The sequence below is a fragment of the Wolbachia endosymbiont (group A) of Paraperithous gnathaulax genome, from assembly GCF_964028485.1.
Lineage (GTDB): Bacteria > Pseudomonadota > Alphaproteobacteria > Rickettsiales > Anaplasmataceae > Wolbachia > Wolbachia pipientis.
In genome coordinates, this window is sequence record NZ_OZ034784.1 from 229,296 (window position 1) to 344,638 (window position 115,343).

The 115,343-nt window shown below is 34.9% G+C and carries 111 protein-coding genes, 1 tRNA gene, 2 rRNA genes and 7 pseudogenes (1 of these 121 only partly in view); 58 read left to right on the forward strand and 63 right to left on the reverse strand.

The genetic code is table 11. The features are described from left to right. Positions 1 to 167 precede the first annotated feature (167 nt). Positions 168 to 569 carry a Co2+/Mg2+ efflux protein ApaG gene (gene apaG, locus ABWU74_RS01305; protein WP_353289345.1) on the reverse strand — a complete coding sequence of 134 codons (402 nt, stop codon included), beginning with the start codon at positions 567 to 569 and terminating at the stop codon, positions 168 to 170. Between the two features lie 96 nt (positions 570 to 665). On the opposite strand from apaG, the gene ABWU74_RS01310 reads away from it, so the two are divergent. Continuing rightward, a complete protein-coding gene (locus ABWU74_RS01310) occupies positions 666 to 1,730 on the forward strand; it encodes a 5-(carboxyamino)imidazole ribonucleotide synthase (RefSeq protein WP_010082017.1) in 1,065 nt (354 codons plus the stop codon). Positions 1,731 to 2,556: 826 nt separating this feature from the next. On the opposite strand, the gene ABWU74_RS01315 is transcribed toward ABWU74_RS01310, so the two are convergent. Next, positions 2,557 to 3,750 (reverse strand): bifunctional 2-C-methyl-D-erythritol 4-phosphate cytidylyltransferase/2-C-methyl-D-erythritol 2,4-cyclodiphosphate synthase, encoded by a 1,194-nt coding sequence (locus ABWU74_RS01315; RefSeq protein WP_209472538.1) that lies wholly within the window; start codon positions 3,748 to 3,750, stop codon positions 2,557 to 2,559. A gap of 263 nt (positions 3,751 to 4,013) precedes the next feature. Here ABWU74_RS01315 and ABWU74_RS01320 point away from each other — a divergent pair, with 263 nt between their 5' ends. From ABWU74_RS01320 to ABWU74_RS01345, 6 genes are all read left to right on the forward strand, one after another. Continuing rightward, positions 4,014 to 5,078 carry an AI-2E family transporter gene (locus ABWU74_RS01320; protein ID WP_353289346.1) on the forward strand — a complete coding sequence of 355 codons (1,065 nt, stop codon included), beginning with the start codon at positions 4,014 to 4,016 and terminating at the stop codon, positions 5,076 to 5,078. A 129-nt stretch (positions 5,079 to 5,207) separates the two neighbouring features. Continuing rightward, a complete protein-coding gene (locus tag ABWU74_RS01325; protein ID WP_006280257.1) occupies positions 5,208 to 5,843 on the forward strand; it encodes a DnaA ATPase domain-containing protein in 636 nt (211 codons plus the stop codon). A gap of 365 nt (positions 5,844 to 6,208) precedes the next feature. Next, positions 6,209 to 7,195: a tyrosine recombinase gene (locus tag ABWU74_RS01330; RefSeq protein ID WP_151808093.1), complete on the forward strand. Its 987-nt coding sequence runs from the start codon at positions 6,209 to 6,211 to the stop codon at positions 7,193 to 7,195. Positions 7,196 to 7,250: 55 nt separating this feature from the next. Further along, positions 7,251 to 7,976: a lysophospholipid acyltransferase family protein gene (locus ABWU74_RS01335; protein ID WP_010963063.1), complete on the forward strand. Its 726-nt coding sequence runs from the start codon at positions 7,251 to 7,253 to the stop codon at positions 7,974 to 7,976. Positions 7,977 to 8,027: 51 nt separating this feature from the next. After that, complete coding sequence (gene rpsT, locus ABWU74_RS01340; RefSeq protein ID WP_012673338.1) at positions 8,028 to 8,297, forward strand: 30S ribosomal protein S20; 270 nt, start codon at positions 8,028 to 8,030, stop codon at positions 8,295 to 8,297. Between the two features lie 80 nt (positions 8,298 to 8,377). Next, on the forward strand, positions 8,378 to 9,628 hold the full coding sequence (locus ABWU74_RS01345) for a citrate synthase (protein ID WP_010081982.1): 1,251 nt from the start codon (positions 8,378 to 8,380) through the stop codon (positions 9,626 to 9,628). Positions 9,629 to 9,817: 189 nt separating this feature from the next. Here the strand turns inward: ABWU74_RS01345 and ABWU74_RS01350 are convergent. Both ABWU74_RS01350 and ABWU74_RS01355 read right to left on the reverse strand, forming a co-directional pair. Continuing rightward, positions 9,818 to 10,005 (reverse strand): annotated as a pseudogene (locus ABWU74_RS01350) (IS4 family transposase); the annotation flags it as partial. Positions 10,006 to 10,027: 22 nt separating this feature from the next. Then, a protein-coding gene (locus ABWU74_RS01355; protein WP_209472412.1) for an IS5-like element ISWpi1 family transposase occupies positions 10,028 to 10,860 on the reverse strand; the annotation gives its coding sequence in 2 pieces (ribosomal slippage) (positions 10,028 to 10,491 and positions 10,491 to 10,860; 834 coding nt in all). Between the two features lie 145 nt (positions 10,861 to 11,005). Between ABWU74_RS01355 and ABWU74_RS01360 the strand changes: the two genes are divergently transcribed. Together ABWU74_RS01360 and ABWU74_RS01365 are read left to right on the forward strand one after the other, a co-directional pair. Continuing rightward, positions 11,006 to 12,017, forward strand: a protein-coding gene (locus ABWU74_RS01360) for an IS630 family transposase (RefSeq protein ID WP_094745768.1) whose coding sequence is annotated in 2 segments (ribosomal slippage) — positions 11,006 to 11,467 and positions 11,469 to 12,017 — 1,011 coding nt in all. Because the reading frame shifts where the segments join, the coding sequence is not laid out codon by codon here. Between the two features lie 18 nt (positions 12,018 to 12,035). Beyond that, complete coding sequence (locus tag ABWU74_RS01365) at positions 12,036 to 12,197, forward strand: ankyrin repeat domain-containing protein (RefSeq protein WP_353289347.1); 162 nt, start codon at positions 12,036 to 12,038, stop codon at positions 12,195 to 12,197. Positions 12,198 to 12,282: 85 nt separating this feature from the next. Here ABWU74_RS01365 and ABWU74_RS01370 read toward each other — a convergent pair whose 3' ends face one another. The 6 genes from ABWU74_RS01370 to ABWU74_RS01395 form a co-directional block, all read right to left on the reverse strand. Further along, positions 12,283 to 12,702, reverse strand: a complete 420-nt coding sequence (locus ABWU74_RS01370; protein ID WP_209473226.1) for a DedA family protein — start codon at positions 12,700 to 12,702, stop codon at positions 12,283 to 12,285. A gap of 6 nt (positions 12,703 to 12,708) precedes the next feature. Further along, positions 12,709 to 14,082, reverse strand: coding sequence for a cysteine--tRNA ligase (gene cysS, locus ABWU74_RS01375; protein WP_209473224.1), 1,374 nt, complete (start codon positions 14,080 to 14,082; stop codon positions 12,709 to 12,711). Then, positions 14,075 to 14,731, reverse strand: a complete 657-nt coding sequence (locus tag ABWU74_RS01380) for an exopolysaccharide biosynthesis protein (protein ID WP_209473222.1) — start codon at positions 14,729 to 14,731, stop codon at positions 14,075 to 14,077. The genes cysS and ABWU74_RS01380 overlap by 8 nt, the downstream gene beginning before the upstream one ends. Before the next feature lie 90 nt (positions 14,732 to 14,821). Further along, on the reverse strand, positions 14,822 to 15,478 hold the full coding sequence (locus ABWU74_RS01385) for an exopolysaccharide biosynthesis protein (protein ID WP_010962397.1): 657 nt from the start codon (positions 15,476 to 15,478) through the stop codon (positions 14,822 to 14,824). 166 nt (positions 15,479 to 15,644) lie between these two features. Continuing rightward, entirely contained in the window at positions 15,645 to 15,812 is a 168-nt protein-coding gene (locus tag ABWU74_RS01390) for a twin-arginine translocase TatA/TatE family subunit (RefSeq protein ID WP_006013840.1), read from the reverse strand. A gap of 128 nt (positions 15,813 to 15,940) precedes the next feature. After that, positions 15,941 to 16,714 (reverse strand): ABC transporter ATP-binding protein, encoded by a 774-nt coding sequence (locus ABWU74_RS01395; RefSeq protein WP_006280146.1) that lies wholly within the window; start codon positions 16,712 to 16,714, stop codon positions 15,941 to 15,943. A 147-nt stretch (positions 16,715 to 16,861) separates the two neighbouring features. Between ABWU74_RS01395 and ABWU74_RS01400 the strand changes: the two genes are divergently transcribed. Next, positions 16,862 to 16,938: transfer RNA gene (locus ABWU74_RS01400), tRNA-Arg, on the forward strand. Between the two features lie 101 nt (positions 16,939 to 17,039). On the opposite strand, the gene uvrC is transcribed toward ABWU74_RS01400, so the two are convergent. The 11 genes from uvrC to def all read right to left on the reverse strand — a co-directional run bounded on the left by uvrC (position 17,040) and on the right by def (position 30,021). Continuing rightward, a complete protein-coding gene (gene uvrC, locus ABWU74_RS01405; RefSeq protein ID WP_209473218.1) occupies positions 17,040 to 18,857 on the reverse strand; it encodes an excinuclease ABC subunit UvrC in 1,818 nt (605 codons plus the stop codon). Continuing rightward, on the reverse strand, positions 18,841 to 20,958 hold the full coding sequence (gene glyS, locus ABWU74_RS01410) for a glycine--tRNA ligase subunit beta (RefSeq protein ID WP_264374139.1): 2,118 nt from the start codon (positions 20,956 to 20,958) through the stop codon (positions 18,841 to 18,843). Before glyS ends, uvrC begins: the two co-directional genes overlap by 17 nt. A gap of 3 nt (positions 20,959 to 20,961) precedes the next feature. Continuing rightward, positions 20,962 to 21,801: a glycine--tRNA ligase subunit alpha gene (locus tag ABWU74_RS01415; protein ID WP_209473214.1), complete on the reverse strand. Its 840-nt coding sequence runs from the start codon at positions 21,799 to 21,801 to the stop codon at positions 20,962 to 20,964. A gap of 44 nt (positions 21,802 to 21,845) precedes the next feature. Continuing rightward, positions 21,846 to 22,604 carry a phosphatidylglycerophosphatase gene (locus tag ABWU74_RS01420; protein WP_138265045.1) on the reverse strand — a complete coding sequence of 253 codons (759 nt, stop codon included), beginning with the start codon at positions 22,602 to 22,604 and terminating at the stop codon, positions 21,846 to 21,848. A 146-nt stretch (positions 22,605 to 22,750) separates the two neighbouring features. Next, complete coding sequence (gene hemB, locus ABWU74_RS01425; protein ID WP_353289348.1) at positions 22,751 to 23,746, reverse strand: porphobilinogen synthase; 996 nt, start codon at positions 23,744 to 23,746, stop codon at positions 22,751 to 22,753. Next, positions 23,739 to 24,764 (reverse strand): NADH-quinone oxidoreductase subunit NuoH, encoded by a 1,026-nt coding sequence (gene nuoH / locus ABWU74_RS01430; RefSeq protein ID WP_209473210.1) that lies wholly within the window; start codon positions 24,762 to 24,764, stop codon positions 23,739 to 23,741. The genes hemB and nuoH overlap by 8 nt, the downstream gene beginning before the upstream one ends. Further along, a complete protein-coding gene (locus ABWU74_RS01435; RefSeq protein WP_209473209.1) occupies positions 24,748 to 25,122 on the reverse strand; it encodes a hypothetical protein in 375 nt (124 codons plus the stop codon). The genes nuoH and ABWU74_RS01435 overlap by 17 nt, the downstream gene beginning before the upstream one ends. Positions 25,123 to 25,332: 210 nt before the next feature. Then, positions 25,333 to 27,381, reverse strand: coding sequence for an NADH-quinone oxidoreductase subunit NuoG (nuoG, locus tag ABWU74_RS01440; RefSeq protein WP_353289349.1), 2,049 nt, complete (start codon positions 27,379 to 27,381; stop codon positions 25,333 to 25,335). Between the two features lie 5 nt (positions 27,382 to 27,386). Then, positions 27,387 to 27,599, reverse strand: a complete 213-nt coding sequence (locus ABWU74_RS01445) for a hypothetical protein (protein ID WP_006279675.1) — start codon at positions 27,597 to 27,599, stop codon at positions 27,387 to 27,389. 1,071 nt (positions 27,600 to 28,670) lie between these two features. Beyond that, positions 28,671 to 29,492, reverse strand: a complete 822-nt coding sequence (locus ABWU74_RS01450; RefSeq protein WP_209473207.1) for a uracil-DNA glycosylase family protein — start codon at positions 29,490 to 29,492, stop codon at positions 28,671 to 28,673. Further along, positions 29,482 to 30,021, reverse strand: a complete 540-nt coding sequence (gene def, locus ABWU74_RS01455) for a peptide deformylase (RefSeq protein ID WP_264329787.1) — start codon at positions 30,019 to 30,021, stop codon at positions 29,482 to 29,484. The genes ABWU74_RS01450 and def overlap by 11 nt, the downstream gene beginning before the upstream one ends. A 138-nt stretch (positions 30,022 to 30,159) precedes the next feature. On the opposite strand from def, the gene ftsA reads away from it, so the two are divergent. Further along, the gene (gene ftsA, locus ABWU74_RS01460; RefSeq protein ID WP_353289350.1) at positions 30,160 to 31,398 is read left to right on the forward strand and encodes a cell division protein FtsA; all 1,239 of its coding nucleotides are present in this window, start codon (positions 30,160 to 30,162) and stop codon (positions 31,396 to 31,398) included. A gap of 132 nt (positions 31,399 to 31,530) precedes the next feature. Continuing rightward, a complete protein-coding gene (gene map, locus ABWU74_RS01465; protein ID WP_265027932.1) occupies positions 31,531 to 32,313 on the forward strand; it encodes a type I methionyl aminopeptidase in 783 nt (260 codons plus the stop codon). 27 nt (positions 32,314 to 32,340) lie between these two features. Here the strand turns inward: map and ABWU74_RS01470 are convergent. Continuing rightward, positions 32,341 to 33,587 (reverse strand): annotated as a pseudogene (locus tag ABWU74_RS01470) (MFS transporter). Positions 33,588 to 33,810: 223 nt separating this feature from the next. On the opposite strand from ABWU74_RS01470, the gene rsmH reads away from it, so the two are divergent. Further along, entirely contained in the window at positions 33,811 to 34,755 is a 945-nt protein-coding gene (gene rsmH / locus ABWU74_RS01475) for a 16S rRNA (cytosine(1402)-N(4))-methyltransferase RsmH (RefSeq protein WP_209473203.1), read from the forward strand. Next, positions 34,752 to 35,063, forward strand: a complete 312-nt coding sequence (locus tag ABWU74_RS01480; protein WP_007548286.1) for a hypothetical protein — start codon at positions 34,752 to 34,754, stop codon at positions 35,061 to 35,063. Before rsmH ends, ABWU74_RS01480 begins: the two co-directional genes overlap by 4 nt. A gap of 301 nt (positions 35,064 to 35,364) precedes the next feature. On the opposite strand, the gene ABWU74_RS01485 is transcribed toward ABWU74_RS01480, so the two are convergent. Continuing rightward, entirely contained in the window at positions 35,365 to 35,664 is a 300-nt protein-coding gene (locus ABWU74_RS01485; protein WP_065094969.1) for an NADH dehydrogenase ubiquinone Fe-S protein 4, read from the reverse strand. 145 nt (positions 35,665 to 35,809) lie between these two features. Here ABWU74_RS01485 and ABWU74_RS01490 point away from each other — a divergent pair, with 145 nt between their 5' ends. Then, the gene (locus tag ABWU74_RS01490) at positions 35,810 to 36,421 is read left to right on the forward strand and encodes a 50S ribosomal protein L25/general stress protein Ctc (RefSeq protein ID WP_209473198.1); all 612 of its coding nucleotides are present in this window, start codon (positions 35,810 to 35,812) and stop codon (positions 36,419 to 36,421) included. Beyond that, positions 36,421 to 36,969 (forward strand): aminoacyl-tRNA hydrolase, encoded by a 549-nt coding sequence (pth, locus tag ABWU74_RS01495; protein WP_065094970.1) that lies wholly within the window; start codon positions 36,421 to 36,423, stop codon positions 36,967 to 36,969. Before ABWU74_RS01490 ends, pth begins: the two co-directional genes overlap by 1 nt. Before the next feature lie 2 nt (positions 36,970 to 36,971). Here the strand turns inward: pth and ABWU74_RS01500 are convergent, their stop codons facing one another. Then, complete coding sequence (locus ABWU74_RS01500; protein WP_006279689.1) at positions 36,972 to 37,934, reverse strand: IS481-like element ISWpi4 family transposase; 963 nt, start codon at positions 37,932 to 37,934, stop codon at positions 36,972 to 36,974. Positions 37,935 to 38,377: 443 nt separating this feature from the next. Beyond that, positions 38,378 to 39,526 carry a 2-octaprenyl-6-methoxyphenyl hydroxylase gene (ubiH, locus tag ABWU74_RS01510; protein ID WP_209473195.1) on the reverse strand — a complete coding sequence of 383 codons (1,149 nt, stop codon included), beginning with the start codon at positions 39,524 to 39,526 and terminating at the stop codon, positions 38,378 to 38,380. A gap of 180 nt (positions 39,527 to 39,706) precedes the next feature. Between ubiH and ABWU74_RS01515 the strand changes: the two genes are divergently transcribed. Both ABWU74_RS01515 and ABWU74_RS01520 read left to right on the forward strand, forming a co-directional pair. Next, on the forward strand, positions 39,707 to 39,835 hold the full coding sequence (locus ABWU74_RS01515; protein WP_256437790.1) for a hypothetical protein: 129 nt from the start codon (positions 39,707 to 39,709) through the stop codon (positions 39,833 to 39,835). Between the two features lie 24 nt (positions 39,836 to 39,859). Beyond that, positions 39,860 to 40,816 carry an IS5 family transposase gene (locus tag ABWU74_RS01520; RefSeq protein ID WP_338482730.1) on the forward strand — a complete coding sequence of 319 codons (957 nt, stop codon included), beginning with the start codon at positions 39,860 to 39,862 and terminating at the stop codon, positions 40,814 to 40,816. Between the two features lie 199 nt (positions 40,817 to 41,015). Here ABWU74_RS01520 and ABWU74_RS01525 read toward each other — a convergent pair whose 3' ends face one another. Genes ABWU74_RS01525 through ABWU74_RS01535 form a run of 3 tightly spaced genes read right to left on the reverse strand, consistent with a single transcriptional unit; the run spans position 41,016 to position 42,758 of the window. Continuing rightward, positions 41,016 to 42,020, reverse strand: a complete 1,005-nt coding sequence (locus ABWU74_RS01525) for an Mrp/NBP35 family ATP-binding protein (RefSeq protein WP_007548295.1) — start codon at positions 42,018 to 42,020, stop codon at positions 41,016 to 41,018. A gap of 7 nt (positions 42,021 to 42,027) precedes the next feature. Beyond that, on the reverse strand, positions 42,028 to 42,438 hold the full coding sequence (locus ABWU74_RS01530) for a hypothetical protein (protein WP_010082232.1): 411 nt from the start codon (positions 42,436 to 42,438) through the stop codon (positions 42,028 to 42,030). Further along, entirely contained in the window at positions 42,435 to 42,758 is a 324-nt protein-coding gene (locus ABWU74_RS01535; protein ID WP_022626216.1) for an HNH endonuclease, read from the reverse strand. The genes ABWU74_RS01530 and ABWU74_RS01535 overlap by 4 nt, the downstream gene beginning before the upstream one ends. Before the next feature lie 154 nt (positions 42,759 to 42,912). On the opposite strand from ABWU74_RS01535, the gene ABWU74_RS01540 reads away from it, so the two are divergent. From ABWU74_RS01540 to ABWU74_RS01560, 4 genes are all read left to right on the forward strand, one after another. After that, positions 42,913 to 43,215 carry a transposase gene (locus ABWU74_RS01540; RefSeq protein ID WP_209472831.1) on the forward strand — a complete coding sequence of 101 codons (303 nt, stop codon included), beginning with the start codon at positions 42,913 to 42,915 and terminating at the stop codon, positions 43,213 to 43,215. A 122-nt stretch (positions 43,216 to 43,337) separates the two neighbouring features. Continuing rightward, entirely contained in the window at positions 43,338 to 43,634 is a 297-nt protein-coding gene (locus ABWU74_RS01550; protein ID WP_094189604.1) for an IS3 family transposase, read from the forward strand. 3 nt (positions 43,635 to 43,637) lie between these two features. Continuing rightward, entirely contained in the window at positions 43,638 to 43,799 is a 162-nt protein-coding gene (locus tag ABWU74_RS01555) for a DDE-type integrase/transposase/recombinase (protein WP_010082071.1), read from the forward strand. After that, positions 43,792 to 43,956 carry an IS3 family transposase gene (locus tag ABWU74_RS01560; RefSeq protein ID WP_084741697.1) on the forward strand — a complete coding sequence of 55 codons (165 nt, stop codon included), beginning with the start codon at positions 43,792 to 43,794 and terminating at the stop codon, positions 43,954 to 43,956. The genes ABWU74_RS01555 and ABWU74_RS01560 overlap by 8 nt, the downstream gene beginning before the upstream one ends. Before the next feature lie 91 nt (positions 43,957 to 44,047). Here ABWU74_RS01560 and ABWU74_RS01565 read toward each other — a convergent pair whose 3' ends face one another. The 8 genes from ABWU74_RS01565 to ABWU74_RS01600 form a co-directional block, all read right to left on the reverse strand. Then, positions 44,048 to 45,451 (reverse strand): NAD(P)H-dependent flavin oxidoreductase, encoded by a 1,404-nt coding sequence (locus tag ABWU74_RS01565; RefSeq protein WP_138265073.1) that lies wholly within the window; start codon positions 45,449 to 45,451, stop codon positions 44,048 to 44,050. Positions 45,452 to 45,541: 90 nt separating this feature from the next. Beyond that, complete coding sequence (locus tag ABWU74_RS01570; RefSeq protein WP_209473407.1) at positions 45,542 to 45,742, reverse strand: hypothetical protein; 201 nt, start codon at positions 45,740 to 45,742, stop codon at positions 45,542 to 45,544. Positions 45,743 to 45,800: 58 nt separating this feature from the next. Next, complete coding sequence (gene coaE / locus ABWU74_RS01575; RefSeq protein ID WP_006280338.1) at positions 45,801 to 46,388, reverse strand: dephospho-CoA kinase; 588 nt, start codon at positions 46,386 to 46,388, stop codon at positions 45,801 to 45,803. A gap of 295 nt (positions 46,389 to 46,683) precedes the next feature. Beyond that, on the reverse strand, positions 46,684 to 47,862 hold the full coding sequence (locus ABWU74_RS01580) for a ribonuclease D (protein WP_010962422.1): 1,179 nt from the start codon (positions 47,860 to 47,862) through the stop codon (positions 46,684 to 46,686). 37 nt (positions 47,863 to 47,899) lie between these two features. Next, positions 47,900 to 48,034, reverse strand: a complete 135-nt coding sequence (locus ABWU74_RS01585; RefSeq protein WP_010962423.1) for a hypothetical protein — start codon at positions 48,032 to 48,034, stop codon at positions 47,900 to 47,902. Between the two features lie 848 nt (positions 48,035 to 48,882). Then, entirely contained in the window at positions 48,883 to 51,345 is a 2,463-nt protein-coding gene (gene mutS, locus ABWU74_RS01590) for a DNA mismatch repair protein MutS (RefSeq protein ID WP_353289440.1), read from the reverse strand. A 306-nt stretch (positions 51,346 to 51,651) separates the two neighbouring features. Then, positions 51,652 to 52,458 carry an ankyrin repeat domain-containing protein gene (locus ABWU74_RS01595; RefSeq protein WP_353289351.1) on the reverse strand — a complete coding sequence of 269 codons (807 nt, stop codon included), beginning with the start codon at positions 52,456 to 52,458 and terminating at the stop codon, positions 51,652 to 51,654. 185 nt (positions 52,459 to 52,643) lie between these two features. Further along, positions 52,644 to 52,826 carry a hypothetical protein gene (locus ABWU74_RS01600; protein ID WP_006279522.1) on the reverse strand — a complete coding sequence of 61 codons (183 nt, stop codon included), beginning with the start codon at positions 52,824 to 52,826 and terminating at the stop codon, positions 52,644 to 52,646. Positions 52,827 to 53,105: 279 nt separating this feature from the next. On the opposite strand from ABWU74_RS01600, the gene ABWU74_RS01605 reads away from it, so the two are divergent. Beyond that, positions 53,106 to 53,895, forward strand: a protein-coding gene (locus ABWU74_RS01605; RefSeq protein WP_353289218.1) for an IS5 family transposase whose coding sequence is annotated in 2 segments (ribosomal slippage) — positions 53,106 to 53,366 and positions 53,368 to 53,895 — 789 coding nt in all. Because the reading frame shifts where the segments join, the coding sequence is not laid out codon by codon here. Between the two features lie 192 nt (positions 53,896 to 54,087). Continuing rightward, complete coding sequence (locus ABWU74_RS01610) at positions 54,088 to 54,795, forward strand: TerC family protein (RefSeq protein ID WP_038199715.1); 708 nt, start codon at positions 54,088 to 54,090, stop codon at positions 54,793 to 54,795. A 32-nt stretch (positions 54,796 to 54,827) separates the two neighbouring features. Here ABWU74_RS01610 and guaA read toward each other — a convergent pair whose 3' ends face one another. The 3 genes from guaA to ABWU74_RS01625 form a co-directional block, all read right to left on the reverse strand. Continuing rightward, positions 54,828 to 56,390, reverse strand: coding sequence for a glutamine-hydrolyzing GMP synthase (gene guaA, locus ABWU74_RS01615; RefSeq protein WP_010962427.1), 1,563 nt, complete (start codon positions 56,388 to 56,390; stop codon positions 54,828 to 54,830). Positions 56,391 to 57,173: 783 nt separating this feature from the next. After that, entirely contained in the window at positions 57,174 to 58,958 is a 1,785-nt protein-coding gene (locus ABWU74_RS01620; protein WP_209472729.1) for a ribonucleoside-diphosphate reductase subunit alpha, read from the reverse strand. A 58-nt stretch (positions 58,959 to 59,016) separates the two neighbouring features. Beyond that, complete coding sequence (locus ABWU74_RS01625; protein ID WP_353289352.1) at positions 59,017 to 60,093, reverse strand: methyltransferase domain-containing protein; 1,077 nt, start codon at positions 60,091 to 60,093, stop codon at positions 59,017 to 59,019. Positions 60,094 to 60,428: 335 nt separating this feature from the next. Between ABWU74_RS01625 and ABWU74_RS01630 the strand changes: the two genes are divergently transcribed. Then, positions 60,429 to 63,194: ribosomal RNA gene (locus tag ABWU74_RS01630) — 23S ribosomal RNA — on the forward strand. 66 nt (positions 63,195 to 63,260) lie between these two features. Further along, positions 63,261 to 63,367, forward strand: a 5S ribosomal RNA gene (gene rrf, locus ABWU74_RS01635). 85 nt (positions 63,368 to 63,452) lie between these two features. Here the strand turns inward: rrf and ABWU74_RS01640 are convergent. From ABWU74_RS01640 to rpmH, 3 genes and pseudogenes are all read right to left on the reverse strand, one after another. Next, positions 63,453 to 63,716, reverse strand: coding sequence for a hypothetical protein (locus tag ABWU74_RS01640; protein WP_077188558.1), 264 nt, complete (start codon positions 63,714 to 63,716; stop codon positions 63,453 to 63,455). An 86-nt stretch (positions 63,717 to 63,802) separates the two neighbouring features. Next, positions 63,803 to 64,078 (reverse strand): annotated as a pseudogene (gene rnpA / locus ABWU74_RS01645) (ribonuclease P protein component); the annotation flags it as partial. Positions 64,079 to 64,145: 67 nt separating this feature from the next. Beyond that, the gene (rpmH, locus tag ABWU74_RS01650; protein WP_006279898.1) at positions 64,146 to 64,280 is read right to left on the reverse strand and encodes a 50S ribosomal protein L34; all 135 of its coding nucleotides are present in this window, start codon (positions 64,278 to 64,280) and stop codon (positions 64,146 to 64,148) included. 107 nt (positions 64,281 to 64,387) lie between these two features. On the opposite strand from rpmH, the gene pstC reads away from it, so the two are divergent. The 4 genes from pstC (at position 64,388) to ABWU74_RS01670 (ending at position 67,946) form a co-directional block, all read left to right on the forward strand. Next, positions 64,388 to 65,476, forward strand: a complete 1,089-nt coding sequence (pstC, locus tag ABWU74_RS01655; RefSeq protein ID WP_038199744.1) for a phosphate ABC transporter permease subunit PstC — start codon at positions 64,388 to 64,390, stop codon at positions 65,474 to 65,476. A gap of 101 nt (positions 65,477 to 65,577) precedes the next feature. Continuing rightward, positions 65,578 to 67,005, forward strand: a complete 1,428-nt coding sequence (gene atpD / locus ABWU74_RS01660) for a F0F1 ATP synthase subunit beta (protein WP_010962432.1) — start codon at positions 65,578 to 65,580, stop codon at positions 67,003 to 67,005. 12 nt (positions 67,006 to 67,017) lie between these two features. Next, entirely contained in the window at positions 67,018 to 67,362 is a 345-nt protein-coding gene (locus ABWU74_RS01665) for a F0F1 ATP synthase subunit epsilon (RefSeq protein ID WP_006279902.1), read from the forward strand. Between the two features lie 404 nt (positions 67,363 to 67,766). Beyond that, a complete protein-coding gene (locus ABWU74_RS01670) occupies positions 67,767 to 67,946 on the forward strand; it encodes an ankyrin repeat domain-containing protein (protein WP_223823054.1) in 180 nt (59 codons plus the stop codon). A gap of 176 nt (positions 67,947 to 68,122) precedes the next feature. Here the strand turns inward: ABWU74_RS01670 and ABWU74_RS01675 are convergent, their stop codons facing one another. The 5 genes from ABWU74_RS01675 to ABWU74_RS01695 all read right to left on the reverse strand — a co-directional run bounded on the left by ABWU74_RS01675 (position 68,123) and on the right by ABWU74_RS01695 (position 70,159). Further along, positions 68,123 to 68,293 carry a DDE-type integrase/transposase/recombinase gene (locus tag ABWU74_RS01675; protein ID WP_080717647.1) on the reverse strand — a complete coding sequence of 57 codons (171 nt, stop codon included), beginning with the start codon at positions 68,291 to 68,293 and terminating at the stop codon, positions 68,123 to 68,125. Positions 68,294 to 68,548: 255 nt separating this feature from the next. Continuing rightward, complete coding sequence (locus ABWU74_RS01680) at positions 68,549 to 68,695, reverse strand: IS3 family transposase (RefSeq protein WP_080717648.1); 147 nt, start codon at positions 68,693 to 68,695, stop codon at positions 68,549 to 68,551. A 59-nt stretch (positions 68,696 to 68,754) separates the two neighbouring features. Beyond that, positions 68,755 to 68,886 (reverse strand): hypothetical protein, encoded by a 132-nt coding sequence (locus ABWU74_RS01685; RefSeq protein ID WP_255322265.1) that lies wholly within the window; start codon positions 68,884 to 68,886, stop codon positions 68,755 to 68,757. After that, the gene (locus tag ABWU74_RS01690; protein ID WP_007548354.1) at positions 68,886 to 69,020 is read right to left on the reverse strand and encodes an IS3 family transposase; all 135 of its coding nucleotides are present in this window, start codon (positions 69,018 to 69,020) and stop codon (positions 68,886 to 68,888) included. Before ABWU74_RS01690 ends, ABWU74_RS01685 begins: the two co-directional genes overlap by 1 nt. 209 nt (positions 69,021 to 69,229) lie before the next feature. After that, entirely contained in the window at positions 69,230 to 70,159 is a 930-nt protein-coding gene (locus ABWU74_RS01695; RefSeq protein WP_006279391.1) for an AEC family transporter, read from the reverse strand. 463 nt (positions 70,160 to 70,622) lie between these two features. Here ABWU74_RS01695 and ABWU74_RS01700 point away from each other — a divergent pair. Continuing rightward, positions 70,623 to 71,024 (forward strand): annotated as a pseudogene (locus ABWU74_RS01700) (MFS transporter); the annotation flags it as partial. A 9-nt stretch (positions 71,025 to 71,033) separates the two neighbouring features. Here ABWU74_RS01700 and ABWU74_RS01705 read toward each other — a convergent pair. After that, positions 71,034 to 71,823 (reverse strand): IS5 family transposase gene (locus ABWU74_RS01705; RefSeq protein ID WP_353289218.1). Its coding sequence is split into 2 segments (ribosomal slippage): positions 71,034 to 71,561 and positions 71,563 to 71,823, totalling 789 coding nucleotides; the frame shifts between segments, so codons are not numbered across the junction. A 59-nt stretch (positions 71,824 to 71,882) separates the two neighbouring features. Here ABWU74_RS01705 and ABWU74_RS01715 point away from each other — a divergent pair. After that, positions 71,883 to 72,651: pseudogene (locus tag ABWU74_RS01715) on the forward strand (MFS transporter); the annotation flags it as partial. 27 nt (positions 72,652 to 72,678) lie between these two features. On the opposite strand, the gene prfA reads toward ABWU74_RS01715, so the two are convergent. After that, positions 72,679 to 73,758, reverse strand: coding sequence for a peptide chain release factor 1 (gene prfA / locus ABWU74_RS01720; RefSeq protein ID WP_353289354.1), 1,080 nt, complete (start codon positions 73,756 to 73,758; stop codon positions 72,679 to 72,681). A gap of 98 nt (positions 73,759 to 73,856) precedes the next feature. Here prfA and yihA point away from each other — a divergent pair, with 98 nt between their 5' ends. The 4 genes from yihA to ABWU74_RS01740 all read left to right on the forward strand — a co-directional run bounded on the left by yihA (position 73,857) and on the right by ABWU74_RS01740 (position 76,959). Continuing rightward, on the forward strand, positions 73,857 to 74,450 hold the full coding sequence (gene yihA / locus ABWU74_RS01725; protein ID WP_010962460.1) for a ribosome biogenesis GTP-binding protein YihA/YsxC: 594 nt from the start codon (positions 73,857 to 73,859) through the stop codon (positions 74,448 to 74,450). A gap of 4 nt (positions 74,451 to 74,454) precedes the next feature. Then, positions 74,455 to 75,366 (forward strand): acetylglutamate kinase, encoded by a 912-nt coding sequence (gene argB, locus ABWU74_RS01730; protein WP_209473400.1) that lies wholly within the window; start codon positions 74,455 to 74,457, stop codon positions 75,364 to 75,366. Between the two features lie 414 nt (positions 75,367 to 75,780). Next, positions 75,781 to 76,242, forward strand: coding sequence for a dUTP diphosphatase (gene dut, locus ABWU74_RS01735; protein WP_006279458.1), 462 nt, complete (start codon positions 75,781 to 75,783; stop codon positions 76,240 to 76,242). Between the two features lie 63 nt (positions 76,243 to 76,305). Further along, positions 76,306 to 76,959, forward strand: a complete 654-nt coding sequence (locus tag ABWU74_RS01740) for a hypothetical protein (RefSeq protein ID WP_182282568.1) — start codon at positions 76,306 to 76,308, stop codon at positions 76,957 to 76,959. A gap of 121 nt (positions 76,960 to 77,080) precedes the next feature. Here ABWU74_RS01740 and ABWU74_RS01745 read toward each other — a convergent pair whose 3' ends face one another. From ABWU74_RS01745 to yidC, 5 genes are all read right to left on the reverse strand, one after another. Further along, the gene (locus ABWU74_RS01745; RefSeq protein ID WP_167471207.1) at positions 77,081 to 77,248 is read right to left on the reverse strand and encodes a hypothetical protein; all 168 of its coding nucleotides are present in this window, start codon (positions 77,246 to 77,248) and stop codon (positions 77,081 to 77,083) included. 40 nt (positions 77,249 to 77,288) lie between these two features. Beyond that, positions 77,289 to 78,230: an IS5 family transposase gene (locus tag ABWU74_RS01750; protein ID WP_353289355.1), complete on the reverse strand. Its 942-nt coding sequence runs from the start codon at positions 78,228 to 78,230 to the stop codon at positions 77,289 to 77,291. Between the two features lie 172 nt (positions 78,231 to 78,402). Continuing rightward, positions 78,403 to 78,885 carry a transcription antitermination factor NusB gene (gene nusB, locus ABWU74_RS01755; protein WP_007549265.1) on the reverse strand — a complete coding sequence of 161 codons (483 nt, stop codon included), beginning with the start codon at positions 78,883 to 78,885 and terminating at the stop codon, positions 78,403 to 78,405. Further along, complete coding sequence (locus tag ABWU74_RS01760; RefSeq protein ID WP_006279647.1) at positions 78,885 to 79,313, reverse strand: 6,7-dimethyl-8-ribityllumazine synthase; 429 nt, start codon at positions 79,311 to 79,313, stop codon at positions 78,885 to 78,887. The genes nusB and ABWU74_RS01760 overlap by 1 nt, the downstream gene beginning before the upstream one ends. Continuing rightward, complete coding sequence (gene yidC / locus ABWU74_RS01765) at positions 79,291 to 81,000, reverse strand: membrane protein insertase YidC (protein WP_095742636.1); 1,710 nt, start codon at positions 80,998 to 81,000, stop codon at positions 79,291 to 79,293. The genes ABWU74_RS01760 and yidC overlap by 23 nt, the downstream gene beginning before the upstream one ends. 134 nt (positions 81,001 to 81,134) lie before the next feature. Between yidC and ABWU74_RS01770 the strand changes: the two genes are divergently transcribed. Further along, a complete protein-coding gene (locus tag ABWU74_RS01770) occupies positions 81,135 to 81,650 on the forward strand; it encodes a TIGR02281 family clan AA aspartic protease (RefSeq protein ID WP_006279648.1) in 516 nt (171 codons plus the stop codon). A 6-nt stretch (positions 81,651 to 81,656) separates the two neighbouring features. Here ABWU74_RS01770 and secF read toward each other — a convergent pair whose 3' ends face one another. The 3 genes and pseudogenes from secF to ABWU74_RS01790 form a co-directional block, all read right to left on the reverse strand. Continuing rightward, positions 81,657 to 82,532, reverse strand: a complete 876-nt coding sequence (gene secF / locus ABWU74_RS01775) for a protein translocase subunit SecF (RefSeq protein ID WP_353289356.1) — start codon at positions 82,530 to 82,532, stop codon at positions 81,657 to 81,659. Positions 82,533 to 82,732: 200 nt separating this feature from the next. After that, positions 82,733 to 84,913 (reverse strand): annotated as a pseudogene (locus ABWU74_RS06670) (hypothetical protein). Positions 84,914 to 85,087: 174 nt separating this feature from the next. Next, positions 85,088 to 87,214: a heme lyase CcmF/NrfE family subunit gene (locus tag ABWU74_RS01790; protein ID WP_209472753.1), complete on the reverse strand. Its 2,127-nt coding sequence runs from the start codon at positions 87,212 to 87,214 to the stop codon at positions 85,088 to 85,090. Between the two features lie 168 nt (positions 87,215 to 87,382). Here ABWU74_RS01790 and ABWU74_RS01795 point away from each other — a divergent pair, with 168 nt between their 5' ends. The 10 genes and pseudogenes from ABWU74_RS01795 to ABWU74_RS01840 all read left to right on the forward strand — a co-directional run bounded on the left by ABWU74_RS01795 (position 87,383) and on the right by ABWU74_RS01840 (position 104,236). Next, a complete protein-coding gene (locus ABWU74_RS01795; protein ID WP_006279654.1) occupies positions 87,383 to 88,624 on the forward strand; it encodes a hypothetical protein in 1,242 nt (413 codons plus the stop codon). A 122-nt stretch (positions 88,625 to 88,746) separates the two neighbouring features. After that, a complete protein-coding gene (locus ABWU74_RS01800; protein WP_022626228.1) occupies positions 88,747 to 90,072 on the forward strand; it encodes a dihydroorotase in 1,326 nt (441 codons plus the stop codon). Between the two features lie 198 nt (positions 90,073 to 90,270). Then, positions 90,271 to 91,455: a dicarboxylate/amino acid:cation symporter gene (locus tag ABWU74_RS01805; protein ID WP_010082165.1), complete on the forward strand. Its 1,185-nt coding sequence runs from the start codon at positions 90,271 to 90,273 to the stop codon at positions 91,453 to 91,455. Between the two features lie 3 nt (positions 91,456 to 91,458). Next, positions 91,459 to 92,055: an orotate phosphoribosyltransferase gene (gene pyrE, locus ABWU74_RS01810; protein ID WP_006279657.1), complete on the forward strand. Its 597-nt coding sequence runs from the start codon at positions 91,459 to 91,461 to the stop codon at positions 92,053 to 92,055. 105 nt (positions 92,056 to 92,160) lie between these two features. Then, positions 92,161 to 93,990 (forward strand): translational GTPase TypA, encoded by a 1,830-nt coding sequence (gene typA / locus ABWU74_RS01815; RefSeq protein ID WP_353289358.1) that lies wholly within the window; start codon positions 92,161 to 92,163, stop codon positions 93,988 to 93,990. Positions 93,991 to 94,052: 62 nt separating this feature from the next. Next, positions 94,053 to 94,298 (forward strand): annotated as a pseudogene (locus tag ABWU74_RS01820) (PD-(D/E)XK nuclease family transposase); the annotation flags it as partial. A gap of 969 nt (positions 94,299 to 95,267) precedes the next feature. After that, the gene (gene clpB, locus ABWU74_RS01825) at positions 95,268 to 97,829 is read left to right on the forward strand and encodes an ATP-dependent chaperone ClpB (RefSeq protein WP_209473398.1); all 2,562 of its coding nucleotides are present in this window, start codon (positions 95,268 to 95,270) and stop codon (positions 97,827 to 97,829) included. 27 nt (positions 97,830 to 97,856) lie between these two features. Further along, positions 97,857 to 102,581 (forward strand): NAD-glutamate dehydrogenase, encoded by a 4,725-nt coding sequence (locus ABWU74_RS01830; protein WP_353289441.1) that lies wholly within the window; start codon positions 97,857 to 97,859, stop codon positions 102,579 to 102,581. Positions 102,582 to 102,585: 4 nt separating this feature from the next. Further along, entirely contained in the window at positions 102,586 to 102,882 is a 297-nt protein-coding gene (locus tag ABWU74_RS01835) for a hypothetical protein (RefSeq protein ID WP_209472739.1), read from the forward strand. Next, positions 102,854 to 104,236 (forward strand): PleD family two-component system response regulator, encoded by a 1,383-nt coding sequence (locus ABWU74_RS01840; protein ID WP_209472737.1) that lies wholly within the window; start codon positions 102,854 to 102,856, stop codon positions 104,234 to 104,236. Before ABWU74_RS01835 ends, ABWU74_RS01840 begins: the two co-directional genes overlap by 29 nt. Positions 104,237 to 104,358: 122 nt before the next feature. On the opposite strand, the gene ABWU74_RS01845 is transcribed toward ABWU74_RS01840, so the two are convergent. From ABWU74_RS01845 to ABWU74_RS01860, 4 genes are all read right to left on the reverse strand, one after another. Further along, on the reverse strand, positions 104,359 to 104,523 hold the full coding sequence (locus tag ABWU74_RS01845; protein ID WP_010962440.1) for a hypothetical protein: 165 nt from the start codon (positions 104,521 to 104,523) through the stop codon (positions 104,359 to 104,361). Between the two features lie 172 nt (positions 104,524 to 104,695). Then, positions 104,696 to 105,418, reverse strand: coding sequence for a DNA repair protein RecO (gene recO / locus ABWU74_RS01850; RefSeq protein WP_010082260.1), 723 nt, complete (start codon positions 105,416 to 105,418; stop codon positions 104,696 to 104,698). After that, entirely contained in the window at positions 105,402 to 105,548 is a 147-nt protein-coding gene (locus ABWU74_RS01855; protein WP_007548499.1) for a hypothetical protein, read from the reverse strand. The genes recO and ABWU74_RS01855 overlap by 17 nt, the downstream gene beginning before the upstream one ends. A 76-nt stretch (positions 105,549 to 105,624) precedes the next feature. After that, positions 105,625 to 106,656, reverse strand: coding sequence for a YhcG family protein (locus ABWU74_RS01860; RefSeq protein ID WP_038199734.1), 1,032 nt, complete (start codon positions 106,654 to 106,656; stop codon positions 105,625 to 105,627). Positions 106,657 to 106,828: 172 nt separating this feature from the next. On the opposite strand from ABWU74_RS01860, the gene ABWU74_RS01865 reads away from it, so the two are divergent. Next, positions 106,829 to 107,449, forward strand: a complete 621-nt coding sequence (locus tag ABWU74_RS01865) for a hypothetical protein (RefSeq protein ID WP_022626225.1) — start codon at positions 106,829 to 106,831, stop codon at positions 107,447 to 107,449. A gap of 78 nt (positions 107,450 to 107,527) precedes the next feature. Next, a complete protein-coding gene (locus ABWU74_RS01870) occupies positions 107,528 to 107,674 on the forward strand; it encodes a hypothetical protein (RefSeq protein WP_155975170.1) in 147 nt (48 codons plus the stop codon). A 472-nt stretch (positions 107,675 to 108,146) separates the two neighbouring features. On the opposite strand, the gene ABWU74_RS01875 is transcribed toward ABWU74_RS01870, so the two are convergent. Further along, positions 108,147 to 108,485: an outer membrane protein assembly factor BamE gene (locus ABWU74_RS01875; protein ID WP_006279908.1), complete on the reverse strand. Its 339-nt coding sequence runs from the start codon at positions 108,483 to 108,485 to the stop codon at positions 108,147 to 108,149. A 131-nt stretch (positions 108,486 to 108,616) separates the two neighbouring features. Between ABWU74_RS01875 and ABWU74_RS01880 the strand changes: the two genes are divergently transcribed. The 3 genes from ABWU74_RS01880 (at position 108,617) to tsaB (ending at position 111,440) form a co-directional block, all read left to right on the forward strand. Continuing rightward, positions 108,617 to 109,606 carry a ribonucleotide-diphosphate reductase subunit beta gene (locus ABWU74_RS01880; protein WP_341820155.1) on the forward strand — a complete coding sequence of 330 codons (990 nt, stop codon included), beginning with the start codon at positions 108,617 to 108,619 and terminating at the stop codon, positions 109,604 to 109,606. Positions 109,607 to 109,734: 128 nt separating this feature from the next. Further along, positions 109,735 to 110,865, forward strand: coding sequence for a cation:dicarboxylate symporter family transporter (locus ABWU74_RS01885; RefSeq protein WP_209472733.1), 1,131 nt, complete (start codon positions 109,735 to 109,737; stop codon positions 110,863 to 110,865). After that, complete coding sequence (tsaB, locus tag ABWU74_RS01890) at positions 110,865 to 111,440, forward strand: tRNA (adenosine(37)-N6)-threonylcarbamoyltransferase complex dimerization subunit type 1 TsaB (RefSeq protein WP_010962437.1); 576 nt, start codon at positions 110,865 to 110,867, stop codon at positions 111,438 to 111,440. Before ABWU74_RS01885 ends, tsaB begins: the two co-directional genes overlap by 1 nt. On the opposite strand, the gene ABWU74_RS01895 is transcribed toward tsaB, so the two are convergent. Beyond that, positions 111,435 to 112,058, reverse strand: coding sequence for an AAA family ATPase (locus tag ABWU74_RS01895; RefSeq protein ID WP_353289359.1), 624 nt, complete (start codon positions 112,056 to 112,058; stop codon positions 111,435 to 111,437). The genes tsaB and ABWU74_RS01895 overlap by 6 nt on opposite strands. Positions 112,059 to 112,338: 280 nt before the next feature. Between ABWU74_RS01895 and ABWU74_RS01900 the strand changes: the two genes are divergently transcribed. The 6 genes from ABWU74_RS01900 to rmuC all read left to right on the forward strand — a co-directional run. Beyond that, positions 112,339 to 113,049 (forward strand): class II aldolase/adducin family protein, encoded by a 711-nt coding sequence (locus ABWU74_RS01900; protein ID WP_010082280.1) that lies wholly within the window; start codon positions 112,339 to 112,341, stop codon positions 113,047 to 113,049. 105 nt (positions 113,050 to 113,154) lie between these two features. After that, positions 113,155 to 113,289: an IS3 family transposase gene (locus ABWU74_RS01905; RefSeq protein WP_007548354.1), complete on the forward strand. Its 135-nt coding sequence runs from the start codon at positions 113,155 to 113,157 to the stop codon at positions 113,287 to 113,289. Further along, the gene (locus ABWU74_RS01910) at positions 113,289 to 113,420 is read left to right on the forward strand and encodes a hypothetical protein (protein WP_255322265.1); all 132 of its coding nucleotides are present in this window, start codon (positions 113,289 to 113,291) and stop codon (positions 113,418 to 113,420) included. Before ABWU74_RS01905 ends, ABWU74_RS01910 begins: the two co-directional genes overlap by 1 nt. A gap of 59 nt (positions 113,421 to 113,479) precedes the next feature. Further along, the gene (locus ABWU74_RS01915) at positions 113,480 to 113,626 is read left to right on the forward strand and encodes an IS3 family transposase (RefSeq protein WP_080717648.1); all 147 of its coding nucleotides are present in this window, start codon (positions 113,480 to 113,482) and stop codon (positions 113,624 to 113,626) included. 255 nt (positions 113,627 to 113,881) lie between these two features. Then, entirely contained in the window at positions 113,882 to 114,052 is a 171-nt protein-coding gene (locus ABWU74_RS01920) for a DDE-type integrase/transposase/recombinase (RefSeq protein WP_080717647.1), read from the forward strand. Between the two features lie 256 nt (positions 114,053 to 114,308). After that, a protein-coding gene (gene rmuC / locus ABWU74_RS01925) for a DNA recombination protein RmuC (protein WP_038199773.1) crosses the window boundary here: on the forward strand, positions 114,309 to 115,343 show its 5' portion. The gene runs 297 nt beyond the window's last position; the window shows 1,035 of its 1,332 coding nt (coding positions 1-1,035); it begins with the start codon at positions 114,309 to 114,311; its stop codon lies off the right edge, out of view.

Below are 115,343 nucleotides of genomic sequence, written 5' to 3' on the forward strand. Positions count from 1 at the left end.
CTTGAAAATATTAATAATTATACACTATTATTAACAATTATTCAACCATATTTTTGAAGATAGCTAGTTTCTGTATTTATTTTAAATTGAAGAAAGCTCAAATGAAAGATCGTGCTTTGCTAAAAATCACAGAATGCAGTCTGGTTACAAATAAACTATTTTGACAGTTAATGGGGTCTAGTTTTGATGTATGGACTATCCAAAGAAAAGGGTGGTACCATAACTTCAAAAACTTTTATGCTTTCTTCATTCAGAAATTCATACTTACCCTGCATTATTCCTGACGGTACATTTAAGTATGTTCCACTTGTGTATTTAAATACCTCTCCAGATTTTATCACAGGTTGTTCTCCGATAACACCAACTCCGGCAATTTCATTTACTTTTCCCTTATAATCTATTATTTGCCAATGACGACTTAACAATTGAATAGTTGATTGGCTTTTGTTTTTTATCTTAACGTTATACATCCATACATAGCAATTTTCATAAGGAATGGATTGCTCTTCAATATAAATTGGTAAAACTGTAACTTCAACAAAGTTGGTAGTTAGTGTGTATTCTATCATTATAAAATATTCATGATAAGAAAATAGTATTTTAATTATATACTTTTTTCATAGATTTTTCAAGTATACTTTAATTAGGAAATATCAATTTATAGTATGAATGAACCAGATGCGCTGAGCAAAAAAGTAATAGGAATAATAGGTGGTGGACAATTAGGTAAAATGACTGCTATCGCTGCAACAAAACTTGGACAAAAAATACATGTTTTTGCCAGTGCTAAAGACGATCCAGCTTGTTCTATTGCTGATGATTTCACAATAGCAGATTTCTCTGATAAGAAAGCGCTTGAATCTTTTGCACAGAGTGTGGATTTGGTCACTATTGAGTCTGAAAATATTCCATGTAGTGCAATTGATATCGATGTAAATTTTTATCCGGGTAAAAAAGCGTTACACATTGCGCAAAATAGGCTTAGAGAGAAAGATTTCATTAGAAGCTTGAGTATAAAAACTGCTGAATACAAAAGTATACAAAATTATAATGAGCTACTGAAAAGCAGTAGAGCTTTTGGCTATCCAACAAGGCTGAAAACAACAGAAATGGGTTATGATGGAAAAGGGCAATATGTGCTTGAGAATGATTCTGAAGTGAAGCAATTTGCTTCCTTTGATTGGAATACAGAGTACATTCTTGAAGCAAGTGTTGATTTACTGAAAGAGGTTTCAATAGTCGTTGCAAGAGATAAAAACGGTAAAGTAGCTTTTTTTCCTATAGCAGAAAATTACCACGTTGATGGAATACTTGATACTTCAACAGTGCCAGCTAAAATAGATAGTAAATTAACTCAAGAGGTACAACGAGCTGCAAAGAAAATAGCAAATGCGCTTGATGTAATAGGAATTCTGGCTATTGAATTTTTTGTTACTAAGGATAACGAATTGTTAGTTAATGAACTAGCTCCCAGACCTCACAATTCTTGCCACTGGAGCTTGGATGCATGTAACGTTAGTCAATTTGAACAGCTAGTTAGGATAATATGCGGGCTACCTATGCAGGAAGTAGTATTACGCTTTCCTTGTATGACGAAAAATATAATAGGTAATGATATATATGATTCTCATAAGTATTTGAGCAACGAAAAAGCTAGTTTAACCATATATGGGAAAAAAGAGGTTAGGGATAAGCGTAAAATGGGACATGTCAATATAGATTTAAGTTAACAGTTTTTCTACGTCATACCGCCACAACTGTACGAACATTGTGATATGATGAGATGTTACATAGTAAACGGTGTCATTCTAGCACCTCTTTTCCCGTCATCCCGCTGCTTGTTAGCGGGATCTCATTTTACTTTATGAGGGTGTCATCCGAGTAGCCTGACTACTTGGATCCAGGAATTTTATTAAGTTGGTAAGCATAAAAGTGGCTGATCTTATGTTAAAACACAACGTTCTTGATGAGATTACAGCAAGGCTGGGTTCCAGCGTCAGCTACTTGAATGACAGCAGTCCTACGTCATGCCGCCGCGGTATCTCTAGATCCCGCTAACAAGTAGCGGGATGACGATTGTCGTTTAGCCATAAATATTAAGAAATTTACCAAATAAAAAAAAAGGCAAAAGAAGCCCCGTGGTTGGCTAATTACTTACATTATACTTTCAAGTATGGCGTTTTTTTATTCTAAACGCTTAATAACCGCGATTTAGTTGCTTTTAAGCCGCAACTAATCTAAATTATAAACATTAAGAAATTTACTAAACAGAAAAAAAGGCAAAAGAAACCCTAGGGTAGCTAGTTATTCACTATCCATTTTTTAAATCGGCGTTTTTTGATGTTTTAAATGCTTTATAAGCGCATTTCTGCTTATATTAGGTAAAAACCTAGAAATTTTATAAAGACATAAGGTGCACATAGTGCAAAAAATTAAACATGGGACGCCAGATACGTGAGTTTTTTTGTCATTTAATCTGTACAGAGAAGATAAATAAATAGCTTCAGTTTCATGATAAGGGGGCTGGCGAAGGGTGTCAAGTAAGTTTTTTCGTTTCTATTCCCAATAAAAGTTTGTATGCAATAACACAGAAGCATGCACTGCTATTCCTTCATTTCTTCCAATATAACCTAATTTCTCTGCAGTGGTTGCTTTGATATTTACAAATTCATCATCAATTTCTAATGCTTTTGATATGAATTTCTTCATTTCTACTTTGTAAGGCGATATTTTAGGCTCTTCACAAACTATAGTAATATCTAAATTAGACACGCTGTACCCTTTTTCCTTTGCTTTTTTAGCAGCAAAGTCAAGAAAGTGAGATGAATTGCAATCTTTCCATTCAGAGGAACTAGGAGGAAAGTGCTCTCCTATGTCGCCACATCCCAGTGCTCCGAGTATTGCATCAACGATTGCATGTATTGCAACATCACCATCAGAGTGCGCTTCTATTGCCATGTTGTGTTCAATTTTCACACCGCAAATTTTTATAAAGCTTTCAGCACCATTTTGAACTTTAATGAACTTATGTATATCATAACCGGCTCCGACACGAAATTTTGGCTCTTCAAAAAGAAGCTTTGCCATATTGATATCCTCTTTTGTGGTTAACTTAAAATTGCTTTTCTCACCTTTAATAATCGCAACATGTTTTTTGTGCTCTACCATTAGTGATGAATCGTCAGTAAATTCTTTGACTGATTGATGGCATGATAATAATTCTTTGAAATTAAAAATTTGAGGGGTTTGTATGGCTCTGAGCTTTCCTCTTGAAATCGTAGATTCAATAAAACTATTACTCACCAATGACATAGTGTCTTCAACTTCTATTGCTGGAACTACTCCTGTATATTGATCATTAATCATAGATTCAACCAAGTTATCTATCAGAACATCTGACACAAAAGGCCTACAAGCATCGTGTATAACTACAAAATCTGGGTTAATTTTTTGTAAGCTTTCAAGCCCTAGTTTAACTGAACTTTGCCTGTTTTCTCCTCCGTATACAGGGCTTAGTAATTTAGTGTCTGTAATTAGTGATATAGCTTTCTCATAGAAACTTTCATGGTCTCTATTAATTGCTATTCTTATGTAATCTATATATTGGTTAGCCAGAAATCTTTTAATTGTATGAAATAAAACAGATTTACCTGCCAGTTTTATATATTGCTTAGGAATCGTAGAATTGCATCTACTGCCTACTCCCGCTGCAACTATTAATGCTGCTATTTTGTATTTCTTAGCGCACATATTTCTTTTTGTAGAAGCTTTCCTCTCTATCCAAGATTCTTTCCGAAAAATAAAATTTCTGACATCATATAAAAGTTACTTCCCCTATTAACTAGCATAATTATAATAGCAAAAGAGATATTTAGAGAGCTCAAAATCTATCTTTGCCTGCGGATTAAACAACTAAATTTTAGTAAAAAATGATAGTATTACAAATCGTAAAATACTTTCAACATAGGAAAAATAAATTGCATATTTTTCAGTAAATTAGCTATGCTAAACACATGCAAAAACGTCATATAACTATTTGTTTCATACTGCTTTTTATAATAGGGATGTTATTCCTGATGCGTCCTATGATTTTTCCATGTTTAATATCTATTATTATTGCATATTTGTTTAATCCGCTAGTAGTCAAGTTTGAAAAGTATAGAATACCACGTTCATGTTCTGTAATTTTTATAATACTTATTTTATTAATAGCTTTTATACTAGTCATAACATTTGTTTTACCTATTATATATGTTCAAATTACTTCAATATTAAATTTCTTAGTGAGTAAAGTGCCTTCATTAAAGTTTAAAGTAATCCCCTCTGTATTAGAATTTCTTAATATGAAAATCGAGGATAGCTTATTTGATCATTTATCTAAAAATCTAGCAGAAAATTACAGCAACTATGTATCTTATTTCATGAATGCTCTTGATATTGCTAGTAACTTTATAATCCAAGTGTTAAGTTCAAGCTTTAACACGGTATCATTAATGGTGATTACTCCTGTAGTGTTTTTCTATATATTACGTGATTGGCCTTTAATTATAGAAAAAGCTAGTAAATTAATCCCTATTCCTTACAGAGGAAAAATTGCAGATTATTTTTCCAAAGTGGATTTCATTATATCTAATTATCTAAAGGGGCAGGTAAATGTATGTATTGTCATGATGGTCTTTTACTCTGTGAGTCTGAGCATAATTGGATTGGAACACTCTATTGTTATTGGAATTTTATCAGGAATGTTAACGTTCATACCTTACGTAGGGCCATTATTATATACCATTATTGGGTTTTTGAGCGCTATCACTCAATTTAGTGGATGGTTTGAAAGTGCTGCTGTTTTGCTATTATTTGGTGTTGGACAATTAATAGATTCAAACATATTAGTTCCTTTATTAATAGGAAAAAAAGTTCATATACATCCAACTGTAATTATTCTGGGAATTGCTATATGCGCTTCATATTTTGGATTTACAGGTATATTACTTTTTATTCCAATAATAGCAATGTTCAATGTATCAGTAGAATATGCAATCAATAAATATTTTAAAAGTGAGCTTTATAAAAACGGCTAACAGACCTTTTGCATAATCAATTTATGGTAAGAGGAGAAATGAGCCCAGAATACCTGACACATTTGAGGAGCGTAAGTAAATTTCTGCGCAAAAATTACTACCAGAAAGAGGTTACGTAAGAGGTTCAACGTGCAATTAAATTTATTTAACAACAATCAAGCTGATTATAGCCGGCAAAATTACATCATCTTAGATGAAAATAAGCACGTATATAATTCGGTAGTTAATGATTTATCTTGGAAATGTCTGATTCTTTTTGGACCTAAAAGCTCCGGTAAAACTCATCTTGCTCATATTTGGCAATCAATAAACGATGCAATCTTTATCAATGTGAATAACTTCGTAAGCGAGATTAGGTATAGCGATGCTTTTATTTTAGAAGACGTACAAAACATTAAAGATGAAGCAATGTTATTACATTGTTACAATTACATGAAAGAAAACGACAAGAGGCTGCTAATCACTTCTTCAATTTCACCAAAAAAGCTTAACTTCAAACTAAGAGATTTAAGTTCTCGAATATTATCAACTATCAGCGTAAAAATTTTGCCTGCAAGCGAGGAATTATTAAGAATTATGCTAATAAAACGATTTTCAGATAAACAGTTAAAAATTGATTTAAAAGTGATTAATTATATTTTAGCAAGAATAGAACGTTCTTTCTATAGCATTGATAAAATTATAGAAAAGATAGATAATGAATCTATAGGGTCAAATGTGACCGTTCCTTTTATTAGCACTTTATTAAAAAAAGATGCCATTTGATTTCTTCTTTTGTAAAGGTGTATATTAAAAATTTATTAACACCCATAACACTAACGTAATTGGAATCTCTATCTGTCCATGTTAGAATTATAATCAATGTTATGTTATAATAAATATAGATAGATACAGCTAAGAAGTATTCTATATTTATAGTAGAGCTCACTTTATAAGGTGTTTTTTATAGATTTAACGTTATAATTTAACTATGATAAGAGTAAGATTAAATTTAAGAAAAAGGTTAAAGCAAAAGTTTGTGATGTTCACTCTATTGATAAATGCTTTATTTGTCTCATATTTTCTCATAAGAAACACAGGGAACACTTCTAATCAAATTATAGCCAAAGAAATAAATATAGGAACTGATAATGAAAAATAAACAGTCGCAAAATAAAAAAGAAAATCTTTACATAACATATTACATAGATGCTTTAGCTTCAGAGAGGTCCGCTGCACAAAATACTCTGGAAAGTTATCGTTCGGATTTACACCAGTTTGAAGAATTTTTATTGGAAAGCGGCACTACCTTGGTTGGTGTAAACAAAACCAATATTAAAGATTATGTGAAATCTTTATGTACACAAAAAAAATATAAAAGTAGCTCTATATCAAGAAAAATATCCGCTATGAAAAATTTTTACAAGTGTCTATTTAATGACGGAATAATAGATTTTAATCCAGCGCCGGCTAATGATGCTGAATTAAAGAATCCAAAAGTTTCTCGTCCTTTGCCTAAGTATTTAAGTGTCGAAGAAATATTTTTGCTAATGGACACAGTGAGAAAATCAGCAAGCGAATCGAATAAAGAGATAAGCAGTAAAAGGCTATGTGCGATTTTAGATATCCTTTACTCTTCTGGAATGCGTGTTTCTGAACTAATTAGTATGAAATTATGTGAAGTGTCACATTTAATAAACAGTAATAACAAAGAATGCTATATAATAATAAAAGGAAAAAGTGGTAGAGAGAGGCAAATTCTTTTTAATGAACAAGCATTGCAGAGCCTTAGAAATTATTTATCAGTTCGTGATAATCTGATCTCTAAAGAAAAGGAATCCGATTGGCTATTCCCAGGTGATAAACCTAATAAACCAATTACAAGGCAGAGGGTCGGTCAATTAATGAAGGAGTTGGCAAGAAAATGCAATATTGATGAAAATAAGATCTCTCCACACGTGATTAGGCATTCTTTTGCTACCCATCTACTAAATAGCGGAGCAAATATTGTGTTGATACAGAAAGTTCTTGGCCATACTAACCTTTCTACAACACAAATATATACTCATATTGCTAACGAAAAGTTAAAGGACAAATTAGCTGATTCGCATCCTATTACTCAGATGATCAATAATTAAATTTATTGTTTTTAATTTGTAATAAAGTTAAATTTAAATAAATTTATGTGAGTTTGTGATTTCAAGTTTATTGTTTAATTTCTTTCTTATATTATGGGAGGTATTCTATACTTTCATTACTCTCCCTGTAATTTTCTTTTCTGAGTGTGTAATAACCATTTTCCTCGTCTGTTCGGTGAGAGTTGTATTATTCATGCTGCGTTTATTATGTGGCATTAAATATGAAGTGAGGGGAATGGAAAACATCCCTAAGCAACCTTTTATCATTGCATCTAAACACCAATCTCCATTTGAAACATTTATTTTTATACTACTATTTAGAAAAGCGGTTTTTATTTTAAAACGTGAATTGAAATGGATTCCATTCATTGGTTTGCATCTTATAGCGCTGAAAATGATTTTTATTAACCGTTCAGATGGTATCAGTTCTATACGCCATATAATCAAACTAGCAAAAATGCGTATAAAAGAAAATAGAAGCATAATAATATTTCCTGAAGGTACAAGAACAACTATAAACCAAAATATAAAATATCAACCAGGTATTGCTGCTTTATATAGCGTATTATCTGTTCCTGTGTTACCGGTTGCTTTAAACACTGGTTTGTTTTGGCCAAAAAGCATACTTTCTCTGAGAAAGAATCCCGGAAAGGCAGTAATAGAAATATTGCCCCCAATATATCCTGGGTTAAACAAAAATGAATTCTTGCAAAGTTTAGAAAAAATTATTGAAGAGAGAAGCAGTAGATTAACCATAGGAAAAACTGATATTGCAAATTAACAAAAAAACTTTATAATTAAAAGAAAAGTACAGTATTTTAGGTATTAATATATGGCAAATCATAAGAGTGCTAAAAAAATGATAAAGGTAATAGCAAAGCGCACTTTAATAAATAAGATGCGGAAAAGTAAAACTCGCACCTCTATTAGAAAATTGGTTGATATAATCAAGTCTGGCGACAAAGAAAATGTTGTTCTGGCATTTCGGAATGCTGAATCTAATTTACACAAGTGTGTGAATAAAGGTGTTATTCATAGGAATACTGCTGCGCGTAAAATAAGTCGCTTAAATGCAAAAGTAAAAGCATTGATGACCGCTTAATACGGTTAATGTAAAGTTAACTGTATTAATATATACTCCTCAGTTTGTATATTCTGTATAAAATTTAAGTAGCTTAAGTGATGGATAAAAAAGTGCTATTAGAACTAAGTAATGGATTAAAAATCGAGCTACCTGTATTAAGCGGAACAACAGGTCCTGATGTGTTAAATATCAAGGATTTATATAAGATGACAGGATTATTCACTTACGATCCAGGGTTTGTTTCTACAGCTTCATGCTCTTCTACAATTACATTCATTGATGGAGATGAAGGAGTTCTTAAATATAGGGGACATAATATAGCTGATTTGGCAGAGAATAATAATTTTACTGCTGTGATTTATTTATTGCTCTATGGTGAATTACCCAGTTCAGAGCAACACAAAAAATTTCTTCTCAAAATACAAGAATCATCCAAAGTATCAGAGCAAGTTACAAATGTAATTAAAGCATTTCCAAAAACTGCTCACCCTATGTCAATCTTAGTTGCATGTTTTGCAAGTTTGTCAGCATCTTATCATGAAAAGCATGGCAACAATGTCAATGGTGAAGACCTAGATTTTGGAATTTCTGCAATAGCGCAAGTTTCCACAATTATTGCAATGATTTATAGGCATATCAACAATCAGGAATTCATAAATGCTAACAATGAATTAAGTTACAGTGAAAATTTCTTAAAGATGATATTTGGCGATGCTGTTGATAATGATAAAAGCGCCCTTTTTGCAAAAGCTCTGGATAAAATATTTACTCTCCATGCTGATCATGAACAGAATGCTTCTACGGCGGCTGTCAGATTGGTGGGATCGGCTGGTTCTAATCTGTTTGCAAGCCTCTCTGCAGGAGTTGCTACACTTTGGGGACCAGCACATGGTGGAGCTAATGAGGCAGTTATAAATATGCTAAAAGAGATAGAGCAAAGTGGAGATATAGATAAATTCATCGAAAAAGCTAAAGATGATAAAGATCCATTTAAATTGATGGGATTTGGACATCGTGTTTATAAAAATTATGATCCGCGCGCGCGTATATTGGAAGGCGCTTGCCATGAGGTTCTAAGTAAACTAGAACAAAATAATGAACTGCTTAAAATTGCAAAAAAACTTGAAGAAATAGCTTTAAAGGATGAATATTTTATCGTGCGTAAGTTATATCCAAATGTTGATTTTTACTCAGGTATAATAATGAATGCTATTGATATCCCCTCAAATATGTTCACGCCTATTTTTGCACTTGCAAGAACCACTGGTTGGGTTACTCAGTGGTATGAAATGATAAATGATAAAGAAACTAAGATCTGTAGACCAAGGCAACTCTATTTTGGTAAATAAATTTATTTTCACTTCATTAGACTTCTTGCATAACCCAAACTAAGTAGAAAAAAGGTGTCATCCGAGTAGCTGACACTGGTTCCTTTACGACGGAAGTGTCCAGAGGTGTCATTCCAGTCTGGAATCCAGAAAAAAGGATGGTGTCATTCCGTATCCGTTCAGCCAATGGCGTCAACTTAAGAACTTTCATTAGCAAACTCTCCTAAAGACATGATGGCGTTTAGGCTTATCTACTTTATTGCGGCTGTCCCGGTCGGATTTTAACTTTAGCGCGTATACTTAAAAAGGGCTTGAAAGTTTTTTGGCGCAATAAGTACCTGATAGAGTTTCTGCCTCATTACACCAAATAAAACTGAAAAATTTAAACGATACTCAGAGGTTGTCCGGAAACTAGTAAATTCAAGCATATTCCCTCTTTAACATAACCCTACTCATAGCTAGGTATATGAAATTCTCAGTGGATGTTGTGAGTAAATCATACTCCTTCGATAGCCTTCTATTCCTATTAACCCAAGCAAAAGTCCTTTCTACAACCCATCTTCTTGGCTGTACTTTAAACCCTTGTTCTCTTGTTGGTAGTAGCTCAGGTGGCGTATCTTTGTGCACCCAAAATCTACATGGAGGCCTTTTAACAATTTCAATATCTATGTCATATTCTTCCTTTATGTGATTCTTTAAATTTCTTCCTTGGTATCCCATGTCAGCCCACATTTTTTTAACTTTAGTATATTTTGTTCTCATATTGTTTAATGCTATTTTAATACCATCTCTATCATTTTCGTTAGCAGCGCCTACGTAACAACCTAGTATAAAACCCTGAGTGTCTGTAATTATATGCCTTTTTCTACCCTTTACTTTTTTACTTCCATCATAGCCTTTGATCCCCCCTTTTCTGTAGTCTTTACAGATTGACTATCTACTATACAGGCACTCGGCTGCTCATTCCTTCCTATTTTTCTTCTACTATATTTTGTAATTTCATAATTCATTTTCTCAAAAATTCCCTGCTTCTTCCATTGCCTGAACTGCTCATACACAGTCTTCCATAGCGGAAAATCATTTGGTAAATACCGCCATTGACACCCTGTACGCAATACATAGAAAATTGCTTCTAATATTTCTTTTTTGCTATACTTTGGCGGCCTTCCTCCTTTCTTGTATGATACTCTGAAGTGTTTTTCTATTCTTGCCCATTCCCTTTCGCTTAGATCTGTTGGATACTTTTTTCTCATCTTTACCCCGTACTAAAATTTCAGATATTATAGCCTTTTACTTGTTTCCGGACAACCTCTAATACCAATTCCCATTACACGGCAAACAGATGGACAAAGATGGAAGAAAAGCCATAATGAAGTAAGTAAAATAGTTGAGGTATAAATGGCATTAAGATCAAAATTATTGGATGAAAAAGTAGTAGAATCAGCAAAAGAAATGCTGAAGAAAGTAAGGAATAATGCATATGTTTCAAAAAAACTAAATGCTGTAATTGCAGCAAAAAAGTACAGTATAACGGCTGTAGCAAAAATATATTGCATTTCAAGAAGCGCACTAACTTCGTGGGTAAAACTCTTGAAATTTGGCAGAGAAGAAAAACTGTTTGCTCCTCCACAACGCCGTAGAAAAACTAAATTAAATCAGGTTCAACTACAGCAAATTGAAGAGTGGATAGAAGAAAATCCTAATATTACCATTAAAGAAATGAGAATAAGAATCCAGGAAAAGTTCAGATTAAATATCAGCAAATCTACAGTACACCGCTATATGCAAAAGATGAAATTCTCATATATTACACCAAGACCAGTTCATAATGGACAAGATAAAAGCAAACAAGAGGAATTCAAAAAAAAATCTCAATGGAGCTATTAGCAAGTATCCAGAAAAAGAGCTATTTTTCTTTGATGAATCACGGTTTGGCACACATTCAAAGGTTGGACATGGGTGGTTTAAAAAGGGGATTAGAACACAGGTTAAAACAAAATTAGGTAGGCAAAATTTCTATCTCTATAGTGCGGTTAATCCTAGAAATGGAGAGAGTTCTAGCTTATTTGCACCAAATGTCAACACTGATTGCATGAACATATTTCTTGAGCAGATGTCGCAATATCTAGAAACACGAGAGGCTTTTCTTGTTATGGATTGTGCTAGTTGGCATAGGTCAAAAAATTTAAAGGTACCTAAAAATATCGATATTATATACCTACCTCCGTACTCACCTGAGCTAAATCCTGTTGAGAGGCTTTGGTTATATATAAAACAGAACATTTTGCGCAATAAAATATACGATACAATTGCTCTGCTTGAGGGTGCTTTGTGCAAATTTATTACTTCTCTTGCCAGCTCCACAATTAAACAACTCTGCAATGTCTCCTATTTGACTGGCCAACAATGAGAGTTGGTATTAGCTGCTATGACGGGAAATGTTGACATAGCTAAGGTGCTACTAAAACACAACGCAGACATTAACACCAAAAATAATGAAGGAAGAACAGCATTACATTATGCTGCTAAATATAATCACCAAGAGCTTGTGGAATTACTTTTAGCTCATGGTGCATCCTATGACTACTAGAAATTTTGCATTTAATTTATAACTCCGCTTCTGTCAGAGCATAAGATGACAGAAGTGGGCTTTAATAACTGTAGTACTATAGCTGTTATACTCCAAAAGTAAGTATTAGATATAACAAATAGAAGAAATTAGATAGAATGATTAAAGGGGCAAGAATATAAAGGTTTAACTTGAAATAACCTGATAAAATTTGAATCACACTTCCAAGTGCTGGCACCCACGAAAGTAATAAAGTTGCAAAAATTAGCAAATTTTTTGTAACTTTTGGCATTGTATATCCGTTTTCTAATTTGTGGTATGATTTTCGTATAGAGATTGTTATTTTACCTAAGTACCAATTAACTATTCCACCAAGACTTGATCCTAGTACTCCAAAAAATAACATCAGTAGTGGAGTGTGATACGACCTGAAATAAAGCATGGTATTGAACACAAAACCTTGATGTATGGGTAAGACTAATGATGATACTAGACTATCTGTGAATAACAGGAAGTAGTTTTCCATATGAATTTACCAGGTTGTTGTACCATCTTCATTGTCAGAAATTGTAACCCCTATTTGTTTCAACTGGTCCCTTATTTTGTCTGCAGTATTATAATCTTTATTTTGTTTTGCTGCTCTTCTTAAATCTATCAATCTTTCTATTTCTTGATGACTCACACCAGCAGTAAACCACTCTTGATAACTTGACTCAAGAAGACCAATAAATCTGGCACTCTTAACAAAACTCTCAGTTAATTTAAGCTTTTCACTTTCATTACTCATTTTGTTAATTTTTGCAGCCATTTCATGTAATATAGCTAGAGCTTCAGGAATGTTTAAGTCGTTTTTTAAAGCGTCTATAAAATCTTTAGAAATCTCTGCGTTACTTTCATCAATATTCGTTATATCTAAACCACGTAATAACCGATAAAATTTGTTTAAGGTTTCCTGTGCATCAGAAATAACGTTTTCTGTCCAATCAAGTGGTTTTCTGTAGTGAGTTTTGAGCAGTGCATAGCGTATTACTTCACCCTTTATTCCACTATCTAGCAAATCTCTTACTTTGACTATATTAAATAAGGACTTGCTCATTTTTTCTTCATTTACTGTAAGAAAGCCGTTATGTATCCAGTATTTTGCAAACATTGATCCAGCAAATGCAGACTTACTCTGTGCAATTTCATTTTCATGGTGAGGAAATTGTAAATCTATGCCGCCACCATGAATATCAAAATCTTTGCCAAGGTAAGCATATGACATTGCTGAGCATTCTATATGCCATCCAGGCCTGCCCTCTCCCCATGGGCTATCCCAATAACTTGAAAGTTTGTAGTCAATATCACTTGCAGGCTTCCACAGCACAAAATCTCCCGGGTGCTTTTTATTTTCATTAACTTCAACTCTGCTACCTGGAACCAATTCATCAGTTTTTTTTCCTGATAAAGCACCATATTCATGGTAAGATTCTATATTAAAATACACGTGTTTGTCAGATTCATAAGCGTGGCCTGATTGCAGCAAATGTTCAATTAATTTTATAATATAATCTACGTTTTCCGTTGCTTTTGGTTCGTATGTTGGTTTTTTACAATTTATGCTTTCCATATCATCATGAAAAGCTTTAATGTAATATGTGGTTATACTTTCTATGTTGCTATTTTTCTCACTTGCTGCATTAATTATCTTATCATCAATGTCGGTTATGTTACGCACATAGGTAACTTTGCCATAACAAAACTTAAGTAGCTGAAATAACACATCATACACAACAACAGACCGTGCATTGCCTATATGTGCTGTGTCATATACTGTTGGTCCGCAAACATACATTTTCACATGATCTTTATCGATAGGTGTAAAAAGCTCCTTTTTTTTTGTTAAGGTGTTGTAAAGCCTAACCATATACGAAGCTTTTGAGAAAAGAAAATGCCCCAATGATAAGTTGTGGCCCTTTGACTACTACAACAAGAGTAAGCAATAGCCCACACAATGATATTAAAACTCCCAATATGGATAGAAACCCATCTTTACTCATAATGCCAAGCGAAATAAGAGTCGTACCAATTGCAGGAATGAAGTTAGTAAGAGGCAATGGAAGAGCTATCGATAATGCAGAAAGCAACATTACAAAAGCTAAAATCTTTTCACCGGGCCCATAGAAAATAAAAGACATTCTTGGTTTCATGAACTTTTCTATTTTTTTTAATGCTGGAGAAGTTTTCTCTACCACAAGAGCTAGTGTTGAACGCTGAAAAGATCTTCTTTCTAGCCAACTGGGCATCCAAGGAGAATCAAATCCAAATAGAAGCTGCAGTGAGAATAAGATTAAAGGTATAGAAAGAATAGTTGTATAACCAGGTGGAACCGGTATAGGCACCGATAGCGGCAAGGAGAAGATGATTATTAAAATACCAAAACCACGCTCATGCAAAGCTGTTTTAATGTCAAACAAAGTTACTTTATCGCTATCATTGTTATTGGTATCTGCAACTTCTTTTAGAATATCAGAAGCTAATTTATCACTTTTAGTCAACTTATCATTTTTTGACACGAAAAACCTTTGATAAAAATAATTCTTAACACAATTATTGTTTTATTTCAATATGCATTATTCATTTTGCGCTAGTAATTCGTTCTTTTGTTAAAGTGTTGTAAAGCTTTTAAGAAGAGAAAGTGCTCCGGTTATAAGTTGTGGTCCTTTGACTATTACAACAAGAGTAAGCAACAACGCGCACAATGATACTAAAACTCCCAATATGGATAGAAACCCGTCTTTACTCATAATGCTAAGTGAAATAAGAGTTGTGCCAATTGCAGGAAGGAAGTGAGTAAAAGGTAATGGAAGAGCTATTATTATTGCACAAAGCAACATCATAAAAGCCAGAATCTTCTCACCAGGCCCATAGAAAATGAAAGACAGTCTTGGCTTCATGAATTTTTCTATTTTTTCTAATACAGGGGAAGTTTTCTCTACCACAAGAGCTAGTGTTGAACGCTGAAAAGATCTTCTTTCTAGCCAACTGGGCATCCAAGGAGAATCAAATCCAAATAGAAGCTGCAGTGAGAATAAGATTAAAGGTATAGAAAGAATAGTTGTATAACCAGGTGGAACCGGTATAGGCACCGATAGCGGCAAGGAGAAGATGATTATTAAAATACCAAAACCGCGCTCATGCAAAGCTGTTTTAATGTCAAACAAAGTTACTTTATTGCTATCATTGTTATTGGTATCTGCAACCTCTTTTAGAATATCAGAAGCTAGTTTTTTATCTTTAGTTAGTTTCTCACTTTTTTGCACAATTATCCTTTAATAAAATATTCCTCTTAAGCTAACATAGTTGTTGCTGTATTTCAATATTTGTTATTTATTTCATACCAACACTTCATCTCTTTCATTCTTTAACCTGACTAAGTTTTTAAACAGATGACATGCACTAAGGTGCATGTCACGAAGTATGAGGACGCTAACGATCTGGTTCATTAGACGATAATTTTTCTGAGTCCTTAAGCTCCTGTTTAAGGTTTTTGATGCCTTTTCCTAAATCACCCATAACTTGCGGTAATCTGCCTGCACCAAACAGAACTAAAATTATTATTAAGACTAGAAACAATTGCCATGGTCCTAAACTCATTTTCACCTCCATTTAAAATATTGACCTTTAAATATTAAAACTTGACTGAAGTCAAGTAACACATAGATTATATCACCTTTATTTAATTATAAATCAAGGTTTTTTAATTATTTTATAACAATCCCAAACTAGATTATTTTCTTGCAGCGAATAAGTGGAAACTTTTCGCTTAACTGTAGAGTAGAAGAGAGCTCACTAAAAAACTTTGCTAGCGTATCATCTTTAGGCTTATGGTATATATCGCTAGAAACTCCTGATTGAATAATTTTACCATTTTTCATTACGTAGATAAAATCTGCAACTTTCAATGCTTCTTGCGGGTCATGAGTTACCATTAGCACAGGGATATTTTTACTTCTAAAAAGGGACAATATATGTTGTCTTATTCGGCACTTGAGCAGTATATCTAAATTAGAAAATGGTTCATCTAACAACACAACATCAGGGTTTTGTGCCATCACTCTTGCTATTGCAACTAATTGTTGCTGTCCTCCAGATAAGGCGTTAGGGTACATATTTTCATATTTTTCTATATTGAGTAACTTCAAGATTTCCAATGCAATTAGGTGCTTTTCTCTCTTGGAAGAGCTGCGGATAGCAAAGGTTATATTTTCTACTACTGTTTTATGAGGAAATAATGCAGAATGCTGAAAAATCAATCCGATATTTCTATGCTCTATAGCGACTGATGCCTTATTACTTGCAACTAACCTATCATTTATAAAAATAGTTCCAGATTTTGGATTTTCTATCCCCGCAATTAATTTCAAAATTGTTGACTTGCCACAGCCAGAATGCCCCAATAAACATGCAACATTTCCTTTCTTTACTTTAATGTTTATATTGCTTAAAGCAAAGTCGTTTTGATTGTTATAGAAATAACCAATATTGTTAACTAGCATTAATCTTACTTAAACCATGTTATTAAATATAATAGCATTATACTCAAGAAGTACAGAAATGTTTTTTGTCGTCATAAATTGGTTATGCAAGAAATCTAGAAAAGAAAGGATTTTTTGCTATAACTTTACATGAATGGTAGGAAATACGGGACTATAGCTCAGCAGGATAGAGCGTTGGACTCCTAATCTGAAGGTCGTGCGTTCGAATCGCACTAGTCCCACCACATTGCTTCACAAATTTTATGGAGATTTTTTTTCACAAATACGCACACCTTTTTTTGCGGTTTTAAGATATAAATTCCCTAATAATAAAACGGGTTTTGTGTCATTCCAGTACTCCTCTCTTATAATTTACGTGTTTAAGAATAACTTCTGCTAAACCTTTACTAATTCCAGGTATGTTTTGAATTTCAGCCAGAGAAGCTTTGCTTATATTTTTCACTGAACCAAAATAAGACATCAACGCTTTTTTTCTTTTGTTGCCAATTCCGGGTATTTTGCTTAATTGTGAAACTATAAACTGTTTATCGCGTTTTTTTCTATGTGAAGTTATCGCAAAACGGTGGGCTTCATTACGCAGCGATTGTAAGTAAAGCATGACTTTGCTGTCATTTGCCAGACTGAATTCTTCCCTGCCCAGCATATAAAATCTTTCATTTCCTGCGTTACGATCAGGACCTTTTGCCATACAAGCAAAAGGAACGTTTATATTCAATACTTCCAGTACATTCTGTACTATGGAAACATGTCCTGGTCCACCATCAATCAGTAAAAAATCAGGTATTATGCCTTTTATATTGCCGGAGAAACGTCTGGTTAGCACTTCCCTCATCATTTTATAGTCATCGCCTGAAAATTTTTCCTTTATAGTAAATTTTCTGTACTCACTTTTTAAAAAACCCTCCTGCCCTGCAACAACCATTACACCAATTTGTTGGTTTCCAAATATATGGCTATTGTCATAAACCTCAATACGCTTTGGAATATTTGGTAACAAGAAGATTTTGCTAAGCTCCTCAAGCTTTTCTAGGTTATTTCTATAATCGATAAGCTTCTGCTCTAAGCTATGCTGAGAGTTATCATAAACAAATTTCAATAAATCACGCTCTTTTTTATTCTTTGCATGCAGAACTTTTACTGGCTTTTGAGCAACCTTATATAGTGCTTGTTCTATAATTTCCTTATCCACAATAGAATCTGGAACGTAAATTTGTATTGGAGGTATGTTAGCTGAATTATAAAAATTGACCAAAAAGGTGGATAAAATTTCATCATTTGAGTGATCACCACAGTTCTCGGCAAAGTAAGGAGTGCTGCCGTAGTTGTCTTTATTTCTGAACGATAACACACTAATACATGCTAGATCCTCTTCACGTACAATACTGAAGAAATCTGCATCTTTTTCAAAAGAAAAATCCGTGTGCTGTATTTGAATTTGCTCAAGAAACTTTACCCGATCTCTATATATAGCAGCAAGCTCATAGTTTTCTTCACTGCTGCACTTTCTCATTGTGAAAAGTAACTGTTCTTTCACTTCCTTATTTCTTCCAAGCAATGTATTTCGTGCCTGTTTTACTGATTGGCAGTAGTCGTCTTTTGTGATTTTGTTTATGCATGGTGCTGAGCAGCGCTTAATTTGATATTCAATACATGGTCTTTTTGTTGAGGAAAAGTATTGATCTGAACATACTCTTAGGAGAAAAGCTTTTTGCAATGACAATATAGTTTGCTTAACAGCAGCGGCAGATGTAAAGGGACCATAATAATGAAACTCATTTTTCTTAAATTTGCCTCTATATTTTGCTATTCTTGGATAATCGTGCTTGGAAATTGTTATATAAGGATAAAATTTTCCATCCTTGAGCACAATATTATAAAGTGGTTTCAATGATTTTATTAGCTGTGCTTCAAGAAGCAGTGCTTCGATTTCATTCTCAGTGATGAATATTTCAACCTTAATAACCTGTAAGAGCATAACTCTAATTCGTTCAGAAAGGTTTTCGAATTGAAGGTAGTCGGATAACCTTGACTTTAAGTTTTTTGCTTTTCCAACATATAAAACTTTATTCTTATCTCCAACCATCTTATACACGCCACAGGATTGTGGAGATGATTTGATTTGTTCTTTATATTGCCTGAGCATTTATCCATTGTTTAACCTGTATGAGGTTAAAATCTGCTACTAAATGAAAGATGGAAACTACATTTTCAAGCAAAGATAATCTGTTTCTTCTCAGCTTATCAGAATCACAGTTAATCTTTATACTGTCCATAAACTGATTGATAAACGGAGCAAAACCAGCAAGTTCATCAAGTGCTACATTAAAGTGGTTATTTTTTATCGCTTGTTTTATGTTTTTACAAGCAGTTATAGCACAATTTGATAGCGCAATTTCTTCACTTTCAATCAAAAACCTCTTACCGTAAGATGCACTATAAGTAGTGCCATCACTTTTCCTTGCTTTGCTCATCATGTTACTGACTCTTTTGTAAGTGCTTAGAATTTGTTCACCTTCTGGAGTACTAAGATAACGATCCAATATAACAGTTTGCTTTTCTGCTGTCAGCAGATCATTAATATCGATTTTATATAGTATTGAATCTACAACATCTTGCCTTATATCTCTATTTTTTAAAATAACCTTGAATCTTTCTAAGCAAAATCTAAATACTAGTTCTGAAATTTGTTTTCTATTCGGCTTATCAACTGACGCTGTATTTTTATTAAATAGAAGCCTTGAATATAAAGATACTGACTTGTCTATCATTAGCCTAATTGGAACATGCAAATTATTTTCAAGTATTGTCCTAATTATACCAATTGTCATTCTCCGCAAACCAAATTGATCATACGAACCAGAGATTTTCTCACCTGCTGCAATTAAACCAACTAAGCTATCCACTTTGTCTGCAATTGACACAGCAATTGCAGAAGGAGATTTAGGACACTCCTGCTCTGGCCCGATTGGCTTATAATGCTCAGTTATAGCTTCCACTATTTCTCTATCTTCTTGAAAATAAGAAGCATAATATCCACCCATTACTCCTTGTAATTCTGGAAACTCTCTTACTATCGATGTTGCCAAATCAGCTTTTGCCAAATATGCAGCACGTTCAACTTTTATCAGCGAAGCATGTGGAATAAATATAGCTATATACTTTGACAAAGCCGTAATACGCTTCACCTTTTCCCCCACGCTGCCAAGTGAAGCATGAAATAATATTGAACCTAATCTTTTGACATAATAATCTAGATTTTCCTTTTTATCTTGAGATATTAAAAATTGGGCATCAGCAAGACGTGCTTCTAATATTCTTTCGTGTCCTTTAACAACTTCACCATTGTTGACGTTGACAACAGTGACAAAGTGTGAAATTCTCTTTCCATTACTTAAAGCAAGGTATTTTTGTTGTGTATTAACTATACTAAGTATTACTTCCTTCGGTAATCCAAATGACTTTTCTTGATTCACTTCACCAAACAGTACGATTGGCCACTCTATAAGCCCTGTCAATTCATTTAGTAAATAATCATTTTTCTCAAGTTGTAAATTCTGCTCTTTTGTGAATTTATTAATCTGATCTAGTATAAATTGCTTTCTTTTGTCCATTTGGAGAATTACACTGTTTTTTTCTAGCAATTCAAAATAGTCTTTAGGTGTTTTAACAGTAAGCGCCGTACCACTTGAGAGAAATCGATGGCCATATGTTGTGTTAGATGCTGTAATCCCTGCAAAAGATACAGGTATTATTTCATCATTTAAAATGCATAAAATGTTTTTAATTGGCCTAACCCACCTTTCTTTTCCTTTGCCCCATCTCATACTTTTTGGCCAAGAGAAATTTTTTAATATTTCTCCTAGTTGATTTTTAAGAAACTCTTGAATGTTAAATGAGCAGCTTTCTCTTTTAATGAAGTAAAAATCCTCATTATTTACTTTTCGAACGAGCAAATCTTCTTCATTTTTCTGATATTTTCTTAAAAAACCTTCGATAGCACTTTTTGGTGCGTTAATGTTTGGTCCCTTAACTTCGTTATTGGAATCCTTTAGCTCCAAAGCATTTATGTTGTCGACAAATAGGGTAATGCGACGTGCCGTTACAAAAACCTCCATTGATGTAAATTTTACATTATTTTTGTTAAAAACATTGGCAATACAGCTCTTAACTTGAGTTGCAGCTACATTCTGCATTCTCGGTGGTATTTCTTCTGAAAGGCACTCAAATAATAACTGCAACGACATACGCTATTTACTCATGTACAATTCACAACATTTTTTTGTTAGCTCTCTAACTTTACCAATATAAGCTGTACGTTCATTCACACCAAGCACACCTCTTGCATCAAGCAGATTAAGTAGGTGACTAGTTTTAATACATTGGTCATAGGCTGCCATTGGTAGCTCCTTTTCAATAAGGAACTTACACAATTTTTCCGTATCTTCGAATTGCTGCTGTACCACTTTAGTATCATAATAGTCTAACGCTAGATAAGAAAATTCATATTCTCTTTGTTTAAAAATATTTCCGTAAGTTACACCGTTATCGTTCCAAATTATATCGTAAACATTATCTACACCTTGTATGCACATTGCTAAACGTTCCAACCCATATGCCACCTCACCAGGAATCATCTTGCAGTCAATCCCTCCAACTTGCTGTATATAAGTAAGCTGTGTTACTTCCATTCCATTGCATGTAACTTCCCAACCAAGTCCTGATGCACCAACACTTGGATTTTCCCAATCATCTTCAACAAACTTAATATCATATTTTTCTGTAGATATGCCAAGAACTTTTAAGCTATCTAAATAGACGTCTTGTAAATTATTACCAGATGGCTTTATTATAACTTGATATTGGTGATGTTGATACAAACGATTAGGATTATCACTATAGCGCCCATCTGCTGGCCTAATTACTGGTTGTAGATATGCAATTTTTGCCGGTTTTGTATCAATTGCAGACATAATTGTTGCAGGATGTAATGTGCCAGCACCAACTTCAGATGTGTATGGGTGAAGTATAACACATCCTTCACTAGCCCAAAAATCTTGTAACTCTTTTATTATACTTTGTAAGTTCACACAAATTGTACACTTTTTATACTAAATATATAAATAAATAAGTACTATTCAATACCTATTTTTTTAACAGTATCATGTAAATAATCACCTAAAACTGCTGAACTTTCCCTCACATACTGAATTATGCTTTTATTTAGGACAATTGCATCATGCATAGTTAAATCGCAGAATATAAATGCTGTTAAATACAGTAAAATCACCGCATAAAATGTGTGAAAAATCCCCTCAAATGTAATTGACATTGCATTATTATAGCTGAGCTGTATTGAACTTATTGGCCATGGTTTTATCACTTCTACGACATTAAAAAATACGTAAGGTATCATAAGAAAAAAGAAAAAGTGCATAAAATCATTAAACCAAAATGGGCATTGAAACATCTGCTTACATATATTCCCATAGAGTTTACTTACAGCATAATAAATCGACATCATTGCCGGCATTGAAAGTGCTACAGTCAGTACTTGCCCTGACGCTATTTGTATTACTATTTCTTCACCACTGTTTGCTGAAGGGTCTTGAGCATGAAAAATAAATATTCCAATTAATTGCATTACTAACATAACTATTGCCAATTTTGTAAAAACAGCAGCTACAACTATTCCTGAGTCTGGCATTTTATATAGTAAGTATTCGCCTCCATATGTAAGAATTAATATAACATCGACAATAAATAATATTAAAAAAGAAGACCAATAGTTCTGCCAACTTGGTAAATATCCTATTCCTAAAAGAGAGCTTACTGTTTTAGCAGGAAAAACCTTGCCTAGCATCTTTCCCAAAAATTTAAAAAAAATCCCCATGTTCTAAGTAACACTTGGTTTATATTATTTATAATACTGTATTGTAACGGACTTATCAACAACTTAAAACATGTATTGGAAAACTTTAAGTAATATGCAGCAACAGTAGAAGAACGTGCGCCAAAAATTTAATAATTTTATAGGGCTTATGCACTTAAATTTTTTGCAATATCAAGTGCAGCGTAAGTGAATATTGCACTTGCACCCGCACGTTTGAAACCAATCAAAGATTCATAAATCACCTTGTCATAATCTAGCCAGCCATTATTTGCAGCAGCTTTTATCATTGCGTACTCACCGCTTACTTGGTAAGCAAAAATCGGAAAATTAAACTTATCACTTGCTGTTTTGATAATATCTAAATATGGCATACCTGGTTTAATCATAATAAAGTCTGCACCTTCATTTATATCCATTTCAATTTCGCACATTGCTTCGCGCGCATTTTTATAATCCATTTGATAACCACTTTTGTCTATAGAATGTGATAGCCCACATGAACCAACGACTTGCCTGAATGGAGCATAGAAGCTAGAGCAGTATTTCACTGCATAAGATAATATTAATACGTCTTGAAAGTTGTTATCATCTAATGATTTTCTGATTCTTCCTACTCTACCATCCATCATATCAGAAGGAGCAACTATATCACATCCTGCCTTCGCTAAAGCAAGTGCTTGCTTACACAGTACTGATATAGTTTCATCGTTTTCTACATCCATCTGATTATCTTTTAAAATGCCGTCATGGCCATGAATAGTGTATGGATCCAGTGCAACGTCTGCAATAATACCAATTTCAGGTACCTTTAATTTTACAGCACAAATTGCTCTGCAGATTAAGTTGTCAGAATTATACGCTTCTTCAGCGTTTTCAGATTTTAGTTTACTATCAACTACAGGAAAAATTGCAACAGCATTAATTCCTAAATCTTTAGCTTCCTTAACTATAGACACTAATCCATCTATTGAATAACACTTTACGCCTGGTAAGCCAGAAATTGGTTCAGTTGTTTCTTCTCTGTCGTGAACAAATAGAGGAAAAACTAAATCATTTACTGATAAGCTATTTTCACTTGTTAAATTGCGAACCCATTTGCTCGAGCGCCTGCGTCTTAATCTTGTATTTGGAAAATTAAACATTGGATCCAGGTAAATTCCCAGTAAAGAGCAACACTCCTGAAATGAGTACCACCCAAAGCACCGATATTGGCAGAAACACTTTCCAACCAAGGCGCATTAGCTGATCATATCGATAACGAGGTATTGTTGCTCTAATCCAAATAAATACGAATAAAAGTATAATTATCTTCAAAACGAACCAAATTAAACCTGGAATTTTATAAAGCAAACCAAGTTCTAACGGAGGATACCACCCTCCTAGAAAGAATATTGTCATCATAGCACTTGCTAAAATCATGTTTGCATATTCTCCCAAGAAAAAGAGAGCGAAAGGCATGGATGAATATTCAACGTTATATCCAGAGACAAGCTCTGCTTCAGCTTCTGGTAAATCAAATGGGTGACGATTAGTTTCTGCAAGCAAAGAAATAAAAAATATTATTCCTATAGGCATTAGTAGCAAATCAACCCAAAATGGCATATTGTGTTTCGCTACCACCATCTCTCCGAGGTTCAACGTGCCAGTCGTAACAACAACTGTAGCAACTATTAAGCCTATTGAAACTTCATATGAAATCATCTGAGCAGCCGACCGTATAGCGCCAAGAAATGCATAATTAGAATTGCTTGACCAGCCTGCAATAATTACGCCGTATACTCCCAGCGACGATATAGCTAGCACATAAAGCACTCCAACATTAATATTTGCTATAACCTTAGGAATAACTACTTGCTGGCCATTTTCTACAATTACTTCAGCACCAAACGGTATAACTGCCCAGGCAATTAATGCCAAGATAAAGGTAAGCATTGGAGCCATAATGAACAGTATGGTGCTCGCTCTAAATGGTATTATCGGCTCCTTAATCAGGAGCTTAATAGCATCTGCAAATGGCTGCAATAGCCCAAAAGGTCCAACTACACTCGGGCCGTGCCTTAGTTGAATTGCACCAATAACTTTACGTTCAAAGTACACCAAATATGCTACTGAAAGCAAAAGTGGAATGAGAAGAAAAATAATTTTAAATATTAAAGGCATACAACTCTAAACCAAAAAAGTAATTCATAATCGCCAAAATGAAGAATATAGCAAGCGCAGTAGATAAAGCAGATGATGTTATTAGAGTAAGAGCAGCAACCATATTCCGCAACCTACCATTTTCCGATTTAGCGTAGTAGCGCGATACGTACCAACTGAACAATATAAATGACATAATAATAACAATTATAATTATTGATAATCTAGAACTATCATACACCCCGCGTGAAACTATACCAGCTGTAGCACCACATACAGCTGCCACAATAATTTGCCTAAAAAGGTTAAACATATTCCATGAACTAGTATCTTTAATTTTAACATCATCACCTAATATGAATGAAAGTAAAAAAATCATGATTATTATTAACGGAAAATAACTCCAGGAAATATACCACCTGCCAATATCAGTACATGAACAAATAATGTTACAATATCAGCGCGCAATTGTAGCAACGTATAAGGCTTACATTCTAAAATTGGATCCTTGTTCATTATTACTAAATTGGCTTTATGCTCAAAGTAAACCAAGACTGGCAGTAAAAAAGGCGTTAAAATAAATAAAACATTAACTAGCGTTATCATAAAAAGCCTTAGTACAATCCGCCATTATTTTTGAAGCGCGACTTATTGAATCCGTCATATAAAAATTACACTCCTTTAAAGTAAAAGGTGTATTACTTAAGCTTATTTCACCACTGCTGATTGGTACCCATGTATTTTTTATCACTTGATCAGCATTTCTAAACTGTGGACCGATAGTATCTAATTTTTTTCTCACGTCAAATAAACTATCATATGGTAAGGAGAGATCCAAATATTGCGAGAGATTTTTAATAATTAACCAGTCCTCCTTTGCTTCACCTGGAGGAAATACAGCTAAATTTGTTCTTTGCACTCGACCTTCAGTGTTTACATAAGTTGCATATTTTTCTGTATATGCAGCACCAGGCAAGATAACATCTGCCACATGTGCACCCTTATCACCGTGATGACCTTGATAAATTACAAATGTGTTTTCTAACTTTGATGTGTCAATTTCATCTGCACCAAGAAGATAAACAACTTCTATTTCACCACTTTCTGCATGTTCCAATATTTGATTAATATCCCTTTCGCCTTTTTTAGGAACAAACCCAATATCTAGCCCACCAACTCTTGCTGCAGCTTTATGCAGCACATTAAAGCCATTCCAGTCATCTCTGACCATGTTAAATTCTTCTGCAATTTTGCCAGCTAGAATTAGAATTGATTCAGAATCGTCTCTTACTAATGCATCTTGACCGATAATCAGCATAGGGCTCTGAGCAGCACTCAGCAGCTTACAGAACTTATGATTTCCATTTGCTATTTCACTCAAAATATCAGGATTATCGCCCAATTTCTCAACATGATACAAATATTCAATGTTAGGACCAACACTTGCAACAGGAAAGTTGCCCTGTAAATATCTCTTTCTCAATCTTACGTTAATGATCGGTGCTTCTATCCTTGGGTTTGTATTTATAAGCAGACACAAATCCGCATTCTCTATACCTTCAATAGTGGTATTGAACACATACGATCCACGATTATTTGGTATAAGTTTTGCACCATCCTGCCTGCAATCTATATTTCCCGAGCCGAGCTTCTGCATCATTTCTTTAAGTAGAAGCATAGACTCACAATCTGCTAAATCACCTGCAATTGCAGCTATTTTATTTGATTTTGTATTCTTTAATTTCTTTGCAGCAACAGTTAATGCCTCATTCCAATCAACTGGGGCTAATTTACCATCTTTTTTTATATAAGGTCGATCAAGACGCTGAACTTTTAGTCCATCATAGGCAAAGCGGGTTTTATCTGATATCCATTCTTCATTTATTTCTTCGCTCAGCCTTGGCAATATTCGCATAACTTCCGGGCCACGATAATCAACTCTAATACTACTTCCCACAGCATCTAGTACATCTATAGTTTCGCAATGTGATAGCTCCCATGGACGCGCTGTAAAGGAGTAAGGCTTTGAAGTTAAAGCTCCTACCGGGCAGAGATCTATGATATTTCCGGATAATTCAGAACTAATATGCCTTTTTATGTAAGTGCTAATCTCTACATTTTCTCCCCTTCCGATTCCTCCAAGTTCATTTGTACCTGCAACATCAGACAAAAATCTAACACACCGAGTGCAATGAATGCATCGATTCATCGCGGTCTCAATCAGTGGTCCGAAGTGTTTTTTTGGCACAGCCCTCTTATGCTCATCAAGTCTGCTGGTTCCTTTCCCATAAGCCATCGTGATATCTTGCAAATCGCATTCACCACCCTGATCGCAAATTGGGCAATCAAGCGGGTGGTTAATTAGCAAAAACTCAAGCACACCTTCACGTGCTTTTTTAACCTTAGGGGTATCAGTGTGAATAACCATCCCTTCTGCAACTGGCATTGCACAAGAGGCTACTGGTTTTGGAGGTCCACCCTCCACTTCAACCAAACACATTCTGCAGTTACCAGCAATTGCTAAACGCTCATGATAACAAAAACGTGGAATTTCAACGCCCACGACTTCACAAGCTTGAATTATAGTGAGCCCATGCTCTACTTCACATTCCTTAGAATTAATAGTAACTTTAACCACAACTATTATACAGCTTCCCACTTTATAGGATTGCCGCTTACCTCATCTTCAACCAGATTGCCGTTGTCATATTGAGCAGACATATAATTCATGCGCGAATCACGATCTATATATCTAACAGGTTTTACCGGTTTATCTTTATACATTTTTTGCTCAGCTTTCTTACGCTGAGTAGGGTTATTTTTACTAGCTGTCTTTGCTTTCCCACCTGCTGCCATATAAACTCCTAAAAACTTTTCATTCTATTTTAACACTTAAGTATATAGCGTCAATATTTAATAACTTTAAAATTTCAATAGATCTCTTATTATAATCATTTTACAATCATTGTTTAAATAAAAAGTTACCCCTTGATGCCATTCCAGCGCATGACGCACAGCTGTACGAACATTGCAATTTGCAGGCAATTTGCGTGGCAGATTCAAGTAGCTGACACTGGTTTCCATCCAAAACAGCAGTAGCCCTTTTGGTGTCATTTCAGTGCTTGACACTGAAATCCAGGATTTTGATTGGATACTGAGTTGGTAAGCATAAAAGTATAGCTAACGCGAGCTCTACGTCATACCGCGATTTATTCGCGGTATCTCAAAGCATAGATCCCGCTGCGGGATGACGATTGTCGTTTAGCTATAAATATTAAGAAATTTACCAAATAAAAAAAAGGCAAAAGAAGCCCTGGGGTTATTATCCGCTTTAAAATATTGGCGTTTTTTATGTTTTAAACGCTTGACAAGCAAGATTAATACCAATTCCCACTGCACAATAAACGGATAGATAACAATGGAAAAAAAAGCCATACTATTGCCTTTCTTTCTCACTCCACAATTAAATAACTCTACAATATCGCTTATTTGATTCACTAATAATGAGAATTGGTATAAGCTGCTTTTAATTGCAACTAACTTACGCTGCAAATGTTTAAGAAATTTACTAAGCAGAAAAAAGGACAAAGAATCCCCGAGTTAGCTAGTCTTTTACTATCTCTGTCGAGTATTGGCATTTTTTGATGTCTTGTAACGCTTTGTAAGCGCGTCCAGCTTATTTAGATAAAAATCTAGATGTAGATGAAGTTTTGTAAAGACATACAGTATCTATATACTGCAAAAAATTGAACATAAGACGCCGATACATTAAGTAATCCTTACCTTTTAATCTGCAGATTGGCGAAAGCAAATACAATAGCTTCAATTTTATGATAAGGGAGCTGGCGGAGTTTGTCAAGGAAGTTTTTTCGTTTCTAACGATTGTTAACATGCTGCAAAAAACTATGCAAGAGGTCTACCACTTTATTAGGTATTTGTGCAGTTATTGGTGTTATCAAGATACTCCCTAATCTTCTTCAAGTCCTCCCAGGCTAAACGTTTTTGTGCCGGTTGGCGAAGTAGGTAAGCTGGATGAAATATAGCGGCTGTGGTGATTGAATTGGACAAATATTGGTTAGTGTACGTATGAAATCTGCCACGCAAATTCGATATAGTTTTTGTGCTGTCAAGAAGGCTATAACATGCGATTCCCCCGACTAAAATTAGAATTTGCGGTGAAACCAGTGCAACATGCTTCTCAACAAATGGTCTGCACATATCAAGCTCTAGGTCGGTTGGCTTTCTATTGCCAGGTGGGCGCCAAAATACAGTATTGCTTATGTATACCTTAGTGCGATCAAGATTGATTGCATTTAACATTTTATCGAGCAACATTCCACTTGCACCACAAAATGGTATGCCTTGAAGGTCTTCATTTGCTCCTGGAGCTTCACCAACGAGCATAATTTTTGCATTTGGATTACCATCGGAAAAGACAGTATTAGTTGCAGTTTTTTTTATCTCACAACCTTCAAATGATTCAACTGCACTTCTTAATTCATCCACACTACCACATTTACCTGCAAGTTTCCTTGCTTCAATTATCCAATCACTTGGAAACATGTCTTTTCCATCTTTAGTGTCATTCCAGCGCATATCTGCATCTTTCTTCTTGGTCCCAGTTTGGATAACAGAGGGTTGTACACTCTCTTTGCTCTCCAATTTTTTTTCCTCTTCACCCTCCATTAGTGTGCAATCAACGCCCACTTCATGGTAAAATTTTAATAATTCTAGGTCTTTATTGCTCATAATGCTTTTTAACCTTTTGTGCTTTTTTCATGGCCATATCATACTTTAATTTAGATAAATGTCTAATATATAATATGCCGTTTAAGTGATCTAATTCATGCTGAATACACCTTGCAAGCCAACCACTAGCTTTTAGCGTCTGTTCTTCGTTATTTAAGTCTCTGTATTTCACAGTTAGATACTTTGGACGCTTAATTTCATGACTTTGCTCTGGAATTGAAAGGCATCCTTCCTTGAGAATTACTTGTTCATCGGATAATTCTGTAATCTCAGGATTAATCATGTAAAATTTGCCAGTTGAGCCATATCCTGCTGGCTCATTTTCAATCGTTTCTAGCTGAATATCCATAACAAAAATTCTCTTTAACACTCCAACTTGCACTGCAGCAAGGCCAAGACCTTCTGCATCATACATAGTTTCGAACATGTCGTTTACTAATTCTTTAATTTTATCGTTTATATCTGTTACTTCACTGGCACGTGTGATTAGTCTTTCATCAGGGGCAATTACAATTGGTAATATGGACATAAAAATTATAATTCTATGTTTTGCTTTTCCTTTTGTCCAGAATTTAGTGTATATTAAAATGTTGCTATATCTATAATAGAAATATAAATTATTAAAGGAAGCTACAATTTAAATGAAATTGCGTAATAAGGTTAACTAATGTACTCTGCAGTAATAGCAAAACCAAAGAGAAACGTTTTTGCTGTTTTAGACATAGGTACAACAAAGATTATTTGTCTAATCGTTAAAATAAATGGCAACTTCAGCTATAAAGTAACAGGAACGGGCTATAAGATTGCAGAAGGTGTAAACGGTGGGTCGATAACTAATGTAAAACACGCAAATTACTCCATCTCATCAACTATAGGTTTAGCTGAGCAAGTATCAGAAGAAACCATAGATCAGATATATGTGAACATTGCTGGATGTGGCATCTCATCTTTCAATGTACATAATGAAATTATTGCAGCTAACCATGAGATTTCTGAGCGTGATATAAGACGTGTAGTTTTTCAAACATTTGAGAAATATATTGAAGACAATGTTATCATTCACAATATACCACTAAAATATCACTTAGATGACATGACTGACATAAAAGAAGTTGGTGGATTGTACGGAAAAAGACTATCTGCTGATGTTAATGTTGTCACTGCTTCGCGTCCAGCGCTTACCAATATTGAAAACTGTATTACCAATAATGGTGGATTAAATATGGCAGGTTGTATTGCTTCTGCATATTCTGCAGGTCTTGCCTGTCTGAGTGGAGATGAAAAAGAGCTCGGGACTGCTATTGTTGATATAGGCGGTGGGTGCACTGCAATTGGAATTTTCAAAAGAGGGAAACTTGTGTATGCAAGCAGCGTTCCAATTGGTGGTGTTCATATCACTCGAGATATTGCTTACGGGCTATGCACAAGCATAGAACGTGCAGAGTATATAAAAATACTGTATGGCAGCACTATCGTAACTTCAATAGATGAGAATGAGTACATTACAATGCAAAACAACAAAAATGATGAACCTACTCAAGTATTCAAATCTGAGCTTATTAACATCATAAGACCAAGAGTTGAAGAAATACTTGAAATGGTAAGAGAGCAATTTCAAGAGCAGAAAGATCCAATTAATAAAGTAGTGATCACAGGTGGAACTAGTCAACTCACAAGCATGAAGGAAATTGCAGGCTATATATTCAATAAGCAAGTTCGAATTGGGTGCCCTGAGTCTTGTAGCGGTCTTGATGGCGAATATGATAAAAATCCTGTATTTTCTGCTGCTATAGGCTCTATAAAGCTAATAGTTGACACTTTTTATAAAAATAATTCTGGTATTTTAGGTCAGGATGGTAAAATGAGTAAATTGTATAATTGGGTTAAATCAAAAGTTACAGTCTAGATTTCTGTTTTACCACCTTTCATACAAATGACTTGACACTAGGATCCATAGGACTTATTTTTATAATATGTAAAATTATTATGTTTATGTACTTGCGAGTAAGCGTACCAATTACAATAAGACATGGAAAATATGAACATAACTATACACTCACAAGAAGATTTTGAATTTATGCGCAAGGCTGGCAGGCTTGTTGCTGAAACTCTTGATTTCATTGCACCGTACGTAAAGGTAGGGGTGACAACCAATGAATTAAATGATCTATGCCATGACTTTATAATTAATGCAGGTGCAATTCCAGCACCACTAAACTATAGGGGGTATCCAAAATCAATTTGCACTTCAAAAAATGCAGTTGTGTGCCATGGTGTTCCCGATGATAAACCGCTTAAAGATGGAGATATTTTAAATATTGATGTCACGGTGATTTTAAATGGTTGGCATGGTGATACAAGTCGCATGTTTTGGGTTGGCAAACCATCAATCAAAGCAAAACGTTTATGTGATGCTACTTATAATGCGTTGATGGAAGCAATCAAACAAGTTAAGCCCGGCAATAAGTTAAATGAAATAGGGCTTGCTATAGAGAAATATATTAGAGATTTTGGATATTCTATCGTACGCAGCTACTGCGGACATGGTATAGGAAAAGTCTTTCATGCTCCACCAAATGTAGTGCATTTCTATGATCAAGATGAAGATCTTGTCTTAAAGGAAGGTATGTTTTTTACAATAGAGCCAATGATTAATGCTGGAAAACATGAGACTCTGCTCAGTAAACTCGATGACTGGACAGTAACAACACGCGATCTTTCACTTTCTGCTCAATTTGAGCATACACTTGGAGTGACAAAAGATGGTGCTGAAATATTCACATTATCACCTAAGAATTGGCATTTCCCACCTTATAATTAGATTTTTTTAAATTCTGCTATACTGCAACTATACTTGGTTTACTTTGGGTGATTTTGAAGAAAGCTCACCCTTAATTTGCGATATAGCAACTAGCCCAATTAATGCACAGAAAATCATGTAAAAACTAGCTGAAGTCTCTTGTCCTGTAACCTTGATAATTGTTGTGCATATAAATGGTGCAAGGCCGCCAAAAAATCCAGCAGCTATATTTCTTGATAAACCAAATCCACTGTACCGAACCTTTGTTGGAAATAATTCGCACATAAGTGCACTGACAGGACCAAGCGATGCAGCTATTGGAATTATAAAAGAATGTGTGCCAGCAAGTAATTGCCACTACATAACATTGAAAAAACTGGATAACTTACTATTACAAAAGCTATAAATGCAAATTTCATAACTTTTTCTCTTCCTACCTTATCAGAAAGTATAGCAAATAATATTGTCAATCCTCCGAGCGCAATTTGACTCAGTATTTCCACTATATGATTAAAATGAGTATTTACTGTTAATATTTTATTCGTAAGCACATTGAAAAATACCAAATATATATAGAGAGACGCATTTTCAACCAAGTCAATACCTATTGATATTAGAACAGGCTTTTTGTAATTGTTTAATAACTCTTTTAGTGGCAATTTAGACGGATTTTTTTGTCTTTTATACTCTGGGCTTTCATCAAGTATATATCTCATATATATGCTAATTAATCCCATTGCTAAACTGAAAATGAAAGGTAATCTCCACCCCCAAGATTCAAAATCAGATACTTTTTTGCATATGAGTACCGCTATCAGGCTTAATATTGAACCAAGAATTGCACTTAATACCTCAATGCTGCCAAAAAATCCTTTTTTGTTTTTAGGAGCATGTTCTATTAAAAATGGTGCATTTCCTGCTTCTCCTCCAAGAGATATACCCTGCAATAATCTTAAACACACTACCAGCATTGACGCTAGTATTCCAATGCTTTGATAACCTGGAACAAAAGCAATTAATACGGTTGATAAAGTCATTAATATAATCGAGAGCAATAAGGCAACTCTTCTGCCATGTTTATCACCAATGTGACCAAATATAGCAGCACCGACTGGTCTCATTAAGAAACCCACTGCAAACACTCCAAAAGCCTTCAATACGCTGGTTAGTTGATCATCCGATGGAAAAAACACACCACCTATTATGTTTATTAAGTGGCCAAAAAGCATGTGGTCATACCACAATAAAGTGTTACAAATCAAACTTGAAAATATTACTTTTGTTATTTGCTGCATAATTTCCCTATAGCCTGTTTGATCTTATATATAAAAAAAAATGTGAACGTTATGTGAATATTATATTAACAATATTAAACCTTGATTTTAATATTATTGCTCATATATTCCGATAAGATACCATATTTTGGCAAGAAAATCTATGTACATAAATAAAATTGATGTGAAGAGTAGAGTAGAGTAGAGTAGGATATCTACACCAACTGTACTTAAATTTTTTGATATGACACACACTCCAGTTTTGTTAAAAGAGATGCTATCACTACTATCACCGCAGGATGGTGGCATATACGTGGACGCCACATTTGGAGCTGGAGGGTATAGCAAAGCAATATTGGAGTCAGCTGATTGCAAGGTATATGCAATTGATAGAGATGAAACGGTAACTAAGTTTTATGATGATTTAAGCGTTAGATATCCCGATAGAATAAAACTATTCATTGAGAAGTTTAGTAATATTAAAAGTATACTAAGCAGCGTTGAGCCATCTCCTGTCATCCCAGTACTTGATACTGGAAAAAATAACTGGTCACGCGCTGGAATGACATCAAACGGAGTGGATGGAGTGGTCTTTGACATCGGAGTTTCATCTATGCAGCTTGATAACGGAGATAGAGGGTTCTCATTTTTACATGATGGTCCACTCGATATGAGTATGGATAACTCTTCTTATATAAACGCTTCAACGTTTGTTAATGCTTTACGCGAAGAAGAAATCGCAAATACTATATATAACTACGGAGGAGAGCATCATTCTCGCAAAATCGCAAGAGCAATAGTAAGTGCACGGAAGAAGAAAACTATCAAAACTACATTTGAGCTTGCGAACATTGTACGTTCTGTGGTGTTCCGTGGAAAAAGCAAAATTGATCCTGCAACCAGAACATTTCAGGCAATCAGAATATGGGTAAACGATGAGCTGGGAGAACTTGAAAAGGGTATTAAAGCTGCATCTGAGATTTTAAGTGAGAATGGCAAATTAATTGTCGTCACCTTTCATTCCTTAGAAGATCGTATAGTCAAAACTTTTTTTAAAGATTTATGTGCTACTGATTGCAAGACATTCTCTCTGCTAAATAAAAAAGTGATCGAAGCAAGTATAGAAGAAGTAAGTGCAAATCCGCGTTCACGCTCAGCAAAACTAAGAGCTATACAGAGGTTGTCGTGAGAACTTTCTGCATCATCTCAATAGTTATGTTTTTTCTTAGCATTGTAGGACTATTTAAGGTAAAATTACATGTTCAGTCGTTAAATAGAGAGCTAATAAAAATAAAAAGTGAAATTAATTTAGTACAAAGTGATATAAAAGTTTTACAAGCAGAGTGGAGCTATTTAAATAATCCAAAAAGACTTGCAAGTCTTGTAAAGAAATACCTGAAAAATAACTCTTTAATACTGGCTAGCCAGGTTAAAAATCTTGACTCTTTAAATGGCCGCAGTGTGTTAGCACAACTTAAAATCCATGATCAACAGTGAGATTAAGTCTTATTTTTTACAGATGAGCACATCACAATAAAACTTACTTTGTATCCGTTCAGGATAGCGGCAAGGTAGTATAACCATAGAGTAAAAGTGAGTTTACAACAAATGGTGTCATCCCAGTGCTTGACACTGGGATCCAGCCTTTCCATAATCATCAAAAACATTGTATTTTAACGTAAAACAGCTATTTTTATGCTTACCAACTTAATAAAATTCCTGGATCCCAGTGTCTGGGCACTGGGATGACAAAGGAGAGCAGTGTCAGCTACTTGCATAACACCATTTGTTGTGCAACTTACTTTAGTATGAAATTGCTTGCGTAAGATTTTGGCAGCCTCTTAACATTTTTTGGCATTTCAATTATGTATTTAACGTTGCGTTTTTTTGCGTAGAATACTGCTTTTTCAAGAGAATCAAACTTTAATACAATCTGTTTTTTTGGATCTTTTGAGCCAACCCACCCCATTAAAGGTTCAATGTAGTAAGAGCCAGATTCAATTTTCAGGTGCCAGAAATTTGTATTACCTAAACCAGATTGTGTTGCAGTTCTTGTTGGTCTATAAATCCTAAAAACTACTTTATCGTCAATGCCCATAGTTCTTGTTAAATAAGCTTAAATATATATCTAAATAAATCCTTTCACAAACAATTAGTATGAAAGAATGAAGTTTGAAATAAATATTTTTATGTTATATTATTGTTAAATTATATTAAAAGGATTAGCTGAATAGGAGTAACCGATGACGCAACAGGAAATAGTAACAATTAATGCAGAGTTACGTGATATAACAAAAACAAAAGCGATGCATTCTCTAAGGAAGAAAGGAAACATCCCTGGAATCATATATGGAAAGGGCCATGATAATGTAAATTTGACATTGTCTGCAAAGGAATTCACAAAGCAATATAAGTCAGGCTCTCTTTCTGCACATTTGATAGAGCTGAATATTTCGGGCAAAAAGGAATATGCTCTTGTTCGCGATATCCAATTGCATGTAGTAAAGGATACTGTGCAACATGTTGATTTTCAGTTTATTGATAAAGGCAGTGAAATTAAAATAGACATACCTCTATCATTTGTGAATGAAAGTAAAGCTCCAGGAATCAAATTAGGTGGAGTGCTTAATGTTTTGTGTCGTTCTATTGCTGTTAAATGCTCTCCTGATAAAATACCTCAGGTTATTGAAGTTGATTTATCCGGTAAAATGATTGGCCAGTCTATACATATTAATGATGTAAAATTACCAGAAGGTGTTAAGTTTGTAGCTCATGAAGAAGAAAATTTTACCATTGTTACAATTTCTGCTGCCGATAGTGACGTTGAAGAACCTCAAGCAGAAACAGAGGAATAGTGCACCTGATAGTTGGGCTTGGTAACCCTGGTGGTCAATATGAGTTAACTTATCATAATATCGGCTTCATCGTAGTTGATACAATTTGCAAATATTGGAATTTCCAGTCGTTCTCTAAAAAAGCCGATTATCTAATAACCTCTGGCATAATTAATGATAATAAAATCATGTTAATAAAGCCTTATTCATTTATGAATAATTCAGGCATCCCTGTTGCAAAAATACGAAATTTTTACAAATTATCGCTAGATAATATTGTTGTCATACACGATGACGCTGATTTGGAACTTGGAAGAATAAAAATAAAGAAAGGTGGTAGCTCTGCTGGACATAATGGACTTAAATCCATAGATAGTTTTATTGGCAACGATTATTGGCGCTTGAGATTTGGAGTGGGTAGACCTGAAGATCAAAGAAGCTTAGCAGATTATGTGTTATCAAAATTTTCAAATTTTGATAATGTTACTCCCTTAGTGGAAAAAATAGCAAAAAATATACACTTAATGCTGCAAGGAGATAATACAGCTTTTATCAATTTGATTGTATAATATTACGAAACACAGGAAGTGTATGGTCCCAGAGTGTGATGGTGTGGATTTAGTATGAACAATTCAGGAGATTTTGTCCACTGTAAAGATATAAACTCAAAAGGTGTAAGACCCTTAAGAGTTTTGAGTCTTTTAGCATAATTGTAGGCCATAACAAAGTCATAAAGATGCTCTTTGAGTTGCTGGTGAGACTGATAGTAATACTTCTTAACAGTGGCATTCTTTAAAGTTTTGTTCATACGCTCAACTTGCCCATTTGTCCAAGGATGGCTAACTTTTGTTAGACGGTGTTCAATGTCATTTTCTTCACAAGCTCTATCAAATATATGTTGAAAAGCGTATTTATGGCGTTTTTGGTTGGTAAATTGTACACTGTTATCTGTCAAAATAGTGTGGATTTTATATGGTAAAATTTTAATCAAATTACGTAGAAACTCAGCAGCTATAGGTTTTGTAGCACTTTTATGCAACTCAACATACGTAAATTTGGATGTTCTATCTATTGCAACAAACAAATATAACTTTCCTTCTTCTGTTCTGACTTCTGCAATATCAATATGGAAATAGCCTATAGGATATTGTTTGAATTTCTTTTTTGGTTTAACTTCGCCATCAACATCTGGTAGTCTGCTAATGCTGTGCCTCTGTAAGCAACGATGTAGACTAGAGCGAGTCAAGTGTGGGATTGAGGTTTGCAAAGCGTAGAGACAATCATCTAATGGCAATAGAGTATGCTTACGAAATGCAACAATTACAGCCTCCTCTTCTAAAGTTAAAACAGTTGATCTTGCATGCTTCGGACCCATATCAGCGTCTTTGGCAAAAGACCGTTTTCTCCATTTAATGATAGTTTTTGGATTAAGGTTATAGTACCTGGAGAGTTTTGCTATGCTCTCTTTACTATTTTGTATTGCTCTACGAATTGTCTCTGTTGTTTTGGCGCACCCATGTAATATTTGTCCCATAATTCCTCCTTTGATGGTATTGTTTTCTCATATTTTATCATACCATCACACTCTGGGACCATACATCCCCCCCCTCCCCCCCTAATTCCTATATCAAACCTTTCTTTACTAGATTATATAGTCAATATAAAAAGCCATATAAAATTGCTTCCACTGCTGCCATGAGGAAATTGCTTATTCTTGCTAACTCTTTAGTCAGAGATGACAGGGTTTTTACTGAGAAATATAACTCTCTGTCTGTTTCTATCTAAGAGCCAGTATAGCTGTGGATAAGCACGTTTATACAGATAAAAGTACTTATCCACAGCTACATCAATTTTTCTATTGACTTTTAACACAACTGCTAAACAGATACATTCGTCATCCCGCTACGTGTTAGCGGCCAAGATACCGCGGCGGTATGCCGTGGGAAACCTGACTTGCATTAGCTATAAAATAGTGATTTATATAAATCCCATAGCATGCCGAATGAAGCGTTTTTTGAGGAAATTTGAATTTTCAACTGCAATCAAGCCAAGATTTCTTAGTGCTTTAGCGCAGAATATTCTGTTGGAAAACATCCTATTTAATCCATCAGTTGCAAGCGCCATTGTAAAATTATCAAAGTATCTGTTACGTGAAATTTTCTTTAATAAATAACTACTGCCAACATCAATACCAGATGCTTTTGCGGCAACTACGTGCTTTATAATACTTTCTACATCTCTAATTCCAAGATTAAGCCCTTGACCTGCAACTGGATGAATTGAATGTGCTGCATCGCCGATAAGCAAAACTCTACCCTTATATAACTTTTTTGCGAAAACAAAACTTAAAGGATAAAGTTTTCTTTCACCCTCTAGTTTTATCTTTCCTAAATAAGAACCAAATCTTTTTTTAAGCTCTATAATAAATTCTTCTTCAGACAGATCCATTAGCATTTTTGAAATTCCAGATTTTTCTGTCCAAACTATCGAAGAAGTATAGCCATCCTTTATCGGTAGAATTGCAAATGGACCGCCAGGAAAAAAACGCTCTACAGCTAAGTTTTGGTGATGCAGTTCATGCTTTACATTAAATACTATGCTACTTTGTTTATAATCAAATTTCGCTGTCGGTATAGAAAATAACTCTGGTAGTTTAGAGTTCTTGCCTTCAGCGCAGATAAGTAGCGATGATATTAATTCCTGGTTATTATCAAGAATAACTTCCACATATCCTGAATCACAAGCAATTGTTTTATAGGAATGTGGAGAGTATATATTTAGTTTATTCAAAAAATTATTGTTGATTGCATTCCATATAGTGGCATTGTTAATAACATAACCCATTGGTTCTTCACCAACCATTTTATGATTGTAATGCACAGTAACCGCATCTAATATGCATATATCAAGTATTGGCTCAGCTTCGCTTTCTATAAACTGCCAAATCCCTAATTTTTCCAATATTTTTTTCGAACCTTGAGAAATAGCAAATGCTCGGTTGTCATCTACTACACGTGGTAGACTATTTTTTTCAATCACAGCTACAGACACAGAGTCACAACTGAGGCCAATGGCAGTAATAAGACCAAGTAACCCACCACCTGAAATGATTACATCATAATTCATTTTATTTACGCTAATTGTAAAATTATATTTTATCTGTTTTGAAAATAGTTTAAACAAACTTTATATATAAATTAAATTTTTTAGATCCCAGTGTCAGCTACTTGGATGACATCTAAAGACACTCCACCTTGTCATTCCAGCACGTAACGAACAACTGTACGAACATTTTGCGAAGGCAGTGTGTTAAATGCTATGGCCGGTTTTGCCTCAAACATAAAGGTGTCATCCCAGTGCTTGACACTGGGATGGCTTTGTTGCATAGCAACTGAAAAAATCTGGTGGCTACTGACAAAATTCATTATAAAATAGCCATTTAACCTTGAAAGAAAAAATATGCCACAAAAAATGAGGGTCAGTAACCATAGCGAATATAACAAATTTCTAGAAAAAAGAGGAAATATTTTTCATTATATCAACGAAGCCATAGAAAAGTGGTACGAGAATGGTCCAAAAATACCAGGTGGCAACAATATTTATAGCGATAAAGTTGTAATTTTGGTGCACATAATAACTTGTTTATTTAGAATAGGCCTGAGGCAAACAGTTGGGTTTATAGCAGGATACCTTGAGCAAATTGGGAAAAATTTGCAAGTTATCAGCTATTCACAATCATCAAGAAGGTTTAAGAAACTCAATATTAAGATCAATGATTGCAGAATTGATAAAAATAATATGGAAGATATCGAAATTGCTATAGACAGTACAGGAATTAGTATATACAACAACACTCCTGGTCATAGCAAAGAAAATAGCGAAGATAGAAAGTATCGCAGCTATGAACAGACAAGAAAATTGCATGTAATGTTGAATACAAACAGCAAAAAAGCCATAGCTGTAAAATACAGTAACGGTGTCTACTCTGATCACTATGGAGCTTGTGATTTGCTAAAAGAAGTCGATTTTCAGTATGTCATAAAAGTACTATATGCAGATAGGGCATATGACAGAGAAAAGCTCTATAAGCTGTGTAATCAATATGGTATAAAAACGAAAATTCCTCCGAAAAACAACGCAGCAGAGCATCCAAAGTTAGACTATATGGCTGAGAGAAATTCTGCAGTCAAGCTCATAAAGTCATATGATGAAGATGGTATAAAGAAGTGGAAAAAAGAGATGAGTTATGGAAAAAGATCTTATATAGAAGGTTTTTTCTCGCGATTAAAAAAGACATTTGGATTTAGTTTTAGGAACAAATCTGAAATGAATCGTGAGAGGGAACTGCTACTCAAATGTTATTTGCTTAACAAATTTACTGAAATAGGCATGGCTAAATTTGAGATAGCTTCATAAATTTATTGTGCGTTACCTACTATCCGAAGAGAGATGCAACAAAGCCCACTGGGATCCATTCTTCTTTTTTTCTGGATTCCAGCGTCACGCGCTGGAATGACAAAAGCTGCTAATTTTTCATGTAAATAATGGTTATGCAAGCAGTCTATTTTGTAACTAACAAAAGAGGACTTTGATTCGCATGTTTCTCACGCTTATTCTATTGTTTAACTATACTTTGAGCAATGTCTTCATAAATCTCTGCCAAATCCTCACTTAACATTAAAGGATTTCCGCAATCAGAAGCATGGCATATTTGTGGATCTAGAGGAACTCTGCCTAGAAGTTTGATGCCCAGCTCCTCAGACATTTTTTTTGCACCGTCTTTTCCAAATATGTATATTTTTGAGCCGCTTTGAATGAAATAACTCATATTTTCTACAATGCCAATAACCGGTACGCTGAGCTTTGTAAACATATCATAAATTTTGCGAGCATCGATTAAAGAGAGCTCCTGTGGAGTTGAAACTATTATCGCCCCAGTTAAGTTAAAATTTTCCATAAGACTTAAATGCACATCGCCAGTTCCAGGTGGTGTATCAATTATCAAATACTCTATATCGGACCATTTTGTTCCCATTAGCAGACTATAAAGTGCTTTTGTAATCATAGGTCCGCGCCATATTGCTGCACGATCTTTATCGATAAAATAGCCAATTGAAATAGTATGCAGTCCATACTTTTCTATAGGCATTGCTTTACTATCCTGTATTTCTGGCTTTAATTTTTCAGCGCCAAGCATTTTAGGAATTGAAGGACCATATATATCTGCATCAACCAGCGCAACTTTGTGTTTTAACTTTGCTAATGAGAGAGCAAGATTTAGCGCAACTGTGGACTTGCCCACACCGCCTTTACCAGAGGCCACAACGATTATATTTTTCACTCCTTCGATATGTAATTTAGCTTTTTGTTGCCCAGTTTGTTTTTGACAAGTAGCAACCACGGTCACTTTTGTCACCCCCGGTATAGCTTTAACAGCTTGCTCACAATTTCTTCTTAATTCTTCATTTGCTTGCGTGTTACCGGCAACTTCAAGCACAAAACCAACATCTTGACCTTTAATAATAATTGAGGATATTATGCCAAGAGCGATCACATCTTTACCGCTTTTTTGCTCTATGACTTTTTTTAAGTTCTCTCTTACAATTTTTTCGTTGATCATTAGCCTTTTAGGTGATTTCTTCCTGAAGTCGTTTAATCTCAGCTTGAGGAAGGCCGGTTGTCTGAGAGATAATATCAATAGAGATGTCAGCCTTAAGTAGGTTTTTTGCTACTTCAATCTTTCCTTCAATCTTTCCCTCATCAAGTTTTTTAGCGAGGATGCCTTCTTCTTTCCGCAGATCCATTATTCTTTCTTCATATGCTACTAAATCTTTTTCATTCCAGCTAAACCTGTCTAATTCATCGTAGGCTAACTTTATTATTGGTGCTTTTTCTGCTATTTTCCTTAAGTCTTCTTCCGTAGTTTCATCTGCATATTGTTGTCTAAGTGAAGAAGGTCGCCCCTCCTCACTCGACTTCAAAACCGTACGTGAGACTTTGCGCCTCATACGGCTTCTCTCCAATTTGGAGCTTTTCATGCACACCTCCTGTGTAATTCATCGTGACAATGTCCATGTAACAAAGATAAGTTTTTGATCATGTTGTTTCGTCTATTCCGGTCTTTGTGATGTATTTCTATTGTATCATCACTTTTAAACCATAGTCTACAATTATCACATTTACTTTGTTGTAACTTCAATAGTTTTATTACTCTTAATGGCTTATCTGGTATTTTTCTCAGACGTTTACCCCAATAAACCCAATCACCATCATATGGAGATCTGGTTTTTTGCACTTTGATATGTCGTTTAATAACATGATCGCTGTGTATAATAAAATGTATCTTGTTACTTGTCATAAAACGCCAGTTATCGTTATTATACTTTTTAAAGTATTTTATTTTTATCCAGCATTTCCCTTTGTTTGGGTGCCTAAAGACTGACCTTACCCAGAAAAAGTGGAGAGAAAGAAAAGAGTTTTTTTGGGTAAAATAAAATTTTGGAGGATTAGAAATGGTAAGAGAATATACGGCAGAATTCAAATTGGAAGCTGTTAAACTGGCAAATGAACAAAGAAAGGCAGGTCAAACAATTACAAAAATAGCAAGAGATTTAGGAATAAAGGGTGGTTTATTAGGAAAATGGATGAAGAAATATAACGAAAAAAAGTCAGCGGCAAATGCATTTCCAGGTAGAGGTAACATGGCTCCTTACGACAAAGAGAGGTTTGATTTACAAAGCAAGAGTAACAAGGGAAAGAGACATTTAAAAAAAAGCCCTGGCCAGTCAAAAAGAGTAAAATATTTTTTTATATAGTAACTGCTATAAAGTACAGGAATTATGTAGGATTTTCTGCTAGTGGCTACTATAAGTGGACCACAAGAAAAATAAGCAGTAGAGAATCAGCAAATAAAGAGCTACTCGAAGCTATTCAAAAAATATATCAAGTTTCTAAATGTAGATATGGAGCTCCTAAAATTCATGCTGAATTGAAGGCTTTGGGTAAAAGTTGCAATTTGAAAACGGTGCAAAGTATTATGCAGAAAAATGACATCAGGGCTATACTGAGAAGAAAGTTTAAAATTAAAAAACAACAAACAGATAATAGAGCTGTAGCTCCCAATATACTAGATCAAAACTTTATTGTTGATCAACCAAATAAAGTATGGGATTACTTACATCAAAACCAAGGAGGGATGGCTATATTTGGCAGCAATAATTCTCACGTATGGTAGTTAATGAGTAGTGCAATAAATAAACAATTGGTTATGAACTCTTTATTAATGGCCATTAATAGGCGTAAACCTGTTAAAAATCTACTGCTGCACAGTGACCAAGGTTCACAATATACTGCGCAAGGGTATCAATATCTCTTAGCTGTAAAGAATATAGATGAGTAATAAAGGCTGTTGTTACGACAATTCTGTTGCAGAAAGCTTCTTTAGCTCATTGAAAAGAGAAATACTTATTGATACTTCACAACACTCTGCTCAACACACTAGAACTGCAATATTTGAATACATAGAAATTTTTTATAACAAACAACGTCACTATTAACTATTGCATTCCAGAACAATTTGATGCATCATTCTTTTTGTAAAAAACATTCCGCACTTTCTCTCCACTTTTTCTGGGTAAGGTCACTGACTCAATACCCAGTCAATATCCTTTCCACCAGTTCTTTTACTGCCGGTACGTAGCCATTCTCATAAAATGGATCTTGCTTAAATTTGTACACATTGTGCCCGGAAAACATGAGTTCGTTCTCAATATCACCATCGTGTATAACGTTTTGCAGTGTTTTTTGTATGCAAAAACTACGCGGATCTGGCTTTCGTCCTGTTGAATGGTCACCATGATCTTTCCAATTGCTAAACAAACAATGGCTCAAACATCCCATACAATTGATTTGATCTTCTCTTATTTGTTTAAATTTATCTGGCGTCACAAAAATAACAGTTGAATCTGGGGTTTTCATTGCTTCTGTGTACCCTGCTTTAGTCCATGTATTTGCCAGTTCTTTGTCTTTTGCAGTAAGGTAGATCTTCCTACCTCTGCTACCCATTGCAAATTCACTATTGGATTCTTCGCTGGCATTTTCTGAAAAATTTACTTGATGTAATTTTCGTTCCTGTAACTCACGTATAAAATTATTCCTCACCGCAGATGAGTAAAACCCTGTTGGACTGAATTTATTTAAAAATACATCACCTTCTTCTAAAGTGAGTAGCTTCTTTTTCCACTCTGCAGAAATTGGGCTTTCTTTCGTCAAAAGTGGACGAGTGCCAAACTGAAAAGCTATTGGTCCAATTTGCAGATTGTCAAACCAATGTTCCCAATCTTTCAAATGCCACACTCCTCCTGCCATAACAATTGGTGTTTCTGAAAGACCGATCTCGTTCATGAAAGATCTAAGCTCTGCAACTCTTTCAAATGGAGCCTGTGGTAGCTCTGGGTCTTCACTGTTACTCAGTCCATTGTGCCCTCCAGCAAGCCATGGATCTTCATACACTACTCCACCAAGCAAATAGGAAGATATTCTTTGGTAAGCACGCTTCCATAATGCTTTAAAAGCACGCACCGATGAGATAATAGGGTAATAATAAACCTGATATTTAGCTGCAATTTCTCCAAGCCTATAAGGCATACCAGCACCGCAGGTAATACCATGAATCAAACCTTTCGCTCCTTCTAATATGCCATGAAGTACGCGTTCTGCTGCTCCCATCTCCCAAAGTACATTCATGTGTATTCTTCCATGACCTTTTGATATTTCATTTGCTATTCTTGCCTGACTAATTCCAGCTTCAATACTATACTCAATCAATTCACTATGCTTTTCATTTCTTGTTTTGCCTTTATAAATTAGTGGCACTAACTCGCCATTATCATCAATAAGCTTAGCATTTGCACCAGAAAATGTACCCACAGCATCTGCTGCAGCAAATGCTCCGCTTGATCTCCCATCACTAACTGCAATGCCTTTACCACCTTCGATGATTGGCCACACTTCCTTTCCTGAAATTACTATCTTTTTTATCTTATTTTTCAAAACTTCCTCGCAATCTTTCACTCTATTTTACTTAATTACTAAAAAAATGATAGCTGTTTATTTTTTCTTGTATCATTAAAGCTTCTGTAGCTACTCATGCTGTTGTAGTTTGAGAGCAGTTCCCATCGGAAGGGTGTCATTCCAGTGCTTGACACTGGAATCCAGTTTTTGATCAAAAATGTTGCTATAGTGCACAATCAATTTTCCTGGATCCCAGTGTCTGGGCACTGGGATGACACCATAGGGGGCTACTTGGATGACAGGGGAGGGAGGCTGCTGGGATCCTGACAACCGTCATCCCGCTGCTTGTTAGCGGGATCTAGAGATACCGCGGCGGTATGACGTAGAGCTACGTGTTTAGGTTTAATGAATCCACTATATCTTTTACTTGAGAAAAAACATACTCTTTGCTTACACTGGTATCGATAATAAAGTCACTCATCTTCCTTTTCTCCTCAATAGATAACTGAACATCGGAGATTAGATTAAGCTTTTCTTTATCTATGTTGCGTTCGTTAAGTCTTTGAGCTTGCACAACGCTATCTGCATGAACAAAAACAATAAGGTCGCAATATAAATAAAATTTTGTTTCTAATAGAAGTGGCACATCTAAAACTAAAAGTTTTCTATCGATCTTTTTTTCCTTGGCAATAAAAAATTCTAATTCACGCAGCACAGCAGAGTGAACCAAAGATTGAAATTGTTTCCAATTTTCATCGTAGGCTAAGAAATATTTAGACAGTACTGTTCTATCTATTTCACCATTTACTACCACTCCAGGAAAATTTTTCTCTGCATAACTTATTATGCTTTTATCCACCTTATAAAGTTGGTGTACAACAGAATCAGCATCAAATACAACAGCACCAAACTCTTGAAAGCAATTAGCTACAAAGCTCTTTCCTACCCCAATTCCGCCTGTTAGACTTATAATCATATAACAAAATACATTCGACTTCTTTTGAAACTATAGCTAAGGTTTCTCTATATATATTAACTAGATTTTCTAGATCTCAGTGTCAAGCACATAACTATACGAACATTGCAATTTGTAGGTGGTGTTATTCCAGTCTGGAATCTAGCTTTTATGTTGTATAGTGCACAATCAATTTTCCTGGATCCAAGTAGTCAGGGCTACTTGGATAACACCCTACTTAACCGTCATACCGCCGCGGTATCTCTTAGCCACTAACACGTAGCGGGATGACGATTGTCGATAAATCTAAGTTACTTTAGCAACAGTTATTCTCCACTAAATTACTCTGAATTTTGGTTATATTATTTGCGGATTTCACTGCTGAAATCTCAAATTTTGAGCTTGTGTTCAAAAATGATTCAACTGACCTGCCAAAAAAATCATATCTCCATCCCTTGAATAATTTATCTGTCTGTCCAGATATTGACCCGGTTAACTCATCTTTTGAAGAAACTAATTTCCTTGATATGTTACTTTCTTTACATTTACTATCTAAAATAATTGAGAGTATATCAAGTACAGATTTGTCATAATTACTCGATAAGGTGTTGTTTTGCTGCATCCAATTTCTCTCATTTTCATTAAAAATATTCACAAACTCTAGTAAATCCGCATCTTTTATATTTTTTGTATTCCTCTTGAGATCATCTAAAATCTCATCAACATGCTCTACATTTTTTTCAATAAAATCAGCTATTACAGCATTATTGATTATTTTATTACGGTTCATATTATAGCGCTGTGCTAAGGTTTCTTGCCACTCACTAACTGCTTTAACAGTTAGTATCAATCTTGGATTTACTTCATAATTAAATTTAATCCTCTTCCATGCATCTTTTGGGCTATGTAAATACTTATTTATATCAACTATTGATTCCATCTCTTCTTGAAACCAACCCATCCTATTATTTTCTTCAAGTTTATTGCACAATATTTGGTATAGGTCATATAGGTGTACCACGTCGTTTACTGCATAATCTAACTGATCTTCGGACAACGGACGCCTTAACCAATCTGAATTTTTAGCTTTAATTTTATCCAGTGCTATTCCTTGATATTGCTCCACTACTTTTGAGTAACCAATAAAGTCATGATAATAATGACAAAACATAGCAGCAACTTGGGTATCAAAAATGGGAGTGGGAATACATTTAAACACAGTGAGTAAGGATTCTATATCCTGCCGGCAGCTATGAAACACTTTGGTTATCCCCTGATTTAGCATTATTTTCTTAATGAATGATAAATCAATTTCTGGCACTAATGCGTCTACAATAAAACTCTTCTCTCCGTAAGAAATTTGAATTAACGATAATTTTGGGTAGTAGATTAAATTATTTCTAATGAACTCCGTGTCAACTGCTATAAATTTCGGCTTTTTTGCTATTAACTCTTCACATGTATTCTCCAGTTCTGATGTTGTACTAATTAGCATATATTTTTTATTCAGTGGATTTATTTTATAATTTATATTAAATTTTTGCAATTAATGACTTCTTGCAGAACTTTCTATCACTCATTGGCATCACACAAATAGCCTTTTCCATCCCAATCCCAGTGCTTCCTTCTCCTGTCATCCCAGTGCCCTGACTACTTGGATCTAGCAAGCTTTGCTTGCAAATAAGTCTAATACGCGTCGCGTTTTATGCCAAAACACAATTGGAGTTACATGCAAAATAGATCCCAGACTGGGATGACAAAAAAAGGAGCACTGGGATGACAGCAGTCCTACGTCATACCGCCGCGGTATCTCTAGATCCCGCTAACAAGTAGCGGGATGACGATTGTCGTTTAGCTATAAATATTAAGAAATTTACCAAATAAAAAAAAGGCAAAAGAAGCCCTGGGGTTATTATCCGCTTTAAAATATTGGCGTTTTTTATGTTTTAAACGCTTGACAAGCAAGATTAATACCAATTCCCACTGCACAATAAACGGATAGATAACAATGGAAAAAAAAGCCATACTATTGCCTTTCTTTCTCACTCCACAATTAAATAACTCTACAATATCGCTTATTTGATTCACTAATAATGAGAATTGGTATAAGCTGCTTTTAATTGCAACTAACTTACGCTGCAAATGTTTAAGAAATTTACTAAGCAGAAAAAAGGACAAAGAATCCCCGAGTTAGCTAGTCTTTTACTATCTCTGTCGAGTATTGGCATTTTTTGATGTCTTGTAACGCTTTGTAAGCGCGTCCAGCTTATTTAGATAAAAATCTAGATGTAGATGAAGTTTTGTAAAGACATACAGTATCTATATACTGCAAAAAATTGAACATAAGACGCCGATACATTAAGTAATCCTTACCTTTTAATCTGCAGATTGGCGAAAGCAAATACAATAGCTTCACTATCATGATAAGGGAGCTGGCGAAGGGTGTCAAGTAAGTTTTTCGTTTCTATAGCTACTACCACGATTGTATAGGTAATTCTTCACTTATAATAATGATTCAAGCCTTCAGCTCCTCAAACACTTCACTTGCTCTATTTAAAACAGAATCAGGAAAACCAGCAAGTTTTGCTACATGTATTCCATATGACTCATCTGCAATGCCTTCAATTACTTCATGTAGAAAAATAACCTCTCCGTTCCACTCTCTTATTTTTACACAAAAACATTTCACGTTCTTCAAGTATTTGCTTACTTTAGTTAATTCATGATAATGAGTTGCAAAAATGGCGCGGCACTTATTTACATTGTGAATATGTTCAATCACCGCCTGTGCAATAGATAATCCATCATACACCCCTGTGCCCCTACCAATTTCATCAAGTATCACCAAGGAACGGTCCGTTGCCTGATTTACTATCGTTGCTGTTTCGATCATCTCTACCATGAAGGTAGAATAACCAGCTGTTATATTATCCGTTGCGCCAACCCTGCTGAATATCTTGTCAATCACTCCAATATGTGCACTCTCTGCTGGCACAAATGACCCCATGTGAGCTAAAATTGCAATGAGAGCGTTTTGCCTCAAGAAAGTGCTTTTTCCAGCCATATTAGGACCAGTAATTAGATGTATACCAGCTAAATTGATGCTATTTGCAATGAATTTATCGTTAACTTCAACCACTGGATGTCTTCCGCTACAGATATTGAACTCTTTGCTGTCATCAATAATGGGTTTTACGTAATTATTTTGCACTGCAAGCTCTGCAAATGCGGTTCTAATATCAAGTTTTGCCAAAGCATTTGCAGCAAGAGCAATTTTTTCAGATTCTTTAGCGACTTCACTACACAGTTCACTAAAAATTTTCATTTCTAAGCCGATTGCAGCATCACGTGCCGTAAGAATTTTATTTTCTAGTTCTTTCAATTCATTAGTAGTGTAGCGCATGCTATTTGCTAAGCTTTGCCTATGAATAAATATATCCGAAGTTATTTTGTGATTTGCCGACACTTCAACGTAATAACCAAGTATGTTGTTGTGTAATATTTTGAGTGCGGCAATGCCAGTAAGATCGCGATAAGATTCACGGAGCTTAGTTACCAACTTGTTACTGTTGTTCAATATATAAGATAACTCAGATAATTCTGAGTTGTATTTTGAGTGAATAAATCCTCCTTCTTTCACGGAACTGAGGTTATTATCGAGTATAGCACTATTTAACAGTTCAAATAGGTCTTTATGATTGCCAAGGCTTTTATGTATTGTGCTTAGTTCACTCTCGTCTGATTTTACTGCTATTCCAGCGCGTGACGCTGGCTGGATCTCAGTTTGGATGACATATTGTTGTGGGAGAGATCCATTTTCACCTGATTCAATTTTACATAAGAACTCAGACAATTCTAAAGTCTTTCCTAGGCCTATTTTCAATAGGTTCATATCCTTTGGTGAACCACGCCCTAGTATTAAGCGCGATAAAGACCTTTCAATATCCGGAATGTTAGATAATATCTCTCGTATTTTTCTGCGTGAATCATGATTATTTACAAAAAATTGAGCGGTGCTGAGCCTCAAATTGATTGCCTTGGAGCAAGCAAGGGGTGAAGCGAGCATTTGTTTGAGCAGGCGTCCACCAGAAGCTGTAACTGTATGATCAATAACTGAAATTAGTGAACCTTTCTTTTCACCAAATTGAGTTGAAAACAACTCAAGATTTCTCCTTGCTGAAGCATCAATAAGCATGAAATTTTGTTGCTTATAGGTTTTTGGGAATTCAAGCCTTGGAATAGAGCCCCTTTGTGTTACTCTGACATATTCAAGCAGTGCACCACACGCCATGATTTCTACTTTGCTGAAATTTCCTATACTCCCAAGTTCCCTGATTTTATAAAACTCGCATAATGTTCTGTGAGATTTACTATACTCAAAAAAGCTCTGTGCGTGTTGCGTAATTGATATTTTATAATTTTTTAAAATCGATCTAATTTTTTCATCCTCAGTGAATTTTTCAGAAATTAATAATTCTCTTGGTGATATACGCAATAAATCACTATCTAGAGCTTTCAAACTCGTTAAAGTGTGAAAAAATTTTCCCGTCGATAATTCAAGCCAACTAATAGCATATTCGTCATTTTGTTCAACTATGGATGCGAGATAATTATTGCTTTTATCCTCCAGTAGTGAATCTTCTATAATTGTACCTGGAGTTACAACTCGCACTACATCACGTTTTACTATGGATTTATAGCCCCTCTTTTTTGCTTCATCAGCAGTTTCTAATTGATCACAGATTGCTACTTTGAATCCTAAATCTATTAGCTTGTGCAGGTAAGATTCACTACTGTGTGCTGGCACTCCACACATTGGTATTTCTTGCCCACACGAATTACCTCTCTTAGTGAGCACTATATTCAGCAATTTCGCAGCTTTAATAGCATCATCGAAAAACAATTCATAAAAATCTCCTAGCCTATAAAATAGCAGATGATCTTTGTATTGAGCTTTCAGGTTCAAATACTGCTCCATCACAGGGGTGTTTTTTCTTTTACGAAGCTCATAATATTTTTTAATATATTGTATTGATAAACGTTATTATAGATTATATTGCACATGTGAATAACATAAATTTTAAATAGGTGTATAGAGGGGAAAATTTAAAACAATTAAATTTCTTGGATCCAAGTAGTCAGGACACTTGGATGACATAAAGAGTAGGAGTATTTGATGACAAAAAAACAAAAACACAGTTGTCATTCCAGCGCGTGACGCTGGAATCCAGAATATCCTAATTACAAGGTTTATTATTTAGTTTGAAAAATACTATAGCTTTTTCTATGTAAGTTGTGGCCCCTTTTTACCATTTGCGACAGTTGTATCATCAACAGATATTTCAGAGCTAACAGTGCTAATAGTTTTTTCTATCGCTTTAGCCTGTTCATAGTCTTGACTCAAAAAATACATGGCCAGTCCAATAGCTATACTAGCAACAAGAGAAGATGCTATCATTACACCTAGTATCATACCACCAGAAAGACTTACTGCAACACACACACCAGCTCCAAGTACAACACCAAGAAAACCACCAATTATTACGCCAGGCACCAAACTGCCTACCATAGCGCTTTCTTTTTTCGTATTAGCTTGTTTTTTCATACTTTTAATAAGCACTTCTTTTGTTTTTCCTTGAGCTAAATCTGAAGGAATTTTATTATCCGCGTTTTGTATCAAAGGATTTGCACTATATGTAACAAGCAGGGTGGTTATTTCTTCAGTTTTATTACCTATAACTGCATGATGTAGTAATGTATTTCCCTCTTCATCTTTAAAGTTTATATGAGTACGAAATTCTTCATCTAGATTTCTTATTGGGTTGTTTTTTGCATATATCCCAGATTGTATTGCTCCATCTAAGTATTGTATTACTTGTTCTAGTGATTGCTCGCCAGGATTTTGTATAAAATGAAGCAGAATTTCGTGTGCTATCGCTTCCTTTGTAGTTTGTGGGCATTGTAAAGCGTAATTAAATGTCTGTGTAGTAATAACTTCTTCTTTTCTTTTTTTAAGAACAACCCTTAAATCTTCAATCGCCTTTTCACCATCTTTTATTCCAAGAATTATTGAATCCAAATTATTTATCATGCTATCCTCCTTGGTTTGATTGCATTACTCATTAATAAATAATATAATAAATCCTGCTAAAAGTCAAGCAATTAATTAATAAGTTAATATAATCCTCCAAAAGGAGCTCCTTACTTTTTGTTCAGCATGTCCATTGGATCAGACTCTTTAAGCTTGCTGTTTGCTGAATTTATTCATCGCAATAGCTACAATGTGCTATCGAAGTTCTCTGTAATCTTAGTTGGTTCTTCTAGAATATTCAAAATATCAGTTGCACAATAAACCCGATCTCTCTTTCCTTGAGAAGTTTGTGAAACGATGCCTAAATCTTCAAGCTTTACGATTGCTCTTTGGGCTGTTGTAAATACGACACCTAAGTTTTCAACCACTTTCCTTATAGTAAAGTAAGGGTTTAAAGACTACTAACTAAATCATTGTCCCATTCAAATTTTGGTGGCAAGGGGCTTGGTATAAATGCCTGATAACCAGCGAATACTTTGCCTGATGGTGATCCTTTAATATACATTCATTCAACCTAGCACACTATTTTTATAGTATATATTATTTTCAAATAAAGTCAAAAATGAAAATAAGGCTTTATCTTAGAACCTGTTAAGGATCTCGAAAATATGAGGTAAAATAAGCATAGTTAAGAAAGAGGTATATCTATGCAAAAAAGCTATCCAAGCGATATAAGTCAAGAACAATTTGAAAAAATTAGACCAATACTGGAGAGTAGCAGAAAGAAAACAAAACCAAGGAAACTTGATTTGTATGATGTATTTTGTGCAGTGCTATATGTCCTAAAAAGCCCCTGCCAGTGGAGAATGCTGCCAAAAGATTTTCCGAGGTGGGAGAACGTGTATTACTATTTTCAAATGTGGAATAAAAAGAATGGAGCAGAACCAAGCTTGCTGGAAATAGTCTTAAAAAAAATTAGTTGGAGAGGTTCGTATCAGCAATGGTCGGAAAGAGAAAACCAGTTTCTGTATAATTGATGCCCAAAGCGTTAAAAACACAGATACTGCTGAAAAAAAGGGCTATGATGCAGGTAAAAAGATTTCAGGCATAAAGCGTCATATTGCAGTTGATACGCAAGGCTTGCCACACGCAATTCATATAACAACAGCAGAAGCAACTGATCGTAGCAGTGCTGTGGAAATGGTGGGAAAGGCTGAAAAAAACCTCTCTGAAGTTGAAAATATACTGGTTGATGCTGGCTATACAGGAGAAAATTTTGCAACTCAAATAAAAGCTACTATTGGTGCAACTGTTGAGGTAATAAAGCGGAGTGAATTACATTCTTTCGTTGTATTGCCAAAAAGATGGGTTGTTGAGCGATCTTTTGCTTGGTTGGAAAAATGTAGGCGTTTGTGGAAAAATTGCGAGCGGAAACTCAACACTAGCTTACAAATGGTTGTTCTTTCCTTCATTTCTATTCTATTGAGGAGATTTTAAACAGGTTCTTATTTGCGTGCATGAAAATAAGAAACTCTCTTATTATTGATTTTGCTCAAAAACGAAAATAGAAGAAGCTGCTGAACTTTATATATCCTGTTTTTCTGGAGAACTGCTATAAAACTTCTGAGTGAAGTCACTTAATTTTTACACATCTATTGTAGAGTAAGAAGAACCGAATTTGAAACAAAAATGCTAACTGATGCTTGGACTTTACTGACACTTACACTACTTGAAACTATACTTAGTGTAGACAATTTAATCTTTATTTCTCTAGCAATAGATAAGGTACCAAATGCGCTGAGAGAAAGAGTGCGCCTTATGGGCCTTGGATTAGCACTATTAATGCGTTTTGTAATACTATTTTTTACATCATCTATATTGTCAATGCAAAAACCTATATTTCACACTGCATCAGCAAGGGATTTACTTATGATCGCAGGGGGATTATTCCTTATTGTTAAGAGCTCTATGGAGTTACGGGATGACATCTTTGTATGTAAGAAAAATAAAAAGAAAGCAAACGTTAAATCAAAATTTTTTTTAGTTGTGCTACAAATTATATTAATAGATTTAGTTTTTTCGGTTGATTCGATATTAACTGCTATAGCACTAACTTATAACATGGTAATAATTGCTACAGCATTTACATTTTCCATGCTAGCAATGCTGTTTTTATCAAGTTATACCGCCCAGTTAATCAAATCTAACCCAGGGTTAAAAATAATCGCCATTTTATTTATTTTACTTGTCGGTGTGTACCTCATACTTCATGGATTTCATATAGAATTACCAAAAGGATATTTGTATTCTTCATTTATGTTTGCACTGCTTGTGGAAATTATAAGCAAAATAAAGAAAATTAACCGTCATACCGCGATTCATTCGCGGTATCTCTAGATCCAGCTAACAAGCAGCGGGATCTTTTTGATTTACTCCCACTCAATAGTTGCGGGTGGTTTAGAAGTGATATCATAAACAACTCTATTTACTCCGGGAACATTATTAACAATTATACTGCCGACATTGCGTAAAAAATCCCAAAATACTAGCAAGTGTTGATCCTTATCTTCAAATGGAAATGCATCGGCTGTCATACCATCAGATGATGTTACAGCCCTTAAAGCACAAACATATCCATACGTACGACCATCTCCCATAACGCCTACAGTTTTTATTGGTAATAATACAGCAAAAGCTTGCCATATCTTATCGTATAGATCGTAATTTTTCATCGTATTAATATATATTTCATCTACTTCTTGCAATATTTGCACCTTTTCTTTATCGACTTCACTTATAATCCTCACTGCAAGTCCGGGTCCAGGAAATGGATGTTGAAATATTATCTCGTCTGAAAGCCCAATTTCTTTTCCAAGTAGCCTTACCTCATCTTTAAAGAGGTAACGTAAAGGCTCCACTAACTTCAGATTCATCTTTTCTGGCAACCCACCAACATTATGGTGAGACTTAATTGTACTAGTGTTGTCTGAGGCATGCCCTGACTCAACTACATCAGAGTAGATGGTACCTTGCATCAAAAAATCCACATCACCTATTTTTTTTGCTTCTTCTTCAAACACTTCAATAAAAGTGTTACCGATAATTTTTCGCTTTTCTTCTGGATCAGTTATTCCCTTCAACCTACTCAAAAATAAATTTGATTTATCAACGTAATTTATCGGAATCTCTTTCAACATAGCGATGGTTTGGTTCTTGCGTAACAACCCAGTATCGATAAAAATACAGTTCAATTGTTTTCCTATAGCTTTATGTGTGAGAGCCGCTGCAACGCTTGAATCAACCCCACCACTTACTGCAGCGATTACTTTTTTCTCTCCTACTACATTTTTGATTTTTTCCTTTTGCTCCTCAATAAACGACTTCATTGTCCAGTCTCTTTTGCAATTTGCAATATCCAAGAAGTTAGAGAGCAATTTACTGCCATTTGTTGTGGGCTTAACCTCAGGATGGAACTGAGTACAGTAAATCTTCCGCTGTTCGTTGACAATCATTGCAATTGTTTGATTTATCACACCTGATGCGATAACAGTAAATCCCTGTGGTATAGTATCAACACTGTCCGCATGGTTCATTAATACATCCACTTCAGAATTAACATCCCAGGTATCCTTTACAATGGGGGATTCTTTTAGTATCTTGATTTTAGTTCTACCAAACTCCTGTTTGAAACTCTCTTTTACTTTTGCTCCAAAATAATGACAAATGAGTTGCTGTCCATAGCATATTCCAAGTATAGGAACGCTTGTTGCCTCATTAAGTTTTATAATTTCATGTACTACTCTACTTGTTTCAGAACAATCATCATTTACAGATTGTGGTCCTCCAGAGAGAATAAACCCATTGAATTTTGATATTGTTTCAAAACTGATGTTGCTTGGAAATATCTCACAATAAACACCCATTCCTCTTACTTGTCTTGCGATAAGCTGTGTAAACTGTGAACCAAAATCAATAATGGCAATTGCTGACAATTTGCTCCTCCATATTATTTAAAATGATATCTGATAATAAAGAAAATAATGGAGTAAGTAAACCAAGACCTGTTTAAAAGCTTTAACGCGTGGTACAAGTTAGCTATATAGCTAATTTTCCTACACCATACCGCTGCGGCGCTAACTAGTAGCGGAATGACAGCAATCTACGTCATACCGCCGCAGTATCTCGGCCGCTAACAAGTAGCGGGATGACGATTGTCGTTTAGCCATAAATGTTTAAGAAATTTACCAAATGAAAAAAAAGGCAAAAGAAGCCCCGTAGTTGGCTAATTACTTACATTATACTTTCAAGTATGGCGTTTTTTTATTCTAAACGCTTAATAACCGCGACTCAGCTGCTTTTAAATGCAACTAACCTTAGCTATAAATGTTTAAGAAATTTACTAAACAGAAAAAAAGGCAAAAGAAACCCTAGGGTAGCTAGTTATTCACTATCCATTTTTTAAGTTGGCGTTTTTTTTATGTTTTAAACGCTTTATAAGCGCGTTTCAGCTTATGTAGGTAGAAGTTTTATAAAGACATAAGGTGCACATAGTGCAAAAAATTAAACATGAGACGCCAGATACGTGAGTTTTTTTGTCATTTAATCTGTACAGAGAAGATAAATAAATAGCTTCAATTTTATGATAAGAGGGCTGGCGGAGTTTGTCAAGGAAGTTTTTTCGTTTCTATTCCCAATAAAAGTGCGTTATATGGTTATGCAAGAAGTCTATTTACCCATTTGCTTAACTTTCTCTCTACTTTTTCTGAGTAAGGCCGCTATTGGCATGACAGACATTCATCGTAGTCAATATCTGTTTTTTGTTGCAATATTTCACTTTTTTTGAATATGTCATGCGAGACCTTATCGGCTCTCTGCATTGATTGTGATCTGCAGTAATATAAGCTCTTCAATCCTTTTTTCCAAGCAAGCATGTGTATTTTGTGCAAGTAACGTTTATGTACGTTGGCAGGTAAGAACAGATTTACTGATTGAGATTGACAAATATACGAAGTTCTATTACTTGCATGTTCTATAATCCATCTTTGGTCAAGCTCGTACGCTGTTTTAAATGTCAATTTTTCATGCTCACTAAGAAAATCTAAATGCTGAACGGAACCCTCGTTTGTTGAAATTGAAGACCATATTTTATCATTGTCTTGATTTTTTTCTGCTAATAGTTTTTGCAAGAATTTATTTCGCACTACAAATGAGCCTGTAAGTGTCTTTTGTATGAATACGTTTGCTGCGTATGGTTCTATTCCAGGGGAGGTATTACCTGCAATAATGGAGATCGAGGCAGTAGGAGCAATAGCGAGTTTGTGTGTAAACCTTTCCATTAGATCAACTTCTTTGGCATCAGAACATGCTCCCTTTTCTTCTGCTAATTTTTTAGAAACTATATCTGCTTGCTCGCGTAAATACTTAAATATTTTTTTATTCCATTGTTGTGCTGTTACTGATTCAAAAGGAACCATTTTGCTTTGTAAAAATGAGTGAAAGCCCATCACACCAAGACCAATACTGCGTTCTCTGGCTGCAGAATATTTTGCTCGCTGCATTTCATTCGGTGCTTTATTTATGAAATCTTCCAATACATTATCAAGAAAGCGCATTATATCTTCTATGAAGAGTTTATTGTCTTTCCATTCTTCGTAGTACTCAAGGTTTACGGATGATAGACAACACACAGCAGTGCGTGACTTATTCAGGTGATCATAACCTGTGGTTAAAGTTATTTCACTGCATAGATTTGACATCTTGATGTCTAAGTTGAGCTTTTTGTAAGATTCTGGCTTATTGTTATTTGTTGCATCAAGGAAAATAATGTAAGGTTCTCCAGTTTCAACTCTTGCTGTTAATATTTTGATCCATATATCCCGCGCTTTTACAGTTGAAATAACCTTATTGTTGTGAGGGCTTATTAAATTCCATTCTTGATCATTCTCAACAGCCTGCATAAATTTATCTGTTACTATTACAGCATGATGTATATTTAACGCTTTGCGATTTGGGTCACCGCCTGTTGGCTTGCGTAAATCTAGAAACTCTTCTATCTCCGGATGAGATACAGGAAGGTAGACTGCTGAACTTCCTCGCCTTAGGGATCCCTGACTAATTGCAAGCGTTAGAGCATTTTGCACTACAATAAATGGAACAATTCCTGATGTTTTGCCGCTACCCTTTACGCTTTCGCCTATTGAGCGTAAATTTCCCCAATAACTACCTATGCCTCCTCCACGTGCAGCAAGCCAAACATTTTCGTTCCATAGATCAACTATTCCCTGCAAGCTGTCTTCGGTTTCATTAAGAAAGCAAGAGATAGGTAACCCTCTCTTAGTGCCACCATTGCTGAGTATTGGTGTTGAAGGCATGAACCACAAGTTGCTCATGTAGTCATAAAGACGCTGCGCATGTTCTTTATTATCAGAATAGTAATTAGCAATACGTGCAAAGAGGTCTTGATAACTTTCATTTTCTATTAAATACCTGTCTGATAGAACTGCTTTTCCAAAGTCGGTTAATTTGCTGTCCTTTGCGTAATTAATGGTAATGTTATTCATAAAGTTCCTTTTATTCTTTTATTATATATAGGTACTTAAAAGTCATTTTGAGCGATTTTTAAGTTAGGTTTTTCGGATTTTTTTGTTGATGCTGTAATGCAAACAAGATACCGTCAACCTGACTGCCATATATTTTACAGTAACTCATATAACTTATTTGCATATTTATTTCTTTTGTAACATGTTGAACATAACTTTCTGAGTGACGAAAATAGTCTCCTTTGTTTACAAAGTCAATACCTTCACCTTCCTTTCTTCTTATTAAACATACAATAACTCCTTTTTTGCTCGTAGATCTTTTTGCTAATTCCAACTCTTCTTGAAAGTCATGTAGATAATGTAGCACTTCAGCAAAGATAATTACATCATACTGCTGGTTTTTCTCTTGTTTAAGAAACTCTTTCATTTCCATATGTATTAATTCATTGTAAACAGGCTTACCTTTTATAAAGCATCCTCTTGCGATATTTAGCATTCTACTTGAAATGTCAATTCCTGTTATATGGTTTCCAATACTATTTATTTTCAAGAAATGACCACATATTCCAGTTCCACAACCAAGGTCGAGTATATTGAGCTCAGAAGTGGAGTTGTTGAAGATTTTTGTAATTATCATGTGTACAAGTTCATGCCCTCTATATTGTTTGGCAATCAACCAATGCTCAACAAAATATTCACCTGTGTAATCAAAATATTGTCTTATGAGGTTTTTTGGCAATTCTGTAATAGGCGCTGAGTTTGTCATTTTTTTTATATAGTAAGACGCCTCCTCGTGGTCATTATCTAATTTTAGTGCCCTTGTTAAATAATTATAAGCTTTGTTAGTATTCCCTACCGCAAAATGAGACCTTCCGATGTTATACCAGACTATAGGTAAATGGGGGTAAAATATGCTAATTAACCAAAATCGTAACTTTGCATCTGATATGCTACCTTTATAAAAGTGATATAAACCGATTTCAATGTTGGTGTTTAACAGGTTCTTAGATTTTTTAAGAAGCACTGTCATTTCTTTATGAAGAGTATTATATTTATTCACAATGAAGTGTTTTACTTTCTTAATATTTAATACGCCAATGAGCTTAGACATACAATTTAAAGCAACGTTTTTTATAAAAGAGAGATTACTTTTCATACGTTAGAAATACTCCGAATGTTTATTATCATTTTTAGGCAATTGATTTTAACACATTTTATCTTACAAAATATCTTTTTTATTAATTTTTACTGTATATATAAGTTTACCACATATTTCTCAGATTATACTGTTTAGGATTGCTAGTATATTGTTGTTGATAATATAAGTAAATGTTTTGTGCAAAAAGGCGTTGACATATTATTTATTAGGTTATAACATATAAAAGATTAATTTAGTTTTTAGATGTTTGACAAGTTTTATGGTAGAGATTAATTTAATCTCAATTCAATTTTAATAATATTTAACTCTGCATATTCTGCATATAGTCGGATAAATAAATTATTAAGAGCACTTGATGGATGCCTTGGCGTTAAGAGGCGATGAAGGACGTGGCAGGCTGCGATAAGCTGTGGGGAATTGTCAACAAATTTTGATCCGCAGATTTCCGAATGGGGAAACCCAACTAGTTTAGCTAGTTATTACGTACTAAGTATGTAAAGCAAACTTGGTGAACTGAAATATCTAAGTAGCCAAAGGAAAAGAAATCAACCGAGATTCTGTTAGTAGTGACGAGCGAAAGCGGAAAAGGCTAGTGATTTAAGAATAAGAATTAGAATACTCTGGAAATAGTAACCATAGAAGGTGATAGTCCTGTATAAGTAGAAAGTTTTTAAATCCTTGAGTAGAGCGGGGCACGTGAAATCCTGTTTGAATATGGGGGGACCATCCTCCAAGCCTAAATACTCCTTAACGACCGATAGTGAACAAGTACCGTGAGGGAAAGGTGAAAAGAACCCCGGGAGGGGAGTGAAATAGAATCTGAAATCAAGTGCTTACAAACAGTTGGAGCTCTATATCAATTTATTGATATTTAGAGTGACAGCGTACCTTTTGCATAATGGGTCAGCGAGTTAATCTATGAAGCAAGCTTAAGCCGTTAGGTGTAGGCGTAGCGAAAGCAAGTCTGAATAGGGCGTTTTAGTTTTATGGATTAGACCCGAAACCAAGTGATCTAGTCATGACCAGATTGAAGGTGTGGTAAAACACACTGGAGGATCGAACCAGTTAATGTTGCAACATTATTGGATGAGTTGTGATTAGGGGTGAAAGGCCAATCAAACTTGGAAATAGCTGGTTCTCCGCGAAATCTATTTAGGTAGAGCGTTGTATGTATGTTGTTGGGGGTAGAGCACTGGATAGACTAGGGGGATTCACCGTCTTACCAAATCTAACTAAACTCCGAATACCAACAATTAATTATACAGCAGGCACACTACGGGTGCTAAGTCCGTGGTGAAGAGGGAAACAACCCAGATCACTATCTAAGGTCCCAAAATTACAGCTAAGTGGGGAAGGAAGTAGAAAAACCATTACAGCTAGGAGGTTGGCTTGGAAGCAGCCATCCTTTAAAGAAAGCGTAACAGCTCACTTGTCTAAATAAGTTTTTCTGCGCCGAAAATGTACCGGGGCTAAAGCTGTATACCGAAGATGTGAGTGCTTATTGATTTCGATCAATAGGCGCGGTAGCGGAGCGTCCCGTAAGTCTGTGAAGGTGGTTTGTGAAAACTGCTGGAGATATCGGAAGTGAGAATGCTGACATAAGTAGCGTAAAAGAGTGTGAAAAACACTCTCACCAAAAATCTAAGGGTTCCTACGTTAAGTTAATCTGCGTAGGGTTAGTCGGTTCCTAAGGCGAGTCCGTAAAGGAGTAGTCGATGGCAATTAGGTTAATATTCCTAAACCTCTTAAGTGTGACGGGTTTCGTATTTGTATAGATCTTATTGGATTGATCTATGCTTAAAAGAAGCTCCAGGAAATAGCACTTATATTTATGAGGCCGTACCGCAAACCGACACTGGTGGATGAGTAGAGTATACTAAGGTGTTGAAAGAATGATGTTGAAGGAACTCGGCAAATTATACCTGTAACTTCGGAAGAAGGGTAACCTGCTTTTAGGCAACTATGAGTAGGTGGCACAAAATAGGGAGTAGCGACTGTTTACTAAAAACACAGGACTCTGCAAACACGTAAGTGGAAGTATAGGGTCTGACGCCTGCCCGGTGCTGGAAGGTTAATAGGAAGGGTGCAAGCTCCGAATTGAAGCCCCAGTAAACGGCGGCCGTAACACTGACGGTCCTAAGGTAGCGAAATTCCTTGTCGGGTAAGTTCCGACCCGCACGAATGGCGTAACGATTTCTCCACTGTCTCCAACATCACTTCAGCGAAATTGAATTCCCCGTGCAGATGCGGGGTACCCGCGGTTAGACGAAGAGACCCCGTGCACCTTTACTATAGCTTTACATTGCTATTAAAAGTGTGATGTGCAGGATAGGTGGGAGACTTTGAAGTTATGGCGCTAGCTATAATGGAGTCAACCTTGAGATACCACCCTTTACACTTTTGATATCTAACTATGTTTCATTATCTGGAACTAGGACATTGTATGGTGGGTAGTTTGACTGGGGCGGTCGCCTCCTAAAAAGTAACGGAGGCGTGCGAAGGTAAGCTAGAGCTGGTCGGAAATCAGCTTGATAGTATAATGGCATAAGCTTGCCTGACTGCGAGGCTGACAAGCCAAGCAGAGACGAAAGTCGGTCATAGTGATCCGGTGATTCTGTATGGAAGGGTCATCGCTCAACGGATAAAAGGTACGCCGGGGATAACAGGCTGATGGTGTTCGAGCGTTCATAGCGACGACACCGTTTGGCACCTCGATGTCGACTCATCACATCCTGGGGCTGAAGAAGGTCCCAAGGGTTCGGCTGTTCGCCGATTAAAGTGATACGTGAGTTGGGTTTAGAACGTCGTGAGACAGTTCGGTTTCTATCTGCCGTGGGTGAAGGAAATTTGAGAAGGTCTGACTCTAGTACGAGAGGACCGAGATGGATATACCTCTGGTGTACCAGCTGTTATGCCAATAGCATCGCTGGGTGGCTATGTATAGATGGGATAATTGCTGAAAGCATATAAGCAAGAAACCCTCTTCAAAAAGATTTCCCAATTAAGGCCGTGGAAGACTACCACGTTGATAGGCTAGGTGTGGAAGCATGGTAACATGTGAAGCTAACTAGTACTAATAGCCTGATTGATTTATTTGCTTTCTATATGTGTGTATGCAGTGTTAAATATTAAGTTAAAATTGTTAAGTTAGAAATTTTTATTGACTTGGTGGCTATAGCAAAAATGAACCACCCGATCTCATCTCGAACTCGGAAGTGAAACTTTTTAGCGCTGATGGTACTTGAAAAGGGAGAGTAGGTCGCTGCCAAGTTTATAAAAATTTCTTTGTTAATTAGACAGTAGGTATACTTATATTTTAACTTTCTTGTTTTGTTACTATTCTTTAAGTTTTTACTTTAACTACGATATCTTTTTTTTCTTATATGTTCTTGGTCATTTTCTACATTATTTAGCATTGTTCCTACTTCCCCTAATTGATTCCCTTTTGAAGGAGAATTACTGATTTCTGGTAATATTACATTACCTCCCACTTTTTTAAATAATTCTTCTTGTTGGCGAAATGCTGACCTCCAATCTGTTCCTGTTCCTTTAGGAAGAAATAAGAATTGATACATCTGACCAAAGCCTGTGTTATTTACCTCTTTTATATGCTCTACCATTCACCACACCCATTAACTATTTTTAAAAATTTTACCTATATTATCATAAAAAATATAGTTGTAAATACCTTAATTGAGATTTTTTTTTATTTTATCTTTTTTAAGCAAATAGTTAGATCTTTTTGTAAATTTTTATAACTTGCTTGCATAATGTTTCTATGAGTTAGTATTATGTAGTAGTGCCCTATATTACTTATATTTAAAATGCTAATTTTAGCAAGCATTCGTAGTTGCCTTTTTATTTTATTTCTTTTTGCTGCTTTTCCGGTTTTTTTACTGATAGCCAGACCTACTCTAATAGTATGAATGTACTTTTCAGGTTCTCTTTCTTTTATAGCGTACAGTGATATATAAAGCCCACGATAAAAAAGACTGTTGAGTGCTAACTTATTTTTGAAAGCAGAAGAAAAATCTTTTTTTTTATACTTACTATGCGCATAATTTGTTACACCCTAATGAACGGCGCCTATTAAGGATTTTTCTTCCAGCTCTTGTTGCCATACGTGAACGAAATCCGTGTCTGCGCTTTCTTATCAAATTTTTTGGTTGAAATGTTCTCTTCATTGTTTTTATATTAATATAATTATTTATTTTAAATTGTTTTACTTTATTGTCAAATAATGGTGAACTTGTATGACATTTTCGTAGAATAAAATTTGATGCATGGAAGAATGAATTCGGTGATAGTCATACCTGTCTTACTAATCCTTTTATTTTGTTTTAGTAGGTTTCAAGAAGTAAATAAGGTTAAATCTTATCTATATCTTAGTTGTGTATGGATGCTAACTTGGTTGTTAGTATTCTATAATAATTGTTTTGTAACTTTTATTTCTATAGCGTTACTTTTTTTCATGCTTGCTTTTATCTTTAAAAATAAAAGAAATAAGATAATAAAACTTTCGTTATTTGTGGCTTTGGCCATATCATTTTTTATCACTTTATTTATAATGCTGTCTATTTTTATTCAATCCATTAGTTTTTTTAATAAAGTAGCTATTTCAGAATTCTTGTTTTGCTTGAAATGGGGCCACAATGTAGTCACTATCAATGAAGAGAAGATAGGATGTTTTGGTATAGCGCCGCTTTTAGTTGGTACATTACTTATAACTATTATAGCAATGTTAGTTGTCGTTCCGCTTGGTTTATTTTCTGCAATATATATTAGTGAATATGCGAGTGAGAAAGTGCGTTATATTGTTAATACAACTTTGCAAGTTTTGTCTGCTATTCCTACGGTTGTATATGGATATTTCGCGGTTGTGTTTTTGTCTTTCTTTATAAAGCAGGTAGCAAATTTTTTTGGTTTAAGTATACACTCAGAAAGTGCCTTAGTTGCCGGTTTATCGATTGGGATAATGATTCTTCCTTTTATTATTTCTTTACTCGAAGATGCCATAAGATCTGTTCCAAAAAGCTTGCGTTATGGCTTCATGGCACTTGGTGCAACTCCAGCGGAAACTATATGGCATATAACAATACCTTATGCAATGCCTACAATTTTAAGTGCAATTTTATTGTCAATTTCAAGAGTGATAGGTGAAACAATGATTGTGCTAATGGCTGTGGGAATCAACGCAAATTTGACTTTTAACCCTCTTAATTCAGTTACTACCATTACCGTGCAGATCGCTACATTACTTACCGGAGATCAGGATTTCAATAGTGTACAAACTCTTGCTGCTTATGCGCTTAGTTTAGTATTGTTTATTATTACTTGGCTATTAAATGCATTTGCATTGTTTGTAATGAAGCGTAACTAGTAAGCGTTTTAATGTTGCAAAATTTCTATTAATAATATAAAATTTATTTTCTTTAGAAGTTCTTTTATGGAATTATAGTGTTAGGTGATAAAAATAAAGAGATGAATATAGGTAGAGCGATTAAGGTAACTCAAGCAGTTGTTGATATAAAATTTGAAGGTGAATTGCCTAAAATATTTAATGCTTTAAAAAGCAAACTAAAATATAAGGATAAGGAGCTGGTTTTAGAAGTTTCGCAGCATATAGGTGACAATATAGTTCGTTGTATTGCTATGGATAGCACAGATGGCATGTCAAGGGGGGATGAATTTGTTGATACAGGTGCACCAATATCGGTGCCAATTGGGCGTTCAACTTTAGGAAGGATTTTTAATGTTGTTGGAGAGCTTATAGATGAGTGTGGTCCACTGAAGGGAAAGTATAACTTAGAGCCTATACACAGAGCACCTCCAAGTTTTACTGAACAGAGAATACAGGAAGAAGTTTTAGTTACGGGAATAAAAGTTATAGATCTTCTTGCACCTTATCTTAAAGGAGGAAAAATTGGCTTATTTGGTGGAGCCGGTGTTGGTAAAACAGTCCTAATAATGGAATTAATTAATAATATAGCAAAAGCTCATAAAGGATTTTCTGTGTTTGCCGGGGTAGGGGAGAGAACGCGTGAAGGTAACGATCTTTATCACGAGATGATCACTTCAAATGTAATAAATATAAATGAGCATGAAAAATCTCAAGCTGTTTTGGTTTATGGTCAGATGAATGAGCCTCCTGGAGCAAGGGCTAGAGTTGCTTTAACAGCACTTACTATGGCAGAGTATTTTCGTGACCGTGAAAACCAAGATGTTCTATTTTTTGTGGATAATATCTTTAGATTTACACAAGCTGGTTCTGAAATTTCTGCTTTACTTGGAAGAATACCGTCAGCTGTTGGTTATCAGCCAACCCTTGCAACTGATATGGGTGCAATGCAAGAAAGAATAGCTTCAACAACTTCTGGCTCTATTACTTCTGTGCAAGCTATATATGTTCCTGCGGACGATTTGACTGATCCAGCCCCAGCAACTACATTCTCTCACCTTGATGCAACCACAGTGTTGTCAAGGCAAATAGCTGAAATGGGAATATACCCTGCTGTTGATCCACTTGATTCAACTTCTCAGTCTTTATCTGCTGAAATCATTGGTGAAGAACATTATAATGTAGCTTCTGAGGTGAAACGTATATTGCAAACTTATAAATCACTGCAAGATATTATCGCAATACTTGGTATGGATGAGCTATCTGATGAAGATAAAATTATTGTTGATAGGGCTCGTAAGATTCAGAAATTTCTTTCTCAACCTTTTCACGTTGCAGAAATATTTACTGGCATGCCTGGTAAATTTGTTTCACTTTCTGATACTGTTTCCAGTTTTAAAGGGATTGTTGAAGGCAAATATGATCACTTACCAGAGGCTGCTTTTTATATGGTGGGGAATATAGATGAAGCAATAAAAAAGGCTGAATTAATACAAGCTGAAGCTAAATAAAAGTTAAAGATTATGAATACTTTTAAAGTGCAATTTTTCTCTCCTGATGATCAAATTTCATTCAGTGGAGTGGTTTCTCTTTCAGTAACTGGGCTCGAAGGGGAGCTTATGATTTTAGCTCACCATGCTCCTTACTTAATTTATTTATTGCCTGGTATGATTACTGTTAAAATGAGTAACCAAACAGAAAAGAAGGTTGTAATTGATAGTGGCGTATTAGAAGTTGCAAATAATAATTGTAGCATTATAACAAGTCAAATTCAGGTTTTTGATCGTGCAATTCATGATGAGAAATCGTTTAAAAATAAGAGAATTAGTATATATTTAAGTTATCTTGATGAGAAGTTTCTTTCTTAGTTATTTTAGGCAAAAAGTCAATTATCATTCAAGTGGCTATAAGATTTTTGCTCAGGGGGCTCTTTTTTGTCATCCCAGTGTCGGAGTACTTTAGGTGTATGATCCCAGAGTGTGATGGTATGGGACCATACACCTAATCAAATAAAAATTAAAGAAGGAGAGTTGGTTGTAACGGTTGGAGATAACGACTTTGTTTTACCTGGAATTTACGTTGGATAAACTACAAAAAATAACAGGTAAAAATCAACGTAAATTTAAGATAAATCGATTTTATTAGTATTATCAAATCAAAATCTGTTTTTAATTAATCAATAATACTTTTTTACATATTTTCATCCCCTTTCATGGATTTTTTAATTTTATAGATGATATCTAATATTATTAGAAGCATTGTAAAATATCTTATGAGAAAAGTTATAAAATATATTAGCATTATTGGTATTGCATGTTTAGTATTGTTATTTTTTATATCTAATGTGGAAACACGCGTAAAAACACAGGAAGAACAATTATTCCTAGCTGTAGAAGATGGTAATGCACAAGAAGTAAAACTATTACTCAAAAATGGTGCAGACCCAAATTGACCTTACCCAGAAAAAGTAGAGAGAAAGTTAAGACGTTTTTATCATGAGAATAAATTGTGCAGGAATGCAATAGTTAATAGTAGAATGTCTACGTTATTTGTTATAAAAGATTTCTATGTATTCAAATATGGTAGTTCTGGTTTGTTGAGCGAGAAGTATCAATAAGCAGCTCCCTTTTAAGTGAACTTTTCTGCAACAGAGTTATCGTAACAACAGCCCTTATGGCTCATGCTGGAAATGATGTTTTTTGTATTCAATAGAAATTGGTAATTTTGAGAGGTATACTGTGACCCTTGATCGCTATGTAACAGCAGATTTTTATCGGGTTTGCGTTTATCAACGGCCATCAATAAAGAATCTATAACTAATTATCATGTTACTCATTAACCACCATGCGTGAATATAGGTCAATTATTGCCGCCAACAACCTTCTTTAGTTTTTATGTAGGTAATCCCAAACTTTATTTGGCTGATCAGTAGTAAAATTTTGATCCAATGTGTTCGGAGCCACAACTCGGTTGCTTATTTGCTGTTTTTTATTTTTGAACCTTCGTCTAAACTTGGCTTTAATGCCATTTTCTTGCATAACACTTTGTACTGTTTTAATTTTTGCCTAAAGCTTTTAATTCAGCGTGAATTTTAGGGGCTCCATATCTGCATTTAGAAGCTTGATGTATTTTTTGAATATCTGCTAGAAGCCCTTCTTTTGCTAATTCTTTACTGCTTTTTTCCTTAGCAACCCATACCACCAGTACAAAACCCTACATAGTTCCTGTGTTTTATAGCAATTTCTATATAAAAGAATACTTTACTCTTTTTCTTTGCCCAGGGCTTTTTTTAAGATGTCTCTTTCTCTTATTAGCTCTTTTTTTAGATCAAATCTTTCTTTGTCATAAGGAGCCTTTGCCTGGAAATGCGTATGCTCCAGACATTTTTCCATTATATTTTCTTACTTAACATACTGCCATCTATACCTAGATCTTTTGCTATTTTTGTACTTGCTTGACCTGTTTCTTTAACCAGCTTAACAGCTTCTAATTTGAATTCTGCTGTATATTCTCTTCTATTTGTCATATTTTGAAAAAACGTTTTATTTTACTCCAAAAACGTCTTAACTTTCTCTCTACTTTTTCTGGGTAAGGTCAATTTACCGCCGCGGCGCTAACTAGTAGCGGGATGACGGGTTACCAAATTGTAGAAGTTGCTTTAGCTATAAATTCAAGTTTTATCAATGTCTTGTGTTGTTACCCAAATAATGGTTGTGCAAGCGCTTAATTTTTTGATCAAAAAGGAACAAGTTTAGTAAAAAATAATGATATTATTAGTGGAACATAAAACAGTCCCACTGCAGTACTGATTAGAAGCAACAGAGTAGCTTTATCTGGTTGATAATTCAAAATATTAGCAAGTATTATACTGGACCCAGAAACTGGAATAATAGCCAGCAACATCAGTGCTTTATATATGCTCTCATCGTATATACCTATAACATGCTTGTCTAAAAGGACAATTCCTAAAACAAACAGTGGCCAGAATACGTACTTTGCTGTAATAGTGATCAAAGCAAGCTTCCAATCTATTTTAAAGCTTGCAATATTCGCAATGCTCACTCCAAGTAGCACCATTCCTAATGTGACAAATGTACTTCTAATATTCATCATAACATCTGTTAAAAAAGTAGGTATTTGTATATCGTATATACTTAAAAAGAAGCCCAGAACCATCGCATAAAGCGAAGGAAGTTTGAACAACTTTAATATGCATTCTTTTGCGGTATAAATACCATTTGCAGCTATGTAAAATCCTAAGCTGTTTTCAAATAGCGCCATTCCTATATAACAAACAACATATACAGATACTGAATCTTCATCAAATAAAGCCATGGCAATCGGCAGGCCAAAATAACCCATACTTGTGCTGCCCGAGCTAAATGCTAATATGTTTCTTGTGTTATCCTTAAATAAAAAAGAAGAAAGATAATACACTGATAAGGACATAGTGCTACCTATAAACCATATCAAAATCGGCAGAGAAATTACTTTTAAGTTAACTTCTGTATGAGAGACTCCATATAAAATCACTATTGGATTAGCTATATAAAAAAGTATTTGAGATATAGTGTTTCTATCAATTTTAAGATATTTTCCTGCTAAGTAACCAATAAATATTGTAATATAAATAGGTAATATTTTGAGAAAAAGAGTAAGGAACATACTAGCCTATTGTAATATTTTTGATTGATAAAGTGACATTAGATCTTAAGGTGTTGTAAAAGTAAACAAAATTTATTTTCCAATTTATCCAGCTCATAGTTAATTAAATTAGTGCCAAAATTTGTTTTTACATAGGACTTAAGAATGACATTTGTATGATAAAATTATGTTAAGTTTCTGTAAAGCTTCTTGCATATTTTTGAATAATGACATATTTACTAAAAATTAAACTGCTTGTAGTAATTTAGACGGACTGTTGAAAAAGTAAGAGGAAATAAGTAAAGTTAGGACAGAGAGTAAGAGCTTTAACATAGTTGTCATATTTTTCTTTAATTAACCCTAGTGTCCAATTTATCCACCATTCCTTCACATGAGGTGTTTCTAACCATTTTAATAACAGTAAAAAATGTTTTCTTTCAACGCTTTAAATGTGATATTTTTATTCATTAATTAAAAATCTCAAATGTTACTACCATTTCTGTTAATCCTGTCTCTCATTGCCAAGTTCATTGAAATTGACATTTCCGTACCTAGTTTTCCTGATATGGTGCACTATTTTAACGTACCGGAAGGCATAATTCAATTAACTATTGCTTATAATTTCCTAGGCTTTTGCATAGGAGGGTTGTTTTTTGGTCCATTGTCTGAATGCTATGGCAGAAGGAGAATTATGATCATAGGTAACACTTTGTTATTAATCGGCGCTGTTGGTTGTGTTTTTGCACCGTCGATTTTTTGGCTTTTAATCTCTCGCTTTGTTCAGGGCATTGGTGTTAGCACATCTGTAGTTGTGTTTGCAATCGTTGCAGACAGCTACAAAGGCGACGAAGCGGTGAAATTTATTGGAATCATGAATTCTGTTCTTAGAACCTGTTTAAAATCTCCTCAATAGAATAGAAATGAAGGAAAGAACAACCATTTGTAAGCTAGTGTTGAGTTTCCGCTCGCAATTTTTCCACAAACGCCTACATTTTTCCAACCAAGCAAAAGATCGCTCAACAACCCATCTTTTTGGCAATACAACGAAAGAATGTAATTCACTCCGCTTTATTACCTCAACAGTTGCACCAATAGTAGCTTTTATTTGAGTTGCAAAATTTTCTCCTGTATAGCCAGCATCAACCAGTATATTTTCAACTTCAGAGAGGTTTTTTTCAGCCTTTCCCACCATTTCCACAGCACTGCTACGATCAGTTGCTTCTGCTGTTGTTATATGAATTGCGTGTGGCAAGCCTTGCGTATCAACTGCAATATGACGCTTTATGCCTGAAATCTTTTTACCTGCATCATAGCCCTTTTTTTCAGCAGTATCTGTGTTTTTAACGCTTTGGGCATCAATTATACAGAAACTGGTTTTCTCTTTCCGACCATTGCTGATACGAACCTCTCCAACTAATTTTTTTTAAGACTATTTCCAGCAAGCTTGGTTCTGCTCCATTCTTTTTATTCCACATTTGAAAATAGTAATACACGTTCTCCCACCTCGGAAAATCTTTTGGCAGCATTCTCCACTGGCAGGGGCTTTTTAGGACATATAGCACTGCACAAAATACATCATACAAATCAAGTTTCCTTGGTTTTGTTTTCTTTCTGCTACTCTCCAGTATTGGTCTAATTTTTTCAAATTGTTCTTGACTTATATCGCTTGGATAGCTTTTTTGCATAGATATACCTCTTTCTTAACTATGCTTATTTTACCTCATATTTTCGAGATCCTTAACAGGTTCTTACAGTTGTCATGGCAATTGCGCCAGTGTTAGGCAGTTTCATCAATGAAATTGTAGGATGGCGTGGTAATTATGCAACTGTTGCAATACTTTGTTTGATCTCTTGGGTTTTGCTGCTTTTAGCGTTACCAGAAACAAAAAAGAACCGCGATATTTTCAGTTTGAAAAAAAACGATGAAAGATTACAGAAAACTACTATCTAATCCGAGGTTTGTTACGTTGTCTTTGATGTCAAGCCTCTTTTCTGCTGCGTATATGTCATTCATTACTTGTGGACCTTTTCTGTATATGAAGACTTTTGGTTTATCTAGCACTATTTATGCACTACATCAAGGTGCAATAGTTGGGTGCTTCTCACTCATCAGTCTATTTGCTGGCAAAATCTTGCAGAAACTTGGAGCAATAAAGTGTGTAATTTCTGGTACGAGCGTGGGTGCTATTGGGTCTCTATTGCTTGTAATATTCAGTATAATTGTACCCCACTCTTTCTACTTAGTAACACTGTCTATGATTATTTTTTCTATCGGTTGTGCAATTTTCCAGCCAGTGATTTTTAATGCATCAATAAATGTTTTCCCTGAAATTAAAGGCACAGCTTCTTCTGCAGTCTCGTTCATTAGAGCTTTTATCATGGCTATTTTTATCGGCTTAACAAGCTACATTTACAATGGTCAAACAATTAGTGTAGCTGTTCTTGTTTTATCCGCGATAGTACTAGAACTTGTTTTTACTGTCTATCTATTGCGTTTAAAAGATCCTATGTAATTAATAAAGATATTCCATTGTAGGCTGCTAACTTTCCCCTGCCAATCTTTCTGCTTCATTACGTGAGATTAATACCTCAATAAATTCATCTAGTTCGCCTTCTTTTATAATCTGCTCTAGCCGATGTGAAGTTAGATTAATTCTGTGGTCTGTTATTCTTGATTGTGGGAAATTATATGTTCTTATGCGCTCGGAACGATCACCAGAGCCAATCTGACTTTTCCTCATTGTTGACCTTTCCATTTCTTTTTTTTGTCTTTCAATTTCGTATAGCCTTGCCCTCAATACTTTGAGCGCTTTAGCTTTATTTTTATGCTGCGATTTTTCATCTTGCTGTATCACAACTATCCCTGTTGGCAAGTGGGTGACCCTTACTGCGCTGTCAGTTGTATTCACTGATTGCCCTCCAGGACCACTGGATCTATAAACATCTATTCGTAAGTCTTTTTCTTCTATTTTAAAGTCAACTTCTTCTACTTCAGGTAATATCGCAACAGTAGCGGCAGAGGTATGCAACCTTCCTGAAGATTCAGTTTCTGGCACTCTCTGTACTCTGTGCACTCCTGATTCAAATTTCAACCTTGCAAAAACTTCTGTTCCATTAATGAGTGCAGAAGCTTCCTTATATCCACCTATACCTGTATTAGAAATGCTTATTGGCTCGAACTTCCAATTTCTTCTTTCTGCATATTTTTGATACATACGAAATAACATTGCTGCAAATAATGCTGCTTCTTCTCCGCCTGTACCTGCTCTAATTTCTAATATTGCATTTCTTGAGTCATCTTCATCTTTGGGCAATAATGCTAACTTTAATTTTGCTTTTATTTTTGGTAATAATACCTTGTGCTTTTCGAAAAATTCTTCTTTTGCTAACTCTTTTATATCACCTTCGCTGTTTTCATCTTTCATTATTTCTTCTAAGTCTGAAATTTCCTCTTTCAGCGTGTTATATTCATCAATTATCTTGATTATTGGCCTGAGCTCAGAGTATTCCTTTGAAAGGGTAATGAATTCTTTTTGACTTAAATTGGTAGGATTTTCCAAATTCCTCTCTATATCATTAAATTTTTTCTTTAAGTCTTGTAAATTATTTTCCATATCCATATAGCACAGATCTAGCTAAGTAATATATACTGAAATAAAAAATTTCTTATATCAAGCAATAACACTATAATATACCTACTACCTTCTAGTTGAATATAATGGCAAAACAGATAACATCAAACTGCAATTTCATATTTGGAGCTTCGGATATAAAATCATTACCAAATGAGTCGGCTCCAGAGATTGCGTTTGCTGGTAGATCAAATGTAGGAAAATCCAGTCTGATCAACTTACTGATAAACAGCAAAAAAGCTGCCAGAGTTTCCTCTAAACCTGGATGCACTAGACAAATAAATTTTTACTCTATGTACGATGATAAGTTCAGACTTGTTGATCTACCAGGGTATGGCTACTCTCATGCAGGCAAGGAGGAAATTATACAATATTTAAACTTAATTGAGTATTATCTAATTCAAAGAGAAAATCTAAGAAGAGTGTTTGTGTTGATAGATAGCAAGGTAGGATTAAAAGAAATAGACAAAGACTTCATTTATTGGTTAATATATAATAACATTAACTTTAACATTGTGCTAACAAAAATAGATAAAGTAAGTCAAAAAAGCTTAGGTGCTGTTATAGAAGATATTCAAAAATGGATTAATAATGAGAATGTGTCAATTCATCAAATGAGCATCCGTGTTAAGCATAAAATAACCAAGGTAAGAGATGAGTTTTTCAAGTTTACAAGATAAAAAAATGAAGAGTAGTGAATTTTTAAAGGGTGAGGTATCATTTGAACAAAAAGCAGAAATATTACTTGAAGTGCTATCTAACATACCTAGCTTTGTAGGCGAGACTTTTGTCATTAAATGCGGTGGTACAATAATCTTAGATGAAACACTATTTAATACTTTTGTGCATAATGTTGTCTTGTTGAAGCAGCTTGGTATAAATCCGGTAATAATTCATGACGGAGAATATGAAATTAACTCAGTGTTAAAAATGCTGGATATGAACAGTAAGTTTGTGAATGGTATCAGACTTACAGACAAAGACACTATGAAAATCATTGAAATGGCACTGTGTGGTTCAGTTAATAAAAAAATTGTTCAGTATATAAATTCTGCTGGTGGTTCAGCTATTGGATTATGTGGAAAAGATGGTAACTTAATTAAAGCCGAAAAAATAACCGCTACGCTTAGAGAAGATAGATCAAATAATATCGAAAAGATATTAGACATGGGGTTCATCGGTAGACCCACTGAAATCAATCCTGATATATTATTTTTTATTGAAGAATCAGATTTTATACCAGTTATTGCACCAATTGGTCATGGAAAAGATGGGGAAACATATCATATTGATGCCGATAGCACTGCAAGCGCAATCGCAATCGCAGTTTCTGCATCTAAAATGATAATCTTGAGTGACACAGATGAAGAAATAGATAAAATTGGTGGCAGGAAGATATCTGTTAAAAATTTAAATGCATCGATTGATTGTGGGAAAATTAAAGGGGAAAAATTTATTGAAAGGCTTATGGCATACGTTAAAATGGCGGAGGAATGTGCTGGAGTTGTTCACATAGTTGATGGTAGAATACCTAACATTATGCTTGATTTATTTACTGAGAGTAATTCAAGCATATCGATTGTGAGTGATTTATAGCTATACTGCTTGCAACTACACGAATACCAAGAGGGTGTCATTCAAGTAGCTGACACTGGAATGACAACAATCTACGTCATACCGCGATTCATTCGCGGTATCTCTAGATCCCGCTAACAAGTAGCGGGATGACGGTTGTCAGGGTGTCATCCCAGCGCCCTTATGATGTCATCCCAGTGCCCAGACACTGGGATCCAGAAGACTTAATTTCAACCAAGTGGCTGCATAATAAGGACTAGATTCCAGACTGGAATGACATCATAGAGGCACTGGGATGACAAAAAAAGGAGCACTGAACTTGTCAAGGAATTTTATGGCCTAGCGTCACGCGCTGGAATGACATCATTTACATTTATCACTTTTGCAGATACAATTTACATGCTATAATTGAGTCTTCATAGATGGTAAATTGGAGTGCAAAGAAGTAAAATTAAAGTAGAAATAAAAAGATTATCACACGGAGAAGACTTGTCTCTTCCATGTTATGCAACTACGCAGAGTGCTGGCATGGATCTTTATGCTGCATTGAATGATTCTGCTGTTTTAAATCCACTTGAAAGATTACTTGTTCCAACTGGAATTGTGATTGCAATACCAAACGGTTTTGAGGGGCAAATCCGCCCACGTTCTGGTCTTGCTGCAAAACATGGAATCACTGTCTTAAATTCTCCGGGCACTATAGACTCTGATTATCGAGGTGAAGTTAAAATTTGTCTAATTAATCTAAGTAATCAGCCATACGAAATAAAAAGAGGAGATAGAATCGCACAAATCCTTATTTCTCCTGTATCTCAGGTAATTTGGGATGACAGAGAAGAATTCTGCGCAGAAGAAACCGGTCGCAATGCAGGGGGCTTTGGCTCAAGCGGCAGGTAGCTTACGAAAAAGCTTGACTATGACAGTTTTTTTATTTAAGCATATTAATATTTGAGGTCGTTTATGCTAACTTTCAAAAATCACTGTGGTCAATTCCACAAAACAAATACTGCACTTGTTGCACTTACTTCTTTGTATGTCATAGGCGCAGCAGTAGCACTTTCAGCACCATATTGGGTGTCTTCAACTTGCACGCTTGCTCCACTTGCAGCTTTTGCAGCTACACCACTTGGAATCGGTATATTAGCAATTGTTGCTGTTGCGCTGGTTAGTTCAGCAATGTACGCTATCAGCAAAAACAATGAAATATCTGAGTTGAGAGCTCCGAAGATTGTTGTTAATAACGATAGAAAAAACGGTAAAGAAACAGCATTGCTAGTAACAAAAGACACATTTAAGGAAATGGCAAGGAATAACCAAGTTAAAGATGAAGAAGGTAAGGTAGAAAAGGGTAAACATTATATAGCCTTCAGCTTAGAAGGCAAGAACTACCGTATTATTGTTGATATTAATCAGCTTACCAATACGCTAGGCAATACTTTACTCTTCGAGATAGGTTCACTAAAAGAGAAAAACGATGAAGGTAAGTTCGAGGCAGTAAATGAAACAAAGTGGAATAAAACATTAGGTTTAGACAAAGATGGTGCTAAAGGGGTTAACACTTATTTAGGCTCACTTATTGTTGAACAAGTTGCTTCTCAACAACAGACAGTATAGCCAAGTGAAATAAAAGAGGTAGATTAAGTCTGCCTCTTTGTTTTTTTTGATTTTTAGTGTTACGCGCATAACTGCATGGATGTTGCGATTCTCAAGGCAACGTATCTGTTTAGATGCATGGCTAATGCTGAAACAAAAATTCCAGTGTTCCCTTTCTTGTCATCCCAGTGCTTGACACATAACTGTACAAACATTCATTTTTGAAGGTAAATTGCACAACAGATAATGTCATTCCAGTGCTCCCTTTCTTGTCATCCAAGTAGCTGACACTGGGATGGCTTTGTTGCATCACACTTTATGAGATGGTGATTTATGGTAAATTCATGTAACTATCTCAAATTTAGCCATACCAATATCAGTGAATTTATTAAGCAAATAGCATTTAGTTCTTTTTCTCGATTTATCTCAGATTTATTCCTAAAACTAAATCCGAATATTTGCTTTAATCTTGAGAAAAACCCTTCAATATAAGATCTTTTCCCATAATTTACTTCTTTTTTCCATTCTTTCATGCCATCTTCACCGTATAATTTTATTAACCTAATAGCAGCATTCCTGTCAGACATATAATCTATTTCTGGATGTTCTGCCGCATTGTTTATTGGTGGAATTTTTGTCTTTATATCATATTCGTTACACAACTTATAAAACTTGTGCCTATCACATGCTCTATCTGCATATAGTGCTTTTATGGCATGCTGAAAATCAACTTCTTTTAGCAAATCACAAGCTCCATAGTGATCAGAGTAGACACCGTTACTGTATTTTACAGCTATGGCTTTTTTGCTGTTTGTATTCAACATTACATGCAATTTTCTTGTCTGTTCATAGCTGCGATACTTTCTATCTTCGCTATTTTCTTTGCTATGACCAGGAGTGTTGTTGTATATACTAATTCCTGTACTGTCTATAGCAATTTCGATATCTTCCATATTATTTTTATCAATTCTGCAATCATTGATCTTAATATTGAGTTTCTTAAACCTTCTTGATGATTGTGAATAGCTGATAACTTGCAAATTTTTCCCAATTTGCTCAAGGTATCCTGCTATAAACCCAACTGTTTGCCTCAGGCCTATTCTAAATAAACAAGTTATTATGTGCACCAAAATTACAACTTTATCGCTATAAATATTGTTGCCACCTGGTATTTTTGGACCATTCTCGTACCACTTTTCTATGGCTTCGTTGATATAATGAAAAATATTTCCTCTTTTTTCTAGAAATTTGTTATATTCGCTATGGTTACTGACCCTCATTTTTTGTGGCATATTTTTTCTTTCAAGGTTAAATGGCTATTTTATAATGAATTTTGTCAGTAGCCACCAGATTTTTTCAGTTGCTATGCAACAAAGCCATTCCAGTGTCAAGCACTGGGATCTGGTAGACAATGTTCATACAGCAGCTACTCGGATGACACCTTGTGCTTGCTGGCTATAATTGCTAAGGATTTTTATTTAATTTAACTGCATCTTTTGCCTTATCCAATAACCCATTAATAAAACCAATTTCGCTTGGTTTATCAAGTAAATCAGATGCAATGTTAGTATATTCATTAATGACAACTGGAACTGGCGTATCACAATTAGCTAACTCACATATTGCAACACGCAAAATAGATAAGCTTATAAGATTTAACCGTGAAAGGGACCAACTTGGGTGTAAATAAGACTCTATTATTTTATCATATTCTTCACTGCTTTTTATAACCTTATATAACAAGTTTTCTAAGAACTGATGTTCAAATTCTTCACATTCAAATATATCTTTCAACTTATTTATGTAGTCCTTAAGCTCACAATTTTCCAGTTTAAAAGTGCTTTTGTTGTAACCTACGAAAATATTTGAATAAGCAATTTGTACAGCAAGAAATCTTGCCGTGCTTCTTTTTATGCGCCACTTTTTATCTACTGGTTTTTCCTCCATTATTTTAATTTATTGTGTAAATCTATCATACGCAAAACAGTTGAGGCTGCATGGCCACCAACGTTCTTTTTGTTTTTATCAGCTCTAACTAGTGCTTTATCTTTGCTGTCAGCGGTAATTACACCCATACCAAGGGGTATTGCATAATGCATAACAACCTCATTTAAGCCTTCAATTACTCCTTTACAAACATATTGATAATGATCGGTTTCACCGCGAATTACGCACCCAAGAGCTAAATAACCATCATAATTAGTATGCCCACTCTTGACTGCAAAAAGAATTGTAGCTGGTATCTCAAATGTACCAGGAACCTCAACTACATCGTAACTGGCATTACTGCCTTTTAATTTATCAATTGCACCTTCAAGCAAAAGGTTCGCTATTTCAGTATAATAAATCGAATTAACTATTAGTATTCTCGACATTTACTACCACTTTTTTTGTTAAAAACAACTTTATTAATGACTGTTGAATTAGAGTTATAATATTACTAAATATCCAATATATTACCAGGCCGGCAGGAAAAGAAGAAAAAATAAAGACAGAAATGTAAGGTAAAAACTTCATAACATTTACTTGAATATCATCTTTACTGGTTTGATCTTTCTCACTTAGCTTCTGCTGAATTATCATGGTGGCACCGAAAATTATAGGTAAAATGCCTATAGAAATAGGAAAGTTATAATTAAACAACCCAAATAATGTAAAGATGTTCGTTGGGTCAGGAGCTGAAAGATCCTTAATCCATAAAAAAAAAGGAGCATGCCTCATCTCTATAGTAACAAATAATACTTTATATAGAGCAAAAAATACCGGTATTTGTATTAGCATGGGAAAAATGCTCGACATTGGATTTACGTTGTTTCTCTTAAACAATGCAATTGTCTCTTTATGCTGCTTTAAGCTGTCATTTTTATACAACTCTTTTATACGAGTTAATTCAGGCTGCAGGCTTTTTACCTTAAACATCGAAATATATGATCTATTAAATAAGGAAAGCATCAAAAGTTTGATTACTAAAGTCAGCAATAATATTGCTAAGCCAAAATTTTTTAAAACGAAGTTAAAATATTCAAGCAGTAAAAACACTGGTTTAGTTATAAAGTAAAGAACACCAAAATCTACAGCTTTATCAAACAGGGGTATATTGAGAGTGTCCTTATAAGAATCCAGTAAATTCAACTTTTTTGCTCCAGCAAAAAAATAATTCACATTAGAAACGCTTGCACCAGGAAGTATGCTCTTGTAAGGTTTGACAAAATCTACTTGGAATTTATCAGTATTATTAACGTTTGTGTGTTTAATGCTTACATTTATTTTATCAGATTTTTCAGGTATGATGGCTGTGAGCCAGTATTTATCAGCAAAACCAAACCAATTTTTTTCACTCGTGCTTGCTTTTATTAAATGTTTTTTGGAAATATCCTTATATGTCCACTCCTCTAGTTTATTATCAAATGCACCCAGTACTCCTTCATGGGATATCCAATAAGATTCGTTGATATTGTCACGTTTACGGTTAATTTTACCATAAGGAACCAAAACTACATTATCCTTTGTATTATTTTCAACAACTTGCTCAACTTTAAACATGTAATTATCGTCGAGGTTAATTTTCATTCTAAATAAAATGCCATTCTCATTGTCCCAAGATAAATTGACCTCTTTTTGATTAAGTTTATCTGCTCGCCAGACTGCTTTAGAATCTGGAACTTTAATCTTGTTACTCGGATCGAGCCACCCAAATTCTGCAAAATATACATCTTTTGATTCTGCAGGTGACAGTAACACCACTTGTGGAGAAGAAGAACTCGGTTCTAAGTGGTAATTAGTTAAAATTAAGTCATCAAACCTTGCACCTTTCAGAGAAATTGATCCTTTAATCATGTTATTGGTTAAACTAACCCTCTGTTCTCGAGTAGAATTAATAATTTCAGAACGATTTTGGTATATTATAGGAGCAAGGTCGTTAAAAGATTCGATATGTTCAATATTTTCAATCAATGGCTGGTTTTGGTTTGTACTAAAAAAATTATCATAAATAATACGCCAAGACACCATGATTAACATGGAAAGGATAGCTGCCAAAATTAAACTTTTTGCTTCTGACATGAAATTAAATCAAACATATCTTCTTAAAGTGTATACTAAATATTGTACTAAAACAATGAAATTTACTTATTTTTAATAATAACTTTTAACGCTGATCTTTAAAATTTATTTTAATAGCTTCAAATTTTAACAATATGAACGCGGTGAAAAATCTAGTTATTTGGTTGCTAATAATAGCCACTACTGCAATGCTTATTGATTCACAAAGGGACAAACTAAGCGACAGATTTCTCAGTACTTTTTTACCATATAAAGGAAGAATTCAAAATAGCGGTCAGAATAGTGGAAGTATTGAATTTACGAAGTCATATGATGGACACTTTTATATTCAGGCTCAAGTCAATGATCGCAATATAACGTTTTTGCTTGATACTGGAGCAACCGATATTGTTCTATCACAAAAAGACGCATTACATGTTGGTATTAACTTACAAAATGTTCAGGATTTTAAAATATATGAAACTGCGAAAGGTCAAATAAAAGCTGGAGTGGTTCAAATACCTCAAGTTAAAATAGGAAATTTTTTGATTAATGATGTACAGGCAAGCGTTAACACTCATTCTATGTCTCATTCACTACTTGGAATGAGCTTTTTAAGGTATTTTCATTTCACTATAAGAGATAATAAGTTGATATTATACCGCGACTAAACACTTCTACAATCTACTTATCAAAGCTCTGTAGGTCAATATAGGAGCAGAAATAAATATTGCAGAACAAGTGCCAATCAAAATACCAAAAAAAATGATCGAGCTGAAGTCTCTCACTGCATCTGTGCAGATTAATACCAAAGGAAGAGCAGCAAGAAGGGTTGTACCAGAAGTTAATATAGTGCGAAATAATGTAGCGTTGATACTTGCATCTACTACCTCACTCATCCGCCCACTTTTACCACTCCTGCGATACTCTCGAATCCGATCATATATAATTACTGAGTTATTGATTGAATAACCAATGACAGTAAGGAGAGCTGCAACTGATGAAATATTAAACTCAATGCCAGTTAGGCTAATAAAACCAACAGTTAAAATCACGTCATGAATCAGTGCTGTTATTCCACTGAATCCACATTGCCAATTAAATCTAAACCAAACGTAAAAAAATATTCCAACAATCGCGATCAACATGGATAACATTCCTTCAAATATTTGTGTTGAGCTTATTTGTGGGCCAACATAGTCTATTTTACGATAGCTTATTGAGCTCCCCAGCTTTTCTTCTAGTATGCTTTTTATCTTTTTGATTTTATCTTCATCTCCTTCATCTTTAAAACGCATGACTAAATTATCACCCGCTTTTGAACTCTGCACTGTAAAACCATTTTCTTTTAATGCATCGAGAATAGAGTGATTCTCATCTGAAGATTTTATCTCTATCAAAATTCCGCCTGCAAAGTCTATGCCTAAGTTCACTCCACGCAGCACAACAGTGAATATTGAAAAGATGATAAGAATAATGCTAATTAATGCAGTCAAATCCCTATATTTACTAAACTTGATATCGAGGTTGTCTGGAATGAGTCTAAGTGCCATGCTATTTACTTAAACTTGAATTTTATATACTTTTCAAAAAATTCACTAGTTTATTCTGTGATTGTTTGATTATGTCAATTTTTCCATCAGTTAATTCTTGTCTGTCAATTAAGTTCTATCTAGCTTGCATACTACCATTTTGAAGTACATTACAAAAGCGAAATACTGCCAATTTGGCCCATCATTTTATCTCTGCAAGCTTATCCCCCCCTTGCTATGTTAGCAACGCAACCTAAGCTAGGTTCCTTCATAGCAGTGTTAGGTACACTGCCATATCTTTCAAAACTTTCATGCTCTATAGCTTCCTCAACACTTTTTCCTCCTAAAAGACAGTTTTCCCCTAAACTTTTTCCCCTATTTTTTAACTCATTAAGCCTTGCTCTGTTTTCCCCATCAATCTCCACTTTTATTTTATTGCTGCCTTTCTCACTAGGACTTAGATAAATACTTATCTCTCCTACCTCAGTAGTAAAAGACATTTCAATACCACCTTTTGAGACATCCATGTAATTTCTTTTTCCCCCTATTTCTTCTACATTTTCAACTCTTACTATACTTTCTCCAATTTTGAGTATGCCAACTCTTAAATTTAAGTCTTTGGCTTTTTCATTGTTTAGGATTTCTGCAACTTCAACAATACTATCTTGCGAGTACTCTATACAAAAATATCTATTATCCTTGTCTACTCCTAATACATTTTGAGTCTGCTTGCTTTTGTTTACAATACTTTCATATGCTAAACCTTTTAGCTTGCTTTCAATTTCCTTACATTTCTCAGAAAGACCATCATCAAATCCATTACAAGTAACTATCTGCTCAAACTCATTCCCATCGAAAAAATTATGGCGTTTTACTTTCCCACCTTCTAACAATAAATTACTAACAATGCTTTTGATAATGTCCTCTTCGGACACTTCATTTTTTTTGTTACAGTTTTGATCTTCACTTTCTTTGTTACAGTTTTGACCTTTACTTTCTTTGTTACAGTTTTTATCTTTACTTTGATAGGGAAAGTTATCAAATACAAAAGTGTTACTTCTGTTACTTATATGACTACCACTAGTAAGATCTTTTATTTCTTCAATACTGTATTTGTTACAGTTTTGTTACAACAACTACATTTTAAATTTAACATTACTTCTTTTTCTAAGTATTTAGCTACTATGCACTTAATACTTTCTGGAGTATTTTTATATCTTTTTGTTCATTTTGTTCTGTTATACCTCTCACCTCCCCACAGCATTTATCAATCAGATCCTGTTTACTTTGAGTTAACGACATTTTTAGTTTCATAAAAAGTGAGTCTTTTAGAAAAGGATTATCATCTTCTAGGTCCCGATCATTTTCTGAATCCAAATCATCTGTTAACTCCATTGAATCAAGATTACCTGAACTATAGTACGAACCCTTTTTTGAGTCCGAACTATCTTCTGAGTTCCCATCACTATCTGACCAATTGTCAACTTTCGGAAATTCTGAGCTTTTCTGTTCACCTTCAAAAGTCTGATTACTACCACCAGCGCCCTTTGTCAAATTTTCTTTATTTTCACAAGAACCACCTAAAGAATAGCCTTGACCCTCTTCTTGATCTGAAGCACTTAATTTACTATAAGTTGCTTGACTATAACCATTGAAGTTATAACCTAAACCATTACTACCATGCTGTAAAGGATCGCTTTCAAAAGTTTGTGGATTATCACTTTCACCTAACAAACCACCATTTGTTGGATTACATACATTTTCTGTATATTTTTGATTATTTTGTGCTTCTATTTTCCTCTTCTTGTACAACGGTTCAAACTGATCAATTTCAATCGATCGTACTCGTTTCCTTGAAGGAAAGTCCTCTGGAATCTGATCCTCATCGTCAGAATTGTGACCTGAATCACAAATTACATGATCATTGCAGGTAGAATTATGCTCTTGACTAATCAAGGAAAGCTGAATTAGATTGCTAAAAACAATATTATCTAGCTGTACTGAATCAGTACTTTCAAAAATTTGTGGATTATTACTCACGTCTGGCAAATCACCTGATAAACCAGTCTGATGATTATTTTCACCTACCCAACCATCAGTTGGTGTTGGAATGCATATTCCTGTATATCTTTGGCTATCAAGAGAATCATTAGTTAATTGTACTGCTGTATAAGTTGTCCGGTCATCCTCATCATCGGAACTAATACCTGAATCATGGCCATCACCTTCTTCAATCTTTTGAGTTTCTATATCGTGTTCATTTATTTCGCTCGACGAATCATAGTTGGAAGGGTTATACTGTTGATTAGGACGTTTAAAAATTTGACGCCAATCGCTGTAAGGCTCCTAAAATCGAAAGGAGTGCGTATAACTTTTTCCTTGCCTGATACCCCACCATTCATATTGTATAACCATTACCCACTAATCCCTTAGTGAATATCGTAATATATAGGTCTGTCAATAAAAAAATATAACTTTCTTTGGTTCTAACCTTTGCAAATCAGTATCTATAGCTCGGTAATTTCTCATACGTTGCACTCTGGACCTAGGAGCGTTGTTAATAAAATCCACGACAGCTAGACAATCCTTGCTCGTCCACTAAAAGGAAAAGCAGCAAGGAGCGAACCAAAAGCGATAAGAAAGGATCCAAGCCAGATTATAGACATTCCAGGTTTATAGTGCACTTTGGCTGCGATTTTGCTCTTACTCTTATCAATCTCTCCAATTACAACATAAATATCAGAAAGCAAATTGTGGTAGATACTGCTTTCAACATTTTTCTGACCTTCCGCAAGGTAAAATCTATATTCAGGAGTTACTTCACCTAATATCTTATTATTCAGCAAATTCCTGATATCCATTGTACCCCTCACTGCATGGAAATTTTTTTCTTTTATTAGCTCAATATTGCGTAAAGTAACTTTAAATTTATTGACTGTTATGCTATCCCCTATTTTTAAGTAATTTTCTTTTTTCTCCTGCCAACCAACTGAATAAGCTATACCAAGCACTAGAATTGCCACTCCAGCATGAGCAAGCATCATTGCATAGTAGGACTTAGAAACTCTTCTTGCTAATAAAATTGATTCACCAAATGCTACCTTAAATAAACGAATTCTTTTACTGTATGCTTCTAAAACAAAGATTAATAATGCTATGGAGATAGTAATTGATAGCACAATTATTAGCTCCATGTGAAAGATAAACGGCAAAATAGCTGCAGCACTGCAGAATGAAAATCTATATTCACGGAATATTGGCAATAGACTATTTCCCTGCCAACTGCAGTATTGCCCGATCATGGTGAGCACTAGAATAGCTAGTGCAATAGAGTTAAATAAAGAATTGTAATATGGTGCTCCAACTGAAATTAATTCACCGGTTAAATACTCAAGCACTGTAGGGTATAAATTGCCAACGAACACGATGAAAAAGGCAGTGATGAATAATAAATTGTTCATCAGTATCATCGTAAAGCGTGAAAAGAATCTTCTACCCTCTGTCACTTGAGTAGCAAGTTTCTTTCTGGATTCCAGTGTCAAGCATTGGAATGACATCGCAGGCGTGTGATTTTTTCTCGTAAATACTACAAATATTACTAAGCTACTGACTGTAATTACACCAAGTAGAGCTAATATATATAGTCCATATCTTGGGTCATCTGCAAACGTGTGCACTGAGGTAAGTATTCCTGAGCGGACTAGAAATGTTCCAGTCACACTCAATATAAAAGTTGTAAGCGTAAGTAAAATAGCAAAGTTCCTTAAAACATTGAAATTCCGTACCACGAGCAACAAATGTGTCAGCGCTACTGCAATTAGCCACGGCATCAAAGAAACGTTTTCCACTGGATCCCAAAACCAAAATCCACCCCACCCAAGTTCGCGATATGCCCACCAGCTACCCAAGCTGATGCCCAAAGTGAGCAGCGACCAAGAAATAAGTACCCAAGGCCTGACAATTTTAGCCCAAACATTTCCTTCAGTATTTAAAATTAATCCAGCTATAGAGAGCGAAAAAGGAACGCTAAATCCAAGGTACCCCAAATATAATATCGGTGGATGAATAGCAAGGCCTATATCCTGCAATATCGGATTAAAACCCAATCCATCTGTTTCAATGCCTGGCATTTTAGTGAAGGGGCTGGATTCAATTAAAGTGAACAGCAAAAAACAAAAGCAAATCAGCCCATGAGTGATAAGAGATATTTTTTTTAATTTACTACCATTAGTTCGTTCTGGTGTCATTCCAGTGCTTGACACTGGAATCCAGTTTTTATTACACTGCCATTTGATGTACTCATTTGCAATTAAATTGTCTGGATCCCAGTGTCTGGGCACTGGGATGACAGAAGAAGAGACTGGGATGACAGAGGGGGAAACTGGGATGACAGAAGGTATATAAATATCCATTAGTAATAAATACATGACAAGCACTAAGGTCCAAAGCAACATGGACCCTTCTTTGTTTCCCCAAACACCACAAATCTTGTAGATCAAAGGTTTTGTTGTGTGTGAGTGGTAGTATACGTTTTCAAGTGAAAAATCATTTGTAATGTGGCAGTAGATCAAAATAGCCATTGACGCTGATACACAAAAAAATATGGCAGTGGTAATAAACCGACAAGAACTAAGCGGTAAAAACAAATATGTCAAAGACAATAAGCAGGCTAGCAATAGCAATATATTCCCAAGTTCAGGCATAAAAAATTATAGTTTTTATATAAACAATATTACTGATGACAAGTTAGAAGTTAAAGTGTTAATTGATGCTAGCATAATGCTCCCGTAGTTAGCTGTGCTAGTATTAATTAAAAATTAAATATTAAATCTTTATACTTTTATAGATAGCGTTAATATTGAGGTAACATTGTGGGTACAACTAAGATTAGTAAATTTCCATTCAATATAAAAGGTAAAGTGGCAAAACAACATGCCGAACCAATAATCGAAAAAAATCTCTATACTATTTTAGGATTCAAAGATATAGAAGATTTTGAAAATAAGACAAGTAAACTTGTTAATAAAAAAGTTTGGCAATCATTTGTTGACTGCTTTGCAAAAGAAATAGATTATGCAGCAACCGAAGAAGTTGTAAAAAACATCGTTTGTAACATTGCAAAGAGTGATCAAGGTAATGCTTTTACCAAAACTGAACATCTCATATTAAATGAAAAGCAAGATAATAAAAAGAGAGAAAAAGCGATTAGAAAAGCTATTAGTATTTTGAGAAAAATCAATCCAGAAAAAGCCTTTAATGAACTTTCAGTAATAAAAAAACAAGCTGAAGATTTTTTACAAACCGATTTTTGTAAAGCACAGAGTAAATCACTTCAAGGATTTGCTCCCTCTGGTGGACAGCTCTTTGCGGAAACTCTGAAATATATAGAAACACTAGAAAGATTATCCGAAGTAAAAAAAGAAGGGCTAGTTAGAGATTTCTTGTTAAATCATGTTAGTTTATTGAATAAAAAGTATCCTAAATCACAAGGTAAAAGGGAAGATGCTATAACAATACTATCAAGTGATGAGTTGAAGAATTTTTACAATAAAGGTGTAAAAGAAGGAATGTTACAACCAATGGCATCTTACAAAGGATGCAGAAACCTGTATGACAAAATGAACCAGATAAAAAATGAATCCAAAAGTATAATTAAAAGAGAAGAACGGGAAGAAAATTTAAAGAAAATAGATAAGTCGATAATCAGCGCAATTAATGACATAAAAAAACATAGAGAAGCAATCCTTAACTGTAAAGACTTTCAAAATTCTTACATAAAAGAGAAAAAAGAACATCCATTTAGAGGCAACGCATGTCAAAAAATGATTGATATATATCAAGAGAGAATTGTTGGATATCAGGAGAAAATTCGTCAAAACTTAAACCAAATAAAAGCGATATTAAAAAGTGCGCCGCAAGAAATGGATGATGTGGAAGAATTCGAGGAAATAATTGATGATATACATGAAGCAAAGCAGTGTGATGAAATTTTTGATTCAGCTTTAATTTGTTTATCGAACATACAGAATGAGCTAGATATTCAGCTGGAAAATCCTTCAACAGAACTCAGAGCTTCACACATTAACGTTAAAACTGAGCTAACTAGGTTATAAGAACCAAATCTTTAGGATAATGAAAGCACTTTAATTCAAGACAGCTCTTAGTCTGTGTTTTAATTTGGTTGTGTTTTATTAAAAAAACTTTAGATTTATTTTATAATCGATACTCAAATATAATGACTCAAACTTGGGATTTGTTGCAAACAGGGCAAAAGGAAGGCTATAAAATTGCGTATACTAATGCTCGTATTATCGACCCGGAAACTAAACTTGATATAAAAGGTTCATTATTGACTGAAGGGGATAAAATTGTTGACTTTGGTGAATCATTATTTTCAACAAGTGGAGTTGATGAAACAATAGACTGTAAAGGGCTTGTTCTAATGCCAGGCCTTATTGACATTCACGTACATTTTCGTGAACCAGGCCAGGAACATAAAGAAACTATATATACAGGCAGCAAATCTGCAGCTGCGGGGGGAGTTACAACTGTAGTTTGTCAGCCAAACACTGTTCCAGCAATTGATAGCGTTATTTTGGCTAAATATTTGAAATATAGAGCACTTGAAACTTCACATGTAAACGTTGAATTTTACGCTAAAATCACCACTTCGGAAGAACACCTGACTGAAATGGCACTTTTAAAGGAAGCAGGTGCGGTTGGGTTCACCGATGATGGCATGCCAGTTATGAACCCAATGATTATGAGACAGGCGCTGCTTTATTCAAGTATGCTGAATGTTCCTATTGCTCAACATGCAGAAGATTTAAATTTATCTGCTGGTGGCGCAATCAACGAAGGTAAAATTTCTGAAGAATTGGGAGTAAAGGGGATCTTGAGTGCGTCAGAATCGGTTATGGTAAATCGTGATATACTGCTAATGAAGGATATGGAAAATGTGCACTACCATATTCTACATGTCTCTTCAAAAGATTCACTTGATGCTATTAAACGTGCAAAAGATTTGGGATTAAATGTTACGTGCGAAGTAACCCCTCATCACTTCACTTTGACTGAAGATATAGTAAAACAACATGGAGCAATTGCAAAAATGAATCCGCCGCTTCGCACTGAAGAAGATCGTTTAGCTATGGTTGAAGGTTTAAAGACAGGTGTGATTGATTGCATTGCAACTGATCACGCTCCGCATGATCGTAGTTCTAAAGATCTACCACTTGAAAATGCTGCATTTGGTATTGTTGGTCTTGAAACAATGCTGCCCCTTTCACTTGAACTCTATCACAGTGGGCAAATGGGTCTACTTGATGTGCTTGCAAAATTGACATATAAGCCTGCAGATATAATACACATACCACGTGGTCGTATACAAAAAAACCTTGCTGCAGACTTAATTTTAGTTGACCTCAATCATGAATGGGAAATTAAAACTGACAACTTTGCTAGTAAATCAAAGAATTCTCCTTTCGATGGTCGCAAAGTAAAAGGACACGTAGTACGTACTGTTGTGTCCGGCAAAACTATATACTCGCAGAAGAGTTAGTTATCATATCTTATCTATTCCAATTTGTTATCACCAGAATGGGCTAAGTGCACCTAAATTTAAATTAAGAAATCTTACACTGTCTCCGAATAAACACATCCTCTTATCTTTCCCTAATCTGTAAAGTTATTTTGTCTATCAATCTGATTCCAAAACAGCAAAATTATTGTATAATGTTACTTTGAAGTTTTATTTTCAATGCACAAGTTTGCAATACTTTTTTCTATACTGCTTGCAATAGTTGCTTACTACCTAAACAATGAAATCATATTTGAAATAGCAAAGCTATTTAGTGATATCTTTATCAGCTTGCTCAAATTAATAAGCTTACCTCTGGTTTTTTTATCCATAGTTTCCACAATTTCCGGGCTCAAAGACTCAATTGAAATCAAAGTCTTAGTTAAGAAAACACTATTTTATACTCTGCTTACAACTATTATAGCTGCGTTTGTTGCATTATCGTTTTATTTGTTAATAGATCCAGCAAGAAAAAATTTCATAAGTAATACAATAGGGAGTATTAACAGCAATAACCACAGTTATTTTTCATATTTAAAATCACTCATTCCTTCTAATTTTGTGCAAGTTTTTCTTGAAAATAATATGATTGGTAGCATATTAATCGCTTTTTTGATGGGTGGAGCTATTGTTTCACTTTCAAAAGAAAAGCAGGATATATTATATCAAGTATTCTCTGCACTTTTTGATACGCTACTTAAAATTGCTCAAGGGTTATTAAAATTTATTCCGCTTGCTGTTTGGTCTTTTATTACATGTTTTTTGCATGAATTAAAAGGCGGTAGTGAGTTCTACAATCTTTTATGGTATTTTGTTTGCATAATGTCTGCAAATTTTGTGCAGGCATTTCTGATTTTACCGCTATTTATGTGGTATAAAGGCATATCACCAATTCAAACGCTGAAAGGGGTTATGCCAGCACTCACACTTGCGTTTTTTTCTAAATCATCCAGTGCAACATTGCCAACAACTATAGAATGTGTGCAGAACAAGCTAAAGGTGCCAAAGAAATTATCGTCTTTTATTTTACCAATATGCACAACAATTAACATGAATGCATGTGCTGCATTTATACTAATCACTGTAATGTTTGTTGCAGAAATGAACGGATACGTATTTTCCTTAAGCGAAATGTTGATATGGATTTTTTTAGCTACAGGGGCTGCAATTGGTAACGCTGGAGTGCCGATGGGGTGCTATTTTATGGCAACCAGTTATCTCATGTCGATGAATGTTCCTCTGCATATTATGGGACTGATTTTGCCTATTTATACAATCATCGATATGTTTGAAACTGCAATAAATGTGTGGTCTGATGTTTGTATCACTCAGATAATTAATAAAGAATGTAATAGTGAAACTTAAAAAATGATATTAGACGAAAATAACCTAATAATAAAAGAATTTAAAGAAGCAGAAGCAATTTTGCATGGGCATTTTGTTTTATCATCCGGGTTGCATAGTGACACATACATACAGTGTGCGAAGATTTTTGAAAATCCAAGCAGAGCCATGAAAGTTTGCGCATTATTAGCAGATAAAATAAAAAAAGAATTAAATAGCTCCATAGATTTAATATTATCTCCTGCAATTGGTGGAATAATTGTGGGTTATGAGATTGGCAGGCAGCTTGGAATAAAGACAATGTTTTGCGAGCGCGTTAATGGTAAGTTTGAATTACGCCGTGGATTTAAGATCAAAAAGGGTGAGAAAATATTGCTCATTGAAGATGTAATAACCACAGGTAAATCTTCACTTGAAGCAGTGGAATGTGCAGAAGGGGAAGGAGGTAAAGTTGTTGCTGAAGCTTCTTTGATAAAGAGAAATAGTGAAACGAAACTGCCTTTTCCTGTCATATCTTTGATTGAACTGAACATCAAAAACTACAGCGAGGAAGAACTTCCAAGTGAATTAAAACAACTACCCATAACAAAACCTGGGAGTAGGGAATATTTAACAAAGTAATCCTATAATATCTTGGAAACACAGCATTTATACACAGCTTTAGTTATTTACTCCAAGTGTATTTTATGTATACTTATTACTAAATTAATTTTGAAATGATAGAAAATGAACGAATTTAAATCGATCCGAAATATAGCAATAATCGCACACGTTGACCACGGTAAAACTACTTTACTTGATAACATGTTAAAACAAAGTGGCACATTCCGCGAGAATCAAGAAGTTCAAGAACGAGTGATGGATAGTGGTGATCAAGAGCGTGAACGCGGAATTACAATACTTGCAAAATGTACATCAATAATGTGGGGCGATGAAAAGATCAATATTATTGACACGCCAGGGCACGCGGACTTTGGTGGGGAAGTGGAAAGGGTATTGTGCATGGCAGATGGTGTGTTGCTGCTGGTTGACGCTGCAGAAGGTCCCATGCCACAAACAAAATTTGTGCTCTCAAAAGCACTAAAAGCAAATTTGAAGCCAATTGTGATAATCAATAAGGTCGACCGACCAGATAGCAGAATTGATGAAGTATTAAATGAAATATATGAGTTATTTTTTAACCTTGATGCAACCAACGAGCAGCTAGATTTTCCAGTGTTGTATGCTTCAGGTAGAAATGGCTGGTGTGCTAAGGAGCTTTCTGATGAAAGAAAAGATTTAAGCCCATTATTTTCAACGGTTATAGATTATATAAAACCTTCTGTTTATAATCAAAATGCACCTTTTGCTATGTTGGTCACTCTACTTGAGTCTGATAAGTTTCTTGGCAGAATATTGACAGGAAAGGTTTATCAGGGCATTGCAAAAGTCAATTCAGATCTTAAGGTGCTTGACCTCGATGGCAAAGTAATTGAACGAGGAAGATTAACTAAGTTGCTCTCATTTTCTGGCTTGAAACGCATTCCAGTAGAACAAGCTGTGGCGGGAGACATAATTGCAATTGCAGGACTTGAGGAAGCTTCGGTTTCAGATACTATAGCAGCACCAGAAGTTACAACTGCAGTAAGCTCAACTCCAGTTGATCCGCCAACAATGGCGATTACTCTGAGCGTTAATGATTCACCTTTTGCTGGGCAAGAAAGTACAAAGCTTACTTCAACTGCTATAAAGGATCGTTTATATGCGGAAGCAGAAACAAATGTTGCAATTACTGTGACTTTGGCACCAAGCGGTGAAGCATTTGAAGTAGGTGGGCGTGGTGAGTTACAGCTTGGAGTGTTAATTGAAAATATGAGGAGAGAAGGTTTTGAGCTTTCGGTATCACGCCCTCGCGTGTTATTTAAAGAAGAAGGCGGTAAAAAACTTGAACCTATAGAGGAAGTAGTAATTGATGTAGATGATGAATATAGTGGAATCATCATGGAAAAACTCAGCTTCCGTAAAGGTGAAGTAACTGACATGAGACCTTCTGGTAATGGCAGGACAAGATTAACGTTTTTAGTGCCATCAAGAGGATTAATCGGTTATCAAGGAGAGTTTTTAACTGATTCTCGTGGCACAGGCATAATTAACCGTTTATTTCACAGTTATGCTCCACATAGAGGTCCAATTTCTGGAAGGCGCAATGGAGTTTTAATTTCTACAGATAAGGGTGAGGCTGTGGCATATGCAATTTTCAATTTGCAAGACAGGGGAATTATGTTTATTAAGCCACAGGATAAGGTATATTGTGGCATGGTTGTCGGCCAGCATAGCCGTGACAATGATTTGGAGGTAAATGTGTTAAAGGGTAAGCAATTAACAAACGTAAGAGCTTCAGGTAGTGATGAAGCTATAAAGCTCACTCCACCAAAGATAATGACACTGGAGGATATGATAGCGTATATAGATGATGATGAATTGGTGGAAGTAACTCCAAAATCTATACGTTTACGCAAGAAATTCCTTGATCCAAATGAACGTAAGCGTGCAGGAAGGGCAAAGAATAAGGAGTAATCAGAGGTTGAACATTTGCGAAAAATAGTGTATAATTATTTGTCTCCTAATTGTATTTAATTATGGCCTTTTCGAAATTTCTCGATCCAAAAAACAATTTCGCGTTCAAGAGAATATTTGGCACTGAGAAAAATAAAGATATTCTCATTCACTTTCTCAATGATATATTGGGCTTCGCTGGCAAAGATGAAATAGAAGAAATAGAATTTCTCAGCACTATCATGGATGCTGAGATTGCCTCTAAAAAACAAAGTATTGTTGATGTTTTCTGTACTGATTCTGCTGGAACCCAGCTAATTATTGAAATGGTGCGACCTGAAAGTCTTCGGTCATATTGTTTAAAAGGAGAGGAATTCCTTCAGAAAGAAACTAAAAGAGTTCTAAAACTTATTAAACCAGATGTTTTGCCATCTGAGTCTATGCATCAGTGCGAATCGGGTAACCGGTTGGTGCCAAGCGATGCGGACAATGAACCTCCTCTTGAAAAAGAAGATGCTCAATCGTGAAAGGAGCATAAACTACAAGCATCATGTGGTTGGAGAGCTAGGCTTAGTGGTATGGTGAATGTAAGTGAAGCTTCATAAGTATCGTAACGATTAAAGAGCTAAAGATGCTGATAAGCTCCGACCAAAAGGTAATGTGACATTTTTCATTTCTGGATGTACGCAAATCACCGGTATAGAGAAGTCACCTAACCCACTGTTGTATGACAGAAGGAACAGGGTAAGCCTGTATTTCCGCCTATATGGCAAGCAAACCGCAAGGAACGTTGATGAAAATGCAGGTAAAGGATAATGGAGAAAGCGAATGCCATTTTGTAACGAAATGTATAGAATTTGTAACATTAATTCGCGTGAAAACGAGCAGATTTCCATTTGGTCCCTCGTGACAAGAAACTTTGTTAACCACTTGAGGTAGAGAAGCAGATGACCTTACCCACAGAAATGATGAAGAAATTAGGAATATTTTTTACAAAAAGGACAATACTAACAAAAGAACTTTATTCTATTTAAAATATAAAGTTACAATAAATTTTCCTGTCATCTCCAAATAAATTGCATTAACTTAGTATTGTATATTGTTAATAACTTAAATAATACAACCATTTTCAGCAACAAAAACCAAAGGTCTTGAGATACAAGATATTTGTATGGTTACTATGATAGTTCCTTTTTTAAGAAAGTTTTAAATTTCATACCTAACAATAAACAACTTTAGGTTTAAATTTATGAAATCAGTTGTTATATACATCAGCAAATACGAATTTAACTGGTGTTATGGACTTAAATAAATTTACCGAAAAAGCAAAAAGTCTAATTCAAAGTGCTCAAATGAAAGCGTTGGGAGCTGGGCATCAGATTTTTATGCCTGAGCATTTACTAAAAGTGATGCTTGAAGATGAATCAGGTTTAGTTCAGGATTTGATAAACGCTTGTGGTGGAAGTGTGCAAAGTATTTCTGATGCTGTGGATAGCGCAATAAAAAAGTTGCCAGTAATTGAAGGTCCAGGAAGTGGTGGCCTTCAACTTTCAAGAGAAATAGCAAAAGTTTTTGAAGATTCAATTGGTATTGCAAAGAGAAATAAAGATTCATTTGTTGCTGTCGAGCGTTTACTGCAGGGCCTCACTGCACAAAAAGATGATACTGTAGGCAAAATTCTGGCAGAGAATGGTGTGACTCCACAAAAACTGAACTCAGTTGTTGCAGAAATGAGAAAGGGCAGCAGTGCGGACTCGCCAAACAGTGAGGAAAAATTAAACGCGGCAAAGAAATATACAAAAGATGTTACAGAGCTTGCTATGCAAGGAAAGCTTGATCCTGTAATTGGTCGTGATGAAGAGATCAGAAGAACTATGCAGGTATCACTGAGGCGGACAAAAAATAATCCAGTGCTGATCGGTGAACCTGGTGTTGGAAAAACTGCAATAGTTGAGGGGCTTGCAAATAGAATTGTTGCAAACGATGTACCACTTGGTTTGCATGATGCAAAGGTCTTAGCTTTGGATCTTGGTGCATTAATCGCTGGAACAAAGTTTAGAGGAGAATTTGAAGAAAGGTTAAAAGCAGTTATTAATGAGCTTTCGAAAGCGGAGGGAAAAGTTATCTTGTTTATAGATGAGCTTCATACTTTAGTTGGAGCAGGAGCAACAAGTGGTGCAATGGATGCCTCGAATCTGCTGAAGCCTGCTCTTGCGCGTGGAGAAATTCGCTGTATAGGAGCCACAACTTTAGATGAATATCGTCAGCATATAGAAAAAGATCCTGCGCTTGCAAGGCGTTTCCAGCCTGTGTTTATTTCTCAACCAACTGAAACTGATACCATTTCAATACTCAGGGGTTTGAAGGAAAGATATGAGGTGCATCATGGTATAAGAATTACAGACGGTGCAATAATTGCTGCTGCAACGTTGTCCAATAGATATATAACAGATAGGTTTTTACCTGATAAAGCAATTGATTTGATTGATGAAGCAGCAAGTAGGGTGAGAATTGAAATGGATAGCAAGCCTGAAGTTATTGATGAACTTGAGAGAAAGGTTATACAGCTAAAGATTGAAGCAGAGGCTTTAAAAAAAGAAAGTGATGAAAATTCTAAACAGCGTTTAAAAAAGATAAATGAGAAGGTTGAAAACCTAAATAGCAAATTTGCTGACTTGAACAGCAAATGGCAGATGGAAAAGAATAAAATAGCTAGAATACAAGAAACAGCCGAAAAATTAGATAACGCTAGAAAAGAGCTGGAATTGGCTCAGCGGAGTGGAAATTTAGGAAAAGCAGGAGAGCTGATGTATGGTGTGATCCCTCAGCTTGAGAATGAATTAAAAAATCAGGAAAAGGTTACTGATAGTTTCTTAAAGAAAGAAGTGACTGGAGATGATATTGCAAACATTGTTTCAAAGTGGACAGGAATTCCAGTTGATAACATGATGCACAGTGAAAAGGAAAAACTTCTTAACATGGAGAATGAAATAGGAAGAAGAGTAATAGGGCAGAAAGATGCAATAGAAGCGATAAGTAATGCAGTTAGGCGCTCCCGCTCTGGGGTGCAAGATACTAATCGACCTTTTGGTTCATTCTTATTCTTAGGCCCAACCGGGGTTGGTAAAACCGAACTTGCGAAAGCCTTAGCTGAATTTCTGTTTGACGATCAATCAGCGCTTCTGCGTTTTGATATGTCAGAATATATGGAAAAACATTCTGTTTCAAAGCTAATTGGCGCGCCTCCAGGGTATGTTGGCTATGAACAAGGTGGCAGATTAACTGAAGCGGTAAGAAGAAGGCCATATCAGGTTATTCTGTTTGATGAAATCGAGAAAGCAAATCCAGATATATTTAATCTATTGCTGCAAATCTTGGATGAGGGTAGACTCACTGATAGTCATGGTAAATTAATTGATTTTCGCAACACCATACTGATTTTAACTTCTAACCTTGGCGCTGAGATAATGCTAAAAGGGAATGTTGATTCTGTAAGAAATGAAGTGATGCAAATAGTTAAATCAGCATTTCGTCCAGAATTTTTAAACAGGCTGGATGAAATTATTATATTCCACAGTTTAACCAGAGATGACATCTATAAAATTATAGATGTTCAATTTTCTTATTTACAAAAAACACTTGCTAAGCGTAAACTGAGTATAAGTTTGTTGCAGGAAGCTAAAGAACTAATAGCACAAACTGGCTATGACCCTGAATATGGAGCAAGGCCCTTAAAAAGGGTTATACAAGAGTGTATTCAAAATAATTTAGCTAAATTAGTTTTATCAGGGGAAGTAGTAGAAAATGATGAGCTAATAGTGTACGCTCTTGATAATGAAATCTTAGTTAAAAAGGTTTAAGTTCACTGTGTATTTTTGTTAAAAAAAATGTGTATAGATCATAATGTTGACACTGAGTCTTTATTTAAGTTAGCTGATCAAGAAAATCAGCAAGATAAAGAAAAAATTAAAAAATTTATTAAGTATTTTTATAGTTTTGTTTATAAAAGCGACCTAAAAGCCAATGATAAGTTTTTGCTATATATTGTAAACGATGCTTACAATTTTGTTTCTCAAAAAGAGAAAGATGAAAGTAAGTTAGTAGTAAGCAATATAGATGATATACCAGGAATAGAAGGCGATTTTACCACGATTAAGATAACAAACGATGATATGCCATTTTTGGTTGACTCCGTTATTGCAACTATTAAGTCGCACGATTTAACCATATGCTATTACAGCAACAGCATAATTAACATTAAAAGAAAAGATGGCCTAATAGACGAGATTTACTCTTTGGAAGAAAGCAATGGAGTCAAAGAGTCAGTCATATATGTAATTATCAAAGGTATAAGTGACAGCTTTGTTGATACATTAAAAGAATCTCTACAGAAAACGCTGAAAGCGGTTAATTGCGTTGTGAAAGATTGGCACTTAATGCTCAAGAAACTTGATGAGGCAAGTCTTTCTGTCATCCCAGCTGGGATCCAGGAAAAGGACACGTGGATTCCAGTGTCACGCACTGGAATGACACCAGACCGAAATCAAGAGCAAAAAGATTTTCTAGTTTGGTTAAAGAATAATAACTTCGTATTTCTAGGTTATCAAGAATATATTGCTGGTAAAGATGAAAAACTCGTCTGTGACAGCAAAAAGGACCTTGGCCTGATGAGAGTAGGTCAAAGTACGTTGATTCCTTCTGCAAACCTTGATTCCCTATACATATTGAGATCAGATCTAATCTCAATAGTCCATCGGCGTACATACATGAATTGTATAGGAGTAAAAGAATTTGATGACCAGGGTAATGTGGTAAAGGAACGGCGTTTTTTCGGGCTATTTACTTCTGTAGCGGAGGTCCAAGATATTAGAACTATTCCAATAATAAGAGATAAAGTTAAAGTTATAGAAAAAAATGCAGGGTTTGTAACCGGGGGCCACAATAACAAAGCTCTAATTTATATTTTACAAGTATTCTCATGTGATGAATTGTTCCAGTCTAATGAGGAAGAATTATTTCAAATTTGTACTTCTATTATGTCCCTTGCAATAAGACCAAGAGTCAAGTTATGCTTAAGAAGTAAGGGAGCGTTTACTAGTTGTATAGTGCTGATACCGATGCGTTATGCTAGCTCCAGGCTAATGCTCAAGATAAGCAATATATTGAAGGATGAGATAAATGCAGAAAGTTCAGATATTTATAACCACCACATTATAAACGAATATGACTTAATGAAATTGCACGTGGTGCTAAAGGCTAAAAACGCTAGTGTTCCTGATGATAAAGTTTTGCGTATCGAAAACAAATTAAGGAACATTACGGAAAAATGGGAAGATCGTTTTATAGACAATTTATATAATACTTTTAGCACTGTTGAGGATATATTCATCCGTTATTGCAAGGCATTTCCAATAAGCTATCAAGAGAGTTTCGAACCTCATGACGCATATTACGATATGAAAAAATTGGAGATAGTGAGGAAAAAAAGAGTTAGCGAGGTCGATTTAAGACTTACTCGTGACAATCTTAATTATCAATTAAAGGTTTACACTTCGAGCAATGGAGGTCTTGAATTATCGAAGATATTAAGAATTACTAAGAATTTGGGAGCTAAGATTCTATCTCATAATGGCTATTACATAGAAATTAACGGCGGAATATGGATACACCATTTTGTGTTGTCAAGAGTCGATGAATTAATAGACAACATTACTCTAAAAGAGCAATTTGAAATAACACTTGCGAAAGTGTTTAGCAAGGAAATTAAAAATGACTATTTCAATAGTTTGATCATTATTGCTGGGCTCAAGTGGAAAGAAGTGCTTCTGGTTAGAGCGTTAAGTGCTTACCTAAAGCAGACGTCATTTAACTACAATCCAGAATATATCCAAAAGGTAGTCTCAGAGCATCCAAAAATAGTAAAGTATTTGATACAACTATTTCATGCAAGATTTGATCCTAACATAGACATTGATAGAGCAGAAACTACGGACATTGTCAGAGAAAAAATTGAGGAACTTCTAAAAGAGATCAGCAATGTTTCACATGATTACGTTTTGCGCTCGATATTTAACTTGATAATGGCTATTTTAAGGACCAGTTATTATCAAGACGATAAACCATATTTATCTACAAAATTTGACTCAAGTAAAATAAATGGTTTACCTGATCCTCGTCCGTATCGTGAATTGTATATTTATTCAAACCTTTTTGAGGGAATACATCTAAGAGGAGGGAAATTAGCCCGTGGTGGCTTAAGGTGGTCGGATAGGACGGAAGATTTTCGCACTGAAGTTTTGGGGCTCATGAAAGCTCAGATGACAAAAAATGCGGTTATTGTCCCTGTTGGTGCAAAGGGTGGGTTTGTAATAAAGCAAGCTTATAAAGATAAGAATATTTTAAGAGAGAAAAGTGTTGAGTGCTATAAGAGTTTTATCAGAGGAATGCTTGATATTACTGATAACGTGGTTGATGGTAAAATAATTCCACCAGAGAATGTGATTAGGTATGATGAAGATGATCCATATCTCGTGGTTGCTGCTGATAAAGGAACTGCTTCATTTTCTGATTATGCCAACCAGATAGCCTCTGAATATAACTTTTGGCTTGGCGATGCATTTGCATCTGGTGGATCAGTAGGTTACGACCATAAGAAAATGGGTATTACAGCAAGAGGTGCATGGATTGCAGCACAAAGGCATTTTTGGAAAATGAATAAGGATATTTACCAGGATGCAACTGTTATTGGAATTGGAGATATGGCTGGCGATCTATTTGGAAACGGTATGCTGCTTTCAAAAAATATACATTTAATCGGCGCATTTAACCATATGCATATTTTTGTTGACCCAAATCCTGATGCAGAAAAGAGTTTCACAGAACGTAAACGTCTCTTTAAGTTACCATTTTCAACCTGGATGGATTATAACAAAGATTTGATCTCTCAGGGTGGCGGGGTATTTGAGCGTAGCAGCAAGCAAGTAAATCTTTCTCAAGAAATGAAAAAATGCTTTGATATAACAGAAGATATGCTACCTCCAAGTGATTTGATTAGATATCTGTTGAAAGCAAAAGTGGACTTCATATGGAATGGAGGAATTGGCACGTTTGTTAAGGCAAAGAGTGAAAATCATAGCATGGTCGGTGACAAAGCAAACGATGAGCTGAGAGTAAATGGTAAGGATATTAGAGCTTCTATGTTTATAGAGGGTGGAAATCTTGGTTGTACACAGCTTGGAAGAATAGAATATGCTGAAAGAGGTGGATATATCAATGCAGATTTTGTTGATAATTCAGCCGGAGTGATATGTTCAGACCTTGAAGTTAACATTAAGATTGCATTTGTTTCAGCTATGAAAGCAGGGGGTATTTCTTTAGAAAAAAGGAATGAAATACTGGCAAGTATGGTGGATGAAGTTGCATCCAAAGTGCTTGAGAACCACAACAAAATTGAAACAAAAGCATTACTTCTTGAGTGTTTGCAAGCTAAAGAGAGATTGGAGCAGCACCACAGGTTACTGCTCAGTTTAGAAAAATCTGGGCTGTTAAACCGAAGCGTAGAATTTCTTCCAACTGAAGAAGAGATAGCAAGGATGTTAACTGGTGCAGAAGGTTTCAGTTCTCCTCAGCTCTCTGTTCTAATGTCTTATGCTAGAACAGCAATAAAAAATGAAATTATACATTCCGATCTGTCTGAAAAAGATCTTATATCTCATGACTACTTGCTAGGTTATTTTCCTAAAAAGATGGTAACAAAGTTTAAGGATTTCATATTAAAACACCAACTTCGTAGAGAAATTATCTCTACTTGCATTGCAAATGATGTAGTGAATAGAATGGGCTGTATATTCATCAATAATTTGGCTGAGAACACTGGAATTAAGATACAAGAAGCGGTTAACATATATATTGTTGTTAACCACCTGTATGATTTAAACAGCCTGTGGCAGAAAATTGATGAATTGGATGGAAAAATTGATGTTAACTCATACTTACAAATAGTGAGGAACGTGCAGAAATTTATTGGCAGAGTATCGTTTTGGTTAGTAAAAAATCTTAGCTTTGTAGAATTGGATGATGTTACAAAATTTAAAGATGCAATTGAAACTTTAGGCCATGATGTTTTAGATGAACACCTGTTAAAGGTCTATAATCATGGATACACTTCTTTAGTGGAACTTAATATAGATAAAGATCTAGCAAAAAAAATTGCTGACCTGTGCGTTCTTACTTATGCACTGGATATTATATCTGTTGCTGAACAGACATCTTTGTCCATTCTTGATGCTGGTAAAATATACTTTGAGTTAAAGTCGCTGTTAAGATTCGATCTGATTAGAACAATTGCCATCAAGATGAAAAGCCGCTCTTCTTATTGGGATCGCAGCTTAGTTAATGATTTATTGGACGATTTAAGCAATTACCATCACAAGCTAACTGTTAAAGTCATAAAAGCTACTGATAACCCCGAAGATAAGGTTCAAACCTGGGCTTGTAATGATAAGGACTACATAGAACGTTATAATAGTTTTTTAGATGAGATGGTTGCTTCTAAACTTGATTTAAGCAAATTAATATTTATAATCAGAAGGATTAAAGTACTTGCTTCATAGGAAAATGTTCAATATAGGTCTTTCAGAAATTTTAGTTGTAGCTTTAGTGAGCATAATTGTTCTTGATAAAAATAAGGTACCTGTATTTATTGATTTTATTAAGACTATATATAGGTATTTTATAATTGTAAAGTTAAAAGCTAGGAGGTTATTGAAGGATGCCGGAATTGAAGACTTATATAAAGAATGTAATGCTGAGAAAGTAAATTACATAATTGGTAAAAATGGTAAGCTTTATCCTACTTATGATATAGATAATACATCTAAAGATAATGACAGCAAAGATTCTGGTAGTAGATGATGTACTATCTAATGTCAAGCTTTTAGAAGCTCGACTAAAAGCAGAGTACTATACGGTTATCGTAGCTCATGATGGTGAAGAAGCTATAGATTTAGTAGCAAAGCAGCAGCCTGATATTATATTACTTGATATCATGATGCCAAAGATGAATGGCTTTGAAGTTTGTAAGGAGCTAAAAAATGATCCCTTGACAACCCATATTCCAATAATTATGGTAACTGCGCTGCATGATACTCATGATAGAGTGCAAGGTATTAATGCTGGCGCGGATGATTTTCTGACTAAACCAATAAACGAAACTGCTTTATCTGCACGAATTAAGTCTCTCACACGCTTAAAGATGATTATCGATGAATTGCGTTTGAGAGGAGAAACTAACGCTGAGATTGGTGGAGTCGCAGGAAACAGTATTATGGATTATTCCAATCAGATTTTTGATGCTAACATACTTGTTATAGATGAGGATGTTCATCAAGTAGAGCAGATATATAATATATTAAAGCAACGCTTTAGGTCAATTAAAATACTGAGTGATCCAATGGAAGCATTGAAGGTTGGTATTGAGAATGGTTACGACCTGATCATTTCTGATATGCAATTTTCAAAAACTGACGGCTTGCGTTTGTGTTCTGAGTTTCGTAGTAAGGTGGAAACACGTTATACACCAATTCTGATTCTTTCTGAGGATTATGATAAAAACAATTTAGTAAAAGCACTTGATGTAGGTGCTAATGATTATTTAACAGTACCTTTGGATGAGGGTGAGCTAATAGCAAGGGTTAATTCGCAAGTAAAACGCAAAAGATATCAAGATGCCTTGAGAATGAATTTATTTAATAATGCGGAAATGTCTATAAAGGACCCATTAACTAACTGTTATAATAGAAGATATTTTGATGCACACTTAAGAAACATTGTTAAGGACTCTGTGGAAAAGGATAGAAGGTTGTCTCTTATGATACTTGATATAGACTATTTTAAGATAGTGAATGACAGTTTTGGGCATAGTGCTGGAGATGAACTTTTAAAGCAAATACAGAAAAGAATTTCTGAAAATATCAGAGTGACAGATTTACTAGCTAGGTTTGGTGGTGAGGAGTTTGTTGTTGTAATGCCAGATACCAATGTATCAGATGCGTATACTATTGCGGAGAGAATACGAAAAATTATTGCTAAAAAACCTTTTATACTTGCGGATAAAAATACAACCCACGATGTAACTGTGAGCATTGGAATTGCAGAAATGCAAGAATCTGACCTTGACAATATTAAAGAATTTATAGTACGTGCCGACAAATATTTATATAAAGCAAAAAACAGTGGTAGAAATAGAGTGGTTACTGGCTATAGCTAAAGTGGCTTAAGTTTGCCGACAACCGTCATTCCGCTACTAGTTAGCGGAATCTATGCTGAGATACCGCGAATGAATCGCGGTATGACGGTTCGCGGCAGCATGACGATAAGGTTTATACCTTGTCATTCCAGTGCTTGACACTGGAATCCAGTTTTCCATATAATCTCATCGAAAACGTTGTAACCACTTTCCATGCTAGTTTGCTTGTTCACAAGCAAACTTTTCTGGATCCCAGTGTCTGGGCACTGGGATGACATCATAGGGGCGCTGGGATGACACCCTGACAACCGTCGTCCCGCTGCTTGTTAGCTGGATCTATGCTAAGAGATACCGTGAATAAATCACGGTATGACGGTTCGCGGTGGCATGACGATAAGTTCGTCATCCCGCTACTTGTTAGCTGGATCTATGCTAAGAGATACCGCGAATGAATCGCGGTATGACGTAGGACTGCTAAAATTAAAGCGACAACATGAGGTTTCTCAGCTCTGGAAATTTCACGTTTAACTGCAAAAATAGATACTTATTTAAAAAATATCCTGTGACTTTCAGTCCTAACTGAAATTCTTGGAATGAGTAGCTGTTTTGTAGGTTATTATTGTATACATCATGTAACATTTGTGGAAAAGGTAGGAGTTTATCTGCATAATAATCTCCTACTTTTTTTGACACTGCTCTACCAGTTTTTGGAGAAATAAATTGTAAATTTTCCTTAACACCTGTTACAGCGCATTTGGATAAGTCTAACTTGAATCCCAATTGCGTAAGAAGCAGAAGCTCTAAGTTAAGATAATGGCTTTGCCAAGACTGATTGTTGTGTTTAATTACATCGATGAAATATCGAAAATTGTCATACAGCATGGCACAGGGTTCACTTTCTGGAAGCACTTTTTCTAAAATAGAGGAGAAAGAAACAATAGTAATGCTTTTTAACCTATCTTGAAAGAAATGATGGAATGGAGATTCGATTAATTCGCACTTAAAAAAACCTAGATTTTCAGGTAACTTAGCACTCCATTCTGCATGTAATAGATTACTTATCTGAAACTTATAATTGCTATTGTTTGTTAGCTTAGTTAATCCCCTGCGCTTTCCATGATTTTTTGTAAACAGAGAAAGAATTAAGTTTTTATCGCCGTATTTTTTAGCAGCTATAATGATGCCTTCATCTTTCCATCTCATTTAGAGTGTATTGACCGTATGATATATAGGATAGTGCACCTAGAGCGTGTAATCCATAAAAATCACTTACTCCGTTACTGTTTGCTTCCAAAGTTTCAAGGCTATGAGAGAGTAAGTTATTGGCTGCCACTCTTCTTCCTGAGCCTGATGCATTTCATACTGAGCTTTTGGTTTGCTAAATAATTGTTTGAATGATTTTAGTAACATTACTTTTCCTCGTCTGAAATTTTGGATAATTCAGCTTCTAATTCTTCTATCGTCGGTAAAGCTGTTTTTATGTTCTCTGGTAGATTTTCAGTTATTCGATATTCTGCTAGCCCTATTGGCTTGTTCATGTCTCGGAGTGTATATTTAGCAAGTACATCGTCTTTAGATTTACATAAGATTAACCCTATAGAAGGTTGATCTGTCGAGTGCTTCAGTAAATCATCAACTGCAGAAAGATAAAAATTCATTTTACCAGCATATTCCGGCTTAAAATCCTTATCTTTTAGTTCAATCACTACGAAGCAACGTAACTTTAAATGATAGAATAATAAATCAATATAAAAGTCTTTATTACCAACATCTAAATGAAATTGTCTACCAACAAATGCAAATCCTTCACCGAGTTCTAACAGAAATTTTTCCATATGCCCTACGAGTCCTTTTTCTACTTCTCTTTCATGAGCATCCTTACCTATACTTAAAAAATCAAAAATATACGGATCTTTTAATGTGTAATGTGCTAGATCGGATTGTGGAGATGGTAATTTTTCTTTAAAATTAGTTATTGCTTTTCCTTGACGTTTATGTAGTCCAAGTTCTATCTGCATCACCATAATGTTACGTGACCAGCCATGTTCAATAGCTTTTTTTACATAAAATAATCTTATTTCATGACTTTCTATTTTTTCCAAAAGAGTGATATTGTGATACCAAGTTAATTGTGCAAGAGGCTCCTGCACAAATTCAACATCAGGATATTCTTCGGCAAACTTACGCATATACTTCAGATTTCTCATGCTAAAGCCTTTCATTTCTGGAAATGTACTTCTCAAATCCTTACTTAATTGATCAATTACCTTAGCTCCCCAGGTATGTTCTTTTTGGCGTTTTAGGATCTCTGTACCAATATGGTGGTAAAGCAAAATAAGCTTACTATTTACTGCAAGTGCTGCTTTATAACGGTTTGTTGCAATATGATCCTTCAATTGCTCTAAAAATTCTGTATATTCTTTTGCTATAATTTTTGTCATACGGTTCCTTTTAATCCATCATACAATTCCTTTGTCTGTCGAGAAGACAATCTTCCGCTTGCCTTCAGCTTTGAAGGGATTCCTTATTGACTTCAAACTCGTCCATCAACTAAAATATATTGACTTTACGTGCAATATTAGCTTTAAACCAGTAAAACAAGCTGCTTAACATATGCGTTTTTTCTATTCGAATTATATTCTTTTTTTGTCTTTATGTTGTTTTTTGCTTTTTTCGTTATCTTCAACAAAAGCCCAAACGAATGATACGTTAGCTGTTCCTATACCACAAAGGAAAAAAGAAATAGTTGAGCACACTGTTGTAGCACAACCGAGGCAAATTATCGAAATGCAAGAAGAAGTCATTATTAACGAGGGTAAAGAATTCATTCCAATTCCAAAAAGAAAAAAAAGTGTAGAGAAAAAACTAAGAAGGGATGTTAGAGGGGCAAAAAATGAAATAGGAAACGAAAAAAGCGTTGAGAGCAAAAAGGATGAATTAGTTGTAACAGAAATTATTAACTCTATAAGAGACAAGCTCACAAAATGCTGGAGCATTCCTGAAAGCATAGCTTACAAAGAAAATTTTAATATAAAAATTAACTTATTGTTATCCAGTCAAGGCGAGATAATTATGGCGGATGTAGCAGACAGTGATTCCTATCGAAATAATCCACTTTTCAGGTCGATAGCAGATAATGCAATGCGTGCAGTATATAAATGTAGCCCATTGACCGGCTTGCCTACTCAGCACCACCACATTTGGCGTGAAGTAACACTAGATTTTATTCTATAGCTAAAGTAATTCTATAATTTAATAAGCCCACTGTATCCGTTCAGGATAGCAGCAAGGTAGTATAACCATAGAGTAAAAGTGAGTTTACAACAAATGGTGTCATCCCAGTGCTTGACACTGGGATGGCTTTGTTGCATCGCTACTTATGAAAGGCTAACTATAGTTAGGATTATAAGCAACCTATTGAAAATCTTGTTTTTTTGCAATCAATCTGATCAAATTTAAGAATAGTAATTTGTTATTTATATTAATAAATTTAATTCTATTGAAAATAGCTAAAGCATTGAAATTCTTGAATTTTAGCCGGATTGGTAAATGGTAGTGAAATTTCTTTTACTCAAATTTAGGTATTCATTGACCGTTCTTGTTATAAATACCAGAATAATAAGCTACTGATATTCCCTATCTTTTTTATCTTTAATCCATCATAGCTAGCGATGCAACAAAGCCCACTGGGATCCAGTTTTCTTTACAAATTCACCAAAAGTGCTTCATTCTATAACGCAAAACCCATACTTACCAAACCCAATGCATTACTTGCAATTAAGTTTCCTGGATCCAAGTAGTCTGGGCACTGCCGTCATAAAGGAACTAGTGTCAGCTACTTTCATGACACCCTTCTGGTAGGCCCAAATCGCAATGTTCGTACAGTTATGGAATGAACCGCGGTATGACGTAGGAAGATCTGAGCAAACTTTCAATCAGAAACAGCCAAAGATCTCTCTAAGATGTCAGTTTCTTTTGTATCTTCAACTTTACCGTCCTGGTCGAATGAAATTTGCAGAGACTTACTACTATACTTCCTTTTTCCTAAAAAATTGGCTTGTTTAATTTTATATGAGACATAGTACCAAACATTGTCATCGAACTTTGATACTAATGTTGGTGATCCTAAAGTGTGAACCACTTTTTCTTTATCGTCACCTACTTTTATCTTGCTCCACAATTCAACACTAATGCCAGGAGCTCCGTGATTGTGAATAGTGTGAGTGCAGCTCACTGTAAATAATAAAATAAAAGATATTAATACTCGCATTTCTGTTGATAAATTACTTGAAGCTATAATACACTAATAAATTATCTGCCGTCAAATTTCAAAAAAGTTAAATTGACTGATTCTCAATATCACTTAATATAATATTTACTTTAGAAAATAATAGGTGTCTTATGTCATTGTTAGAAGCAGATCCAATATACAAACCTTTTAATTACCCTTGGGCGTATGATGCGTGGCTGCAGCAACAAAGAATCCATTGGATACCTGAAGAAGTTCCGCTCGCTGATGACGTGAAGGATTGGAAAGCTAAACTTTCAAGTGTAGAAAAAAATCTACTAACCCAGATCTTTAGATTTTTTACTCAGGCAGACATTGAAGTAAATAACTGCTACATGAGGCATTATTCAAATATATTTAAGCCAACAGAAATATGCATGATGCTTGCAAGCTTTTCCAATATGGAAACCATACACATTGCAGCTTATTCTTATCTTTTAGACACAATTGGCATGCCAGAAAGTGAGTATCAAGCATTTTTAAAGTATGATGCTATGAGAAAGAAATATGAATATATGTTGGAATTCGAGGAAAGCAAAAAACACGATAAAAAACATGTAGCTAAAACTCTAGCAGTGTTTGGTGCATTCACTGAAGGGTTGCAGTTATTTGCATCATTTGCAATTTTGCTCAATTTCCAACGTTTTGGAAAAATGAAAGGAATGGGGCAGATAATCGCCTGGTCAGCCCGTGATGAAACTTTGCACACCAATTCAATTATCATGTTATTTAATACATTTATTAAAGAGAATAATGAAATTTGGGACAACGAGTTTAAAGAGGAATTATATTCTGCATGTCGCACCATCGTTGAACTTGAGGACGAATTCATAAAGCTTGCCTTTGATTTAGGAGATGTTGAAGGACTATCCGCAGAAGAAGTGCGCAATTACATACGCTACGTAGCAAACAGACGGTTAATGCAATTAGGTCTTGAGTCCATATATGATGTCAATGATAATCCTATTCCGTGGCTTGATGAAATACTAAATGGCGTTGAACATACGAATTTCTTTGAAAATAGAGTAACAGAGTATAGCCGCGCAGCAACTCAAGGCACGTGGGAAGAAGCTTTTACTGAAAATGACACGAATAATAAGTGAATGCTAATTTCACTCTTTTTTGTCATTCCACTTTCATTACACCATTTGCTGTGCAGTTTAGACAGTTTTGCTTTACTTAACAACTAACTTACCATATATATGTCCATAGGACATTGGTATATAAGAACGTGCTACAACTATTAATCTTACTCACGGTCATCACTTCAGCTGCATTCTTTGGTCATTTAGTTCCAATGGAAGTAAAAACCTTCTTGTACTCAACGAGCCTTAGTATAAAAGAGGTTTTGCTATTTATAATGCCTTTTATTATTTTTGCGTTAATCTTTAGCAGTGTTAACAATCTTAAGCAGTCAGCTATAAAGTTCATATTGTTACTTATTATAATGATCTTCTTATCGAATCTGGCTTCAAGTTTAATAGCTTATTCTGTTGGGCACTTTATCATACAAAACACTTATTCAATACAAGATATAACGTATGAAGAAACAATTGTTCCCTTATGGTCGTTTAGACTGCCTGCATTGCTTTCTAATTTTTATGCCCTTGCTTGTGGATTTGTGTCCAGCATAGTAGTGTCCACACTGCTACCCAAAAAAAGCAGAGAGCTTTCGAACAAAATGTTAGATTTAACTCTCTTTATTTTGAAGACGTTTTTGACGCCGATTATTCCAATATTTGTACTTGGGCTTGCTTTAAAAATGCAGCATGATCAAGTTTTATCTATAATATTTAAGGATTACTCAATAATTTTCATTATTATAGCATCTGCAACCTACCTTTATGTTTTCCTCTTATATGGAGCAGCAAATTCATTCAAGATCACAAGCTGGATAGCTAGTATAGGCAATATGATACCGGCATTTATTACTGCAATGAGCACAATGTCTAGTAATGCAACTATGCCGCTTACTCTTGAAGGAAGCAAAAAAAATGTAAAGCAACCTGACATAGCATCGTCTGTTGTGCCAATAACTGCTAGCTTTCATTTAGTAGGTGATTGCTTTTTTATTATAATATTATCAATGATAATTGCCTCCGGTTATTCATTGTGCACAACAGACTATGTAACTTTCCTTCTCTATTTTTTGTTATTTAAGTTTGCTATCGTGGCAGTTCCGGCAGGAGGAATTATGGTAATGCTACCTATTCTTGAGAAATACCTCAAATTTTCTCCAGAAATGCTTTCGTTAATCACAGCACTGTATATAGTGTTTGATCCAATAATCACTTCAGCAAACGTTATAGGTAATGGTGCCTTTGCTATAATGTTTACAAAACTCTATGATAAGCTTAAGTAATGTCTATTTTAGCGATTGATACTGTAGGTATTGGTAGTTCAATAGCAATAGTTGATTATGATGGTAACTGTTTTGTAGAGCACAATTCCGCCAGCAACAATCATGCAGAATCATTTTTTCAAATTCTGAATACTTTGTTTGATAAGCACAACTATAATTATGATAAAATAGATCATTTAGTGGTAGTAGTTGGACCAGGAAGTTTCACTGGAATTAGAGTTGGTATATCAGCTGCACAAGGTATAAATCTTGCCACAAATAAGCCATTATACGGAGTTAGTGCGCTGGAAGTTCAAGCCTACGCAATATCTTTGCTTTGTACGAATAACAAAAAAAATATCAGAGCTATAGTCAAAAATGCTCAAGGGTTTTATACGCAGTTATTTGATTTCAATTTATTGCCACTATCTGCACCTGGATCCCAGTGTCACGCTACAAGCAGTACACATATGGATTGCAATTTAAATGCTAGCCATGCAGGGCTATTAGTCCGTTATAGATTAGAGAACAAGCAAAAATTAAATGAAGTTGAAGCTCTATATTTAAATGAGCCTCAGTATATGAAATCATTATAGACTATTCTTTCGCGTACATGCAATGTTACTAAGCTTGTGCATCTGGTTTACTATCTCTTGAGCTACTTCTTTTATACTCATATCTGAATTTTCTATCTCTATGGCACTTGGTGGTATAAATAAATCGTCAGTCCTAAATTTCTCTACAATGCTATTTAGATTAATCACCTTCCTATTTTTTTTTTGCCTTTTTAATGCAATACGCTTTTGTAATGTCGGTAGATCACACCTAAGTACCACAGGAAGGATTTCTGTGTTCATTTTTTTACTAAGCCTTACTATTGAATCATACATCCTCATGTTCTGGTCATTATTTTCCATCAACTCATCAATAAATATGTAATTTTTTGAGTGAATCGGATAATTTTCTATTACCTGAAGCATAATTTGCATAATGCCATATATTCTATCTTGAACTTCTTTAGGTATTTGATCACGTTCAAAGACACCATCGTATATAGAGCAAGCTTGAACATTGTTATAGAACTTACTATTTACAATTAATGCGTTTATCATATTAGATAATTCTATTGCTGTGGAAAGTTTACCACTTCCCGAAAGACCAGAGAGATATATGAAAAATCCTGCTGGCTGTTTTTTTGTGTTAATATTTACCATATTATTTTCAATCTTGAAACTTACATTTATAATAACATAAAAATGAAGCTTTAAAACATATGAAATATTATATAGAAAATTATTTTTGTAGTTAAGATATTATGTAATTTAAAAACATAAATTCTGTATATAAACTCTATAATAACGATAACTATTTTTAAGCAAGCTACAACACAAAAGTGTTTGGTATTCAGAAAGCAAGACAGAGTGGCATAGACTTATTAGTTTACTACAAGTCTCTTTTCGCGTATAAACCTTCAGAAGATTCTAACAGAGGATTGTGTTGTTAACAAAGAGCAGAGTAAAAAGGGATCTAGTCTATGCCTATCAGATTTTGTCCTACCTTAAGTTCGATGATCATACATATACTCACCTTTCAGTGCGTTCTGAAGATCAAAAGTCGTTTTATATTTATCCGTTTGGTATGCGTTTTGATGAAGTAGATGAACGTTCGTTAATGAAAGTATCATTTGATGGAGATGTAATTGAAGGCAAAGAATATCAATATAATAGAACTGGCTATATAATTCATGGTTTTGTTTATCAAGCAAGGAAAGATATTCAAGCAATTTTTCACTTGCATACACCTTCTATTGTAGCGGTTTCTTCTCTCAAAGATGGGCTGCTTCCTATAAGTCAATGGGCACTGCACTTTTACAATAAAATCTCTTACCATAATTATAATTCCCTAGCACTTAGCGATACAGAAGGAAAGAGGTTAATAGCTGATCTGAAAGAAAATTTTGTCATGTTAATGCGTAATCATGGATCTATAACGTGTGGTCGGACTATACAAGAAGCAATGTTTTACTCGTATCATTTAGAACAAGCGTGCAAAACTCAATGTTTAACGTTAGCAATGAATAAGGAGTTATCAATTCCAAGTGAAGAAATTTGCTCAAAAGCTGTAAAGGATCTCCTATCTTTTGAAAGCAATCTTGGTGAGAGGGATTGGCACGCATGGGTTAGACTAATTAAAAGTAAGTTGTAAGAGACTTTCGCACTACTATCTGTCATCCAAGTAGTGACCTTACCCAGAAAAAGTAGAGAGAAAGTTAAGACGTTTTTGGAGTAAAATAAAACGTTTTTTCAAAATATGACAAATAGAAGAGAATATACAGCAGAATTCAAATTAGAAGCTGTTAAGCTGGTTAAAGAAACAGGTCAAGCAAGTACAAAAATAGCAAAAGATCTAGGTATAGATGGCAGTATGTTAAGTAAGAAAATATAATGGAAAAATGTCTGGAGCATACGCATTTCCAGGCAAAGGCTCCTTATGACAAAGAAAGATTTGATCTAAAAAAAGAGCTAATAAGAGAAAGAGACATCTTAAAAAAAGCCCTGGGCAAAGAAAAAGAGTAAAGTATTCTTTTATATAGAAATTGCTATAAAACACAGGAACTATGTAGGGTTTTGTACTGGTGGTATGGGTTGCTAAGGAAAAAAGCAGTAAAGAATTAGCAAAAGAAGGGCTTCTAGCAGATATTCAAAAAATACATCAAGCTTCTAAATGCAGATATGGAGCCCCTAAAATTCACGCTGAATTAAAAGCTTTAGGCAAAAATTAAAACAGTACAAAGTGTTATGCAAGAAAATGGCATTAAAGCCAAGTTTAGACGAAGGTTCAAAAATAAAAAACAGCAAATAAGCAACCGAGTTGTGGCTCCGAACACATTGGATCAAAATTTTACTACTGATCAGCCAAATAAAGTTTGGGATTACCTACATAAAAACTAAAGAAGGTTGTTGGCGGCAATAATTGACCTATATTCACGCATGGTGGTTAATGAGTAACATGATAATTAGTTATAGATTCTTTATTGATGGCCGTTGATAAACGCAAACCCGATAAAAATCTGCTGTTACATAGCGATCAAGGGTCACAGTATACCTCTCAAAATTACCAATTTCTATTGAATACAAAAAACATCATTTCCAGCATGAGCCATAAGGGCTGTTGTTACGATAACTCTGTTGCAGAAAAGTTCACTTAAAAGGGAGCTGCTTATTGATACTTCTCGCTCAACAAACCAGAACTACCATATTTGAATACATAGAAATCTTTTATAACAAATAACGTAGACATTCTACTATTAACTATTGCATTCCTGCACAATTTATTCTCATGATAAAAACGTCTTAACTTTCTCTCTACTTTTTCTGGGTAAGGTCACCTCTTTAGGTGCTCCTTTTTTCTTTCTTATACACACAAAAATCATATAGAATTGTAAATACAGCTTTTTTATTCTGATGCTTTTCAATTCTATAGCTCTGGTTGTCTCTCTATTACTATTTTTCTACATTATCGTAAAAAAACTGAGCGAAAAGAAAGCAAACCTTGAGGGTAATTTATGTAAATTAGAGCAAGAACTTCAAGAAACAAAGCAAACTTTGCTTACGAAGAATGAAGAAATAGTTGATTTAAGGGTCAAAAAAGCAGAACTTGAAGTAACTCTGCAAAAAGAACGTGAGGAAAAGAAAAAGGAAATAGAATTACTAACAAAAGCAGAGGAGAGATTAACAAACACTTTTAAAGCGCTCTCTCTTGATGCTTTGCAGACAAATAACAATAATTTTCTGAACTTAGCAAAGGAAGTAATCGATAGTAAATTAAAAGAAACGGAAAGCGATTTCAAAAAAAGACAAGCAACGATCAACGAAGTTGTAACTCCAATAAAAGAAAAATTAGAAAAATTTGATAATGAAATACGCGAGCTGGAAAAAGAGAGGGTAGGGGCCTATGAAGGTTTAAAGGAGCAAATTGGAGCGCTGATGAACCAAACTTCCAGCCTTGCTAATGCCTTGAGAAAGCCTCACATCAGAGGAAAGTGGGGTGAAATGCAACTCAAAAGGGTGGTAGAAATGGCGGGAATGATTGAATATTGCGATTTTTTTACTCAGCCGTCAGTGGTTGATAAAAACGAGGATAATTTATTGCGTCCTGATTTAATAATCAAAATGCCATCTGGAAAGCAAATAATAATAGATGCTAAAGTGCCGCTTGATTCTTACATGGATGCTATATCACAAAATGATTTGCAAATACAAAAGGAGAAATTAAAGAATCATTCCCTGGCAATAAAAAAACACATAAATGATTTGGGTAAAAAAGAGTATTGGAATCAATTTGAAAATACGCCAGAACTTGTGGTGCTTTTCTTAACAGGGGAGGGGGTTTTTAGCGCAGCACTGGAATATGAGCCTGCTTTGATAGAGATTGGAGTGGAAAAAAAAGTGATCATTGCAACACCGATCACTCTAATTGCGTTGCTGAGAGCAATAGCG

Bases quoted from the DNA above. Each gene is read 5' to 3' on its own strand.
- mutS (WP_353289440.1), bottom strand. From the start codon at position 51,345: ATGGAGCAGTATTTGAACCTGAAAGCTCAATACAAAGATCATCTGCTA.
- ABWU74_RS01805 (WP_010082165.1), top strand. From the start codon at position 90,271: ATGCACAAGTTTGCAATACTTTTTTCTATACTGCTTGCAATAGTTGCT.
- ABWU74_RS01910 (WP_255322265.1), top strand. From the start codon at position 113,289: ATGGAAAAATGTCTGGAGCATACGCATTTCCAGGCAAAGGCTCCTTAT.
- glyS (WP_264374139.1), bottom strand. From the start codon at position 20,958: ATGTCGTTGCAGTTATTATTTGAGTGCCTTTCAGAAGAAATACCACCG.
- ABWU74_RS01830 (WP_353289441.1), top strand. From the start codon at position 97,857: ATGTGTATAGATCATAATGTTGACACTGAGTCTTTATTTAAGTTAGCT.
- atpD (WP_010962432.1), top strand. From the start codon at position 65,578: ATGAATATAGGTAGAGCGATTAAGGTAACTCAAGCAGTTGTTGATATA.
- ABWU74_RS01610 (WP_038199715.1), top strand. From the start codon at position 54,088: ATGCTAACTGATGCTTGGACTTTACTGACACTTACACTACTTGAAACT.
- ABWU74_RS01520 (WP_338482730.1), top strand. From the start codon at position 39,860: ATGCCACAAAAAATGAGGGTCAGTAACCATAGCGAATATAACAAATTT.
- ABWU74_RS01860 (WP_038199734.1), bottom strand. From the start codon at position 106,656: ATGACAAAAATTATAGCAAAAGAATATACAGAATTTTTAGAGCAATTG.
- map (WP_265027932.1), top strand. From the start codon at position 31,531: ATGAACATAACTATACACTCACAAGAAGATTTTGAATTTATGCGCAAG.
- ABWU74_RS01555 (WP_010082071.1), top strand. From the start codon at position 43,638: ATGAGTAGTGCAATAAATAAACAATTGGTTATGAACTCTTTATTAATG.
- ABWU74_RS01330 (WP_151808093.1), top strand. From the start codon at position 6,209: ATGAAAAATAAACAGTCGCAAAATAAAAAAGAAAATCTTTACATAACA.
- ABWU74_RS01435 (WP_209473209.1), bottom strand. From the start codon at position 25,122: ATGATTTTTTTACTTTCATTCATATTAGGTGATGATGTTAAAATTAAA.
- ABWU74_RS01420 (WP_138265045.1), bottom strand. From the start codon at position 22,604: ATGGGGATTTTTTTTAAATTTTTGGGAAAGATGCTAGGCAAGGTTTTT.
- ABWU74_RS01500 (WP_006279689.1), bottom strand. From the start codon at position 37,934: ATGGGACAAATATTACATGGGTGCGCCAAAACAACAGAGACAATTCGT.
- tsaB (WP_010962437.1), top strand. From the start codon at position 110,865: ATGTCTATTTTAGCGATTGATACTGTAGGTATTGGTAGTTCAATAGCA.
- ABWU74_RS01320 (WP_353289346.1), top strand. From the start codon at position 4,014: ATGCAAAAACGTCATATAACTATTTGTTTCATACTGCTTTTTATAATA.
- ABWU74_RS01920 (WP_080717647.1), top strand. From the start codon at position 113,882: ATGGCCGTTGATAAACGCAAACCCGATAAAAATCTGCTGTTACATAGC.
- nuoH (WP_209473210.1), bottom strand. From the start codon at position 24,764: ATGCCTTTAATATTTAAAATTATTTTTCTTCTCATTCCACTTTTGCTT.
- ABWU74_RS01835 (WP_209472739.1), top strand. From the start codon at position 102,586: ATGTTCAATATAGGTCTTTCAGAAATTTTAGTTGTAGCTTTAGTGAGC.
- ABWU74_RS01315 (WP_209472538.1), bottom strand. From the start codon at position 3,750: ATGTGCGCTAAGAAATACAAAATAGCAGCATTAATAGTTGCAGCGGGA.
- pstC (WP_038199744.1), top strand. From the start codon at position 64,388: ATGAATTCGGTGATAGTCATACCTGTCTTACTAATCCTTTTATTTTGT.
- ABWU74_RS01625 (WP_353289352.1), bottom strand. From the start codon at position 60,093: ATGAAAAGTAATCTCTCTTTTATAAAAAACGTTGCTTTAAATTGTATG.
- prfA (WP_353289354.1), bottom strand. From the start codon at position 73,758: ATGGATATGGAAAATAATTTACAAGACTTAAAGAAAAAATTTAATGAT.
- def (WP_264329787.1), bottom strand. From the start codon at position 30,021: ATGTCCATATTACCAATTGTAATTGCCCCTGATGAAAGACTAATCACA.
- ABWU74_RS01540 (WP_209472831.1), top strand. From the start codon at position 42,913: ATGGTAAGAGAATATACGGCAGAATTCAAATTGGAAGCTGTTAAACTG.
- ABWU74_RS01865 (WP_022626225.1), top strand. From the start codon at position 106,829: ATGCGTTTTTTCTATTCGAATTATATTCTTTTTTTGTCTTTATGTTGT.
- ABWU74_RS01525 (WP_007548295.1), bottom strand. From the start codon at position 42,020: ATGATCAACGAAAAAATTGTAAGAGAGAACTTAAAAAAAGTCATAGAG.
- coaE (WP_006280338.1), bottom strand. From the start codon at position 46,388: ATGATTATAAGTCTAACAGGCGGAATTGGGGTAGGAAAGAGCTTTGTA.
- ABWU74_RS01790 (WP_209472753.1), bottom strand. From the start codon at position 87,214: ATGCCTGAACTTGGGAATATATTGCTATTGCTAGCCTGCTTATTGTCT.
- ftsA (WP_353289350.1), top strand. From the start codon at position 30,160: ATGTACTCTGCAGTAATAGCAAAACCAAAGAGAAACGTTTTTGCTGTT.
- ABWU74_RS01445 (WP_006279675.1), bottom strand. From the start codon at position 27,599: ATGGCAGCAGGTGGGAAAGCAAAGACAGCTAGTAAAAATAACCCTACT.
- ABWU74_RS01880 (WP_341820155.1), top strand. From the start codon at position 108,617: ATGTCATTGTTAGAAGCAGATCCAATATACAAACCTTTTAATTACCCT.
- typA (WP_353289358.1), top strand. From the start codon at position 92,161: ATGAACGAATTTAAATCGATCCGAAATATAGCAATAATCGCACACGTT.
- ABWU74_RS01365 (WP_353289347.1), top strand. From the start codon at position 12,036: ATGACGGGAAATGTTGACATAGCTAAGGTGCTACTAAAACACAACGCA.
- yidC (WP_095742636.1), bottom strand. From the start codon at position 81,000: ATGTCAGAAGCAAAAAGTTTAATTTTGGCAGCTATCCTTTCCATGTTA.
- ABWU74_RS01395 (WP_006280146.1), bottom strand. From the start codon at position 16,714: ATGCTAGTTAACAATATTGGTTATTTCTATAACAATCAAAACGACTTT.
- ABWU74_RS01620 (WP_209472729.1), bottom strand. From the start codon at position 58,958: ATGAATAACATTACCATTAATTACGCAAAGGACAGCAAATTAACCGAC.
- rpsT (WP_012673338.1), top strand. From the start codon at position 8,028: ATGGCAAATCATAAGAGTGCTAAAAAAATGATAAAGGTAATAGCAAAG.
- ABWU74_RS01685 (WP_255322265.1), bottom strand. From the start codon at position 68,886: ATGGAAAAATGTCTGGAGCATACGCATTTCCAGGCAAAGGCTCCTTAT.
- argB (WP_209473400.1), top strand. From the start codon at position 74,455: ATGAAGAGTAGTGAATTTTTAAAGGGTGAGGTATCATTTGAACAAAAA.
- ABWU74_RS01485 (WP_065094969.1), bottom strand. From the start codon at position 35,664: ATGGGCATTGACGATAAAGTAGTTTTTAGGATTTATAGACCAACAAGA.
- ABWU74_RS01535 (WP_022626216.1), bottom strand. From the start codon at position 42,758: ATGACAAGTAACAAGATACATTTTATTATACACAGCGATCATGTTATT.
- ABWU74_RS01640 (WP_077188558.1), bottom strand. From the start codon at position 63,716: ATGGTAGAGCATATAAAAGAGGTAAATAACACAGGCTTTGGTCAGATG.
- ABWU74_RS01690 (WP_007548354.1), bottom strand. From the start codon at position 69,020: ATGACAAATAGAAGAGAATATACAGCAGAATTCAAATTAGAAGCTGTT.
- ABWU74_RS01695 (WP_006279391.1), bottom strand. From the start codon at position 70,159: ATGTTCCTTACTCTTTTTCTCAAAATATTACCTATTTATATTACAATA.
- ABWU74_RS01895 (WP_353289359.1), bottom strand. From the start codon at position 112,058: ATGGTAAATATTAACACAAAAAAACAGCCAGCAGGATTTTTCATATAT.
- nusB (WP_007549265.1), bottom strand. From the start codon at position 78,885: ATGGAGGAAAAACCAGTAGATAAAAAGTGGCGCATAAAAAGAAGCACG.
- ABWU74_RS01665 (WP_006279902.1), top strand. From the start codon at position 67,018: ATGAATACTTTTAAAGTGCAATTTTTCTCTCCTGATGATCAAATTTCA.
- ABWU74_RS01370 (WP_209473226.1), bottom strand. From the start codon at position 12,702: ATGGAAAACTACTTCCTGTTATTCACAGATAGTCTAGTATCATCATTA.
- ABWU74_RS01390 (WP_006013840.1), bottom strand. From the start codon at position 15,812: ATGAGTTTAGGACCATGGCAATTGTTTCTAGTCTTAATAATAATTTTA.
- rsmH (WP_209473203.1), top strand. From the start codon at position 33,811: ATGACACACACTCCAGTTTTGTTAAAAGAGATGCTATCACTACTATCA.
- ABWU74_RS01750 (WP_353289355.1), bottom strand. From the start codon at position 78,230: ATGCCACAAAAAATGAGGGTCAGTAACCATAGCGAATATAACAAATTT.
- apaG (WP_353289345.1), bottom strand. From the start codon at position 569: ATGATAGAATACACACTAACTACCAACTTTGTTGAAGTTACAGTTTTA.
- ABWU74_RS01490 (WP_209473198.1), top strand. From the start codon at position 35,810: ATGACGCAACAGGAAATAGTAACAATTAATGCAGAGTTACGTGATATA.
- hemB (WP_353289348.1), bottom strand. From the start codon at position 23,746: ATGTTTAATTTTCCAAATACAAGATTAAGACGCAGGCGCTCGAGCAAA.
- ABWU74_RS01905 (WP_007548354.1), top strand. From the start codon at position 113,155: ATGACAAATAGAAGAGAATATACAGCAGAATTCAAATTAGAAGCTGTT.
- uvrC (WP_209473218.1), bottom strand. From the start codon at position 18,857: ATGCTCAGGCAATATAAAGAACAAATCAAATCATCTCCACAATCCTGT.
- pyrE (WP_006279657.1), top strand. From the start codon at position 91,459: ATGATATTAGACGAAAATAACCTAATAATAAAAGAATTTAAAGAAGCA.
- ABWU74_RS01745 (WP_167471207.1), bottom strand. From the start codon at position 77,248: ATGCAACAAAGCCATCCCAGTGTCAGCTACTTGGATGACAAGAAAGGG.
- recO (WP_010082260.1), bottom strand. From the start codon at position 105,418: ATGAGATGGAAAGATGAAGGCATCATTATAGCTGCTAAAAAATACGGC.
- ABWU74_RS01595 (WP_353289351.1), bottom strand. From the start codon at position 52,458: ATGATAAATAATTTGGATTCAATAATTCTTGGAATAAAAGATGGTGAA.
- ABWU74_RS01800 (WP_022626228.1), top strand. From the start codon at position 88,747: ATGACTCAAACTTGGGATTTGTTGCAAACAGGGCAAAAGGAAGGCTAT.
- ABWU74_RS01760 (WP_006279647.1), bottom strand. From the start codon at position 79,313: ATGTCGAGAATACTAATAGTTAATTCGATTTATTATACTGAAATAGCG.
- ABWU74_RS01560 (WP_084741697.1), top strand. From the start codon at position 43,792: ATGAGTAATAAAGGCTGTTGTTACGACAATTCTGTTGCAGAAAGCTTC.
- rpmH (WP_006279898.1), bottom strand. From the start codon at position 64,280: ATGAAGAGAACATTTCAACCAAAAAATTTGATAAGAAAGCGCAGACAC.
- ABWU74_RS01875 (WP_006279908.1), bottom strand. From the start codon at position 108,485: ATGCGAGTATTAATATCTTTTATTTTATTATTTACAGTGAGCTGCACT.
- ABWU74_RS01530 (WP_010082232.1), bottom strand. From the start codon at position 42,438: ATGAAAAGCTCCAAATTGGAGAGAAGCCGTATGAGGCGCAAAGTCTCA.
- ABWU74_RS01740 (WP_182282568.1), top strand. From the start codon at position 76,306: ATGCTAACTTTCAAAAATCACTGTGGTCAATTCCACAAAACAAATACT.
- secF (WP_353289356.1), bottom strand. From the start codon at position 82,532: ATGGCACTTAGACTCATTCCAGACAACCTCGATATCAAGTTTAGTAAA.
- ABWU74_RS01310 (WP_010082017.1), top strand. From the start codon at position 666: ATGAATGAACCAGATGCGCTGAGCAAAAAAGTAATAGGAATAATAGGT.
- ABWU74_RS01345 (WP_010081982.1), top strand. From the start codon at position 8,378: ATGGATAAAAAAGTGCTATTAGAACTAAGTAATGGATTAAAAATCGAG.
- yihA (WP_010962460.1), top strand. From the start codon at position 73,857: ATGGCAAAACAGATAACATCAAACTGCAATTTCATATTTGGAGCTTCG.
- ABWU74_RS01670 (WP_223823054.1), top strand. From the start codon at position 67,767: ATGAGAAAAGTTATAAAATATATTAGCATTATTGGTATTGCATGTTTA.
- ABWU74_RS01770 (WP_006279648.1), top strand. From the start codon at position 81,135: ATGAACGCGGTGAAAAATCTAGTTATTTGGTTGCTAATAATAGCCACT.
- ABWU74_RS01580 (WP_010962422.1), bottom strand. From the start codon at position 47,862: ATGCTAATTAGTACAACATCAGAACTGGAGAATACATGTGAAGAGTTA.
- cysS (WP_209473224.1), bottom strand. From the start codon at position 14,082: ATGGTTAGGCTTTACAACACCTTAACAAAAAAAAAGGAGCTTTTTACA.
- ABWU74_RS01675 (WP_080717647.1), bottom strand. From the start codon at position 68,293: ATGGCCGTTGATAAACGCAAACCCGATAAAAATCTGCTGTTACATAGC.
- clpB (WP_209473398.1), top strand. From the start codon at position 95,268: ATGGACTTAAATAAATTTACCGAAAAAGCAAAAAGTCTAATTCAAAGT.
- ABWU74_RS01840 (WP_209472737.1), top strand. From the start codon at position 102,854: ATGACAGCAAAGATTCTGGTAGTAGATGATGTACTATCTAATGTCAAG.
- ABWU74_RS01450 (WP_209473207.1), bottom strand. From the start codon at position 29,492: ATGAGCAATAAAGACCTAGAATTATTAAAATTTTACCATGAAGTGGGC.
- ubiH (WP_209473195.1), bottom strand. From the start codon at position 39,526: ATGAATTATGATGTAATCATTTCAGGTGGTGGGTTACTTGGTCTTATT.